Genomic DNA, 111,802 nt, shown 5'->3' on the forward strand with positions numbered 1-111,802 from the left:
CACATCCACATAGATGCCGGGCTCTTTGTTATTGAGAAGCTTTCCCGAGCCGGGACGCTCAGTACCATTTTCCTGGGTGACCCAATATTGCTCATCGTTCAGGTTGGCGATGGCATCGGGGTCCTTGCGATATGTGCTCACGCGGGGTCTCCCTTTTTCGTTTCCACGCCCATTAGATGGAGTGGGGCGCGGAAATTCAAACGGATATTTCAATGGGGTGACCGCTATGTGATCTGGGTCTTATGCGGCCAGTGCGGCATCCATAAGCCGTTTGATTTTTTTGGAGCTGGTGTCGGCTACGATCCGGCCAATCTCTGTATCGCCTTTCAGTGCCACCAAGGTTGAGCGGCGCGGAATCCGCAGAGATTTTACCAGGTCAGAGCGCCCATACTGGTCCCAATCTACATCGATAAAAACGATTTTCTCATCATAGTTGGGATTTTTTGCCTTCAGAGATTTGATCACCCTTTCTTGCGCGCGACAGGTTGTGCACCAATGGGCTTTGAAATCGAGAAAGACCGTATCGCCCTGATCAAGGTGTTTTTTCACCAGTCCAGGTGTGTATTCAACCGAGGCAAAGCTCAAACTCGGAAGGGCGATAGCGGCGCCTGAAAGCGCTAGAAAATGACGGCGAAACATAGAAACCTCCGTTACAGGGATACTGAGAAATCAACGAGCCAAGGCGGCAGCGTGTCTAACAGCCATCCCTCGACAATATGGTGGAGTTGGAACAGCAGCGCTGCCCCGACGATAAGAAAGACGATGCCCATGATCGGGCGGGCAGCGACGGCAATCTTGCGCATCAGGGCCTGATTGCGTTGCAGGGCGCCGCGCGCGCCATATCCGAGCGCCAGGATGATGGTGGAGACGCCGAGCGCAAAGAACACCATGATGGCGGTCGCGTAACCGAGGTTTTCCCCCTGGCTGGCCAGAGAGATCGCACCGCCAAGGGTTGGGCCAATGCAGGGGCTCCAGACAGCGCCGAGCAGCAGGCCTCCTACAAACTGGCCTCTCAATGAAGAGCGGTCGATTTGATCTAACTGATGGTCAGCCCGTGATGAAACACCGGCGGTTGCCGTGGTGAAGGCAGCTGAGAAACGGGGCACTAACAGGATGAAACCAAAGCCGATCATCAGCACCGCGCCTGCCTGCGCAATGGTGTCGACGGTGAGGCCGATGGCATAGCCAAAGGTAGTAACCAGCATGCCCAGAACAACAAATGAAATGCTCATCCCGGCTGCGATTGCCAGGGGGCCGTGTCGGCTCGCTTGCAAAGAAGTCGCCAAAACGATCGGTAGCACCGGCAAGACGCAGGGGTTGATCAAAGTCAGCAATCCAGCAGCATATGCAAAGACAAAATCCATGGCGGCAACATGCCGAAACTGACAATTGATGTCATGCAAAAGCTGGAATGTATGGCTTCAACATTCCGTGTGGGATTAGTCATAATCCGTGAGTTGGTCTGCTCAAAATGTTCCTTTTTGGCTGTTTTTGAGGACCCGATTTTGTTCCAGTATTAGTCGCGTGATTAGGAGTGAGCCATGGCCAAAGATTTAGAGATTCTACCAAGCGTATGTCCATTGGACTGTCCGGATACCTGCAGCCTGTCCGTGGAAGTCACGGATGGTGAAATCACCAAGGTGCGTGGCTCTACTGCCAATAGCTATACGGGAGGTGTGATCTGCAACAAAGTCGCGCGTACTTACGCTGAATTTGTGCATGGTCCCAATCGTCTTACGCATCCCATGAAACGCGTTGAGGATGGGTTTGAACCTATCTCTTGGGACGAAGCGCTCGAACTGGTTTACGAAGGCTTCACCAAGGCCATTCAGGACTATGGATCTGAGGCCGTTATGCCTCTGAACTATGCAGGCCCGCATGGTGAACTGGCCGCTGCTTCCATGGACATGCGGTTCTTCTATCGGCTTGGCGCAACGCAACTCGCTCGAAAACCGCTTTGCGGCGGTGTGCGTGGTGCCGCCTATTCCAGTCTATTTGGCTCTACACCGGGCATGCCACCTGCGCAGGCTATTCACAGTGATCTGGTCTTGGTTTGGGGCACCAACGTGACGGTTGCAAACCTGCACTTCACGCGCGTGCTCAAAGACGTGCGTCGTGCTGGGGGCAAAGTGGTTGTAATTGATCCGAAGCGCATCAAGCAGGCGGAACAATCGGATATGTTTTTGCAGATCAAGCCCGGCACTGATGTTGTGCTTGGCTTGGCGTTGGCTGCGGAGTTACAAAAAAGAGCTGCGCTTGATGAGGCCTTCCTGAAAGAATGGGCGCTTGGCGCAGAAGAGTATTTGGCACATGCGAACCAGTATACCATTTCCGATGCAGCTGAGATTTGCGGTCTTGAACTGTCTGACATCGAAACGGTTTTGGATTGGATTGTGTCGGCTAAAAACATTGCCACCAGCGTTGGCGTCGGCCTCGAACGCAGCGCCTCTGGCGGAGCCGCTTTGCGTGCAGCCATGTCTCTGAATGCCCTCACCGGTCATCATGGTCGGCTCGGAGCGGGTGTGATCAGCAAGTCTGGTGCCTTTGTGTCCAAAACTGCAGAGACTCTACAGGCGGAGCATTTAAACCCCAACACAAGGGTTGTGAATATCCTGGACACGGCGCGGGTGATTTTGGATCGCGATGCTGAAACGCCAATCGGCGCGGTCATGGTCTATAACCACAACCCGGTTGCCACCCATCCTGACCAACGAAACATGATCGCGGCGCTGAGCCACCCGGATGTATTCACTGTAGGTTGCGATGTGGCGTTGACCGACAGCATGAAGCTCTGCGATGTGATCCTGCCTGCCTGTACGCATTTTGAACATGACGATATCTACGGGTCTTACGGCCACAACCATGTGCAACGAGCAGCACCTGTGATTGCACCGGTTGGGGAAAGCCTGCCCAACACAGAAATCTTCCGCCGTCTCGCGGCAAGATTTGGATTTGATGAGGCTGAATTCCGAGCCACCGATCAGGAGTTGATGGATCAGGCGATGACTGATCTTGGGGTTTCGCCCAGAGATTTCCCATTGGATCATTCGAAATTTTATGGGGGCGAGATTGGCGAAGAGGGTATTCTGTGCGCGACACTTGCACCGAGCACTCCGTCGGGCAAAATCGAGCTGTTCAGCGCGGACTTGGAAAACCGTTTTGGCGCTGGGCTACCGCAGTTCCAACCTGCAGAGAAAGCCATGCCTCTGACCTTAATTACTCCCGCGTCTGACAAACGGATCAACGCGACCTTTGGGGGCTGTTCTCCTTCGGAAGGCGTTGAGCGGTTGGAAATGCATCCAGATGACGCCAGGGCGCGTGGACTGACAGATGGCGAGGATGTGCTGCTGTGGAATGCGCTCGGTGAAGTCGCTCTTACTTTGCAGGTCACCGATGCGATGCAATCTGGTGTGGTCTATGTCCCCAAGGGTGCTTGGCTGGCCAGCAGTGCGACAGGCATGACCGTCAACGCGCTGATATCCGCGGATAGCCGCTGTGATCTGATCGATGGCGCCGCTTACAACGACACTTATGTGGATGTGCGCGCAATTTAGATTGGACTGTGGTAACTGCTGATAAACCTTTCGTTTCCTCAGGCCAAAATATGCGACCGATCAGCCTTTCGTTGCCTCTGGACCGTGGCAGCAGCACGCCGATTTTCGAACAGATCGCCGCTGGACTGCGCCGCGGTATCATGTCGGGAGACATCGCGGCAGATAGTCATCTGCCGCCCACGCGCGCCTTTGCTCAACAGCTCGGAGTGTCGCGCAGCACAATTGTCACCGCCTATGACCAATTGGTGGCGGAGGGTTATATTCAGGGCCATCCAGGAGCGGGCTTTACGGTGGAGCGTATTGGTGATGTGAGTCTCCCAAGTTCGGTACCAGCCGCCAAAGTCATCGAGGCACCGGGGCGAAAGTCGCTGCCCTTTCGACCTGGTGAGCCTGATATGCGGCTATTTCCACATCGCGCATGGGGGAAGGCGGTTTCTCGTGTGTGCCGAAGGTCGCCGGAAGTCCTACTCGGCGCTGCGCCACGGTTTGGATTGCCGGTTTTGCGAGAGGCGATTGCGCAGCATGTCGCGGATTGGCGTGGTCTGGATGTTGACCCGGGCCAGATTATCGTGACCTCGGGTGCGGGGGATGCGGTTGAAATGTCATTGAGAGCGCTGTGCTCGCGTGGAGAGACCGCAGCGCTTGAAGATCCGGGCTATCGGCCGTTGAAGGAATTCATCACTGCGCAGGGGCTCAAGCCGGAGCTTTTGACGATTGACGACGCGGGCGCGGCGCTCCCTAAAAAGGCGCAGCTCGCGATCCTGACGCCCTCTCAACAATTCCCGCTCGGAGGGTCCATGACACCCCAAAGGCGACATGAGTTTTTGCGCTGGGCAGAGGAGCGGGATGGGTGGTTGATTGAGGACGATTATGATTCAGAGTTTCGCTTCGCAGGTCGACCCATTCCAGCCTTGGCCGGACTGGATAACAGCCGAACTGTCTATGTTGGAAGTTTCTCCAAGATTTTCTCTAACACGCTGCGAATTGGATATGCGATAGTGCCTCAGGCCTTGCTTGGTCGGTTTGCCGAGGTCCAACGACAGTTCGGCACGCGGGCCAGCATGATGCCGCAGGCGCCCTTGGCAGAATTTATGCAGAGTGGTGAATTCTACCGCCATCTCCGGCGCGTGCGGCGCACCTATGGGCAACGGCGTCAGCACCTTGTGGACGCCTTGCGTAGGGACTTTGCGGATATCGGGCAATTTACAGACCATCAGGCAGGTATGCAGATTGCTTTTCATTTGCCTCAAGAGATTTCGGACCAGCAGATCGTAGCCCTTGCGGCTGAGCAGGATATCGTTGTGGAGGCCTTGTCGAGCTACTGCCACGCTACCACAAAATACAATGGGCTTCTGCTTGGCTTTTGTGGGTTTGATGAAGAGGAGATGCAGGGAGCCTTAGTTCGTCTGCGTCAGGTCTTTGATTTGGTCAAAACCTGAGCCCCTTAAAGCAAAGGGCCGCCCCCGGCGACCCTTCGTATCTCTATCAGATCTGAAGATCTGCTTAGCCGTTGACGCTGTCTTTCAGAGCTTTCGCGATTGTCATTTTGACAACCTTGTCCGCTTCTTTCTTGATCTGTTCGCCAGTCGCAGGGTTGCGCACCATACGCTCAGGACGCTCACGGCAGTAAATCTTGCCGACGCCTGGCAGGGTCACAGCGCCGCCAGCCGACACTTCACGGGTGATAAGAGCGCAAACAGCTTCAAGAGATGCACCCGCGGTTTTTTTGTCGGCGCCCAGTTCCTCGGCCAGTGCGGCTACGAGTTGGGTCTTGGTCATTGGCTTTGCCATATTTGTTGGTCTCCTTGTATCTGCCCGTTTTTCAGGGCCTCATAGCGGGCATTTAAAGGAATATCTTTCTAGACGACAACGAAATACTGCGCCAAAAGCCCTAAAAACGTGCATTTTTTGCCCATTTGGTCGGATTATAAGAATGCCGTTTCGTCAAATGACCTCAGTTTCCGCGAATGCATCCGTTCAAGAGGCATATCGCGCAATGACTCCATCGCGCGAATTCCGATCATTAAATGCCGTGCGACCTGCGTTTTATAGAAATCTGAGGCCATTCCAGGCAGTTTGAGCTCGCCATGCAGAGGCTTGTCAGAAACGCAAAGCAGCGTGCCGTAGGGCACGCGGAAACGATAGCCATTTGCAGCGATTGTGGCGCTTTCCATATCCAGCGCAATGGCGCGAGATTGGCTGAGGCGTTGCACTGGTCCGGTGTGTTCACGCAGCTCCCAGTTGCGGTTGTCGATCGTTGCAACGGTGCCTGTCCGCATGACGCGTTTCAACTCGTAGTCTTTCAACTCGGTTACGTCTGCAACAGCTTGCTCTAGCGCGATCTGAACTTCGGCGAGCGCCGGGATGGGCACCCAGTTTGGCAGATCGTCATCTAGCACGTGGTCTTCGCGCAAGTAAGCATGGGCCAGCACAAAATCACCAAGGCTTTGTGAGTTCCGAAGGCCTGCACAATGGCCAACCATCAGCCACGCATGCGGGCGGAGAACAGCAATGTGGTCGGTTGCGGTTTTGGCGTTAGAGGGCCCTACGCCGATATTCACCAGTGTGATTCCAGATCCGTTTTCACGCTTCAGGTGGTATGTTGGCATTTGCGGCTGTTTGTCTACCGCCGGAATTTCAGTCTCTGCATCCGTGATCTCGACGTTGCCGGTTGATACGAAACTGGTGTAGCCGCTCTTGGGGTCAGCCAGCATTTGACGCGCATAGGTCTCAAACTCAGCGACGTAGAATTGGTAGTTTGTGAAAAGCACGTGGTTCTGGAAATGCTCCGGAGACGTTGCGGTGTAATGCGCCAGACGCGCCAGCGAATAGTCGACACGCTGTGCTGTAAACGGAGCCAGCGGTTTGGTTTCCCCGTTCATGACTTCCTGAATGCCGTTCACGATGTCATCGTTTGTCGTCGAAAGATCTGGGACATCAAAAATGTCACGCAGCGGGAATGCAGAAGCGCCTTCCTGCGGAACTGTGATGGATGCGTCATTGGCCACGGCGAAGTGAACCGGAATTGGCGTTTCTGAAATACCGATGGTTACCGGAACGTCATGATTCCCAACGAGCAGAGCGATTTGCTGCTCCAAATAGTGTCGAAATAGATCAGGGCGCGTGATGGTTGTTGCATAAACTCCGGGTTCAGCGACGTGACCAAAAGAAAGACGGCTGTCGATCTGCGCAAAACTGGTCGTGACGATGCGGATCTCAGGGTAGAACGCCCTGACGCGATGGTTCGGCGCACCTTTTTTGAGTGCCTTGGCAAATTCCTTACAAAGATATTCCGATCCGATTTCATAAAGCTCGCACAGGCGATCGACCGCAGCACGTGCATCCCTGAAGGATTCTGGTGTTTTCACAGAAGGGGATTTCACTGTTGTATGAATCGGTGTCATGTATGCGCCTGTATCACGTCGGTCATTTCAAATTTGGTTACGTCTACCAGCCCAAGGTCGGAAATTCTGAGTTCCGGGATCACCACAAGGGCCAGAAGCGAATGTTGCATGTAAGCGTTATTCAGGGTGCAACCGCAAGCCTCCATTGCCTCGACCATTTTTTGCGCCTTGGCGGCAACCTCTGTCGCGGGTTGGTCAGACATCAATCCGGCAATGGGCAATTCTACCAGGGCGAGTTCTTTCCCATCTTTGAAGACAGTGACTCCGCCGCCGACTTCGCTCAGTCGATTGGCCGCCAGCGCCATATCTTCGCGGCTTGTGCCCACAACGATCATATGGTGGCTGTCATGGGCCACGGTTGAGGCCATTGCCATATCGCCCTCATAGCCGAAGCCGCTGACAAAGGCGTTTGTTGTTGTGCCCAATGCACGGTGTCGCTCCACCAGAGCGATTTGGCAAACATCGTTCGCCAGGTCCATTTGAACCCGGCTGTCTTTCACATCGAGCTCCGCCTTGAGCGCTTTGGTTGGCGCTTGGTTCTCAACCACGCCGATCACATTGACGCTCACGCGGTTTGCGCCCTCAGGGGCTGGAACGATGAAGTCATTCGAAATGCGATTGACGCCCATATTGACGGTCTGCCTTGAGCTTTCAGGCCAGTTGTAATGCGGGCAATCCACAAGGCATTTGCCATCCTGCGCGATTGTCTTGCCACGGGCGATCACGAGTTCGATTGGCAAGGCCTTAAGGTCGCTCGTCAGGATCACATCTGCGCGCCTTCCAGGCGTAATAGAGCCTAATTCACGCTCTAAACCAAAGTGTGTCGCGGTGTTGATGGTTGCCATCTGCAATGCGATGAGGGGATCGCATCCGCACTCAATCGCATGCCGCACGACGCGGTTCATGTGGCCATCGTTGACCAAGGTGCCGGAGTGGCAGTCGTCCGTGCAAAGAATGAAATTGCGGGGATCGAGGCCTTTTTCAGTGACAGCAGTAATCTGGGTTTCCACGTCATACCACGCAGAGCCTAGGCGCATCATCGAGCGCATCCCTTGGCGCACGCGCGCAATAGCATCCGCCTCGCAGGTGCCCTCGTGATCATCCGCGGGACCACCGGCGGCATAGGCATGAAACGCTGGACCCAGATCAGGCGATGCATAATGCCCACCAACGGTTTTTCCTGCCGCTTGCGTGGCCGCGATTTCCGCAAGCATTTTTGGATCGGCGTTGACCACGCCCGGGAAGTTCATCATCTCCCCAAGGCCAATGATGCCCGGCCAGTGCATGGCCTCCGCAACGTCTTCCGGCGTGATTTCGAACCCGGTAGTTTCCAAACCCGGGGCAGAAGGTGCGCAGCTCGGCATCTGCGTGAAGACGTTAATGGGCTGTAATAGAGCCTCATCATGCATCATTCGAACGCCTTCTCGGCCCAGCACATTGGCGATCTCATGTGGATCGGTGAACATGGTTGTGGTGCCGTGGGGAATGACTGCGCGCGCAAATTCGGCGGGGGTCAGCATGCCGCTTTCGATGTGCATATGCGCGTCGCACAACCCTGGGATCATGTAGCGCCCGTTAGCGTCTATGATCTCTGTGTCATCGCCAATGCAATGGCTCGCGTCGGGGCCGACATAGGCAATGCGGCCTTCGCTGATGGCAATGTCGTGATCTGCCAGAACTTCCCGAGTGTGGACGTTCACCCATTGGCCTTTGCGAATGACGAGATCTGCGGTGTCACGGCCTGAGGCAACAGCAATGAGTTTTGGGGCGCATTCGGCCCAGGTTTTTAATGTGTTTTGCTCCATGACCCAAGTTGGCACGGCTCAAATTCGGGATCAAGCTGTGCAGCTATGAAGCTTTTGCGAAAGCAGTTTCAAGCCAGCGGGTTAAATCGGATGTGCCGCGTGCTTGCAGATGCTTCGCCGTTGCGCTTTGATGACCCTCAGTTTGGGCGGGGAGGAACGACTTTGCCGATTGATATACTCGTAACTTTTGCTATCGCCGTTGTTTTGCTGGCACTCGCGCCGGGACCGGATAATCTTTTTGTCCTCACACAATCGGCGCTCAACGGTGCGAAGTCAGGGCTTTGGGTGGTGCTTGGCCTCTGTTCTGGGTTGGTCTTCCATTCGATCGCTGTCGCGATGGGTCTGGCTGCGCTGCTGAAGGCAAGTGTTGTGGCCTTCACGCTGATCAAATTTGCAGGCGTCGCCTATTTGCTATATCTCGCCTATCAAGCGCTCAGAGCGCCGGTGCAGGCCTTATACGGAGAGGCCCCGAAACGGTCACCTCTCGCGCTTTATCAGCGTGGGTTGATCATGAATATCACCAACCCCAAAGTCGCGATTTTCTTTCTGGCGTTTTTTCCGCAGTTTACCGATCCTGCCTACGGCTCGATGCTGATGCAGATCGCAACGCTTGGCGTGATATTTGTCATCTCGACACTCATCGTGTTTGGCGGCGTTGCGCTTTTGGCAGGAGGTCTAAGCGACCGCATGGCGCGCACGCCGAAAGTGCAATTGTGGATGAACCGCGTCGCCGGTGTGGTGTTCATTGGACTTGCTGCAAAAATTGCGCTGGGCGAGCGTTGAGGTTGGCACAATGATCAAACCAAATGTGACAATCACCTACTGCACTGGATGCAATTGGCTTTTGCGTGCGGGTTGGTTGGCGCAGGAATTGCTTTCGACATTTGGCAACGATCTTGGCGGTGTCACACTGGTGCCAGACGATCTCGGCGGTGTTTTCGAAATTCACGTCAACAAGGATCTGATCTGGGAACGCAAGCGTGACGGCGGCTTCCCGGATGCCAAGACCCTGAAGGCGCGTGTTCGGGATAAGATCGACCCGGACAAAGACTTAGGGCATATTGATCGGCACCCACCCACGACTTGAGAGGGGCGCATGGCCACGATCCATGATCTTGAACGCTATCTGATGCCGCAAGAAATGACGCACGCCAAAGCCTTGGCTGAGATGCGCAGCGGACTGAAGCTGAGCCATTGGATGTGGTGGGAATTTCCGCAATTGCGCAGCCTCGGGAAATCCAAGCGCGCGGTGGATTATGGTCTGAAGGACTTGGATGAGGCCACCGAATATCTCGCCCATCCGGTATTGGGGGCACATCTGCTTGAAATGTGTATCGCTCTGATGATGCATCGAGACAAAAGCCCAGAGGCGATTATGGGTCCGGTGGACGCGATGAAACTGCGCAGCATGGCGACTTTATTTGCAGCTGTCCCCGGAGCCCCAGCTGTCTTCAGCGATATTCTGACAGTTTTTTACGCAGGTGTTGTCTGCCCGAAAACAAAGGCGATTTTGGACGGCAAAGAATAGCGAGCGTGTCTTGCAACTCCCTCCCAAGATCAGCAGATTAGCGCCATGACAAAGACCCTACTTTCCCTTGGACACGGATTTTCCGCTCAAGCGCTGGCGTCGCTGCTGGTCAAAGACGGCTGGCACGTGATTGGCACAACCCGCAAGCCTGAGAAGTTCGACAAGTTAAAAGCCGAAGGTGTAGAGCCGCTTTTGTGGCCCTGTGATCTTACGGAAGTCTTGTCCGAAGCCACCCACGTGTTGACCTCTGCCGGTCCCGACGCCGAGGGTGATCCAATCCTGCGCCTCGCGGGCGATGACATTGCGAAAGCCGCACCTAATTTGGAGTGGGTCGGCTATCTCTCCACCACTGGGGTCTATGGCGACCATGATGGTGGTTGGGTGGATGAAGAATCTGATCTAGATCCCGCAACAGTGCGTGGAAAGCGTCGCGTCAAAGCGGAACGTGAGTGGCTCGATATTCCTGACTTGCCCGTTCATGTGTTTCGCCTTGCGGGCATCTATGGCCCCGGTCGCGGCCCCTTCGCGAAGTTGCGGCGTGGGGTAGCGCAACGTGTGATCAAGAAGAACCAGGTGTTCTCGCGCATCCATGTCGATGACATTGCACAGGTTGTGAAGGCTTCGATCGACAAGCCCAATCCGGGACGGGTTTATAACGTCTGCGATGACGACCCGCAGCCGCCGGAAGTTGTGATTGAATATGCTGCAGAGCTTTTGGGCATGGCGCCCCCGCCAGCGGTTCCTTTTGAAGAGGCTGACATGAGCCCGATGGCGCGCAGTTTTTATTCAGACAGCAAACGTGTGCGCAATGATCGCATCAAAAACGAGCTTGGTGTGAAGCTGCTCTATCCGGATTACAAATCCGCACTTCATGCCCTGCGGGATGCTGAGAATTCTTAAGCGCTTTGGCTGCCGATCTGGGCAATGCCCAGTGCCCCTAAGACCTTCGCTTCGATGTGCTTAGCTGTCAGTTCGGCGGTGTCATACATTTGCGCAGGGGAAGCCTGATCGATAAAGACATCCGGTAGAACCATGGATCGGAACTTGAGGCCGTGATCAAAGATCGCCTCATCCGACAAGAGCTGCGCAACATGAGAGCCGAACCCGCCAACAGCACCTTCTTCGATGGTGATCAGCGCCTCGTGCGACCGTGCTGCCTCCAAAATCAGATCACGATCCAGTGGTTTGGCAAACCGTGCATCGATGATGGTCGGGGTGATGCCCTTTGCACTGAGCGCTTCAGCGGCTTTTCGGACCTCTTCCAATCGCGTGCCGAGAGAGATCAGTGCAACGCGTTGGCCTTCTTGGATGACGCGGCCTTTGCCGATCTCAAGAACTTCGCCCTTTTCTTGCATTTCAACGCCAACACCCTCGCCACGCGGGTAACGGAAGGCGATTGGCCCGTCATCGTAAGCAGCAGCCGTTGCGATCATATGTTTGAGCTCGGCTTCATCCGCAGCGGCCATGACAACCATGCCTGGAAGGTTCCCCAAATAAGCAATGTCAAAGCTTCCGGCGTGGGTCGCACCATCAGCTCCGACAAGCCCTGCACGGTCGATGGCAAAGCGCACCGGCAGGCCTTGGATGGCCACGTCGTGCACTACTTGGTCGTAGCCACGCTGCAGGAAGGTCGAATAGATGGCGCAGAAAGGTTTCATACCTCCGGCCGCCAGAGCCGCTGCAAAAGTCACACCGTGCTGTTCGGCGATGGCGACGTCAAAGAACCGGCTTGGATAGCGTTTTTCAAAAAGACCGAGCCCTGTGCCGTCCGGCATGGCTGCGGTGATGGCGACGATCTTGTCGTCTTCGGCAGCCATCTCGACCAGAGTTTGGCCAAAAACAGACGAATAGCTTGGCGCATTTGAAGGCGCCTTAGATTGCTCACCCGTGATGACGTCAAACTTCGCTGTGGCGTGCCATTTGTCGTGTGAATTTTCGGCAGGCGCGTAGCCTTTGCCCTTTTGCGTGACAACATGCATCAGGATCGGACCGGTCGCGCGCTCATGGGCCGCGCGCAGGACTGGAAGCAGCTGGTCTAAGTCGTGCCCGTCGATCGGGCCGAGGTAGCTGATGCCAAGCGCTTCAAAGAGGTTTCCGCCTAGCGTCATGCCTTTCAGAACTTCGCTCGCGCGTTTGGCACCTTCACGCAGAGGTCCGGGCAAGAAGGAGACTGCGCCGCGTGCAGCGGCTTGCAAGTCTTGGAATGAATCCCCTGCATAAAGCCGCGACAGATAGGATGACATCGCTCCAACTGGGGGCGCAATCGACATCTCGTTGTCGTTCAGGATGATGAACATCCGGCGATCAAGGCCGCCTGCATTGTTGAGCGCCTCATAGGCCATGCCCGCACTCATCGCGCCATCGCCGATCACGGCAACTACGTCACCTATGCCACCTTCGGCAGTGCCGCCCAAATCACGTGCAACCGCAAACCCAAGGGCTGCGGAAATCGATGTAGAGCTATGGGCCGTGCCAAATGGGTCAAAAACGGATTCAGAGCGTTTGGTGAAACCGCTCAATCCGTCTTTCTGGCGTAGCGTACGAATGCGGTCCCGGCGACCAGTCAGGATTTTGTGCGGATAGGCTTGGTGCCCGACATCCCAGACGATCTTGTCCTTGGGGGCGTCAAACACGGCGTGCAGGGCTACAGTCAGTTCGACAACACCAAGGCCTGCGCCCAGATGGCCGCCGGTTTCAGACACAGCCGAGATGGTCTCCAAACGCAGCTCGTGCGCCAGCTGGGTCAGCTGGGCATCAGAAAGCTTCTTGAGGTCCTCGGGCTTGTTGACCCGGTCCAGCAGAGGTGTGTCGGGTCGAACCGTCATGGCATCCCTATTCTACTTGTCCCGCGCGATCACGAATCGCGCAACGTCCCGTAGTATATCCGCTTCGCTGCCAAAGGGGTCCAAAGCAGCGCAGCTTTGGTCGATAAGCTCTTTCGCGCGATTTTTGGCAGTCTCCAAACCCAGCAGCGACACGAAGGTGGCTTTGCCAGCATCGGCATCTTTGCCGACCGCTTTGCCGACAGTTTCTGCGTCGCCTTCGATATCTAGAACGTCGTCCCAAATCTGGAACGCAAGACCCAAGCCTTTGGCATATTCTGCCCAGGGAGCTGTGTCAGCTTGTGCTATACGGGCACCCGCCATGGCGGACCAACCAAAAAGTGCGCCGGTCTTACCTTCTTGCAGCTCGGTAATCTGTTCCAATGTGAATGGTGTTTCAGATGTCTCAGCCGCCATATCAAGCGCCTGTCCCAGAACCATGCCCTGCGCGCCAGCAGCACGCGCCAGTGTCAGTGCAAGTTCAGCGCGTACCTCTGCTTTTGGCGAGCATTGCTCGTTTGAAGCCAATTCAAATGCGAGAGATTGCAGAGCGTCCCCGGCCAGAACAGCGGTTTCTTCGTTCCACTTTACGTGGACGGTCGGTTGGCCCCGGCGCATGTCATCGTCATCCATGCACGGCAGATCATCATGCACCAGTGAATAGGCATGCATGGCCTCAATCGCAGCCGCTGGCCAAATCGCCTGATCTGCTGAAATGCCATGCAGGCGCGCGCTTTCCAGTACCAGAAAGGCCCGCAGGCGTTTGCCGCCGTGGCTGGCATAGCGCATCGCCTGAACGACTGGCATTTCGCCCATCGGAACCATCACAGAATCCAGATGCAGCTGCACCTGCGCCGCGCATTCCATCAACCGGTTTTTGAACATTTTAGAGACCTTCGACCGGCTTCAACCCATTGGGTTCGCCATTTGCATCCAGAGTGATGGCAGCCACTTTTTCTTCGGCTTCCTTCAGCTTGGCTTCGCAGCGCGCTTTCAATTCTGCACCGCGTTCATAAAGCTTGATGGAATCTTCCAGCGCCACATCGCCGCGTTCCAGCTTGTTCACAACTTGCTCCAGCTCGGCCATCGCCGCTTCGAAGCTCATTTCAGCAACAGGCGTCTCGCTCATGCGCTTTTCTCCATCAAAACTTTAACATGGGCAGCCACAGAGGCCGCCAGAGCTGTCAGATCATATCCGCCCTCAAGAGTCGAGACAACGCGCCCCTCGCAGTGCTTGGACGCAAGGTCGCAGAGCTTCTCGGTCAACCAGGCGAAATCTTCTGTTTGCCAATTCAGATTAGCCAATGGGTCAGCCATATGGGCGTCAAATCCGGCAGAGATCAGGATCAGTTCCGGCGCGTAGCGGTCAATGGCTGGGAAAATCTCGTTTTCATAAACGCGACGCATGTCTTGGCCACCCGAGTGCGGATCAAGCGGGAAGTTCCAGATGTTGTTGTGACCACCAGTTTCATTTTCGTGTCCTGATCCCGGCCAAAGAGGGCTTTGGTGGCTTGAGAAGAACTGTACTCGGGGTTCGTTCCACAGGAGCGCCTGCGTGCCGTTGCCATGGTGAACGTCAAAATCCACGATGGTCACACGTTCCAAACCATGCCGTTCCATCGCGTGTTTTGCGGCAATCGCGACATTCCCAAACAAGCAGAAGCCCATGGGTGTGGATTGCTCCGCATGGTGACCTGGTGGGCGACATCCCACAAAAGCGTTTTTGACATCGCCAGCCATCACCGCATCCACCGCAGCGACATTTGCCCCAACTGCGCGACGGGCGGCTAACAGGCTGCCGGGCGACATATGTGTGTCTGCATCCAGCGAACGCCAACCCTCCTTGGGGGCGGCCGCTGTGACCATTTCCAGATAGTCCTGAGGGTGGCAAAGAAGAATGTCTTCGTCCTGACATTCAGGGGCTTCTCGGCGCTCAAGCTGAGGAAACCCAGCAAGGGCGGCATTGATGTGTTCGAGCCGCGCAACTTGCTCTGGGTGGCCCGCTGGCGTTACGTGGTCAAGACAATCGGAATGTGTGTAAAGTGCAGTGGTCATGGGCGGCATCAAAGCCGCATCTTTGTCGCCGAAGCAAGGATTGAATTATGAGAATATTGTCGCTCTTTCTGATTTTCCTCGCAGGGCCTGCTTTGGCGGAAATGCAAATGAAGCTGTCATCGGACTTGAATGGCAATGGCGTTTCGGAAGTCTACGAATTGTTGGTCGACGACGAGAATATCGTAACGCTGCAAATCACCGAAGACGGGACGGCGACCATCGAAGCCGTCGATATTGTTTGGAAAGGCGGGCTTTACGGACAAGAGCCGGGGCTGGAGCTGGCGCCAAACGGGTCTGTACGAGTGATTTCGCAAAACGAGGGCTGTTGTCGGCATCGTTGGCGGCAAACCCTGACCTTGGCTTACCGCAAAGAGGCATTCCGCGTCGCAGGTGTTACCTATCAGTGGCGCGATACGCTTGACTTGGAGGCCTACGGCACTTGTGATGTGAACTTACTGACCGGCAAAGGCGTCACCGAATTGGGTGAACAGGCTCCCAAATGGTTCCGCGTTCCGGTCGGTGCTCCGAAAGTTACCGATTGGTCACTTGATGCGTCCTTGCCTGACGCCTGTGAGATCAGCTGAGCGTTAGTCTGGTGCGAGCATGTAGCCCGCGCCGCGTACGGTTTGCAGGTACCGTGGTTGTTTCGGGTCTGTTTCTATCTTCCGGCGCAGGCGCGTGATCTGAACATCCACAGCGCGTTCCTGAGCCTGACCACGGTCGCGACCGAGGTCTTCAACAAGCTTCGCCCGGCTGATCGGTTCGCCCGGGGTGGCCGAGAATATCTTCATCAACTGGCTTTCCGTGGCGGTCAAACGCACGAGGTCTTCGCCCTGCCACATCTCACCGCGCTCGATGTCATATCGGATCGGGCCGAGGATCAGGAACTTCGGTGTGGTGTCAACATCACCAGCATCCGGCACACGACGTAGGATTGCGTTGATGCGCAACAGTAGTTCTTTGGGTTCGAACGGTTTGGAGAGGTAGTCATCGGCGCCAGCTTCTAAACCTGCAATCCGATCTTCGGTTTCACCCTTGGCGGTTAGCAGCATGATCGGTGTTGCCGAGGTTTCACGGATGGCCTTTGTCAGGCTTACGCCATCCTCACCCGGCATCATCACATCGAGCACGATCATGTCGAAATCAAGCCCTTCTAGGATGCGGCGTGCATGTGCTGCATCCCGTGCCGCGGAGACCAAAAACCCATTTCGGATCAGGAATTTCTGCAGCAGGCCACGAATGCGTTCGTCATCATCAACGATTAAAAGATGCGGTTGTAGATCCATCAGGAGTTCCCTTCCCGCAGAGATTGGTATTTGCGGTGCAGCTCATTATCCATCATCGCTTCAAGCACTTTGCGGAAGCCAGCAACAGCTTCAGGGCCAGCCTCGCGATAGGTGGCGCGCATACGCGTGCGCTGGGCGTCAGAGAGACGAACCTCTAGCGCGGTGCCCGCCTCCGTTAAAAAGAGGTTTCTTTCCCGCTTGTCGATCTTGCCAACCCGGCTTTCAACAAGTCCGTCTTCAATCAAAGTACGAAGTACGCGGTTGAGAGACTGCTTGGTTACCCCAAGAATTTCCAAAAGATTTGTCACAGTCGTGCCGGGTGCGCGATTGATGAAGTGGATTGCGCGGTGGTGAGCACGTCCGTAGGCCATGGTCGCAAGAATTCGATCAGGCTCTGTGGTTAGGCCCCGATAGGCAAAATACATGGCTTCAATGCCTTGCCGTATCTGCTCATCTGTCAGAAACAGCCTTTCGCTGCCAAATGGCTCACCCATGTTACAATACCCGCTCGCTGGTTTTGTCCTTTAGCGTTCACATTAAGTCAGCCTTGTTGACACTCCAAGAGTGAATTGGTAGCGAATGCCAGTTTCTGCGTAACTATGTGACCGGATCGGCCCTAAGTTGCGCAACATTTGGAATTCTGAGACAAGAAGGTGGACCATGGCAGGTTCTTACGACGATCGCGACGGTAAGATTTGGTTGGATGGCAAACTGGTGGAATGGCGTGAGGCCAATGTCCATATTTTGACCCATGCGCTGCACTATGCGAGTTCGGTATTTGAAGGCGAGCGTGCGTACAATGGAAAGATTTTCAAGAGCGTTGAACATTCTGAGCGCCTTTTGAAATCTGGCGAGCTTTTGGACATGCCGATCCCCTACACTGTGGAAGAGATCGAACAGGCCAAATACGACGCGCTGGAGGCCAATGGCTTCAAAGACGCCTATGTGCGCGTTGTTGCATGGCGTGGTGCGGGTGAGGACATGGGTGTTGCGTCTTCCAAAAATCCGGTTCGCATGGCTGTGGCTTGCTGGGAATGGGGTGCCTATTACGGCGACGCCAAGATGAAGGGTGCGAAACTCGACATCGCCAAGTGGAAACGCCCAAGCCCGGAAACCATCCCAACAGCTGCAAAAGCAGCGGGTCTTTACATGATCTGCACCATGTCCAAACATGCGGCAGAAGCCAAAGGCTGCTCTGACGCGCTGTTTTATGACTATCGCGGCTATGTTGCCGAGGCGACCGGTGCAAACGTCTTCTTTGTGAAAGACGGTGAGGTACACACCCCAATTCCTGACGCGATCCTGAACGGTATCACGCGTCAGACCATCATTCAGATGCTGAAAGACAAAGGCATCACCGTGAACGAGCGTCACATTATGCCTGAAGAACTCGCGAGCTTCGAACAGTGCTGGTTGACCGGTACTGCAGCAGAGGTGACCCCGGTCGGTCAAATCGGTGATTACACCTTTGAAGTTGGTGATATCACGCGCGATGTCGCAGAAAGCTATGAAGCGCTTGTTCGCGCTTAAGCTTTCTGAATACCATTATTAAAAGCGGGGCCAAATGGTCCCGCTTTTTAATTTGAATACTTAGACGATAGATGTCGTCACTTCGATATTGCCGTTAACCGCGTGGGAATAGGGGCAAATCGTGTGACCGGCGTCCACTGTACGCTGAGCTTCATCGCGATTCACTCCAGGTAGCCTTACTTCTAGTGCAACAACCAGCCCAAACCCTTTGTCTTCGCGGGCGCCGATACCAACGGTGGCCTTGACTGTGGCGTCTTCAGGAACCTTTGCCAGGGTCTTGTCTTGCGTGGTTGCAAACTTCATCGCGCCGATAAAACAAGCCGCGTAACCTGCTGCAAAGAGTTGTTCAGGATTATTGCCCTTACCGGTCCCACCAAGCTCGGTTGGGGCGGCCAAAGTGACTTCAAAACTTCCATCTTCCGTGCGTGCGCTGCCGTCGCGGCCACCGGTCGCAATGGCTGAAGTTTGATAAGCTGGTGTAATTGCCATTCTATATTCCTTCATATCGGAGGCGATTATATCGTGTGCGATATAAATACCCTCATATCGAACTTGTCAACCGCTTGCGATTAACTCGTGCGCGATCTAAACTAAATTCATGGAAACCCGCATCGACGACCTCCTGTGCTTTTCATTGTTCCGCGCGCATCAGGCGATGGGGAAAGTGTACCGCACTTTGCTTGATCCATTGGGGCTGACCTACCCACAATATCTCGTTTTGGTATCGCTGTGGCAGTCTGATTCCAAAAGCGTCAAAGCGTTGGCTCAAGAGCTAAGCTTGGAGTCGAACACGCTCACACCTCTTTTGAAACGCGTGGAATCTGCCGGACTGATTGTGAGGCAGCGCAATCCCGAAGATGAGCGTTCGGTCATAGTGTCTCTCACGGAGCAGGGAAAAGCCCTGCAAAAAAAAGCCGAAAACGTAACTGGCTGTGTGATTGCTGCTTCTGGAATGACAATAGACGAGGCCAAAGACCTTAAGCGGGAAATTGATCACCTGAGCAGCGCGTTGGGCGCCGCTCAGCATACAACAGATTAACCTTGAGGGGTGACGGAAGGGCGCGCCTTTCCCCGTTTCAGACCCAACTGATGTTCGCGCCAAATAATGGCAATTCCAGCACCGATAATGACTGCGGACCCCCACAGGGTCGCTGACGTTGGGATTTCAGAGAATATAAAATATCCGATCAACACTGCGAAGATCATCGATGAATAGTCAAACGGTGCTAATAGAGAGGCCTCTGCGAAACGGTATCCGCTGGTCAGGAATATCTGAGCAATCCCGCCGATGAGACCGGCTCCGATGAGGAATGCAAACTCTGTTCCGGTCGGCATAACCCATCCAAAAGGAATGGTGCAAAGCCCAAGCAAGGTAGTCGTTAACGAGAAATAAAACACAATTGCTGAAGTCTGATCGGTTTGGACAAGTTTACGGATGTGAATTTGAGCCAGAGCTCGGAACGCAGCTGATCCTAGCGCAAACATAGCACCGAGAAGGGCAAGTGACTCTGCACCACCTTCGTCAAAGACGCTGATGCGCGGATACAGGATAATACCCACACCGACCAACCCGAAGGCAACCGCACTCAAACGGAACAAGCGAATCTTTTCACCTAATAAAACTGCGGCGAACACGACAATCAGAAGGGGTGATGCAAAACCAATTGCTGTGACTTCCGGAAACGGAAGTAAGCCAAGTCCTGCAAATCCCAGAGCCATAGCGGTTGTACCGATAACTCCTCGCCAAAAGTGCCCCCAGGGGTTGGTGACTTTTAGGCCTGTGCGTAATTCCCCTCGCTGTGCCAGCCAAATCAGAATGATTGGCATGGCAAAGAAAGCCCTGAAGAAAACGGCCTGCCAGGATGGCACGTGGTCTGTCGTTGCCTTAATCAGCGACGCCATAATCGCGAACAGAAACAAGGCAAAAACCTTGCACAAGATACCTTTGGTGGGGTTCATAACATGTCTCTTAAATTGCCTGCGGATCGTAACCTTCGCGGACAGATTGGCAAGAGGATGCGCCGTTTTTCCGTCTTGCGCCCTCCTCTTCAATTTGCAGATTAGGGCAACGCTTTTTGGAGAGCCCACGATGCCTGAGTCCAATCACCTCATTTCCCGATTGAAAACTGCCAGTTTCGGACGAGAGGGCGAAGTGTTCGCGTATTTGCAGGACGGTCGCGAAGTGACCTTTGGCGCATTGTTTGAAGGCGCGGCTAAAGCAGCCGGAGCCCTTGTGTCCATGGGCTTAAGTCCGGGGGACAGGGTTGCAGTCCAGGTGGAAAAGACAATGGAGTCCATACAACTCTATCTGGGTACTGTAATGGCCGGGGGTATCTTTTTGCCTCTGAACACCGCTTATACCGTTTCTGAATTGGACTACTTCCTTGGTGATGCAAAGCCACGTGTGGTGGTATGTGATCCGCAAAAATCCGATCCGATTAGGGCGATTGCCAGAGACGCAACGGTGGTCACGCTTGATAGGAAGGGGCAGGGTAGCTTTTCAGAGATTGTTTCAAGCTGTGTTCCGCTTGAACCTTTACCGCGTGATGCCGATGACTTGGCTGCAATCCTTTATACCTCCGGAACCACAGGGCGCTCCAAAGGTGCGATGTTGAGCCACAACAATCTGGCGTCCAATTCCGAGATGCTGCGGGATTATTGGCAATTCACGCAGGATGATGTTTTGATCCACGCATTACCGATCTTTCACACCCACGGTCTTTTCGTGGCCACAAACGTTGCCCTCTTAGCCGGGGCGTCGATCGTGTTCCTGCCGAAATTTGATGCTGATGCGATATTGGAGGCAATGCCGAAGGCAACTGCTTTGATGGGAGTGCCAACCTTCTACACGCGCCTTTTGGATGACACTCGACTGACCAAGGAACGTGCTGCCAACATGCGTCTCTTCATTTCTGGTTCGGCGCCTCTTTTGGTGGATACGCATGAGAAATGGGAGGAACGGACCGGTCACCGAATTCTGGAACGTTACGGTATGACAGAAACCAATATGAGCACATCAAACCCCTATGACGGAGACCGACGCGCGGGGACAGTTGGCTTTCCTTTACCGGGCGTTGAAGCGAAGATCATGTTGGATGGGAAGGAGCTTGAAACGGGCGAAACCGGTGTTCTTTGGGTGCGCGGGGCCAATGTATTTAAGGGCTACTGGAAAATGCCCGAAAAAACGGCTGAGGAACTCATGGAGGATGGCTGGTTCATCACTGGCGACCTCGCTCGGATTGATGCGGATGGCTATGTGACCATTGTTGGGCGTGAGAAAGACCTGGTGATTACCGGGGGCTTTAACGTTTATCCGAAAGAGGTCGAGAGTCTGATTGATGATATGGGTGGCGTGAAGGAAAGCGCCGTTATCGGTGTGCCGCACAAAGACTTTGGTGAAGGGGTCGTTGCCGTTGTGGTGACTGAGCAGCAGGGTACCACTGTAGAGGCCATCGCAGCTAAATTAGAGACAGAACTGGCGAAATTCAAACAGCCCAAAAGGATTGTCATCGTTGATGCATTGCCGCGCAATACGATGGGAAAAGTGCAGAAAAAAGCTTTGAGAGAAACCTACGCTAACCTCTTTGCCTAAGAGATTATTGCAGCAACTCAGCCCAGTGGCTTGGTAGCTCTGTGTCCATTTCTTTGGCGAGTTGCCTCAGATAGGCCAGCATCAATCGCGCACGTTTACGCGCAATCTTTCGTCCCTTTCGGGTGACCATTTCATTGGGAAGCTGCAGGAGTTTGAGGTGCCAGTGGTCGATTGACCAAAGCTGATCATCCAGTGTGCGATCTGCTGCGAAAGGATCTATTGGATCTGCGAGTGGGCGATCCATTTGGCCCGCCACCATGAATGTACGGGCGATACCAACTGCACCCAGCGCATCCAACCGATCGGCATCGCGTAGAATGATGGCTTCTGGTGATTTGGGCGGGATTCTTGCAGAGTAGCTGTGGGCTTTGATGGCGTGCTGAGCAGCAGTGATTTCATCCTCGGAGTAGCCAAGTCGCGCCAGAATAGGCTCCGCTTTTTCGGCAGACATTGTCGAGGCTTGTTTGCGCTTTGGATGATCTTTTGGCAGATTTACAAGGTCATGCAGATAGGCTGCAGCCAACAGAACCCGCAGATTTACATTGCCTTCGTCAATCGCAATGCGATGCGCTTGCGCCCAAACCCGGTCCAGATGCAAGACATCATGAGCCGGGTCTTGTTCCATTTCCTTGCGGATTACTTCGCGCAATTGCGCGCGCAGGTCTTCCATTAGCCAATGGTGCCTTGGTTTTCGCCGATCTGACCGCGATGCAGCAACAAATGATCCAGGATAACGCAAGCCATCATCGCTTCGGCGACTGGCACCGCACGTATGCCGACACATGGATCGTGACGACCCTTGGTGACCACTTCGATAGGTGAGCCATCAATGCGGATCGATTGGCGTGGTGTCAAAATGGAAGAAGTTGGTTTAACCGCGAAGCGCACAACAAGGTCTTGTCCAGTCGAGATGCCGCCCAAAATACCACCGGCATGGTTGGAAGAGTATTCAGGCCCATTTGGCCCCATAAAGATCTCGTCCGCGTTTTCCGTACCTTTCAGGCGCGCTGCGGCCATGCCTTCACCAATCTCGACACCTTTCACTGCGTTGATCGACATCATCGCAGCGGCCAAATCAGTGTCTAACTTGCCATAAACCGGCGCGCCAATGCCCGCTGGAACTCCGCGCGCGACAACTTCAATTTCCGCACCGACAGAGTCATGCGCCTTTCGCAGGGACTGCAAATAGGCTTCCCATTCAGCTGCTTTATCCGGGCCGTTTGGGATCCAGAAATCGTTCTGTTCAATCGCGTCCCAATCAAATGCTTCACGGTCGATTTCAACATCGCCCATGCGGGTCATATAGCCCTTGATCTCAACGCCTGGAGCCAGTGCTTTGATGGCTTCGCGCGCCACGCCGCCCGCGGCTACACGTGCGGCAGTCTCGCGTGCGGAACTGCGCCCACCACCGCGATAGTCACGGTTGCCATATTTCAGGTGATAGGTGATATCCGCGTGGCCAGGGCGAAAGGTCTGAGAAATCTCGCCATAGTCTCGGCTGCGCTGATCGGTATTTTCGATCATCAGCTGAATAGGCGTGCCAGTGGTTTTTCCGTCAAACACCCCCGACAGAATTTTCACCGCATCCGGTTCATTGCGTTGTGTTGTGTTTTTGTTCTGTCCGGGGCGGCGCTTGTCCAGCCAAACCTGCAGCATCTCTGGATCAACTGGAACATTTGGCGGGCAGCCATCTACGGTCGCGCCCAGCGCTAACCCGTGGCTCTCGCCCCAGGTGGTCACACGAAAAAGATGGCCAAATGAATTCACGGACATGCCAGATCTCCTATTTCAGAGACCCGTTTATCTGCAAAGTGTCAGAGGGGAAAGCCTTAGACGCAATGCCTACCCCGATTAGGTTGAACACGCGCACCTTACCCGAACTCCTGAGATATCTCCGAAGTTAGAAACGATGTTGATTTCCGCGGAATGGGGATGGAATTGGCGCGTGCCGCGTGAGGGGGTGCCACCAAGCGGAATGGTGATGGAGGCGCGGATGTGATTGGCTGATTCAAATATCCCTTCGGAACGACCAATTGAGGCATTGAAATGGATAGGCGCAGCACTATCTCCGGAAACCAAATATCCCAGACTCAGGCCGTATTCTTTGTCCGCATCCCCATCAAAGCTTTCATGGATAAAAAAGAACCCAGCATCCAACCCGTTGCCAAACGCGTACTGACCATTGATGCCAAAAACCTTGCTGGTTGTATCAAACTCATCCTGCCCTCGACCGACAAATCCCATGAGTTCAAAGTTATTTATGTACAACGAGCCTTGAAGACCAAAGTGGTTGATCTTTTCGTTTGAATACATGTCAGCGACGCGCGTTTGATCAAAGAACGCACCAAGACCGAAACTATCACTGATCTGATACTGCGCTAAGAAGCTCAAAACGGTCAGTCGATCAAAAAACAGCTCAGAATCTGCGTGATTGATGCCAAATGATAGGGTGACGTCTTCGCCTATTCCAATGCTTGTCCGCGCACCGATCTGAAGGTTGTCGACCTTGGCATCCGTCAGATCATTCAGCGACATCTTTCCGTATCCAAGAGTCAGCTCGCCTGATTTGAAGTCAAATGCGTCCGCGCCGGTTGCACCTAAAAAGAGCGCAGCCGCCATTGTCCAAGCTTTAAACATTTCTGTCCCCGTGTTCTCGCGTTTGGCAAGAGATGCTAAGGGGCAAACAGAGGGTTAATGAACATAATTCATAACCCCAGGCTGTTTCAGTTAACGCCGTGTTAATTATACCATAATGTCGAAACCGCTAGAGTTGAATCTCTCAATTCAGGCGTGTCATCGCTACTTTTCTGCAGGAGCGAGAAGAGCGGGTAAGACCAGTGATTGAGTATTCCATCCTACCAGAATCGACAGGTTTTGAACCTGAGGCACAGACAGGTCTGGCTTTTCCCCAGAGATCATTTCAAGTGTTTCAAACGCTTGTTGTGCTGTGTGTGCCTGCGCTGTCGGCGCAAAGGTTACAAGCGATATCATAGCTGCCGCCAAGAAGGGTGCGTAGGCCTTGCGAGTCATAGCAAATCCTTTCTGCAAAAATTGCCCTCGTACGACCGTCATGTGGGGGGCAGAGAAGAAAGAATCCAGAGGAAAGCCCTTGAATTCGTTTCACGTTTTCGGGAACGACCGAGAGCATTTTCGTGACCTATCGGCCCGAGCAAAAGCACTTTGAACTCTGATGCGGATTGTTTTACTCAGATGTGAGACGGCCCCGTGGCTCAACTGGATAGAGCAGCCCCCTCCTAAGGGGCAGGTTGCAGGTTCGAATCCTGCCGGGGTCGCCACCGATGCAATTTCTTACCTTCTGCCTAAAAAACCAAATGTCTGCGCAAAATGCAGAACAAAGACTGCGCAAAATGTTGGTTTGGCTGAGTGGATCTTGGTTAAACCATTGATTTAGAGGCGAAAATTGCCCAAGCGGATGTGTAGCTCCTACTAGCGTAATATTTTTGCTCAGCGACATCTCTCGCAAAGAGATGCTCGTATCTAAATTGACGGTAGCCTTTGATTGCAGCTTCAAGAGTGTATGCATGCGCAAAAAGGGCGGAAAGCTGCCCTTCGCTGCGGTTTGTGCCAAGGTCAGCTGTGCGGACAAAGCGAACCTACGCTGTGGTTGCGCCAATGACTGCGATGGAAACCGACGCCCGCGTGCCTTCAATCTTTGAGCCTAGGCTGCCATGACTGCCTCAAACGTTTTTTGCAGTTTCGCTGGCCGAATTTGGATTCGGCCCAGTGACAAGACGACCATCAACTACAGAGTGTCCTACCAGCGGGATCAAGGCCTTGCTTTAATTCAGGCCGCGGTCCTTGAGACCTTGTTCCAAGTTGTACGGCATCTATCGCTACACGCCAGCAATACCTTGGTCGAAATAGGCGAATCCGGTGCGCCTTTTCCCAACAAAAAGTACTTTCGTTGCTCAGGCATTTCTGAGCTTGGTGCGCAGCGGACGTTTGGCAAGCTTGCAGTCAAAGCGAAAAAGCCCGCCTTGTGAATTCACTCTATTTAGAGCGTGCAGAGTATGAAGATCGCGGGAAACGCCCGGCAATAGAAGCTGCCGTGTTTCGGGAAAACTGTTCATTCACGCTAAGGTGCAGCGTTGTGTGAACATATTCGTTTCTTGGCGCTACTTGCCCCGCCGGGCCCATTGGCGATGACCTGAGCCCCTGAATCTCCTCCAGTTTTGTGTAGAGTCCGCCCAACAAAAGGACGGACAAATGAAGCCCCGATTCACCGATGAACAGAGCATTCAGATGATCAAGGAACAGGAAGCTGGCGAGAAGACAGCGGATGTTTGCAGACGCTACGGGATCAGCCAAGGCACTTTCTATAAGTACAAAAGCAAATACGGCGGCATGGAACCCTCGGATGCGAAGAAGCTTCGAGCATTGGAAGCTGAGAACGCCAAGCTGAAGAAGCTGTTGGCTGAACAGATGCTGGACAATTCCATGCTTCGGGATGTGAACGCAAAAAAGTGGTGACGCCCGATGCCAAGCGGAAAACGGTGGCTCATCTGATGGAGGTTCATCAGGTAAGCCAGCGTCGGGCGTGTTCTGCTCTCGATGTGGATCGATCGATGGTACGATATCAATCGAGCCGGGCCGATGATTCGGCGTTAGGAAACCTGACGCCCAGAGAATTTGCTGAGAAACCAAACATGGACAAACTGGCCGCGTAGTACCATTAACCCAACCCCAAGGACTCTCCGCCCGGTGGAGGAAACTTGGGGCTCAGGTCAGCGACTTCATCGTGAGCGTCACATTGCCAAACACTTCAGAATCATGACCTGTTGTTGCAATAAGATTTGTATCTGACGCTCAAAAGCTCTTTTCGAAACTCACCCGTAAGTGGCTGTCGCGGCTCAGTCCATAGACAAGATCTTGCGGGTTGGCGCCTTGCCAAAGAATTGCTTCGGCCTTTGCAACCAGACCATCCATTACCCTGTGTTCAAATCCCAACCTCCACGCAGATGTGTCGAATGAAAGGTCCTGCTGATAGCCGATCTCAAATTGCGTGTCCGCGGTGTTTTGAAGGCTCCAGCGAATGCCCGCATATAGATCGTTCTGATTGTTCTGCCATGCTTGCTTATCACGTTCATCCCAAGCGTATTCGACAGCTACGGTAATATCGCTAGGTGACCCGAAAACCCCATAAAACGAGTGCTCGGCACCGACAGATATCGCCCAACCGTCGCTGCGTACACCAGTGCGATCAAGTTGATTGCTGGTGTGGCGAAGCTCAACTTTTGCAGCGCTGGACCCAAAGGTTACCTGTGCGTCGAAACCGGCCTGCTGCACCCATGCATAATACGGAGCAAAGGCTGAGCCAACGGAGACGATCGCCGCTTCGCGTGTCGGGCCGATATAGCCGTAAATGCCAACGTCTGTGATCCCGATGCTTGCCTCATAGCGCAGCGCGACGGCATGCGTGTTTTGATTTTTCTCAAACTGGGCATCGCCTGTGATTGGAAGGCGGGATCTCAGGCGGCTTTCGGCACTTGGATAGCGCGACGGCAGTGGGCGCGGGACAACAACCGAGGTTAACACGCCAGGTCCTAGCGGCAGATCCCAACGGAGCATTGGTTGACCCAAGGTTGTCCCACCGCTGGGATCAAAGCGATAGTCGCGCGGGTTGATCACATCCGATAGCCTTGCGAATTCGCTTTTCGACCAAATCAAAGAGTCATAGCCAAAGCTGAGCATTGAAGCCGCGATCTGTTGATCCAGGCTGAGCCTGTTGACCCGACCAAACGCAATGCTGTTTTCGCCACCTGACCAGCCACCGGTACCGTCAAATGACAACGTCAGAGTGTCTGACAGTTCAAGCCGGCCAATCATATCCAAGGCGATGCGGCTTGGATTATTCGTTTGTTGCGGCGACAGAGCATCCTCGGCGAAGGCATATGCTTCCACCCGTAGGGTCGCGCTGAGATCTGACTGCGCACTGACAGCTTGCGCGCAGGCTAATATAGACCACGCGACGAACCCGGTTCGAACGGGCGGCATCACTTATCGAGCCTTTGCGGCGATAGTTCAGTGCTTGAGACACTTACGCCGAACTTATAGCCTGACCACTTCAATATCGTTCGCTTGCCTGTTTGAAGGTTGAGCATGTCTAGCTGGTCGGGACGCCAATGACCGCCGTAATTCTTGAAACCGGTGCCGGTCATCCGCTTTTCTAGCTTGCCGCGCTTGTTGAAATACTCTGTCTGAAAAACTCTATATTCTTGCGTGTCGAGCCAAAGAATACGCTGCTTATAGCCGGATTTTTTGTTCTTGGGATAAGCGGCGACCACATGGCAGGATAGCTTTGTATTGACCGGGCAGGACTCGTCGCGCAGCCAGCCATAGGTGTTATCCTGGAGTTCGCTGCCCCCCATATCCTCATAACTGAATTCAGATGACAGGAATTTGCCTGATCGGTTCCCCGAAGAAATGCGGCGCGCCTTGCGCGTGGCAGGCAGATACAGCCACTGATGGTCATCCTTGGGTTCAACATTGCCATGTGTCAGCAACACGGTTCCCTTCACGTCCGCTGGAGTGGCAAAGGTCAGGCGGGAATTGTCCCCCTTGCTATGCGACGGGCGTTCCGTACGCACCAGTCGAAATGCGCGGGACGCCGAAGTGCTGGATCCACTTTGTAGGATCATTTCGCCGTTCACTCGCACTGTCCGCCATCCTGCATCGCGGCGATCCTGTTCTTGCATTATGCGCAGACCTTTGGCGGTATCAGCGGCATTGGAGGACGTCGCAGGTGCGAGAGCGGCGAGAACCAGCGCCAAAACGCCTATTCGCAGACGACCAGTTGCCGAAATAGATGAACAATTCATGATTTCTCTCCCAAAACTGTCAGTTCTTCTGTTGAGATGGGCCGATCGCGCCGGGCAAGCGCGCTCAAAAGGACGGGCAAAAGAAACAGGTCGGCCAAAACGGCAAACCCAACCGTGCATGCCGTTAGAAGGGCCATATCGCTGTTCAGGGCAAAGCCCGAAAACGACATCACAAAGAATCCAGCCATCAGGCTGAGTGACGTGATGAGTACGGGACGACCCACCTCGCTAACTGCGGCAACGGAGGCTTCTTGGTTGGATTTACCCGCGCGACGGTTGCGGTTGAAAGCCATCATCATATGGATTGTGTCATCCACTACGATGCCAAAGGTCATGGCGGCCACGACAGAGATCGCAAGCGTTACCTGACCACTTATGAAGCCCCACAACCCAAAGGCCAACGCAGCAGGCAATAGGTTCGGTACAAGGCTGATAAGAGCCAACCGGGGATTGCGCAGCAAAACCATCATAGCGACAGAGACCAGCGCAAGCGCGAGTAGTGTTCCCATCACCATGGCCTTTGCGTCTCGAAATGCGATCAGGGTAAAGACATGAGCAATCCCAGTAGGATCAGCGCTAAGCAAAGGTGCATTTGCCGCAATCCAAACCGCGGCCTTTTCTTCGAAGTGGCGGGTGTCGGCTGTGGTGACATTTTGCAGCACTACCGTGGCTCTAAGCGCGCTTTTGTCCATTGAAAGCCGGTCCGAAAGATCCATGCCGTAGCCCAGCGACATTTCGTAAAGTAGGACATATTGCGCAGTGCTCGCGCGCGCGTCCGGCAGACGATAGGCCGCTGCTTCGTCCTCGTTCATGTTCATCGACAACTGCTTTATCGTGTCCGTGACAGACTGGACTGATACAACATTCGGCTGGGTGCGCGCCCAGGCGACAAACGCGTCAACCTGCGTGAGAAAAGCCGGGTTATAGACACCTTCGGGCTGTCCAGAATCGAATGGATACTCAAGAGTGCGTAGTCCAGTCAGATTTTCCTCAATCTGGTCCGTATCGCGCCGAAATTGAAAACTCTCGTCGAAATAGGCAACAAAATCATCTTCGAATTGCAGTCTGGCAATGCCCGGGATGATAGCGCTCACGATCAATGCACTGACCAGCAAAACCACGATTTTGTGGTCCAAGGTCCATTGGGCCAGAATGGTCAGTCCCCTATGATGGTGCCTAGCTCCAACCGAGCGAGGGGGCCAGATTACTACCAGTGCCGGCACCAGAGTCAGGATTAACAGCAGTGCCACGAACAGCCCGGCAGCAACAGCATTACCCAATTGCCAAAAAGGTGGTGAGATTGAGAAATTCAGCGCCAGGAAGCCGATGATCGTCGTAATCAGGGATAAGGTGATCGATGGTGCCAGTCGCTGCAATGCATCAGCGACGGCGTTTTGGCGTGCGTACTGATCGGTTGCTGACAGGCCTTCGGTTGCAGAACCGGTGGCGGACAAAAGATGTGTCACCCCAGCCACGCTTAGTGTCAGGATGATCAACGGCGCCATGACGGTCGCAGTATTCAGCGGCACTCCCGCCCAGCACAATGCGGATATGCCAGATAAGGCTGAGATCAACGAGACCGTCAACGCAATCGCCGCGCCGCGGAAAGAGCGGAGCGACAGGCCGAGTATCAACATGGCGACGAACACCATTGCAGGCAGCAATGTCTTAAGATCCTGGCGAGCAGCCAATGTAAATGATGCATTCATTGCCGCGGTGCCTGACACAAGGATTTCGATCTCTGGGAACTCGGCCTCGATTTCTTGCTCTAACTCCAGCATCGCGCGATAGGCTTCAGGGGCTTCGTTACGCAGATCAAGACCTGGCAACATAAACAGAACTCGTACTTGAGTCATGCTGGCATCAGGATTGAGCAGGCTGCCTACGATTTCAGGTCGTTGCAGTGCGCGGGCGCGGGCGACATCCAGCTCAGCCTGGTCGGCGTTGAGTGGATCGGGCACAAGATCACCAACGAGAACCGCATCGTCTTCGGCCCGCGAGTCCTGAAAGGTAATCACCGAGTCTATGCGGCGCACGTAGGGAAGATACCAGGCTCGTTCAACGACCTCATGTACTGCGCGGATGGCGTCGGGAGTGAAGACATCACCCGATTTTGCGGCGATCGCGATGATACCACTATCTTCACGCACGAAGGCTTCTTCAAAGTCGTCCAAGGCGATCTTGTCAGGATTCCCATCCGAAAAGAACACCCGCAAATCGGGACTCATTCCGATGTATTGTAAGCCAGTCGCTGCTATGGAGACCAACAGCAGGGTCGCTGCAAGGATTGCTCGAGGGTGAGAGACTACCAGCTGAGCTGCGTTGCGCTTAGGCATGGTGCTGATCTCCGATTGCAGAGGGAAGCTCAGTTTGCGGAATGGCCATTGGACGGGATGACAGATACAATTCTACTTGGGCCATCACGCGTTCTGCATCGCGGGGGGCGCCAAGAACCAGTTCTGAGGCACGACTGGTCAACCAACGGCGCCCGGCCACAAACAAGCCCGGCACATCGGTCTTGCCGCGTCCATCGGTGTACCAGCTGTCCAATTTGCCCGTAGCAAAAGTATTGAATGGACTGTTTTCATTATAACCGACACACCAGACGATGTGATCAAAATGACAGGCGGAACCGCCCTCGAAGTTGGCCTGCCCGCAAGGTTTTCCTGTCCCATCCAGCGATGCCAGAGTGCCGATTAATTTTGCCCTCTGCACGACGCCCGCCTGCTTTAGAGACGCGTCGCCCAGTGTTTTTTTGTTTGGAACCGGATTTAGCTTTCGCAAAAGACGGGCACGAAATGTGTCGCGATCTGCGCGCAGCAGGCGCGCGGACAGCAGCCAGGCAAACAAACTGCGTCCCAACAGGTGCGCAGGTGCTAGTCGGCGTCCTGCGCCGGAAAGTGTGGTCTCATATCCTTTAGCAGCAAAGTCCAGTGCCGTCTGGCGACCGCTGGCTCCATCTCCCACCACAAGCACCCGCGCGCCGGGCGCAGGGAGTGATTGCCAAAAGTCACGCGCGGTACCTTGTGTCGTGCATTGACGGATGGGTTCTGCCAGCGAGGCAGGAACAAGAGGCTCTTGGTTGGATCCATTTGCCAAAACGACAGTGTGAGACCGGAGCGTAGTGCCATCGGCCAATTGCACAACGAACAAACCCGCGTTGCGCGAGAGGTTGGTTACGGTACTTCCGGTGCGAAGGGGAAGATCAAATGTGATCGCGTATTGGGCAAAATAACGTGCCATTTCAGAACTGGAGGGGTAGTCAGTTGCTGGCCCCTCAATCAAATCCAACCCTGGTAACTTAGAAAGCGCGCGCGGTGTGAACAGCAAATGCTCCGGGGCTCGACGGGACCATTCAGCTCCGGCCGCCTCACCGCGCTCAAGGATCATGAAATTTAGCCCAGTGTGCTGAGCCAGCCGTCCGGCAGACAATCCGGCTTGTCCCGCGCCAATAATCAGACAGTCGAGAATACGTTCATTCTTGGGCATGTGGTACCCTCTGCATCTGGCCGATAAAATCGGCCAATGCATTAATCGTGGGATAGTTGAAGGCCAGCTCCGGCTCGAGTTCGATGTCCAATCGCTCTTCGATCAATGTCACTAGATTGACCATGGCCAAAGAATCCAGTCCGAAAGACGTCAAGGACGCGTCGCGATTCACCGTTGCGGGTCGCGTGCCGCTGCTGGTCTCGACGATATCGGCTAGTGCATCCGCAAGGATTTCAGCAAGAGCGGGCTGCGTGATCGTATCAGGCATGAAGTATTCCAGTTTGGGTTGCGTGGGTAGAAAAGGCTTCGTCAATTTCGCCGCGTTTGAGCGCGGCCTTCAGCCCAAAGCGAGAAATTTTACCGCTGGTGGTGCGCGGTAGGGTATTGCTGCGCAAAAGCAGAACTTGCGCCGGCACTATGCCCAAGTGATCCAAAATGCGTCCTGCGATATCGGTTCGCAATGCGTCCGGATCCAGATCGCGCATCGAGGCGGCAGGTATTTCCTGCGCAACAACCAGTGACTCCGTTCCATCTGTTGATGTCAGACCTATGGCGGCACAGGAATTGGCGCCAGCACGTGGAGTACAGGATTCGCTTAGCGTCTCGATATCGGTTGGATAAAGGTTGCGTCCACGCAAAATGATGAGATCTTTCTTGCGACCGGTGACGAATAGTTCTCCGTCCCAAAGAAAGCCAAGATCTCCAGTGCGCGCGAGCCCAGTATGGGGCGTTTTGCCCCAATATCCGACGCATACGTTGGCGCCGCCAACTGTGATCTCACCTTCGACACCTTCAGGGCAGTCCCGCCCTTGCTCATCAAGGATGCGCAGATCCAAGCCAGTAGCAGGATATCCGCATGCAACAAGTTCAGTTGTACCCTTGTAGGCAATTGGACCGTCTAACTCTGGTCGCAAGGTGCGGATGCGCGAGCTGCGCGGATGCGCGGACACCATCAAGGTTGCTTCGGCCAGTCCATAGGTTGGCATGGGTGCCGTTTCGGCCAACCCACAAGCGGCAAGTGATTTCACAAACCTGTCGAGCACATCAGCATTGATCGGCTCCGAGCCACACATCAGTGTGGTAACACAGCTCAGATCTAGCCCTTCCAAGTCGCCTGGGCGTAACCGATCTAGGACGTAAGAGAACCCGAAATTTGGAGCAACAGACCCATGGGCGCGGTACTCGGATAGCGCCTGCAACCAACGAATTGGGCGCTGAACGAATTCCAACGGTGACATGTAGGTGGTTTGAATGCCTGCGAAGATGGGCAAGAGCATAGTGCCGATCAAGCCCATATCATGGAACTGCGGCAGCCAGCTAACTATGCGACTATGGGTGTGGCCAATAGCGTTTTGGATTTGCGTAAGATTGACCGTCAGGTTCTCATGGCTGACGATCACGCCCTTTGGCTGGCCGGTCGAACCGCTTGTATACTGCAAAAAGCAAATGTCACTTGGCGCAGCGCAGGGAAGCGTAGCATCATCGTCTCCCTCGGCAAGGGTGGCGTGCTCTACTGCCAAACAACCTTCGGGAACCGCGCAAGTCAGGCCCACGCTGTTCAGGGATGGGCTGACAAGCAGCCGCGCATCGCAATCCTTGCCAATTGCTGCGATACGTTCTCCGTTGCGCGCATTGCTTCCGAGGCTGACGGGAACGGCAATCCGTCCAGCATAAAGACACCCCAGAAACGCAATGACAAATGCATTGCTCGACGGATAGGCCAGAAGCACCCGATCATGTGGCTTCGTCAATGTGCAAAGGGTCCGGGCGAAGCGTTGTGCAGCCTGCTGTAGATCAGCAAATCCCAATTCATCATGTGGTTTTTCGCGAAATCCCAACCGCCGCAGCATGATCGCATTTGGGCGATCCCTGGCGTGATGATCTAGCGCATTGAGCAACGTGGGAAAGAGAGTGGGAAACTGTTGCATCCGATACTACTCCGCCGCTGCTAAACGCTGAAAAACGCCCAATCCATCTTCAAGCGCAGCTGCCAATCGGGTGATGTCGCCATGTGTGGTATAGCGCCCAAAGCTGATGCGCATCGAGCCGACAAGGCGTGCTTCGTCCAGCCCCATGGCTTGAAGGACATGTGAATGACGGCTGTGCTTGTTGGTGCTGCACGCGCTGCCAAGCGATACTTTGATGCCATCTACGAGTCCCAGGCGCGCGACCAGCGACTCGGCACGGATGCCGGGGAATGACAAGTTTAGGGTACACAGGGCCGTCTGCGCCTGATCTGAAGGACCGTTGACCTGGAATGACAGGTTGCGCGTGTGCAATTCGCTCAGCAGCGCGGTGCGTAGCGCATGCACATGTACGGTCCGATCCGCAAGCCGCGCGCGGGCCTCGGCCGCCGCGGCCCCCATGCCTGCTATACCGACAATGTTTTCGGTGCCTGCCCGCAACCCTGCCTCTTGACCGCCCCCCACAATCATCGGTGTCAGCGCGTCGGGGTTTTTGATGTACAGCGCACCTACGCCCTTTGGTCCGTGGAATTTGTGAGCGGAGAGTGAAAGGCTGTCGCAGCAGAGTGAACTTACATCGACAGACAACTTGCCCGCAGCCTGAACGGCATCGACATGAAAAAACGCATTGGTCTGCCGGGCAATCCCCGAGACCTCGCGAACCGGCTGGATTGCCCCCGTTTCGTTGTTGGTCAACATAAGCGACACGAGCGACACGTCGCCCTGGCAGGCCTGCTCAATTGCAAAGGCCGGCACAATACCTTCACTATCAGGAGAGACGATCCGGAGGTTGCGTCCCTGCTGATCACATATCATCTTGCCTGAAGCCAGCGTTGCGTCATGTTCGATGGCTGAGGTAACAAAAGCCCCCGAGCGATCTTGGCTTTCGAGGATCGACCTCAGCACCCAATTGTTGCTCTCGGTGGCACCCGAAGTAAATACAATCTGCGCCGGATCGGCACCAATCAAGGCCGCCACATCCGCACGCGCCTGGGCCATCAAAGTCTTAACACCGTCAGGGGCCGCATAAGCCGCCGATGGGTTTTCAAACTGCTCCATTGCATCGACCATCGCCGCCTTGACAGCGTCTGACAAAGGCGTTGTCGCATTGTAATCAAAGTATCCGCTAAGATTGCTCATGCGACGCTCTCTGGTTGAAGTTGCGCGACCAGGTTAACGGCAATCTCATGGCAGTGGCGCTGCTCAGGCGTCAGCGTGCCCAACTGCTCTGCCAACTCTTCCGGTGTCGCGGCGACACAATCGGCCAGTTGCTTGCCCTCCATCCACACACACAGAATGTTTGCCGTCGCAAGCGATGTTGCGCAGCCCCAGGCCCGAAACCGGGCCTGGGTGATTGAGCCATCATCGACAGCGATAGAAATGCGGATCTGGTCACCACAGACCGGATCCTTATTCTCCAGAACGATCTGCGGATCGGCCAATTCCCCACCATGGGTCGGACTAGTGAAATTCTCTGCGATACGTGCGCTAAACATGTTTGCTTCCCTCTCTCAGGCGTCCTGAGCGTCCATCTTCTTTTCAAGGTTGACGGCACAGCAACCGAACTCAGTGGAGACAGGCGCGCGCATGATGTACTTGATCCGCTGGCCAGATCGAGTATCGCCGTCACGCTTAGGTTCTTGCGTGACGATGTCTTCGGTCAGAAGAAAACCGGGCACTGTGAAGTTCGTAGGGTCATAGATCGCGAGTTGTCCGGGTTTGCCCAACGGCATTTCGCGCGAAAGGTCGTTCTGATCGCGGACTGAAATGCGCGCGGTGGGTGACACGTGCTTGACGCCATGTTCGTCCTCGATGGCAACGATGTTGGATTCCACTAGTGCATAAATGTCCCGGACGTTTTGCGTTGGTACACCCAGCCATTCCTCGCATTCCTGGTTGAATTCCACCCGCGAGATCATCGCGCCACTGAACCGCTTCCAGCCCCCAAGGGTGATGATCAGGCTACCTGGGTCAAGTTTAAGCTTGGTATTCGTAGCCTTGAGAAACGATATAAAGCGATGGATCAGGAACGGTGGCCCAATGATATGTCGCGTAAAGGTATCCCACTCTTTAAGCTGGGCCACCGCATCCTCAGGAATCATCTGTTCATTCCGAACCATAAAGCGATGTGTGTCCAGAAGACCGGCGAGCATGTTGAGCGCTTTAATCATGCCCATCTCAGGGATTTCCTCGGTCGATGGACACAGGTACAGTCCAGCTCCCTTTGAGATTCCGAGAAACTCACGGTACATGCCGTAAACCGACTGTACACCGCCATCGACTGTCGTCGTGCAACGGCGCGCAACAGAAGGCACTCCGGATGTACCAGTAGAACGCATCTCGTGCTCTACTTCAGTGAGGCCAACTGACAACAACCGGTGGCTGTCCTGACCTTTGTAGGCTGAAACCGGGATAAGCGGGATTTTTGCCAGGTCGGCTTCGGTGAGCAACGCATCTGGCGTCAAATCGGCACATACCGCTAGATCGCGATAGAAAGCATTATTTTCGAAATGATAGGCGTAGCTGCGCTTGATCATCTCGAATTGAAAGGTTGCAAGATCTTCATCAGAGAGTGCGAAAAGCTGAGAAACCGCACCATTGGCGAGCCGGATTAGATCAGTGTTATTGGTCAGTTTGTTAACGATTTCGTTCACTTTATAGATCCTCAAAACAATAGGTTCTTTGCCGGAGGGGCATGGAATTCGATGTGAGGTCGATAACGCGATGTTGCGGCGCCGCGCACTAAACGCCAGTTGGTGACAACCGAATGTTTAACTAAGGTTTAGGAAGAGATTAGCGCCAGCTCATTTTGAAAATGTCCCCTTCGCAAGGGCACACGAAATTTCAGTTTTGAGCGTTAGAGCCAGCAGGAGCAGCGCTTTTGAAAACAGAGCCAAAACATAGACTATTAGCTTCGCAACGACGTTGAACCGGTACAATTCGGCTCAGGCTCGAAGATGGATGCCTGCGCTCATGTAGGAGTTAAAATTTAGTGGAAACTTGATGTGTCTTAAATCGAAAGGCTCAAACGCTGCAGGGTTTTCAGCTTGCCACGAACGAATTGGCTCCAATGAGGATAGCCTCAACCGGTAGCGCAAGTTAGGTGTTTGAGCAAATTCCTTAGGGAGTGTTTCAACCAGTTTCACAACCAAGCCGTCCACTGACGTGCAGTGAACGATTTTGATCATAACTTCAATCAGCAAGATCAGATAGGTTGCTTGATCAATTTACGTATTACGCTCTGATCTTGATGCGTCGTCGATTTTTCATTCTCTGATAGGCTACCCAACTCGATAAAGCTTTCCAGACAAGTTGCCAGAAGCTCTGTCCGAGACGATACATTGGCCTTTCGAAAAATCGCGTTGAGATGCGCTTTGATAGTGCCCTCACGCGAGTTCCGGTACTCGGCAATTTCGCTGATTTTCAACCCCTTAAGTGACAATAGGGCGACGTCCCGTTCGGAAGATGTTAGACTCCAAGTTTCGAATTGCCAGTTGATATGACCGCGCAAAACATGCGCGATCTCCAAATTTTTTTGGCGACTTTTCTCAAGTTTTTTAGAAACACTGCCAATGTTTCGCTTCAATGGCGACACCCACATGTACAAAATGACAGCGATCATTGAAACGCTGATAAAATGGTTGAACGCGTTGACCCAATAGTGGGGATCGTTGGGGTCAAGCGGTGCGCGGGCTAACCACGAGAACAGGACACATCCTGCGATTTGGATAAAAGCAAAAAAGGACAAAACCACAAACTCAGGGCGATTGCGTGCTTCGGATGCCATCGAGCTGATCAACTTAGAAAATCTGGATATAATCATAAATTGCCATTCAATCAAAGCGGTTCGCGAAAGTTCTCAGAACACGTATTGCGAGAATTACACTTTGACAAGTGGTCCCAAGCCCACAGAAGACCTTTAGTCACCGGTCCAGCGGTATCTTGCCTAGCAGAGGTACAATTGCTGTGCTTTACGGCAGGCAGGATCTGATCGTGTAGCTCCTGTCCATTAATCGTGTTGATGGTTCGGCAATTGCATCCCGGGCAGACGCGATACTCTACCCTTGCGGATGGCGCGTACCCGTGCATTCATCCAACGCCTAATCACATGACGATAGAGCAGGTCGCGCACAAAACCAAGCTTTTGATGGTGCCTGCGATAGAATTCATCTGGTGACTCGAAAGTTCCAAGATCACGGGTGATGCCGCTATTCTGAATGTATGTATCACCGCCGGTCCACTCGACTAACGGATCGGTCAAGCACTCCGTTCCAGCCCCATACCCGCATAGACTCTGTGCCCCGTCGAACTCCCGCTGCAGCGTCCGTAAGAACGCAGAATCTAGAATGAAACCCTCGAGGTTGACCCAGCCGTTTTCTGTTTTAACTTCGACCCACGAGTGAAGAATTTCCGCCGGGGCCAGCGGATAAATCAGTTCCGGAACGACGCCGCGCTGCAACGCCTTGTGGATTGTAAAACCGTGCAACCGGCAAGGAATGCCTAGGCCACGCAGCAACGCCATGAAAAGTATGCCTTTGGTGTTGCACTGGCCGTAGCCATCAGAAAGTACTTCCGAAGCGCGTAATTCGTCGGCGCGATTGTAGCCAAATGCGATCTCCTCGCGAACGAAATCATAGGTCGCTCCGATTTGTTCGTGCTGAGACAGATTGGCCCAGCCCCTTTCATCAATTAACTGCGCGATGGAAGCCGCACCAAAATCCAGGATTGGGGTTGCCGTCAGCAAGGGATCTTCATATGCCACAATGGGTCTCCTCGAATCTTTCGAGGATATAGATAATTGCTACAGTCACTGTAGGTTCAAGTAAGAATATCAAAAAGTTGTCTGCGCCTAATCAGACGCCTATCTGATCATGCTCGGTCAGACACTCTGAATGGTCTCTAAGCACCTCAAGAACACGGCATTGCGCGGCGTTTCCGCCGCTGCATTCTTTGACCATACGCTTCAATTCCGCGCGCAACGCTTTCAAGCGCTCCATCCTCTGCTCAACGAGCTTCAATTGTCGGCGTGCGATTTCATCGGCTTCGTGACAGGGCCGGTCCGGAGCGTCGGACAAATCAAGCAACTCCCGGATCGCGTCGAGCGGAAATCCCAACTGTCTGCTGTGCCGAATGAACGCGAGGCGATCGAGTTCAGCGTCACCATAGCGCCGTTGACCGCCTTCGGTCCGACCAGGTTCGGGCATTAGGCCGATCTGCTCATAGTAACGGATCGTCTGAACCTTGGTGCCAGTTCTTTTTGCGAGCGTACCAATTGTGAGCATTTCGAAACCCCGTTAATCCTCAAGTGAATGTAGGTTTGCATGACCAGCGGCGCAACCGCGGAACTCATGCATTGGCGATCACTCGCAGGTGCGGCAGAAAACTGCTTGAACCTACAGCAGCTAGAGGGTGTAACCCAACACAAAATAATTTATCAAACAGGCGGAACGACATGCGTCTTTCAGTTATTCAGAAAGTATTGTGGGGTCTGGCAGGCATAGCGCTGCTTGCATTTGCAGCATTCCAGTTCGCTGGTAACCGGGTCGACACTGACGCGGATATGTCTGATCCTGCGTTTCGCGCCGCGTTCGAACTGACAAATCACCACGGAATGACGCAAACCGAGCGCGACTTTGCTGGGCAGTGGATGCTCGTCTTCTTTGGCTTTGCAAACTGCCCGGATGTCTGCCCAACGACCCTCGCGGAAGTTGCCGCTGTTATGGCAGACTTGGGCACTGATGTAGAAAACGTGCAACCGATCTTCATCTCGATTGATCCTGAACGCGACACGCCCGCTGCGCTGGCCGAGTATGTGCCGTTGTTCGATGCAGGCATCATCGGCCTGACGGGCACGCCGGAGCAAATCGCAGCGACATCCGAAACATTTCCGATATTCTTTGAGCGGATCGAAGAGGCCTCCGCGCCAGATGGTTACACAATGGGCCATACATCGCATCTGTTCCTTTTCGACCCCGATGCCGGCTTCGCGGAGTCCTGGGCTTACGGCACCCCCGCCGAGGAGATCCTCGCCGACCTAAGAGAGAGGCTCTGATGGAGATGCCCCGCTTATACGGAGAAACGGCCCTCGGGCTGGCGTGGGTGATTGCTCTGCTCGCTTCACTTGCTGTTCTGTTCATTGGCGAGGTGCTGGGGCAGACACCTTGCTTGCTTTGTTGGTTCCAACGGGCCTTCATGTTTCCATTGGCCATCGTCCTGGGGCTTGGCCTTTGGTGGCGCGATGATCGCGTGGGCCGGTACGGGGTCGCTCTTGCCATTGGAGGTGCAGCCGTCGCGCTTTGGCATCTGGGGCTATATGTCGGTGTCATCCCGGAGCGGATTCAACCCTGTACCGCAGCAGGACCCTCCTGCACTGACGACAACCAATTGGTGTTTGGCGTCCCAATCCCGCTGATGGCGCTTGCTGCTTTTGGAGCAATCGCGGCGCTGTCCGCCCTTTCGCTAAAGGAAAAACACTCATGAATCGTCGTGGATTTATCCTCTCTGTCGCAGCCCTTGGTGTCGCCGGTTTCGGCGGTGCGACCTGGTTTGTAAACCGATCAGCCCCTGTATCCGAGACAGAAACCGTCGCCCCGGAATTGGCAGAAGCTCTTATCCGGCCGTACTCGCCCATTCTTGGTCCCGATGACGCGCCTGTCACCATCGTCGAGTTCTTCGACCCAGCCTGCGAGGCCTGCCGCGCGTTTCATCCGATCGTAAAGGACATCATAGCTGAGCATAGCGAAGCCGTGCGCGTCGTTATCCGCTACACCCCGTTTCACGGTGAGGGCTCTGAAGTTGCCATCCGCGTTCTTGAAGCCGCGCGCATGCAAGGTGTCTTTGAACCTGTTTTGGAAGCCTTGCTGCGCGATCAACCGCAATGGGCTTCCCATAGCGGCATGCGGCCGGAGTTGCTGATCGGGATTGCCGCATCTGCAGGACTGGATCCCGACGCCGCTCAGGCGCAACTTCTCGCGCCACAGACGACCGGCGTTCTCAACCAAGATCGAGCAGATTTACAGACAGTCGGTGTTCGCCAAACACCGACCTTTTTTGTCAATGGCATGCCGCTGGATCCATTTGGCGAAGCGGAGTTGCGCCGCTTGGTGGCGGCAGAAGTTGCTGCGGCTAACAGTTAACGAATGAGAAAAGAGAGAAGTCGAAATGCAGAAAATATTCCATGGCTTGGTTGCCATAATCTTGTTTGCATCTAGTGCAACAACCTCCGCTATCGCTGGTTCAGAGGACGTAGTTGTCGAAGACACTTGGGCGCGGGCGTCAGTAGGTGTTAGCCGCCCAGGGGCGGCATACATGACAATCCGCAATACAGGCAACGAGTCTGTGGCACTGACCGGCATCCGCACAGATTTGGCGATGATGCCTGACATTCACCAGACATCTACAAATGCCGAAGGCGTCAGTTCAATGGCACCCGCAGGCGAGATCGAAATTGCGCCGGGTGAATCTGTGTCGCTGGAGCCAGGCGGGCTGCACGCCATGCTGATGCACTTGCAGCGACCGATGGCCGAAGGAGAAAGCTTCTCTTTGACGCTCGACTTCTCGGATGGCGGTGAGATCGCCGTCGAAGTTCCAATCCTAGATATTGCCGCGCGCGGTCCAGAGGGCTGATGAACCGACGGACGGCCCTCAAATATTCCTTCACAGGTATCGCGGCGATTGCCCTGACACTTGTTATCGGGTGGTGGCAGGTCGATGGCCCCGGCGCGCCCGAACTAGCGCAGTTGCGACCGGTCGACCTATCCGAAATGGAATTCCGCCTCTCCGATCACGAGGGAGACGAGGTTGGACCCGATACCCTGATCGGTCGCCCGACGATGGTCTTCTTCGGCTTCACCTACTGCCCAGACGTTTGTCCGACGACACTGTCGGACATCTCCGGCTGGCTTGATGACCTAGGCGAAGAGGCGGAAGGAATGAACGTAGTGTTCATCACCGTCGATCCAGAGCGGGATACTGTCGAGGCAATGGCTAAATATGTCGGCTATTTCCATCCTTCAATACGTGGTTGGACCGGCCCAGAAGAGGAAATCGCGCGCGCGACACGGGGCTTCCGCGCACGCTATGAGCGGGTGCCGACCGACAGCGGCGACTACACGATGAACCACACCTCTAGTGTCTTCCTGTTCGACGCCTCAGGTTGCTTCACAAGCGTAATCGACTATCACGAGCCGAGAGAATTCGCGGTGCCGAAAATCCAGCTTGCATTGGATTAAGCAGCTTCTTGGAGAGCTCAAGGCTCTTCTTTTCAGGGCGAAATAATGTGAATTTGACAGATTTCGAACGTGTTCGAGGCGTATAAAAAAATCCCTTGAACCTCTAGTGACTAGAGGTATTAGACTTGGTGTGACTTTGATTCAAAAGGGCTTTCCAATGTCAGGATGTTGTGGGCATGACGCCAAGTTCGACGGCGTATCAGATGATTACAAGCGGCGATTGTGGATCGTCATCGTGCTGAATGCGATAATGTTCGCAGTCGAGATGACCGCCGGTCACTACGCAAAGTCACAGGCGCTTCAGGCTGATGCACTGGACTTTCTGGGAGACGCACTGACCTACGGCATCTCGCTTGCAGTGATCGGAGCTTCAATCCATGCGCGGACGAATGCTGCTTTGGCCAAAGGGGTGAGCCTGCTCTTGATGGGTCTTTGGGTGTTCGGATCGACAGTGTACCGCATCTTCTATGTCGGCGTTCCAGAAGCAGAGATAATGGGAGTCGTTGGCTTCTTTGCTCTTATGACCAATCTCGCAAGTGTTCTCCTGCTCGCCCGCTACAAGGACGGCGATGCCAATGTGCGCTCTGTCTGGCTCTGTTCCCGTAATGACGCGATCGGAAACGTCGCAGTGATGTTCGCGGCTCTGGGGGTCTGGGGCACGGCAACGGGTTGGCCTGATCTTATCGTTGCCGCAATAATGGCGAGCTTGTTCCTTTCTTCTGCATTTCAGATCGTCCGACAAGCGTTGGCAGAGCGGAAAGAAGCTTCGGCTCACACGCATGCCGAAGCGTGATGGGATTCACACTTGCTGTCTTGGGTCTAGGGATTGCTGGATTAATCTTTTCGGCAATTCTGAGGTCTAGAGCCTTGCCCACGCAAAGATTTTGGACACCGCTCAGATTTACACTTTGAACACCGATTTTTGGTTGGGTGCGTAAGCCTCGAGCGATCTTGACCAAACGCACGACAGGATCGGCGCTCGTCGACGCTGTCGCGTTTCTCTCTGAAAATCCTCGCAGCGAAGTTACACTGAAAGAAACCGAAAGGCTCTTACCCATGAGACACTTGACCCAATCTCTGACCATCGTTTTTGCACTTCTCCCGGCGGCGCAGGCTCTCGCGGAGGCAACCCCAATCGACGTTCGCAAGACCAATGGATGTGGTTGCTGTCTGTCTTGGATGAACCATCTCAAAGAGAACGGCTTTGCGCCAACGGGCCAGAACATGTTCGGCGGTCTTCTCCTGCGCTTCAAGCTCGACAACGGGGTGCCTCAGCGCATGGTCTCCTGTCACACCGCCCTCGTAGATGGCTACGTAATCGAAGGTCACGTACCTGCCACCGACATTCATCGCCTTCTTAGTGAACTCCCCGATGCGGTCGGCCTCGCAGTCCCCGGAATGCCCTATGGTTCGCCCGGTATGGGGCCGGAAGACGAACGCGATGCTTACGACGTCTTCTTGATCCAGAAAGACGGCTCGACCGAGGTTTATTCGAGCTACCCAGCAGGGTAACCGAGCCGAAAGATGGAATTGCTTTCCTCAGTATTGCCTAGCCTGCTCAGCAAGGTGAGCGCAGGCTGACTAAAAGTAACCAAAGTGACGCTACGAGATGCTGACAGTCAATAAACAAACACCCGGCACACTAGCTGTTGTCGCCCCCGTCGCAACTGATCAGGTCACCAAAGCCTGAGTTGTCGCGAGCGCCTATACCCTGAGATACGGAATCGCCGTCTTTCCCGGGTTAATTCTCACGTTTCATCGCGATGATGGCGTAACCTTTGGGCTCTTGGCCGTGCCACCTGGGGCGGCAGTTGCTACTTGGGCTTGCCATCTGTGTCTGGCTCACGATCATTATGCTTCGCACAAAGAGCAGTGTCGAAGCGGTTGCCTACGGGAAGGAAATATCTCTCGAGTCACAAGTCCGGATATTCTATAATGACTCTGAGGGAACCTATTTCGGCGAGCTTGCCGATCGCGCAAGTATGGACTTTTCTAAAGGTACCGCATCAAAATCAAGTTTCGAAATCAAACCAGCAAACACCTGCGGATGTTGAATCACAAAGAAGGTTGCTCAATCAAGGACTTGCCCGGCGCATGCACCTACCAACAATTACTCTATGCCGAACCTGCCGTGACGCTGATCCCGCCCTCCTCGAGCAAATCACCGCAACTCTGGAGGAATCGGGAGTGAAGGCAAGGTTGCAGCAGGTGGACTGTATGTCTGGTTGCCTGCGACCACAAACGCTGGCCGTTCGACAGAACGGCAAGACTGCCTATCTATTTGGTGAAATTACAGCGCTAGATTTGCCAGACATTCTGACGTTTATCCAAATGTATCGAGACAGCCCAGACGGCAACTTCGCTGATGCAAGACCACTGGGAAGCCTGCGTTTAAAGGCCATTGCACGCATTCCAGCAGAAGTACCATAGACCGCTCGCAACACGACGGGAAAAGTTCCAGTGATGAACTTTGGCGTCCTGGGCTCTTAGGACTACAACAAAATTCAATTTGGCGCTTTAGAACCCGGACATGCCGGTTTCCTACTTGACCAACCGCCGCTTTATGAGCCAGTAACGATCATTACGGTGTTCAAAGGTGCGGATGCACTGGAACTGAAACGGGAATGAGGACGGTGGACCAATTCAACGGCACCCAACCTCAACCGCCCCCGCGACTGTGAGCGGCGAGCTACCTTCCATTTCCACTGGCGCGAGAGCGCTGGGAAGGGGGATGGCGGCATCGACCCGCGAGTCAGGAGACCGGCCGTAAGTTGAACGTAACTTGCGCCGTCGGGTGTGACGGCAAGGAGGACTAAAATGACGACAAACGCGATCAAAGCATCCGCTGTAGGCTCAACCATTCTGCCTGCAGTGTTCGCTCTTATTCTGGGTCTGGGTATTATCACCGTGACCGGCCATGCTCAGGCTTCTGGTCTGCATGACGCTGCTCACGATGTGCGCCACGCAACTGGCTTCCCCTGTCACTAAGGCCATGTTCAGTCGTATTCTGACCAGCGCTTTGTTCGCTGGTGCTGCAGCAGGGCTGATGGCCGCCTTGTTGCAGCTTTATTTCGTGCAGCCCGTACTTCTCCACGCCGAACTCTATGAGGGCGGTGACTTGGTGCATTTTGGCGCTGACCACGTGACCGCGCACCCCGAATTGCCCAGCATGTTCGCTGAGCCGATGCGCGACGGCCTGAGCATCATCTTCACGATGCTAACGTATACTGGCTATGCATTGGCCCTTGTGGCGCTGATGTCGATTGCCGAGCAACAGGGTCGTGAAATTAACGGTCGCACCGGTTTGCTTTGGGGCTTGGCTGGCTTTGTTGCCTTCCACTTTGCGCCTGGCTTGTCGCTGGCGCCTGAAGTGCCCGGCGTAGCCGCGGCAGATGTCGGTGTGCGCCAATTGTGGTGGACTGCTACTGTTGCCGCAGCTGGCGTCGCCATGTGGTTGATCGCCTTTGGAGGCAACTTGGTGAGCTATCTGATCGCCGCTGGACTGCTGATAGCGCCTCACGTCGTCGGTGCGCCTGAACCCGACACGTTCGCTGGCCCGGTTCCGACGGAGATCGGCGCGCTGTTTGCCGCCCGTGCCTTTGGCATCGGCATGGCCGCTTGGGCGTTGCTGGGCAGCTTTGCCGGATACTTCTGGCAGGCGGAAGGCAAACGCGCGGGCGCGACTGCCTGATCTCTTTCCTCTATTGCTTTCCCGCCGGCCCCACCGGCGGGAGCTTTCATTTATTGAGGAGGACAAAATGTCCCGTTCTCTCGCGCTCTTTGCCATCGGGCTGATTTTTGGTGGTGGTGTCGGCTTTGTGATCGCCGCCAGCAGCGGCAGCACCTTTGACAGCCACGACCACGCTGACCCGGCACAACATGGCGGCAATGCGGAGATGGCAGCCCATGACCACTCCGCTGCCACAAACTTACCGGCCGACAGCAATGCCCCCAGCGTGGCGATCCAGATGATAAAAGATCCGATGGCAGGCTGGAACTTGCACGTGACACCGCAAAACTTCCGATTTTCTCCTGAGAATGCCTCTACTGAGGATATACTTGGTGAAGGGCACGCGCATGTCTATATCAACGGTGAAAAGCTGGGGCGTCTTTATGCCAACTGGTTACACCTCCCATCGCTGCCGGATGGCGACGTTGAGGTAAAAGTCTCTCTCAATGGCAACAGCCACAGCCCGCTAATGGTTGGGGGTGTGCCCGTCGAGGCCAAACTGATCGTTCAAGCAGACGATGACGGCTCCTGAGCGACATTTCAAATCTAGGTGAGTTTCGGTTACGGGGGTCTTGCGCCCCTGCTTTGCCTTTTGTTTGCAGATCAGAATTGAATGCACAATGCCATTCCCGGAAATTGCAATTGCGTTGACAACATCGCCGTTGGCTCATTTAGCTCCGCGAAAAATCCTTGAATACGCGAAGGGTCTCTTCGCTTACATGATGCTCGATACCTTCGGCATCGTGCTCGGCCACGTCTTTGGAAATACCCAGCGCGATAAGGAATTCCACCACAATTCGGTGCCGCTTTCGACAAGCCTCGGCCAATCGCCGCCCGGCATCTGTCAGGCGAATTGAGCGGTAAGGTTCCTGCACAATGAACCCCTCGCGTTTTAGCCGCGACAGGTTCTTGGACACAGTGGGTTGGGTCACGCCGAGACGCTCGGCAATCTCCACTGGCCTTGCTGAACCGTTCTGGTGAATCAGCTCTGAGATCAGCTCAACATAATCCTCAACAACTTCGCTTTGTCGAGCGGCGCGGGCTGCCTCGAAACCGCTCGCTTGGTCGTCAGGGTTGCGTCCGAAGGGTTGTGGTTTCTGGTCGGTCATTCTGCTCTCGGTGTCTATTGCTGGCGCGGAACCCTGCTTGCCGCACCCTAATGTGTATGCACCAGCAACGTGGGGCTTGACAATGACATAGACTTTTCTACAAAACTTAGACAAGGCTAATAACTGTAGACTGAACCATGAAACACTTGATTGCATCCGCCTTTATTGGCTTGCTTCCGCTTAACGCGGGGGCCACGGCCATTGAAGAAGCCCCATGGGCACCACGGGCAGCAGCCTACCGGCTGAGCCTATTCATGGCGAACCTGACACCCGTTCCCTGGGAGAAGATTGAAAACAATTGGACTGCTCCGGCACCCGGCAGCGCAGTTGCGGTGGAGGCACTGTCACGGGTATCGGGTAGCGACGCCCAGGACATTCGCGCAGCGCTAGCTGCGGAAGACCGGCAGGCCCTGTTTGCAGCCATTACAACGGCTTTGGCCAAAGGTATTCTGCAGCACCTAGAGGCGGCCGAGGCGACACTTGGCCAGCCTGAGGCTGCATTTGAGGTTGCGCAGTCTGCGGCCTTGTACCGCGCGTTCGAGGACGGCATCCTGGCGGCGGACAAGCAGGCCGCACACGATCTAGGCCGCGCCTGGCTGGTTCTGAATTCTTCTCTGGGTAGCTCCGGTATTTTGGATAATGGTGCTCAGGACCCAAATGTGGCGCGATTTGCCGAGGCGCGAACAGTTATCGTGGAGTACATTGAGACAAACTATTTGCCCTCGGTTTTTGTCGAACGTGGTAAGCTGACACCGGCACCGGAGAGCGCAGTGCGCTCCGGTACGCCGGTAATACTGCCCGCCACACTCCCGCCGGGTTCCAATATTTCTGATCAGCGCGAGCTACCCCGGCTGGTGCTCCAGTTTGAAGAGGCTGGCGAGGATGAGGCCAACCTGCCGCTTGTGGCCTATGGCGACATGCTGTTCGATAGCCCTGAGATATTCGGTTACCCAGCACGTGACTTGGGGATAGCCTGTTCCACCTGCCACAATCGGTCCGACGTAAACCGGGATTTCTTCATCCCCGGCCTGTCGAGCCATGCTGGCGGCATGGATGTGGACAGTTCCTTCTTCAATCCGATGTTCAACGACCGGGAAGACGATCACCTGGATACGCCGTCAATGAGGGGCATCCGCTTTACAGCGCCTTACGGGCGTGATGGGCGCGAGCCGAGCCTGCGCCGTTTTGTACGTAATGTGATCGTGACTGAGTTTGCCGGGGCGGAGCCAACGCCGTTCCAACTCGACGCGATGGTTGCCTACTTACGCGCCTTTGACTTTCTGCCTAACCCACAGATCGACGAAGCCGGGCTGCTGACAGACAAGGCCTCTGAGGCTGCGAAACGCGGTGAGGTACTGTTCAATACCGAATTTGCCGGGCTTGGCGACAGGTCCTGCGCCTCCTGCCACACCCCAGACCGGTTCTTCCGAGACGGGCAGACCTATAACATCGGCTCGGCCGAGCCGCCGTTCCCGGGCGGCACCGCAACCCCATTCGAAACGCCTACATTGCGCAATGTCAACTTCACCGCGCCCTATATGCATGACGGATCGCTGGCGACCCTAGCAGGCGTTGTAGACTGGTTCAACGATACCAAGGATCTGGGTTTGGATACGGAACAGCGCGCCGATTTAACTGCCTATCTGCAGGCGGTGGGAGATGGTGAGGAGCCCTACCAGCGCTTTGAAGGCCGCGACAGCGTGTTCCGCCTATCGTGGGAAGAGCTCACCACCTTTGCTTCGACGCTTGATACACTGATCCCGATGCGGGATGCCGAGAACATCGCCGTATTGATTGACACCGTTGCGCCGGACCTTGCGGCAGATGCGAGCGTTATGACCAATCAAAACGCCAAGCCAGAAATCTACCGATTTGCCGCAATTCTTCAGGCAGTTGGCGATGCCAGCGCCACTGGCGACTGGGCTGAGGCGAGCCGCCAGTGGGACGCTTTCAAAACCATGCAAGCCGAGATTGATGAGAGGATGTTCTGATGCTGTCGCGCCGTACCTTTTTTACCACTGCCGCTGCCGCCCTGACAGTGCCAGCAACGGCCTCTGCGGAGGAGGCGATGAAACTCGCCTTCATTCCGCAAGAAAACCCGGAGAAGCTGTTGGGGGATATCGAGGCGATCACTGCCTGGCTGTCCCAACAGTTGGAGGTTCCGGTAACCGGTTTTGTTACCTTTGATCATGCTGCGGCAGTAGAGGCATTGCGCAATGGCGATGCCGATATCTCCTTCATGGGCGCCTTGCCCTTTGTGCTGGCAGAAGACCAGATCGGGGCAGTGCCGCTTCTGTCCGAGGTTTACCGCGGCCAGCCGAGCTATGCGGGCCGGGTGTTTGTGCGCAAGGACAGCGGTATTGAAACTCTGGCAGACCTCCAGAGCCGCGACATCGCTTTTGCAGATCCGGTGTCGGAATCCGGTTATCTCTATCCGCTGGATCTGTTTGTGCGCGAAGGGCTGGTAGCCGATGCCGGCGATGCCGATCGGTTCTTTGGCCAGAAGTTCTTTGCTGGCGGTTATCAGCAGGCCATGCAGGCTATGGCCAACGGGTTGGTCGATGCGGCGGGGGCTAGCCAGTATGCCGACCTCTATCTAACGCCCAAACAGCAGGCTGAGGTCAAAGTGCTAGGCGAAAGCGAGCAAATTCCCAGCCATGCCATTATTGCCCGGCCTGGCCTGGATTCGGGCCTGCAGGATCGTTTCGTGGATGCTATGCTGCGCTTGAACCAGGCTGAGAACCAGTATTTGCTGGCCTATCTCTATGGTCCAGACGGCTATGTGGTTGCAGACCCCAAGGCCTATGACGGGGTCAGGCAAATGGCGCGCCGCTATGGTTATTTGAAATGACCCACGCGCTTTCCCTCCATGCAATATCGCACTGCTTTGACGGTGCAGAGGTGCTGCAGGACGTATCCCTGCAAATAGCACCGGGTGAATGCGTAGCCTTGCTGGGGCCTTCGGGTGCCGGCAAGTCGACCTTGCTGGCTTTGCTGGATGGACGGATCCGGGGCTGGCGCGGCAGAGCCGAGGTGCTCGGTAACCGACTTCCAAATAACAGGGCTCCGGAACGTGAAACTCGACTGAAAACCGGCTTCATCTTTCAGGAGTTCGCATTGGTCGATCGGCAGAGCGCATATCAGAATGTGATGAACGGGCGGCTGGGGCGGATGCACACCTGGTCTTCGCTTTGGGGGCGGTACGGCGCGGAGGATCACCTCAAGACGGCCATTGCGCTGGAGGACACAGGCCTGACGGATCTGGCGCAGCGCCGTGTGGATCAACTTTCCGGCGGGCAGCGCCAGCGGGTAGCAATCGCTCGCTGCTTGGCGCAGGAGCCTGAGCTGATCTTAGCAGATGAACCTGTCAGCAACCTTGATCCAGCCCATGCGGAACGCATTCTGGAACTGATCACCGATGCAGCACGAAAGCGCGGCATCACCGTTGCCTTCAGTTCGCATCAACCAGACCTTTCACAGCGCTTCGCTAGCCGTATCATTGGATTGCGCGCGGGCGCGGTGCTGTTTGACAAGCCCTCCGCGATGGTCGGGAACGACGACGTCAGCGAATTGTACCATGGAACAGTATCTAGTGACCGATTGCGGGTGGTAAGCTGATGAGTCGGATCTTGGTTTGGATCGTACTCGGGCTTGCAGTGCTGTGGGCTGCGGGAAACGCTGATATTGGCTTGGACAAACTGCCCGGAGCGGGGCCGAGGCTGGCAGAATTTCTAGACCGCATGATGCCACCAGACCTTTCTGTCTGGCCGGAGGTCCTTACAGGCCTGGCCGAGACACTGAGAATCGCCATTCTTGGTACGCTGTTTGCCATCGTCCTGTCAGCGGGGCTGGCTGTGCTTGCGTCTGAGACACTTGTACCCGCAGCCATCTGGCGCCCGGTGCGGGCGCTGCTGGCAGCAATCCGTTCAATTCCATTGATCCTGGTGGCGATGCTGATGGTGGGGGCCGTCGGGCTGGGTCCGTTACCCGGTATTCTTGCAATCACTTTTCATGCCACCGGTATGCTGGCGAAATTCTATGCTGAAGCGATCGACAATGTCGGTACTGCTCCGCTTGCTGCACTGGAAAGCGCAGGCACCAGCCGGGCGCAACTACTACGGTGGGCGATCTGGCCACAGATGGCTCCGGTGGTGCTCCGCGACACAGTCTTCCGCTTTGAACTGAACCTCCGCGAAAGCTTGATCTTGGGCATCGTTGGCGCCGGGGGCATAGGGCTGCACGTTCAGACTTACGTGCGTTCATTCCAATATGACAAGGCTGCGACTGTAACGCTTGCTATCATCTCTCTGGTACTGCTGTTCGAAGGTTTCAATACGGTTTTACAAAAGCGGTTTTCATGATTGGTCCGGCCTAGGAAGGTTGGGAGACTCGGGCATTGCTTTGCTTCACACTTCGAAGTGCTATTCAAAAAGCATTTCTCGCCGCGCGCCGCTGGTCAAGCCCATAGAACTGAGTGCCCTAACTCATTCGAAACCTGTATTTTTCTGTTTGAACCGTCTTTTTGAAGCTGTCAGTTAGGCTCAACGACACCATCTTTTTTGAGGCGCTCAAGAGCCACCAATTCCAAGCCAAGTCGGTTACGAATAGATATCAATTGGCGTCCCGTCTTTCACCATTGCGTAGATATCTTCAATCTCTCGGTCCGTAACGGCAATGCACCCGGCCGTCCAGTCGCGCTTGTTTGTCGGATCAATTCCAGGGCGTGGCCCCCCATGGATGAAAATATCTCCACCAGGGGAACGGCCCTGCGCCTTGGCGTATGCGGTGTCGGCATCATTTGGGTAAGATATCCCGATTGAAAGATGGAAAAGGCTGTCGGGATTGCGACGGTCAATAATGTAAGAGCCTTCCGGAGTTCGCCCATCTCCTTCGAACTGCTTGTGACCTTCCGGGGCGAAACCTAGACCCATCGAGAACGTGCGCAAAACACCATGTGCTCCGTCGAGGACGATCATGCGCTGACCCTTGTAGACGCGCAGCCGGGCCACTTCTGGCCCCCTGTAATTGCGGAACTTGCTCGCGCACCCGGAGAAAAAGGTAGCCACGACTCCTAGCAGGATCGTGCGACGTGGGACTTGAAAATTCACTGCTCAATGCCTCTCTGCTGAGGTCTCATTTGACAAAGACACTAACGAGGGTTGTCAGCGCCTTCAATTGCTGTTGCGAGCGAATCTAAGCCTATCCATCCGCAAAGCGGACATTCGTCGCTTTGCAGAAACGAGGTGGATGGGCTCTTTCCGGTCATTCGCCGCGAAGGCCATGAACAGCCGGTTTGGGCCACTTGCGGACAAAGTTAAAACGGGCGGGAAGCGGACTTTCATCTTAGCATGCAGGAAGCTCTACTTCGGAAAAATATCTGATTTAGGGCTTATCTGAAGGCGTTTATTATAAACGACTTGTTTTTCCATTCACTTGATCAAGATTTTGAGCTGCCTAATGGTGATGATGTGGATCATTCCCTGATGCAATTTCTAGGTGATGTGCTTGATGATGGGCTCCGATGGTCATTATACCAAAGAAACCAAGCGCAACGACGCGAGCGAGATCCTCGTCTGTTTGGACTTCAACACGCATGATCGCACCATCATTTGAAGGCTGTGAAGTAACCAGCCAACCGGACGCAGCTTGCAACATAGGTGCATGGGCTAAAGTCATGCGCTGTACGGCTTGCTCGACGTCTCCAGCTCCGAAGACAGTGAATTCGACTGAATTGCCCTCAACCTGAATGGCTACGGACGCCTCAGTTGTAACAAGTTCCATGTCGCGTAGATGTTCTCGGAGCGCCTGTACGTCTATCGTTTCCCAATCCGTCTTTGGGTCATTTGAAAGGATTTCAACGATCTCTGAAATCGCTGCGAATGCCGACTGGCCTGTCTCGACGGGATGGTTTGGTGTTTCATGGACATGTTGAGCAAAGACAGGGTTAGCAAACATGGCAACGATGACGGGGATGGAATATTTGATCATGAGGTATCCGCTCTTGCAGTAATATCTGCGCGCTTGATACAAGCTCGCCACCACATCACTTATGATTGAAATCATATGCTACCAGCGCCATTCAATTCTTTAGATGAGCAAGAGCTGTCAGTTTCGCACCTTTCCAAGGGTGATCATGTGTTTAGGCAAGGCGATCCAACAAAGGGATTGTTCTTCGTCATTTCCGGTGAAGTCTGTTTGACGCGCGTAACAGAGGCCGGAAACCACGTGACCATCTTCAATGCATGTGCAGATGACACGTTTGCCGAGGCGTCAATCTACTCTGAAACGTACCACTGCGATGCGGTTTGCTTGTCATCTTCGGAGATCGTTCAGATTTCAAAGAAAGCCATTCGAAATCGACAGCGGAAAGATGCTGCCTTCTCTGAGGCACTAACAAAACGAATGGCATTGCAAGTACAGAGCTATCGCCAACTCCTGACGTTTAACGCAGTAAAATCAGCGCAAGATCGGGTTTATCTGGCGGTCGCGTCGGGAATGCTAAGCGGCTCAGTTACCCAATTTGCCAGTCAAATCGGGCTAACGAAAGAGGCCTGCTATCGTGCCCTGCGAGATTTGACCAGCCAGGCTATGCTGATCAAAACGGGTCGAGGCAGATACATACCTTCGCGTCGAAACGATGATCACAAATATTAGGAAATTAGCCGAGAATACCTGGCCAATTATTCAAACCAGCCGCGATGTTTCCGGGAATGTCTTGCCGCCATAGTTCTTGCGCGCGAAGGTTGGCGTTGAGATAGAGCTTCCCCTCATGGATCGTCCATGCTTCAGGGATCGTCGGTGCCAGATAACCGCGAGAAGCAGCAAAAGCGCAATAGCCACCAAACACCGGAGCGTAGGTTTCAGGATCAGCTTTGAATTTGGATGCGTTGCGTCGGCTCGCGAAATGCCACTCAGCGCCGTTCCACGTCACTTTGTGGTCGGCCGAACCTGGCACTGGTTTTTCTTGCTCAAAATATGCAACTGGATCCGTGGCATTGATCGCCACAGGATTTTGAAAAACTTTGGGTTCTTGAGCCATCGCCATGGTCGGAAGCAGGGTAAGCGCAGTAGGTGTCGCGGCCAGAAGACCGAGCGTATTTCGGCGTGTCAGCATTTTAAGTTCTCCACAAGTTCAAAACGATAATAGGCGCAAAAGGTATTGTGTTGTGTATTTATTCCAACCCCGCAGCTGCCCACTCAACTTAGGGCAATTTGATATGTGAGTGTTCTTGGCTCAACTTAACCACCAAGAAGTGGACGGTGAGGAAGACAACAAAGAATCCTGCGAGAAGATCGTCAAAGTCCTCTAGCGTGACGCGCACAAACAGTCTTCCGCTGAGGAGAAAATCAGGATCGTCCTGGATGACTTACGGGGTGCTGCCCCATTAACTTTTCCGAGATCAATGACGGTCTCGCCAGTAAGCTATTGCCAGCGTTGCAACGGTAAAGCCGCCCAGTACTATCGCTGTCCAAGTCGCCGTTTGAGCGTCCCCATTCATGGCTTGGCTGCCCAAATGAGCTAGGAGAAAGCTCGCTGGAAGTATTCCTGCAAGAGTCGCAACCGAGAAACGCCAGAAATGCAAGTTACTGAGCCCTGCGGCATAGCTGATCATGTCAAAGGACAAGAATGGTAGTAGCCGACTGCCAAAGACCAGAAGCGTCAGAGTGTTTTGTGATCCCAGAAATCCTGATTCAATTTTTCGACCTATATGCTTTTCCACAAAAGCGCGCCCCAATTTTCGCGCAATTACAAATGCAGCCAAGGCCCCTAATTCTGCCCCGACAATAACCAGTAATGTTCCGAAAAAATGTCCGTAAGCTGCGCCCGCTGCTAACGCAATTGGGGCAGAGGGAATGGGGCTGGCAACGATTGCTATCGCTATCAATGCAACAATAAGCATCGGCCCCCAAAAGCCCGCACTGTCCACCCACTTCTCTATGTCCATTCCACTTGGCATCGAAACGTTCAAGTTTCGCCAAATTGAATTTGTCGCTAAGATGACAGCCAGTAGCGCCAATAAGAATAACGTAACTCTCAATGGTTCGTGCCTCACAAGTGCGGTGAAAGGTGACTACGGGTAACCTTGGGCGTAGCATCGAACATGCAGCTTCCACCTGATGGAAGGTCAAGGAGAGAGTTTACTTAACTGAAAATTAAGGTTTTCGACTCGGCGACTTTCAATCTCGAGACCAATGGGGACATGGTGCAAGGGAACCCAAAATACATCTTTACCAAGATGGCTTGAATATGTCGTCGTCTTTGGCAATTGGCATAGATTTCGTTACATTCTGAGACAAATCGATGGAAGCGCTTTGGGAAAGGCTCGTGTATTCGGAGGCAATGAAGGCAAAACCAAATATACTCATCGTTGATGATCATCCTGAGATACGTAACTCTGTTGCGCGCTACTTAACTCGGAATGGAATGTCAGTTCGAACCGCGGAAGATGCCGTCGAGATGGATCGACAAATTGGAGCCTCAGAACCTGATCTGATCATCCTTGATGTAATGATGCCAGGGGAAAACGGGCTTTCCGCCTGCGCGCGCTTACACGAAAGCAACGATATACCCGTTCTCCTTCTAACTGCATTGGATGGGGAAAACGACATACTTTCAGGTTTCCAAAAAGGTGCTGACGACTACATGTCAAAGCCCTTCAACCCTCCCGAACTCTTGGCGCGTATTCAGGCAATTCTCCGTCGCGCGCAGTCACCAAACCGTTCCGAAAACGCTTCCAATAAAATAAAGCTTGCGGGTAAGAAACTTCGGTTCGGAGGTGTCACTTACGACGTAGATGCTCGGGTTGTTGAACGACAAGATGGAAGAATGGAAGTTTTAACATCTGGCGAGGCCAACTTATTAAGTGTCCTAATCCATCATGCGAGGGAAACTCTAAGTCGCGAGGATTTATTGATGATGTCAGCGGGGCGAGTACCTGGTCCCTTTGACAGAACAATCGATAATCAAGTCAGCCGTCTCCGCAAGAAACTTGAACCGGATGTGCTAAGACCGCGCTTGATTTCAACAGTGCGTAATGGGGGGTACACGTTATCTTGCGACGTGGATGTTCTGCCGTGAACCCATTCAATTTTTCACTTAGAACCCAATTGGTGCTGCTGGTTGGAGCGGCGTTCATTGCTGGCCAAACATTGAGCGTTATATTGTTTACCGATGAACGGTCTCTTGCCGTGCAGGCTGCATTGGGTGCTGAGGCGGCGAGTCGTGCGGCAAACGTTGCAAGATTGATCGAAAGCGCACCGCGCGAACTTCATGATCAAATTGTGCAAGCCGCAAGTTCGCCTTTGGTACGATTCGAGATTAATCCCAATGCTACAGTTTCGGACGGTGAACACCATTCGGATGCCAGAGTGTCCGGCCGCATTCGCGCTCTAATGGGGGATAGTTTTAGTCGCGCCATTCGAGTCGAAGTACATGAAATTGAAGGAACGGTTTTACCCGTCCCAAACCTGACGCCTGATATGGCCGAATTGCATGCGAATATGATGCAAGGAACTTTGGCCGCGGTAGAATTGGAAATCTCAATAGCGTTGTCAGGTGGCGACTGGCTGAATGTAGGAACCAGATTTGAACGCCCTCCTTGGCAGGTTTCATCTGCCTCTCTCCTTTCGTTGCTTCTGTCGGCAGGTTTTGGTGCTGTTGCCGTGTTCTGGTATGTCATTGCGCGTTTAACCCGTCCACTGGTGGCGTTGACCAACGCTACGGATGCTTTGGGGAGAGGGGAGCAATTAGAACCGCTTGTTCCGGCCGGACCACCTGAGGTCAAGGCGTTGGCAACTTCGTTCAATACAATGCAGGACCGTTTGAAACGATTTATTTCGGATCGAACGATGATGCTAGCCGCTTTGGCACATGATCTTCGGTCGCCGCTTACGGCCATGCGCGTTCAGTCGGAAATGGTGGAGGACGAGGAAACTCGGGCAAGTGTAAGCAGATCTCTGGACGAGATGTCAGATATGGTGGAGGCCACGCTATCTTATGCGCGAGGCGTCGGTACGGACGAATCTGTGCAAAGCGTGTTGCTTGCCGATCTGTTTGAGCGGGCATGTGCAGATGTGAACCTGCAATCATGCGGCATGACTATTTCTGTGCGTCCAACTTCAATGACGCGCGCGCTGCGTAACGTCGTAGAAAACGCGCAGCGGTATGGGGGAGGGGCAAGTGTGACATGGCTGGCCAAAGATGAAAACTTGGAACTCTTCGTCGACGATTCTGGCCCCGGGATTCCTGAGGAAAAAATCCTAGATGTCTTTGAACCATACGTGCGCCTCGAACAAAGTCGCTCCAGAGGCACCGGTGGAACCGGACTGGGTTTATCTATTGCCAGAAGTGTCATCTTGGCCCATGGAGGGCAGCTTGAGCTGCAAAACCGTCCAGAGGGCGGATTACGTGCATGGATAGTTCTGCCAAATGTAATCAGAAGCAAAACCGTGCCTGAGTTAGACTTCGATACAAAATGATACACTACTTCCCTGCGACTGAATGTTAGAGAAATACGAGCAGTGAATTGAGGGCAGGAATGGTAAGCCGAGGCAACAAGTTTTCTCGTAGATGGTTTCTTTCGCTGGCGACTACCATTGTCGCCGCACCTGCGATTGTGAAGGCCGAAGCGCCAAGTGCTGGCAACGTTCGACGCAACACGTCGTCATTTGCTCTACATAACTGGCAAGATCACTTTGATAGTCTTGGAAACGGCATTTTGTTGTCGGATACAAACCGTCGCACGCTTCAACACTGGACAGCCGACGGTGAAATGAGAGTGTATCCAACTTCAGTGCCATTGACCGATGAACTTACGCGGCGCGGGTATACTGAGGTCGTGGAGAAGCGCGAAAATCCGAGGTGGCGACCAACACCATCCATGCGCGAGCGTAACCCTGAATGGCCGCCCGTTATCGAAGGGGGGGATCCAATGAACCCATTGGGCACCCGCGCGCTCTATTTGTCTTGGACCTACTATCGAATTCACGGAACTCAAGACACACGTAAAATCGGCCGCCGCTCATCAAATGGGTGCATCGGATTGTTCAATGAGCAAATCGAAGAAGTCTATGATAGAACTCCAATAGGTACGAAAGTTAAACTGATCTGATGAGCAAAGCAGGAATTTTTATTGGCATCGTCATTGTGGGGTCGCTTGGAGCGTTTGGGTTTAAATTGATGAACCCACCTGCGCCGGTAGGGCATTCAATGGAGCAGCCAGATTTGGGCACGATCAAGGAGGGCGAGCAAATTGTGCAAGTAGCTCTTCCTTCGGCTCTATCTGACGATGCTGAACTTGGGAAGCGCTTCTTTGAAGCTAAATGCGCTGCGTGTCACGGTGCCAACGCAGCAGGAAAAAAAGGTACAGCACCTCCATTGGTTCACAAGATTTACGAGCCATCGCACCACTCTGACGTTTCGTTTGTTCTTGCCGCTCAAAATGGTGTGCGTGCGCATCACTGGAAATTTGGGAACATGCCTAAGATCGAAGGGATCACTAAAGGCGAAGTTATGCTAGTGACCAAATACGTCCGTGAACTGCAACGTGCGAATGGAATAAACTAGACGTGACCGCTGCATTTTCACCCATAAGACTTTTTGCGGTTCTAATCGTCGCAGGCATCATCCTGATGTTTTTTTCAAGCGATGTTCAAGCACATGGAGTTTTGGAGGCCGATTCATACATTGAGTATTCCTCGGATCAGTTGGGTGAAGCAGCACATTGTCATGGCGCAGCCGAATGCGTTGTGACAGTATTTCTCGAAACTGTTTCGAACCGGAATGCGGCTAAAAAACTAAAATCACAATACATCTTAGTAACGAAAAGCACCTTAATCGGACTGAATTCGGGGCGCGAACCGCCAATCCCAATTATCTTTTTTTGATTGACAAAAAAAAGATAAGGAGATGGTGAAAATGATGAAATCTACAAAATTTGGTCTTGCTCTTGCAGCGACCTTGACCGCGAGCTTGGCACTGGCGCACGGCGGTGCGACCGGCATAGTGAAAGAACGCATGGACGGTATGGTTGCAATGCAAAAGGCAGTGAAAACTGTCACTCCAATCATGCGTGGCCAGGTCGATTATGATGCGGAAGCTGCGCGCGCGTTCGCTACGTCAGTCGTAGCGCATTCAGGTGAAGCGATGACGGAACTGTTCCCTGAGGGCAGCGGCGGTAAACCTTCTGAAGCGAAGGACCAAGTTTGGTCTGATTGGGAAGGTTTTGAAAAATTGGCGATGGATCTCGAAATTCTGGGTCAAGCGCTGTTCGAAGCAGCGGACAACGGCTTGTCTCACCAAGGTGGCTCCGGTGGGAATGGTTCTATGATGGGCGGCGGCACCATGATGAGTGGGCAATCGGCCATGGGCGGAATGATGGGCCAATCCGACATGAATATGATGGACCTTGAGATGCTCGTATCAATGCCCGCTGGCGCACTTTTTACGCGGATCAGCCAGACATGTTCTGCCTGCCATACAAAGTACCGGGCGGAGTCAAACTGACATGCGCCGCTTAGTATTGGGTACTGGAGCGATTGCCATGGCTGTGGCAATTGGTTTTACAGTCCTGACGGGTTGGCCCATCGGAGCGATGCCCTCGTCTGAACTTTATAATTTAACGGGCGACGTGAGCCGAGGAGCCTACCTTGCGCGCGCGTCCGGTTGTATCGCTTGTCACACCAATGCTGAAGGTGGTTCACCGCTGGCTGGTGGTGTTGAACTCAACACCCCTTTTGGGACGCTCTTTTCACCAAACCTAACAACCGACAAAGAACATGGTATTGGTGATTGGAATGTCGAGCAATTTGCTGTCGCAGTTCGCCAAGGGATTTCACCCGAAGGTCAGCCTTACTATCCTGCCTTTACCTATCCATTTTATGCCGACTTCACCGATCAAGATATCGTGGATTTATGGTCAGCATTTCAAACAGTTCCGCCCGTTGATGCACCGTCACGGCAACCAGAAATGGCCTTCCCGTTCAACCAACGGGCTGCTTTGAAATTATGGCGCGGTCTCTATCAGTTCGATCCACAAACTGAGCCGGTAGAGGGTAAAAGCGATGCCTGGAACAGAGGGCGCTGGCTGGTTGAAGGCGCCACTCACTGCGCAGCATGTCATACGACACGCAACCTTTTGGGTGGACGGAAAATCGATACGGCCAAATTTGCCGGATCCGACATGCTTCCTGGAGGTGGCAAAGCACCGCCAATCGATACCGATACGCTTGCTGAGCGAGGCTGGGATGCCGGCAGTTTGGCCTATGCATTGCAAACCGGCATCACCCCGTCAGGTGACGCTTTTGGGAATGCGATGGGTGAGGTTGTTCTGTTTGGAACCCAGTTTCTATCAACCGACGATCTCGCTGCGATGGCGGAATACCTAATGGATCTACCCAATTGAAAGGCTTATTAACATGCGATTGACGCGGCGACAGGCAGTAGGTGGCATGGCGGCCACCGCATTTTTGCCAACGTTACCTGCTCGCGCTGCCGGACCGCAAACCTTGACCGCTCAGGTTTCGGATATGCAGTTACTGCCAGATGAATACGGACGTACGACAATTTGGGGATATGACGGAACCATGCCGGGACCTGAAATCCGAGTTTCAAAAGGTGGCCGTGTTCAGAGAGAATTCATAAACCAGTTACCTCAAGCGACTTCAATTCATTGGCACGGCGTCCGTATTGATAACCAAATGGATGGCGTCAGCGGTTTGACGCAATCCGCGATCGCTCCAAACGAACGCTTTGTCTATGACTTCAAAGTACCAGATGCTGGCACCTACTGGTTCCACGCGCACAATCGCTCTGTCGAACAGGTGGCAAGGGGGCTTTATGGTGCTTTGATTGTCGAAGAAACCACACCTCCAGATATCGATCAGGAAGACGTACTTATCTTGGACGATTGGCTGGTCGATACTGCGACTGGGCAGATTGATAACGATTTCGACGCGATGCATGATCGAAGTCACGCAGGGAGAAACGGTAATTTTATCGCGACAAACGGCGTCGGTGGATTCAGCAAATCGGCCAAACAGAATGAACGACGGCGGCTTAGAATTATCAATGCAGCCAATGCTCGCATTTTTGAGCTTCGCCTTGATGGGATGGAAGGGTGGGTCCTTGCCTTGGACGGCATGCCTCTCAATAAGCCGGAACCATTTGGCGATTATCTTCTTTTGGGGCCCGGACAACGTGCAGATGTGTTTGTTGATATCACCGCTGAGACCGGTGAGGTGGCCCATCTTGTCTCGATGATTGATGATCGTGCGTTTGCCCAAGTTAGGTTCAATGTTACGGGCGAGGCCAGTAAAACCCGGCGATCAATACCTGCACCACTTGAAAGCAATTCAACTCCGAATGTCGCTTTACAGGATGCCATCCAACTTGATCTAACAATGGAGGGCGGTGCGATGGGCAGATTGCGATCTGCGTCGCTGGATGGCAAACGCGAGAGCTTTCGAAGTCTGATTTCAAAGGGCCAATTCTGGGCATTTAATGGGGCAGTGGGACGGATGGAGAACGGTCCGCTTGCTCAGCTCGAACGTGGCGAACACGTCAGATTGAAAATTCGGAACGATACGGTTTTCCCACATGCAATGCACTTGCATGGAATGCATTTCCAGGAAGTTTCTGAGAGTGGTCAACTCGGACCGTTCAGAGACACGACTTTGGTATTCGGAAATCAAACTCGAGAAATTGCGTTTGTCGCTGACAATCCAGGGAAGTGGTTGCTGCACTGTCATATGCTGTCTCATGCCGCTTCCGGTATGACGACACAAATAGAGGTGGTTTAATGAGGTTACTTGTCGCCGTCACGGGGGGCATCGCTGCAGTGTCAACCGCAGCGCTGTGGTTTGGAGTAGGTTCTTCCAACGCCGCGCCAACAAGTGGCAAAAAAGCGGATACCGTTGCAGGCAAACAAATATATGTGGACTACTGCGCCGCTTGCCATGGAGCGAAACTCGAGGGGCAAGAAAACTGGCGCAGCCCAGGTCCAGATGGCAAATTGCCAGCCCCGCCGCATGACGAGACAGGTCATACTTGGCACCACGCAGACCAAGTTCTCTTTGACTATACGAAACTAGGCGGTGCCGAATTAATGGCAACGCGAGGTATTGAATTTGCAAGTGGTATGCCCGGTTTTAGTGACCAACTATCGGATGAAGAAATCAACAATGTTTTGGCCTTCATAAAATCCACATGGCCTGACCGAATCCAAAAGATACAGGCCGAAAGAACGCAGGCCCAGGGAGATTAACCAAGTCATGCAATTAAAACGTCTTGCACCGCTCGCAATTTGCGCTGCTGCCCTTTTTCCACTTTCGCTTGCGGCTGACACGCTTTCCGAAGATCGGGTTAAAGCTTTGGTTTATGAAGCCATATTGGAGAACCCAGAAATCATTATGGAAGCGGTGCGATTGCTGGAGGAGCGCCAGCTCCAAGAGCAACAATCGGCCGCCGCCGCTATCTTGCAATCGGAACGATTTAAACTAGAGCAAGACCCGAATGCGATTGTGCTTGGCAATCCAGAAGGTGACGTCACAGTCGTTGAATTCTTCGATTACAATTGCCCCTATTGTCGCCGTGCAATGCCAGAGGTTGACTCTCTCATAGAGCGAGACCCAAATGTGCGTCTGGTCTATCGTGAATGGCCAATTTTGGGAGAGGGTAGCGTCTTTGCTGCCCGCGCCGCGCTCGCCGCACGCAAGCAGGGAAAGTATGAAGAATTCCACATTGCAATGATGGGAATGAAAGGTCGCGCAGAAGAAACAACGGTCCTGCGTATTGCTCGCGATGTCGGCCTTGATGTTGACCAATTGAGACGAGATATGGAGTCGCCTGAGGTTGAAGAACACATTCAAACTTCAATGGAGCTTTCCAACGCGCTCGGATTTAGCGGAACCCCATCCTTTGTTATTGGAGAGGCATTGATCCCGGGTTTCGTTGAGGCCGATGTTTTGATCCAGCAGGTCGAAGCTGTGCGCGATAGCGAAAACTGACTAATGCGCTGGTCGCGGCGCGCTTTTCTGGGAGCGGGAATAACAACGTTGTCTGCTGGGCGTCTGCTCGCAACAGCAGGCAGGCGCGATTACTTATTACGGCCTGAACCTGTCGTCGCCCATGTCGGCGGAGTCGAGCAAAATTTTCTGGGTTTCAATCGCGCATGGCCTGGCCCTGAATTGCGCGCGCGACAAGGAGATGGTTTGCATATCCGCGTCGAGAACGGATTGCAGGATGGCGTATCGGTACATTGGCACGGGCTTCGCCTGCCCAACAGGATGGACGGAGTAAATGTTCTGACACAGGACGTGATCCCGCCCAGTGGCGCCTTGGACTATAGGTTTAAAGTGCTGGATGCCGGAACGTTTTGGTGCCATTGGCGAAGTATTCACCCGGCACAACAAGACAGTATGCCCACATCCTGCTCAAAGGTTTGAGCTGCCAGCTTCAGTCCCTCGACGGTCGTCAGGTAGGGGAAAATCATTGCTCCGAGTTCCTGGTATGTCATCCCCGCGCGAATGGCCATCGCGGCTGTCTGAATGCTGTCGGCACCTTCCGGCGCAAGAATATGCGCGCCCAGAAGCCGCTTGGTTGCGCCATCTGCGACAAGTTTGATCAATCCGCGCGTATCTCTTGCAGCCAGGGCACGTGGCACATGCTCAAGAGGCAGAACAGAGGTTTTCACAGTGTGCCCCGCAGCAACGGCTTGCGCCTCCGTCATGCCCACACTGGCAACCTGGGGGTCGCTGAACACGACGGCAGGAATTGCAGAATTGTCGTAAGACAGCGTGTTGCCATTCAGGGCATTCTTGGCCGCTAATTTGGCCCCGTATGCAGCCATATAGACGAATTGGTCGCGCCCGGTGACATCTCCCACCGCATAGACGCCCTCGCGGCTGGTCATGAGTGCTGCATCGACATGGATGCCGCCATTTCCATTGATCCGCACACCAGCCACATCAAGGTTCAGACCCTGCGTATTGGGCACTCGGCCTGTGGCCAAGAGCAATGCCTCGGCGCGAAGGGTTTCTCTGCCTGCGGGGGCAGTAATACTCAGGGCCACTCCATCACCGTCTTGCTCCACGCGTTCGTATTGCAGTTCCGAACGAACGACGTTGCCCTCTGCTTCGAAATACGAGGTCAGAGCGGTGCCGATCTCTGGTTCCGACTCAGGCAAGAGTCCGCGCCGGGAGACGATTGTCACCTTCACACCCGCGCGGGCGAATACCTGGGCCAGTTCCACGCCGATATAGCCGCCACCCATGACGATGAGCGAAGCAGGGAGCGTCTCAAGCTCAAGAATAGACGTGCTGTCATGGAAGGGCACACTTTCCAGACCTGGAATTTCCGGAACATGCGGACGCGATCCGGTAGCGATGATGGTCTTGCGAGCCTGGACGGGGTTGCCCGCAACAGACAACTCGCCATCGTCGGAAAACTGAGCAGCCCCCTCAATGTAGGAGATGGCGTTGTAGTTTGGCAGGACGTCTGTGTATTTGGCCGCTCGCAGTTCTTCGACCAGCGCCTGTTTTTGGTGAACGACCGCAGCCCAGTCGGTTATCCGGGAAGATACTTCTATTCCATCGAACCGTCGCGCTGCTGTTGCGGAATGAATGGCTTCCATAGCCCGGATCATCGTCTTTGAAGGAACACACCCGACATTAACGCAAGTGCCACCAATCATTCCCTCACCGATTAGGGCTACGCGAGCGCCCTGGTCCGCAGCAGTGATCGCCGCGGAAAAACCGGCAGACCCTGCGCCGATTACAGCAAGGTCAAAGGGGGTGCTCGAGTCTGGAGAACAGCAATCGGACATGAGGTTAGCTTTCTGTGGAGCCGCTTTTTGGTGCGGTCGGGGAATTGGAACGGCGAACCAGGGCAAAGATCGTGATGCCGACGAATACAAGAAGCGCTGGGATCAGAACAAAATCTAGAAACCCCAACAACGCGGACAGCCCAACCGCGCCCAGCAACACGCCCAAGACCGGAGTGAAGCAGCAAACAGCGGCAACGAGAGTGCCGACGATGCCAGTGGTCAGCAGCTTGCTGTAGGGTTTGCGCGACAAGACCAGCCCTCAGGAGTCGTTGTTGTTTTCGATCAACTCAGCCGCATAACCGGCATTGGTTGAAGCAAGAGCAATTGCATCGGTCGCAGTCAGCGCGTCATCAAAAACAACACGAGCGGTGCGATCCTCAAGACTTGTCTCAACCGATTGGACGCCCTCGACAGAGGACATGGCCGATTGCACGATGAAGGGACAGCTGGGACAGTTCATTCCCGGCACTGAGAACGTGGCCGTTTGCTCTGCCGCAAACGCGGGTAAAGAAAATGCGGCAAGCACCGCGCTGAGGAATAGGTGTTTCAGTTGCATGGTGTTCCTTTCAAAGTCCAAGCAGGATCGGTGCCACAACGGGTGCGATCCAGTTCCAGAAGAGTGCTATAAGGATTAGGAAGGTCGAGACCCACAGGGCGGATTTCACCAACCGATTGGGAAGTGGGCGCGCGCAAGCCTCTCCTTCGACGCAGGCTTTTGGTTTGCGATAGACCATCCAGTAACCGTAGCCGAGAAATCCAAGCGTGAAGACTATGAAGATTGGCTTGTAGGGTTCCAAGGCCGTCAGATTGCCAACCCAGGCACCAGACACACCCAGGCTGAAAAGGATCAGCGGAACGATGCAGCAGGTGGATGCTCCGATCGCGCCAAGGACACCGCCAAATGCCATTAACCTGGCGGTTGTGCGGTCATCGCTTGCAACATGTTCAACGGTCTCGACCATGAAAATCCTCGTTTCAGCATTCGTTGCTTGATAATCTGGGATCTGTAGTGGCTACAGATGCAAGGAATATTTGATATGTCCGGGATCACGAACACGCGAGCCTATGGCATCGGAGCGATATCGCGGGAAACTGGGGTCAATATAGAAACCATCCGATACTATGAGAAAATTGCCCTGATGCCGGACCCTGGGCGAACCTCTGGTGGCAATCGGCAGTATTCATATGACCATCTCAAACGCTTGTCCTTCATCCGGCACAGCCGAGATCTGGGATTCAGCATCGAGGAAATCAGGGCCTTGCTCAGCATGGTCGATCAGAAGGATGTGAGCTGTGGCGATGTTCATCGCATAACGATGGAGCATTTGGGCACCGTGCGCGCCAAGATCGCCCACCTTCAGGTTCTGGAAAGCGCGCTTCAGGATATGGCTTCCGAGTGTGCTAAGGGCGATGTGCCTGATTGCCCAATCATCGAAAGCCTGTTTGAGATGGGTGTAGTGGAACCAAAGGCATAAGAAGCCGCCAAGCTCTTTCGGGGGCGGGCTCCGATTTTTTGCCCAAATAAATCAAGAGGTCCCGCCGAAAAAAATTGGCGGGGCCATCCTATGTCCCATATTCCGGAATGAGCCGCTCAAGCAGAGCACGCTGTTTTCATTTGCCGTTGCATTTACTGGGCGTGTAAGGGCTATTTAAGCTTACTTTCACCCATCATGTGGTCAGAGTTTTTGCCAGAAACATCCGCTTTAATGGCAGCTTCGATTTCATCCGCTGTAACTGCATTGACGCCATCCGCGTCCAACATTTGGTAGCGATCTACTATCGAAGGCCTTTGCGCTTGTCTGTCCCACGTTTCAAACTCTTCAAGGTCAATTGCACCGTCGCCATTCACATCAAATCGCGACATGATATCCGAGGAAGAAGCGCCATCGGCAAATAGCTGAGCGACCTGCGCCTGGGTTGAAGATCTGTCATGCACCTGGCCCATCATGGACATGTGCATGGTCATAATTGATTGCATCATTTGCATGTGGTCGCCGCCCATTTCTGCTTTGGATCCCATCTCTGCCATATCTGATTGATCCTTGAATTGAGATTTTGCGGTGTCTGCGCCAGCCGCATCGCCGTGGTGATTGGCATCTGCAAAGCTTGCAGGCGCGAACAACATGATGAACGCAATCATAAGGGTAAGCGTTTTCGCACTTTGGCTCATTGAATTCTCCTGACTTTTGGATGCCCTATAGATGGAGAGAGATTAGCGCTGAGCCAAGAAAACAGCGTCAGAATACAGGTAAGAACTTGTATCCGGCTTGCGTTACAAAACTCTACAATTTCAAAGTCATATACCGATCCAGCATTTGCTACATCCTCAGGTGCAGCGGCAAAAAGGATAGCCCAATGATACCTGAGATTGGTCACTTTGCACTCATCCTAGCGCTGGCACTCGCGCTGGTGCAATCGGTGTTGCCCATTTGGGGCGCGGCGCGCAACGATGGCGCGTGGATGCATAGCGCACAGTGGTCTGCACTGGGTCAGGTATTGTTTGTCGGTACCGCCTTTGCGGCGTTGATGACAAGTTTTGTACGCAGTGACTTCACCGTTGTGAATGTTGTGGAGAACTCACATTCGTTGAAGCCAATGTTGTTCAAAATTGCTGGCACCTGGGGCAGTCACGAAGGTTCATTGCTCCTTTGGGTATTAATTCTGGCAGTGTTTGGCGCCCTAGTTGCATTGTTTGCAGGAAATGTCGCTGAACACACCAAAGCCCGAACACTATCGGTTCAAGCTTGGATCAGCGTTGGTTTCCTGACTTTCATGCTTCTCACGTCGAACCCGTTTGACCGTGTGTACCCCGCTCCGATAGACGGACAAGATTTGAACCCACTTTTGCAAGATGTGGGGCTCGCGATGCATCCGCCACTCCTCTATCTTGGTTACGTCGGGTTTTCGATCGTATTTTCGTTTGCTGTCGCCGCTTTGATCGAGGGACGGGTGGACGTGGCTTGGGCACGATGGGTTAGACCCTGGACGCTCGCCGCATGGGTTTTTCTGACCGCGGGGATCGCGCTCGGGTCGTGGTGGGCTTATTACGAACTGGGGTGGGGAGGTTGGTGGTTCTGGGACCCGGTTGAGAATGTCAGTTTCATGCCTTGGCTGATGGGGACCGCTTTGTTGCACTCGGCCATTGTTACGGAGAAGCGAGGTGCATTCAAAAGCTGGACCATATTGCTGGCCATTTTGACATTTTCCTTGTCCCTATTAGGGACATTCATCGTTCGATCTGGGCTGTTAACGTCTGTCCACGCCTTTGCTGTGGATCCTGAACGAGGTCTTTATATTCTCGGGTTGTTGGCTGTTTCAATTGGCGGATCTTTTTCCCTTTATGCATGGCGAGCGCCTTCCATGGAGGGCGGTGGTTTGTTCAAACCGTTCAGCCGAGAAGGCGGATTGCTTTTCAACAACCTAATCCTTGCAACCGCCACCGGCACTGTCCTTTTCGGAACACTCTATCCGTTATTTTATGAGGCCGTGACTGGCGGGCAGAAACTTTCCGTTGGACCACCATTTTTCAATGCAGCGTTTATCCCGATGATGCTGCCCTTGGTGTTTGTCATGGGGCTGGGGCCATTCCTATCATGGAAGCGAACATCTGCAGGCGATTTAGCAGGACGGGTCAAGTATGTAGGTCTACTGGCAATTGGTTTCGGTTTGGTCGCTTGGTATGTTGCACGCGGTGGCCCGGTGCTTGGCTATCTGTCGCTTGCGCTCGCATCATGGTTATTGCTGGCTACAGTGCGTGAATGGATGCTGCGCATAAGGCTTTTCGACGTTCCGTTGATAGAGGCGATGCACCGCGCGAGGGGCCTGCCTCGGGCTGCATATGGCATGTCGCTGGCTCACGCTGGCTTAGCTATCGCGATCTTTGGGTTTGTCGGTTCAAGCGTCTGGAAATCTGAGCAGATCCTGTTTGTCACACCAGGAAGTAACATTCAGATCGCCGGATTTGACGTTACCTTTTCAGGAGCTGAGCAAATCAGAGGCCCGAACTACATCGCTGATCGTGGTGCATTAGTTGTTAAACGAAATGGTCAGAAAGTGACAACGCTTTATCCCGAGCGGCGCTTCTATCCTATCGCGCAAAGCACGACCACCGAAAGTGCGATACGCTCTACCCTAGCTGGTGATCTCTATGCGTCGCTTTCCGAACCGGCCTCAGAACAAGCCGAGGCAAAAGGCGCTTGGACGCTACGTATCCTTTACGAACCCTTGGTGAATTTCATTTGGCTCGGATCGGCCTTGCTGGTTGTCGGTGGCTTGGTCTCATTAAGCGACAGGCGGTTGCGGGTCGGAGCACCAAAAAACCGTAAGCTTCGCGCCCTGCCAATGTCAGCGGAGTAAAAAATGATCCGATTTCTTGCATTCGCTCCGCTCTTGATCGCATTGGTTTTCGGCATATTCTTTCTTTGGGGGCTGAATCCAAACCGCGATCCGAACGCAATTCCATCTGTTTTAATTTCACAACCAGCCCCAGACTTTTCCCTTGAGCCAGTGCCGGGAATACAGGTTCCAGGCCTGTCGCGAGCGGATCTGGAGGGGACTAACGGACCGGTCATCGTGAACGTATTTGCGTCCTGGTGTGTGCCCTGCCGTGCAGAGCACAAAGTATTGACCGCCTTTGCTAAAAATGAAGGTCACACGCTTTTTGGCATCAATTACAAAGACAAACCAGACGACGCCGCACGTTGGTTAAATGATCTAGGCAATCCCTATGAACGTATCGGCTCTGACTTTACCGGCCGAGCCGGGATCGAGTGGGGGATTTCTGGTGTTCCAGAGACCTTCATCGTCGGCGGGGATGGCACCGTTCTATATCGCTATGTGGGACCGGTCGTAGGGGAGCAGGCAGTTGCGACCTTCCGTGCCGCTCTCTCTGCCGCGATTGCGTCATCAAAGGAACCAGCTTTATGAAACGCCTGCTTCTTTGCCTAACCCTTAGCCTCGTTTTGACAGCACCGGTTGAGGCAGTCGAGCCAGACGAAATCCTGGCAAACCCTGAATTAGAGGCGCGAGCTCGCGAAGTTTCAAAGGTACTACGATGCGTTGTTTGCCAAAACCAAGATATCGATAGTTCCAATGCTGGCGTCGCGCGTGACCTGCGACTTCTGGTGCGCGAAAGGCTTGCTGCGGGCGACAGCAACGATGAAGTCATGGACTTTGTTCGCGCGCGCTATGGTGACTATGTTTTAATGTCACCACCACTAACACCCACCACCTATGCTCTGTGGTTCACTCCATTTTTTCTGGCTGCACTTTCACTTTTGGCGTTTTTTATGGTGATGCGTCGGAGGCGGTCGGCACATCCCGTAGAGCCTCTTACGGCCGATGAAGAACAGCAGGTCGTTCATTTCCTAAACAGCAAAAATCAAGGAAACGCGGAATGATCTGGCTCTTCATTGTCGTATTAACGTCGATTGCGATTGGCGTACTAGCTATGTCTTTGCGCGCCAGAAACTATCTGGAGCAGGGCTCGGATAGTACCGCTGCCATCTATGCCGACCAGTTGGCAGAACTTGAACGCGATGTCGCCAAAGGAATGGTCTCAGAGCTTGATGCCAAAGCCGCGCGCACGGAAATCAAACGTAATATTTTGCGTCAGACGCAAGCGGGTAGCAGTGCTCTGCATAGTTCAAAAAGGGTCAGTCGGTTTGGCATTGGCATTGCCATGCTTTTTGTACCCGTCGTTGCTGTCGGATATTATACGCAATTCGGCAACCCCGCCCTGTCCAACATAACCTTGGCTGAGCAACGTGAAACACGTGAGGAACGGTCGCAGGTAGTCGCGCTCACTGAGCAGTTGAAAACACGATTGGAGACCGATTCCGTGGGCGGTCCAAACGAAGGTTGGTTGCTTCTGGGGCAGACCTATATGCGTTTGGGGCAATTCGCAGATGCTGTAGATGCTTTCAGTTTCGTTTCTACGCGCCCCGACGCGGCGTCCTCTACGTTTTCGATGCTTACTGAAGCTTTGGTCGCGCAAGAAAATGGGATAATGACACCCGCTGCACAAGCAGCGATTGATAAAGCGGCTGTGCTCGATCCGACCAATCCCGCGGTCACATATTATCGGGCGCTGTCTCTGCAACAATCAGGGCAATCGGCAGAAGCCCATAAATTGATAGTCGCCCGCCTTGAGGCAGCAGATGGTTTTTACCCCTGGATGGAAACTCTTGTCGCGCAAGCCAATCAGATCGGGGCCGGGATCGGACGCGCTCCGCTTTCTTTGGAGCAGTTTGCGCCGATGCTGGCAGGGCGGGGACCAAGCGCAGAGGAAGTCGCCGCTGCAGAAGATATGAGTGCCGAAGAGAGGGCCAAGTTTATCCAGTCGATGGTTCAAAGGTTGGCCGATCGTCTGGCTGAGGAACCTGACGATCTTGACGGCTGGCTACGATTGGGCCGTGCCTACACCGTACTGGGTGACGAAAAATCGGCTAAGGCAGCTTATCACAAAGCCTCCAAGCTATCGGTTGCATTATCTGCAAGTGACCCAAGAAAGTCGCTTGCCGACAACGCGCTAAACGCACTTGGTCAGTAATCGTTAGCGTGCGGTAAGGTTGCTGAGCCGCGCACGCAATTCCGAAAGCCTGGCTGCTTCCAATGCATCAAGCACCGCAGAAGTTCCTAGAATCTCGGGAAGTATAATCCCATCAGGAGCGCCAGGTCCGTAGACCGCATTGAACGGGATACCAAAGCGGTTGTTGGACTGAAGGTAACGGGCAATCTTCTCATTTGGCCGTGTCCAATCCGCTTGCATAGCGATGACACCATCTGCATTCAGAGCAGAAGATACAGTTTCTTTTTCTAGGATGAGAACCTTATTAGCCTTGCAGGTCACACACCAGTCAGCTGTGACATCCACAAAGACGACATGTCCGCGCGACACATGTCGAGCGATATCAGCACGGTCAAAGGGGATCCAATTCAATGAAGAGGATTCGTTCGCCGCAATTTCTACGTCAGAGGAATGGAGAGCAGAAACAACAATTAGAGCCAAGGATAGGGTAGGGAGCGTCGCGAGGATCAGACCGCGACCGTATCTCCGACTGCTGGCAAAAAGTGCGACGATTATCGCGCTAGCAAGCAAGGTCACCGATGCAGCCGATAGGCCTGCAACACCAATCATTACCCAGGTCAGCCAAGCCACTGTTCCGACCAACAGGAGAGCCAAAATTCTTCGAACCCAGACCATCCATTGACCCGGTTTCGGCAGGGCGGTCGCAAAGCCAGGTCGTGCAGCCATGGTCAAATATGGAAGCGCTAACCCCAAGCCAAGCGAGGTGAAAATCACCGCGATGTCCAGATTGCTTCCCGTTAGTGCAAACGCGACTGCCGTTCCCAAGAATGGAGCCGAGCAGGGTGTAGCAAGCATGGCGGTAAAGAATCCGGTGAACACGTCACCAAAATGAGTAGAACCTCCCGCTCTGACCATTCGCGTCTGTAGGGCCGCCGGTAGAGAAATCTCGAATGCGCCAAACAGATTCCCGATGAATACCATCAATAATGTTATGAGGACGAACAGGAAGAATGGGTTTTGAAACTGGATACCCCAACCAACTTTCACACCAATATATTTCAATGTGATTAGCAAACCAGCCAAGAGCCACATGAACAACATGACTCCAACCGTCGTCGCCAGTAGACCCGCTCGAGTTTGGGCTTGAGACTGCCCTGCACTGGTGACAAGCGAAGAGACCTTGATCGCCAACACAGGCAAAACACAGGGCATGACATTCAGTATCAGCCCTCCAACAAGTGCGATCGTTGCAAACCAAGCCAAAGTGCCAATTGTGCGACCCTGAGCGGATGACGCATTTGGTATCGCAGGGGGAGCTTCAAGGCGTTCAGGCCTCACACGAAAAGAGCCGTGCATTTGATCAGTGACTGTCAAAGAAAGAGCCGCTGGCTCCGGCCCAACAGCATTTATCGGAAAGCGGGCCCAAAGTAACTTGCCGCCATTGTTCATTCTAAACTCGGGTTTTCCGAAGGTCGTACCGTCTCCAAATTCTGGGAAAATGTCCGGCTCAAGGAACGCCTTGGATGCGGTGAGTTCAGCTATTAGCTCGGTTTGATCCGGGTCGATGTAGACTTTTGTCGACAAAACGTCTCGCGGCATTTCTTGCGCTGGAACTGTCGCGAGTGCCTCGGCAATTTTCTTGGCCGATATGTCATCCAAACCGCTCCCTTGCGGAAGTGCATGGCTTAGGTTCACTTTCGCTGGGACACAAATGTCTGAGCAGATGAGCAATTCGAGTTCGAGCTCGAACAACACCTCAGAACCGGGTGTTTCCAGAGAGAACTCAAGTGGAAAAACAACCTGCGTTTCATAGCCGAAATTTTCTATTCCAAAGGCCGTGAAGCGTTTGGGGGCTGGCCAAAGTTGCCGTACGTCGGCCAGGTTCGATGAACCTTCCCAATTGAACTGAGGCGGCACACCGACTTCGCCTGGTGAACGCCAATAGGTTTTCCATCCGGGTTGCAGATCAAGTACCAGGCCGCCTGATAAGGTGCGAACTCCCGAAGCGACGCCATCCTGAGCGATGACTAGTTGCGCCGAGAACGCTGGAGTTTTTTGAACGTCACTTCGAGCCGCACCGACTACCGCTGCGCTTCCTACCAAAAGAAGTAAGCCAAGAATCCCAATACTGATAAGCTCAAAAGCGCGTTGCAACATGTTGTGATTACTTTCCCACGACGTGGAAACCACTTCGACCGTCTTCGCAGGTGATTTTATGAACGCCAGTTTCCGAAACATCCAAAATACGACAACCGGGCAAATCTGAAATCACGATTGATGAAGACGAACTTAACGCCCTTTGGACACCGGTATCAGGGAGGCAGGCACAGCCACCGAGAAACAGGCATAATGCGGTGCGGGAAAACCGACGCATCCCTCCTAGCTTTTAGCCGAGATGCGTTCAGGCTCCAATTCGGCGATCTCATTGCTAGTTTCCGTTTTGGTTTTAGCGTTCCCGTGGCATGATCGTCCCATAAAGGCGAACATGGCGACGTGTACACCGATACAGAGCGCAATCGGGGCGAAGACCCCAAAGTTGTTAGACAGTCCTGTCAGAGTGCCACCAGCTATAAAATAACCAGCAACCGGGATCAGCATAATCGCGCAGCATATCACCATGCCTGCATGCATTACACCAAAGCCTTTTTTCGCCGCCTTCTCTATCGATTCAGCCATAAAAATCTCCGTCGCTTTTTGGGTTTATGACGACTTCTAGCCCGTTCAAGTCAAGAATACATTTCGCGACATTTGATGACAGTGGGTTCCCAACCCTTTGATTTTCAGGCTATTACTTTTATTCAGTGTGGAGTTTGGAAATGAAAAATTTAACGCGCAGACACTTTGTTGTTGGATCGGCGACACTGTTTTCGGCACCCTTGAGTGGGCCTGTTTTTGCTGCTCCGACTTCTCCTCGGCATATGTGGGACAAATGGGATGCCCAAATCACACCAGCTGGGTATATCCCTGCCACCTCCAATCCATGGGGTATCCATAACCGTTTTCTTCCGGTGCGGGTTGAAGCTAAGGAGGGTCTTGTTCCAGGCGACATCCACGTAGATGCCGTTGGAAGATATCTCTACCATATTGAGCCTGAAGGCGATACCGCCATGCGTTACGGCGTGGCTATCGCTCGGGGGTCATTATACGAGCCGGGAACTTATACTATCCGTCGCAAGGTTAAATGGCCGACATGGCGCCCAACAGACGCCATGATAAAACGTGACCCTGAACTTTATGAGCAACATGCGGAAGGTATGGATGCCGGTCCAAACAATCCTCTGGGCTCGCGCGCTCTATATCTCTACGTTGGAAATCGGGATACATACTTGCGTATTCACGGATCTCCTCAGCCAAGATCTATTGGCGGACGCGCAAGTTCAGGGTGCGTAAGGATGATCATGGCACATATCAACGATCTGTACCCAAACGTGAATACTGGCAATACCGCTTATCTTTACCCGCCAGAGAAAGTCATCGGCGGGTAGTCTTAGTCTTATTTCGGCGTTGCTGGAGGTGTTAGCTGGCAGCCTGGCAGATCGGGTTACCCTTTGGCGTTCTCAAAGGTAACCAGGTATCTTCAACCGGTCCATTGTGGAGGTACCAGAAGCAACTGTCATTTGCATCGAGCCGCACTTTGTCGAGGTTTTGGTAAGGTGCTGCGAGTTCACGAACGGGTTCTGGTAACTCTCGAAAGGCGCCGTCTTTATCGAGCGCTGAGTTTGAAACGCAGCCGGTTAAGATTAGTGCTCCGGATGCAATCGCAACTGCTTTCTTTGGCGTTTTGTTTTTAGTCATGTAGTCTCGTTGCTTTCAATTGGAGAAGCAGGATAGCCCGCATTTTCGAGAACATTAATCCATGTTTCGTTTGCTAATCCAGATTTGATCTCTGCTGTTTTTGAGGCAAGTTCTGTTTTTACAATTGCAATGGGATCCTCGGTCAGAACTGCTTGCTCAATGGCAGATACACAATGACCACAGCTCATGTTCGGTATTAATAGCTTCAATTTACTACTCCTTTTTTTACCTAATGCGGCTTCCAGTAGGGGGAAGGTCAAGGCTGAATTGAATGAGTTTTCAATGAGGTGGAGAGAAAATATCAACTGACGACAAAAAATTGAATTGAAGTCTTGAGCTTCTAGTTACTGGAAGCCCTATGTATCTGTCAGGTTCAAAAGAGGCTGATCGTTATGGTTAAAAAAACGCAAGTTACAATGAGTATTGAAGGAATGTCCTGTGCCTCTTGTGTAGGGCGGGTCGAAAAAACTCTGGCAGCTCTAGAAGGGTTTTCCGACGTTTCGGTTAACCTCGCTTCAGAGGAGGCCCGAGTAACTGTAGAGCGTCCCGAACTCTTGATTGCAGCAACGCAAGCACTCAAAGATTTGGGCTACCCTGCACGAACCTCCCAAGTCACATTGAATATCGCATCTATGTCCTGTGCATCTTGTGTGGGTCGTGTCGATAAGGCTTTGGCAGAAGTGTCCGGTGTCTTGTCTGTTACGGTTAATCTTGCGGCGGAGACCGCAGTGGTTACGTACATAGACGGTGCCGCAACAATTGCAGATTTATTGTCTGCGTCTTCAGGAATTGGCTACCCGGCGGAGGTTGCTGAATCGAATACCAGCCAGTCTCGGATGGAACGAAAAGAAGAAGAAGCTAGCGATTTGCGACAAGGCGTATTAATCGCCGCTGCTCTAACCCTTCCGGTCTTCGTATTGGAAATGGGCGCACACTTAGTGCCAGGCTTTCACATGGTCATTGAAAAAACCATCGGAACGCAGACCTCATGGCTCATTCAATTCGTTTTGGCTTCAGTCGTTCTCTTTGGACCGGGCAGGCACTTTTTCACGAAGGGTATTCCAGCGTTACTTCGTGGCGCGCCAGACATGAATAGCCTTGTTGCCGTCGGGACAGGTGCCGCATGGAGTTATTCTGTCGTGGCTACGTTTTTACCAAGTCTGTTGCCCGATGGAGTGCGAGCCGTCTATTTTGAAGCAGCCGCTGTGATCGTTGTTCTCATACTTATCGGCCGCTGGCTAGAAGCGCGGGCGAAAGGACGAACCGGTGCCGCAATCCAAGCGCTTCTAGGTCTTCAAGTGCGTACAGCTCGCGTTCTTAAAGACGGTAAATCTGTCGAGGTTGACGTCGATGCGCTGGCCGAGGGGGATACAATTCTTGTTCGTCCGGGTGAACGGCTTCCAGTTGACGGCGTCGTCGTTGACGGTTCCAGCAATGTCGACGAAAGTATGATTACAGGTGAACCTGTTCCGGTTCAAAAAATCGCTGGAACTAGTGTCACCGGCGGCACTGTCAACGGTAGTGGAAGTCTGACCTTCCGTGCATCACGTGTAGGCGCAGATACGACCCTCTCGCAGATCATCCGAATGGTCGAAGAAGCACAGGGTGCCAAGCTGCCCATACAAGGTTTGGTTGATCGGGTTACTTTGTGGTTTGTTCCAGCAGTGATGGCTTTGGCTGGCCTCACAGTTGTCGTCTGGCTCGCATTTGGTCCCGACCCTGCATTGACCTTTGCATTGGTTGCAGGTGTGTCTGTGCTGATCATTGCCTGTCCGTGTGCCATGGGGCTGGCAACACCTACGTCAATAATGGTGGGCACTGGTCGGGCAGCAGAAATGGGTGTTCTGTTTCGCAAGGGTGATGCTCTTCAGCAACTCGCAGAAGTTGATGTTATCGCGCTGGACAAGACAGGTACGGTAACGGAAGGCAAGCCGACTTTGACAGATGTTATCGTAGCCGAAGGCTTTGAACGCCAAATGGTTCTTGGTTTGATTGCAGCGGTTGAGGAACGGTCTGAACACCCAATTGCCGAGGCTATTGTTCGTGGCGCTCAGGATGCTGGAATAACCGTTCCCTCAGCCTCGGGCTTTAGATCTGTGACTGGTTACGGTGTCGCAGCTCAGGTTGAGGGACACGAAGTAATGGTTGGCGCTGATCGTTATATGATTAGGGAAGGTGTAGACATTGCAGCCCTTATCGAAGACGAAAGGGATCTGGCAGGGCGTGGGCGCACTGCACTTTTTGCAGCCGTCGATGGAAACCTTGCGGCGGTTATTGCGGTGGCGGATCCAGTTAAAACTTCGAGCCATGCAGCAATTTCCGCACTGCACAATCGGGGCTTCCAAGTGGCTATGATCACGGGAGACAAGCAGGAAACCGCAGAAGCCATCGCACGCGAGACCGGGATTGATCATGTGATCGCGGGTGTTCTCCCGGATGGCAAGGTAGCTGCTCTGGAAAATCTAAGCGCGAATGGCCGCAAAGTCGCGTTTGTCGGCGACGGCATCAATGATGCACCTGCGCTCGCTCATGCCGACGTTGGGATAGCAATTGGTACAGGAACCGATGTCGCGATAGAAAGTGCCGATGTTGTATTGATGTCCGGTGATCTGCGAGGGGTGGTTAATGCGGTCGAGGTTTCGAAACGCACGATGTCAAATATCCGCCAGAACCTCGTATGGGCATTTGGCTACAATGTTGCGTTGATTCCGGTTGCGGCAGGAGTGCTGTATCCCGCATTTGGGCTTCTTTTGTCGCCGGTATTCGCGGCTGGCGCAATGGCACTATCGTCGGTTTCGGTGCTTACCAATGCCCTGCGCCTTCGCGGTATAGTTCCGGCCATGAATGAGCAAGCGAGAGAACGAGCCTTTCGTCCAGAAACTCAGGCGCATCCAGCTGAATAGGAGACTATGAAATGAATATTGGCATGGTATCAGAACGCTCGGGTCTTCCATCCAAAACTATCCGTTACTACGAAGACATCGGTCTAGTCCGACCACTACGTGGGGATAATGGCTACCGGGATTTTCGCGAGACAGATCTGCACAAACTGGCATTTCTAGGGCGCGCTCGGGCGCTTGGGTTTTCCATAGAGGACTGTCGAACACTCCTCAGTCTCTATGAAGATGAAAGCAGAGAAAGTTCGCAAGTTAAGGCGGTGGCCGAAGAACATTTAAAGGCAATAGATGGGAAGATCTTACAGCTTCAAGCGATGCGCACGACGCTGTCGCACTTGGTAGAGTCCTGCCATGGTGACAACCGGCCGGATTGCCCGATTTTGGACGATTTGGCGGACGGATCGACTGAGCCATAGTTGGTAAGCATATAGCCTAATTACGAGTGATTTGGTGTGAGTGCGGTGGTTGAGCGTACTGGCTTAGATCATTTAGTCGACGTTCTGCTCAGGAATTGTATGCAATTGGGTAAACATTCAAAGAATTGAAATAACGGGATGCAAAGAACTGAATGGACAGGTTATGAAGTATTTAACCTTTGTTGTGTTGCTCTTTTTCAAGGCGACAAGTGCATTTGCCTCAGAAACCATAACGTTTGATGGTTCTTGGAAAGAGCAAGGCTTTTTGCGGCTCTTTTCCAACGATTATCTGCAGCGTGGACGTAAACTTGATGTGATTTCTGACGACACTGTTTCAGTGTTGTGGAAGCCCTTGAATTCGTCTCTCCACTCTGTCGAGACCGCCAGTTGGCTTTGGCGTGTAACGGAAGGCGTTGTCCCAACAGATCTTACAGTCAAGGGAGGAGATGATCGGAACTTAGCGATCTATTTTGTCTTTGTTGATGTGGATCGGGTCAATCGCCTAACCAATCGAAACGCAAGAAGGATCCTCCGAGAGGATAGTGCTCGTGCTGTGGTATACGTATGGGGGGGAGAACATAGGGAAGGTGCAATTCTTCCGAGCCCTTACTCACCACAACTGCGCTCAAAGGTTCTGCGTGTTGCAAAAGTTGGAGAGTATTCAGAGAGCGTAGATTTATTGAGTGACTTTCGACAGGCATTTAGTGCCGAGCCTGGGGCGCTGATTGGGCTAGCCGTTTCCGCCGACAGCGACGACACAAATGGTTCCATTTTCGCATCAATCGAGGATCTTAAGTTTAAGTAGTGAAACGGGAAACCAAGCACATTCTGAAAGTTAAGTGGTTGCAGCCGATGGCTTTGGCAAACCCATCAATAAAAAGCGAAGGGTTATTTGGTAATCGCCGCGCCATGATCTGACAAAGGAAGGCTGAGCGATTTGAAGCGCATGGCCTGAACTTGATTGGTATGTGACGTAGCCCCAGTCATTGCCGTGTCCTCCCCGCTGAAAATACTCCGTCCTTGGCCTACACCATTTGTTGTTTCAAACATCGCGTCATCGGCCAGACTTGCGAAAAACGCCAACACTGGTGACAGACCTAAGCTCGATCATGTTTGCGAAAAACGTAAAGTTTGTAACGAACACATCGCCAACGTACGGCAAGAATCACCGGTAAGCGCATTTCCAGATCGCCCAGTTTTCTTGATCCTATCACCTAACCAGCCTTGCGCTGAGCACCAAAAATCCAGCTTTCCACCCACTCTTTTCAAAGTTTTTTTGCTCGAAAACCCGTTTGCGAAAAACGCCGCTTTGGGCCGCGCCTTTTTTGCTATCTTCCCGACCACATTGAAGAATTACGATTGATGTGGGTTTGCGAAAAATCGAATAAAGTCGTGTAATTTCAATGTATTGCCTTGGGTGCTCCGCAAGGCCCCTCTTTTCGAAACTGAATGTTCATGCTATGTTCTGTGCGGCGGAGGGGATTTCTCAGCCGCCAAATCACCGCAGATTGTTTGGTCTGAAACACGGTTTTCGTGAACGCAATTGCTTTGCCTGAAGGAGGATGAATATGCCTAGTCAGCAGCTCCAAGAGAGTTGGCCACGTACGGCATTTGCCAAGATCTCTGATTATTTGGAGTTCCTTGCAGACGAGAACGACTTGCCTGCGCTGCCGTCGGCAAACGGACGGGACGGGGAGAACATCGGGGATTTTGAAATCTTCCATAATGGAGAGATGGATTTGAGGCTCTTCATTCTGGTGCTTCTTCTCAGCCGTGCAATCTCCAAGATGCCTCGAGATATCTTCCGGGATAAAGCCGTCACATGCATCCGGACAGATCTGCCTTTAGATGACTGCTTCAAAGCGCTGACAATCCTCGCCCCGAGAGGCAAAAGGATAAGAAGCGGTCGCTACGGTATGCGAGACTCAAGCGACAGTATTTACCTACGCCAAATCGACTGCACCACAAGTACTGAGCGCAACAATGAGGAGCTCAAATCTCTCTTCGCACGAAGGGAACCAATCATTTTGGTTTTAGAACAAACTGGTGAGCCAAAGGATCTTCTCCCACAGTGTTCCTTCGATGTCATTGAGCTTCAACCCGTCACCCGTGAGATCGTCGGCATAACGCTTGCATTCGAATACCCAGGCCGCGATCAAAATGCACTTGGTGATGCACTGCGTCAATTACCTGAAGACAATGATCTTACGGGTCTGTCTTTTGATGATTTGATCATGGCGTTCCGCGCGGAAACTGCATTGGACGCTATTAATCAGATCAACACTCTGCTCCAAGATTTAGACGCAGATGCTCCATTCCAAAAAACTGTCAACGCGGATGAGATCGCAGAGGCCGTTGTGCCGCTCGATGAGCTCGTCGGGCTTGGCTCCGCTAAAACTGCAGCCCAGGACATTGTGGTTGCGTTAGAGGCCTACCGGGAGGGCCGTTTGGATTGGCAAGATATTCCACGAGGGCTTCTCCTTGTTGGCGATCCGGGAACTGGAAAGACTGAGCTTGCGCGGGCCATGTCGCAAACCGCAGGCCTCTCTTTTGAAGCGGCATCATATTCCGAATGGCAGCGTGGAAATCATCTCGGATCCTTTCTGAAGGCCATGTCTGACTCATTTGAGAGCGCCCAGGCAAAAGCACCCTGCATTTTGTTCATAGATGAGTTGGACGGTTTCCAACAAGACTTGCTGGGTACGAACTCAAGCTACGATCAAAAGGCGACCAAAGGCTTGCTTGAGCAGCTAGACGGTATCCGTGGACGTGAAGGAATAGTGGTAATTGCCGCTGCCAATCGGCTTGGGGCCATTCCAGCATCAATTCGTCGTGCCGGACGGTTTGATGACGTTGTGAACATTCCATTGCCAAGCTTGGCCGACCTGGCGGTGATCACGCGCCAGCATTTGAGGCCTTCTGAACGCGATATCGATGTTGAAACATGTGCGGTTCATGCTGTTGGCAAGACCGGTGCAGACTGTGCTGCGGCGATACGCAAGGGGCGCGCTGCTGCTCGACGGTCAAGTCGACCGCTTAGGACAGAGGACATCACGCGCGCGTTGATTGGTGAGCTTATGGGCTACCCAGAGGATGTCCGTTTTCGGATGGCAGTCCATGAATGTGGGCATGCTTTTGCGGCAAACGCATTTCCAGAGCTGTCGGTCGAATACGTCTGTGCATACCCGCAGAGCGCGAAATGCAACGTATCTGGGCAGCTGCCCATCCACACCACCGAAACCCTACACAGAGATCGCGTCATATGGGCGGCGGGGCGCGTTGCTGAAACTCTAATCTGTGGGTCTCCGTCCAGTGGAGCTGGAGGCGACCATAGGTCTGACCTGGGCCGGATCATGTTCTCGGCGGCCAATGAAATCGGTGCATACGGGTTGGGACAAAACGGGCCCCTTTGGTTGGGTGCCAGCTACTCAGACAATCTGTTCAAGGTCGTCGCGCGCAATCATCAACGCGAAGTCGCGGAACTCGTGTCGAGAGCCGAGGCAGCGGCGCGACAGCTGCTCGAACCGATGGTGCCCCAAATTGTCACTGCAGCCGAAGAGCTCATGAAATCAGGTGTACTGGCTGGTGATCGTCTCGCCAGCCTGCTGTCAAACGATAAGTCACCTACGCCCTTTTTCTGACAAATAGGCAGGAGGCTAATCTGTAATTCAAACCAATGAAGGTCAATCAAATCTCAATCGGAGGAGAATAATATGAACGATAGATTGGTGTTAAATGAGATCGACTACGCCCTAGATATCTTACGAGATATTGTTGAGGTGAAGCGTTCCAAAAATCTTGGCTATGCTCCGACCATTCATAAATGGATCACAGTCAAAACTGGAGCGCGTGTTGCGTTGTGGGGCCAGGTCACGGGTCATCCGGAACGCATTGAGCAAGACGTCATGACCTCCCCTTTGTTCTACATAGATCCCGAAGCCGGCTATGCGAGAACGAGGTCTCGTTGGTACTGGTTGGGCAAGCCGCTACGCGATGAAAATGATCAGTCCCACGAAGCAATGGTTTTTGGGCCGGATAGCGTCGAAGTGCCTTTGGAAGAGGCGATTTCCGATACTAGGATGATCCCCAGTTTGTTGCTCATCCAAGTTGAAATCCTCGGCGACGAACACAGGAGCGAGAGGGTGAGGGAAATTCAGAAGCAGTGGTTGAAATGATTACGTGTTTTATCAGGGCTTCGTATTTCGCTTGGTTGCGAAAAAACTGTTGTCTCAAAGTACAACGCCCGCAGGGTACGCTATTGTAATCGATCCTCGATGAGTTTCTCAGCGTCCGCGAGTAGATAAACGTTTAAGAACTCTCGCCCTTTTGCATTGAAGAACCCAGTTCCCGATCTCTTTAAAACAGATGTAACTTTCCTATTCGAAACGCCAAGTCTCGCCGCAATCACCTTTGACGTGGTAAATCGCGCGTGGAACGCTACCGCGTCGCTTTCAGTTATGTAGAGGCCTATGCGTGCGGTGCGCGGGTTAAATAGTTCAGTTGCCGGCGTGAATCCGCCGCGTATCAGCTGTTTCAGCGAACCCGAATTGTGGAGTCCTAAACTCCTTTCGAATTCAGCCACAGTAGGCGATTTTGGACCAATTGCGTTTTGCAATGCCTTTGCATCTGCGCTCGAGACGTGGATTGCGGCGTAACCCTGGCAATCTCGCATCAAACCCACCTTGATCTCACCATTTTGCGCACGATCGAACAATAATTTTAGGTCGATGCGCCTGCGCGTTGCCGCTGTGTGTATGTGTTCCCAGCCGTCATCCTCCGAATTGATGCTAATTACAGACGAAGTAAGTTTCTCGCGTAGGTATTTTGCGTCGTCCAGATCCCACGGTTTACGAGTGATTTGGGGATCAAAACGAGGCGACAGTATCTTGTTGCTTACCAAAAACCCGAGTTGGTCTTTCGTGCAGCCCAAAGCCTTTCGGAATTCTATTTCACGGACACAGCGCTTTAATACCACAGCCAAATCGACAAGCTTATGGGCTTCGAATGTTGCTCTCGCATCAGAACGTGTGTCGTTTTCTGCGACTATACCTTCGCCAACGAGTAAGCCCCTTAACAGTGATGAAGAAATGTTAAGCTCTTTAGCTGCAGTTGTAATGGAATGTAGTTTTCTCGATTTAACCAATTTGCCTAGCAATTTCGTATTTGCCGCGTAAGGCCAAGTGTCCAGAAGGGCGTTCCTTTGAAGTGTTCTCAAACGATCATACCGCCTGTCATGGACGGAGTTAAAAGCGAGCCAATTGTACAAGTGTCTGGATGTCTTTTTCCCCTTGTTACTTGGCGGACCCATCGAGTTTAACACGATTGCGACCAGAGCCTTGGTAATCGAGGCTTTACCTTTCGCGGCAATTTCAAACCCGACTGATCTGGCTGTGATTTTTAGACTATTTGTTTCGCTCGTGACTTCTGTTGCTTCAGTATAATCTTGTCCCAGCAGTTCGCAGAACCGAGCAGCTACATCCACTTGGAACCGTCCCAAAAAAGTGTCGTCTGTATTTGTTTTAAGGCGATTAATCAGCCAGGTGTCATAGCTCGTTACGTCGACGGGCTCAGGGTCTAATTGCTCGCTTTGTATTTTCGGCCAAATCTCCTTCAGATTTGTAGCGTAATCGTAACGATTTGTCCGGTTGGTTTCGTTCCAGAGCGCAACAAGCGGCCGCTTGTGGTCGTGGCAAATTTTGACATGTTCGAATTGCCACTCACCACGCATGACCATCTGGCTTGAGGGTGGTTTGGCACTATCTTGCACGTCCTCGCGTAAACACTGTGGGCAACCTCTTATTTTAGGATTGATCAGAGAACGAGAGATGACCTCGTCTCCGCGAAATTGCATTCTTACGCCTTCTCTGGGAGATGGAGACCATGAGACCAACTCATCTAGCGAGTTCTGGGACAGATCAAATAGCTCGCTGACCTTCTTGAGAACTTGAAGGTCCTTATTGAATAGACCCTTTTGAGAAAGACTAACTTCAGTGGCGAATTGAGAAACAGATAGGCCACGCAGTGCTGCGGTGCGCGACACCAACGATAAAACCGTTTCTCTGGGTTTAGGGGTAGGTTTGATGAAATGTGGGTATGCCAAGTTTAGTCTCAATCGTTTGCCAGGAGTCGGCTAGTTACTCAGACCTGGATCCCAGATCTCTGCACCATAATAGAACTACGATCTGGCCATCTCTATACTGAAACCGTGTCGGTAGTGTTATGGTTTGCTATTCTTCGTAATGCTGCCCGAGCACGCTTGCGAATAATATTGATTTAGCCGCTTCCTGCGGCACCTATTCGGCCTCTTTGGTATTCTACCGACCGAAAAAGCCGCATTTTTGAGGCGTTTTTAGTTAGTTAAGCAGCGCGACATTGTTGCGAAAAATATTGTTGGCTTTCCCGTCCGGGAAATGAACCCCTTGCGAAAAATATAAGTGCTTTTTTTTCAAGGATTTCAAAACCATAGGTTTCGCAAAAATTTTTGGCCCATGCTAAATTGCCCTTGAAAATTCGATTCGAATATGGCTTTCAATACGGACCAATTCGAACCAAATTTTTCGCAATTCAAAATGAAAGGAGCGACCAAAGTGCAATAGCAACTTCAAGCCAAAAATTGGAGCTTGAAACGAGACGGACCGACTGTTGGAGCAGCCGGCCCTCGTTGATCCAATCAGATTGACAGGAATCAATACTCACTAAATGGGATAGCCGATGGGCATTTCTCATTCAATACTTCTTTGCTGTTGGGTTTTGAATTTTCTCCGATTTGGAGAGACGCAACAAGCTTTCCTGTCTTAGCAACTAATTCGGACAGTAGGCCGAGCCGTGTCGAGTGTATTTTTTACGTTCGAACAAAGCGACAGCGGCCATTGTCCTCAAAAGCGACTCGAAAGCGATTGCTTTCGAGAAAGGAAAAATCATGCCCACGCCGTTGGAATGGGACACAGCGTCTCCGAAGCTGCCAAAACAACCACCCTTAGTAATAGGTGAAATCAGGGGAGTCTTACCGTATTCTGGTCATCGAAACCCGATGAGTTTGAGTTCGGTGGCGAAACGAATTTCCATGACGATTGCCACCAGAGCCACGAAGGGTCAGCCAAAGCTCTATCACTTTGAATCTGCAGCGGAAATGGCTACTGCACTGGATTGTCTCCGATCTCCACGCTTGTTCGGCCTTGAGGTTCAGCTACCGCCTTTCCCGTACAAGCTACCGTCTGGCAGGTGGCAAGATCACTATATGGATGAAGTCATTACATTTGATGACGGATTTCGAAGAGCAGTTTTTGTGAGGAATGAGGAGAGCCTAAAGAAACCTCAAACGCGGGAAGAAATAGCGGCTATTCGCGAAGCGCTTCCTTTGGAAATCGCTGACGACATGGTTGTAGTTAACGGCAACCAATACACAAAAGTGTGGCGCGATAACCTTCGCCGCGTTTGGAAAGCTCTCCAACGACCTGATCCAGACGTCGACTCTTACGTTCTTGATCGCGTCAACAATTCAAACTTCTGGTTATTGCGAGAGCTGATAGCCAACTGTGATTTACCAAAGAGCGAAGTTTATCAGTCGACACTTCGCCTAATAGGACGTGACCAAATAAAAGCCAACTGGCGCTGCGTGTTTGACTATACGTCACGAATTAGGAGGGTTTCATGAGTAGGAAAGCTCTCTACCGAGTCCCAGTTGGATCTTCCTTGATATTGGCGCAATGCGATTGGCGTGTTGTCGATAAGGACGATGAAGGTTTCGCCGTTGTGAGTGAAGAAACCGGAGAATTTACGGTTCTAACGTTTGAACGTGTAAATCAAGCAATCAGGGACAACGATTGCAAAGTGCTGACGCCGAAGCAATTTGAGCGGCAAAAAAGAATTGAAACATACATGGGTGGGAAGCGTTTCATTGAACAATTTCCCGAGCAAAACCAAAGAGATGCGCGAGCAAAGCTTGGCATATTGCTGGCGATGGCGGAGATAGAAACCGAACTTGGCGAACTTACTGCGTGTAAACTGAACCGACCGGATATCAGGAGCAAGTTACAGAACAAAGCTTGCGAAATAGCCGACGACAAAAAGCTTCTAGACAACACACGGCTAGGAAAGGGCAATCTGATGAATGTCCTTTCCAAAGGGCGAACACTGCTAGATTGGAGAAAGAAATACGAAGAGTACGGATGCGATCCTCTGGTTTTGATTCAACGAGATCACATGAAGGGGCCTACGAAAGGCCAATTAACAAGACTTTCTGGTGAGCAAGAACGGTTTATTGCCTATCTTCTCGACCGATTGTTGGAACAGCGAAAACCAAAAATCAAAACTACGTACGAGGCGTCGAAGGCCGCATTCAAACTAAGGCCGGAAGAGCATTTGCGAGGTTTTGCATTTCCATCGCTAACCACAATTTATTCCAGATGGAATGCAATACCGGCGGCGGTAAAGTCAGCCGCTCAAGATGGTAAGAGATTTGCTCGCAATAGGTTTGGAGCTGGTTCAACTGACGTAAGAGCGCTGCAATACGGTGAAGACTGCCGCACCGACCAGTGCTTGTTGTCGTTTTTTACTGATAGCAAGGGGGCACTAATGGCCAGAGCGCTTCCGGCTGACCAGGAGGATTCAGAACAGGCTCCAAATGAAGTGCGGCGGTTGTGGCTCTTGTACATTTTCGATGTCGCGACGAGCAAGATTATCGCGTGGATTTTAGCGGAAGCACCGCATAGCGATCATCAAAAAGCATTACTGAGAATGGCAATGATGAGTAAAGAACGCGTAAAACAGCGCTACGGCTGTGAACAAGAGCCACCAGCACCGGTTGTTCCAACATTAGTCGTATCGGATAATGGTGTGGCAACACGCAATGCAGATGTGATGGGTCGCCAATTGGGGCTTGGAATAGACCATGAACTCGGCCGCACTTACCATTCCACCGATAATTCCTTTGGAGAGCGCCCTTTCGGAACTATCGAGTTTGGTGTTCTGAACTTTGAAGAAGGGTATACCGGTAATCGGCCTGACGCGCTCAATGACTATGACGGTAAAGCGCAAGCAAATCTTACGCCAGATGAGCTTATGGGTATCCTGTCACGATACTTCATTGACGAATATCCATTTGCTCCGAACTGGGGAACTGGAATGTTTGGAGCTACACCTCAGCAGAAGTTCGAAGAGGCAGTTGAGAAATACGGTGGTATCGAAGCCCCAAATCCTGAAGACATTCGGCTGCATTTAGGTGAAACGAAGCGGCTCAAAGTGAACTCAGAGGGAGTGCGCTTTATGGGCATTCCATACAACTCAACTCAATTACAAAGCTATTTTAAAGGTAGCTTTGGCAAAGTGAACGTTCACCTCAATCCTGACGACATACGATATGTTTCGATCACCATCGAAGGAGAAACAGAGGTTCTTGAAGCTGAACTCCGAATGACAATCTTGGCAGACCTTACTCTTTATGAGGCTTTGCAGGTTATGAGGGATGCCGCTGAAGCAAATCCTGAGAAAAAGGCGCTTCACCAGAAACACCTCGAAGATGCCAAACGACTACGGGTCCAGCGGTCTGGCTTCTTTCCGGATTCAGACCTGCCAAGCTCGTACGAGCGCATGGAACAATGCGAACGCATTGCGGAACACTTGATGAGCGTAGAATACATCAATTTGGAGAGAAACCCGGAACCGGGACTAAATTTGATGGATCGCGGCCCTGAAACTGAAATCCAAACTCACCCAAAAGTTGACGGTGACGCGAACCCTCCGACTGAATCAGCGGCAGATAAGTCCGGCCGTATTTTTCCTCCACTGAAGAAGAGCAAATTATGAGCGAGTTTGTTATTCCGGAAGTGCGTGACCTAGCCAGGACTGTTGTGGAACAACATTTTGCACTACCTCGAGCAGCAGAATTGAAAAACACTTTCTCAAAGTTGTTTAGCTATCATCTAGGATGCCTGGAGAGCGGGGCGCGGTTTGAAACTTCAAGCATCTTGGTGACAGGGCGATCTCGCGCCGGAAAAACCAAGGAAATCAGAAATTTGTTATCGCAATTCAATCAAAGCCAAGCGATGCTTCCAACCGGAGAACCCGCGAGATTTGTGGAATGTGTGCTTAGCGGAAAGGGTACTTGGAAGGATCTCGGGAGAGATACCGCTCGGGCTATTGGCTACCCATTGGGGGAGAATTCGAGACTAACTCAAGCCGAAATTTGGAACGTAGTGGTCAGAGAGGCCAAGTTGTCGGGTGTCATAGGGATTCACTATGACGAGACACAACATATTTTTTTCACGTCCAGTGAAAAGGAGCGGCTAACAATACTTGATTCATTCAAGACACTAATGAAATCCCACGAGTGGCCACTCATGTTGATTTTCTCTGGGGTTCCTGAACTTACCAACTTCCTGAAACAAGAGCAGCAGCTCTTCAATCTCGTGCATCAAGTGCCATTCAACGACATTTCGCTACCCGATGACCTTGAAACCGTACATGAAATTGTTTGTAGTTTTGCGATGCTGGGCAACGCCGAAGTGGAAGAAAAGCTTCGAACGCAAAACTTTTATGAAAGGTTAGTTGCCGGTTCTGCGTACCGATGGGGTCTCGTCTGTGTGCTCGTGGTCGACGCAATATCAGAGGCTAAAATCCGATCAGACACACATCTGCGTTTAGAACATTTCGTGGACTCGTGGGTAGCAAAAACGAGTATGTCTAAGGCTGCAAGTCCGTATTTTCATAGCAACTTCAAAGCTGCATATCGCATTGATCACCCATTTATTGAAAAGCTCAGTTGAGCGGAATTTTCTTTTGAGTGACTACAGAATCCGCGTCTTTGACGCGGTTTTTTTACGTGGCATCCCAGCGCATTCGTGAAAATTTCTTGGGTGTGCAGTTATTTGCTGTGACGCGTAATGATTTGGTTTTTTGGTGAAATGAACATTTTGTAAGTAATTGATTTAAATGGTATAATTTCGACTTCTTCGGTTGACGAAATCGTTGCTGCGCACACTATTCGTGTGTTTTGCACCTTCAATCACTCTAACCGTTCGCAGCGGTGGCTTTGACTTCACTGCAGCTGGCTGCTGACGGCATTCACTGGTAATTTGTCACAACATTGATTTTATTGATGTATCCAATTGAGTAGTGAGTGACCAAAGAGGCCATGAGATGAAGAAGCTTTCACGCCGCGCTGTATTGCTGGGTGCTGGTGGATTGGCAGGATGGGGATTATCGGGTTTGTTTAGGCCGGATTTGCCTACGTATGCAGGGGCAAATCGGATCGAGGCACCGACCGGAGCGAAGATATTAAACGACGCGAGCGGGCTTTCGGCCACACCAATCCATCAACACCTGCGAGTCGCTGATAGTGATGATGCACTGATTGAACGAATACGGCAGGAACTGCTGGACGCCAGAGAGGTCGGGAGGCCTGTGAATGTGGGGGCTGCTCGGCATTCAATGGGAGGGCAGGCGATCCCGCGGAATGGAACTGCAATTACTTTTGATAACGCGGGCGTTGACGTCGATTCCGAAAATCGAACCTTTCGTGCCCATGCTGGTGCACGCTGGTCAGATGTGATTGCTGCTTTAGATCCACTCGGCTGGTCTCCCAAAGTGATGCAGTCCAATAACGACTTTGGGGTTGCCGCGACTTATTCCGTTAATGCGCACGGCTGGCCCGTGCCATTTGGACCAATGGGAACAACGGTGCGGTCGTTGCGGATGGTGTTGCCATCGGGTGATCTTGTGACTTGTTCTCCTACTCAGAACGCGGATCTGTTCAATCTGGGCATGGGTGGATACGGGCTCATTGGGGTGATTGTCGACATGGAAGTGGAGATGGTTAGAAATACGCGTTTGATCCCAAGCTTTGATGTTATGGAGACGCGGAAGTTCGCAGAGAATTTCGAGACAGCAATCAAAGACCCAGCAGTGACCATGGCCTATGGTCGTCTGAACGTGGAACGCGAGTCCTTTTTTCAGAAGGCTTTGCTGGTGACCTATCGTGGTACCGATGATCAATCAGATATCCCGGCTGCATCAGGGTCCGGTTGGATGTCGCGCGCGGCTAGTCGTATTTATCGGGCGCAATTGGGCAATGAGACGTTCAAGTCATTCCGGTGGTGGAATGAAACAAGTGTCGGCCCAGCCCTGGGTGGTGGTGAGGTCACTCGAAACTCTTTGATCAATGAACCTGTGGTCACACTCGATGATCGTGATCCTGACCGGACTGACATTTTACATGAGTATTTCGTTGGATTAGACGCCTTCGATCGCTTTGTCACAGCGTGCCAGGAAGTGATCCCGGCCTCTTATCAAGAATTTCTCAATGTAACTCTTCGGTATGTGGCGCAGGATGATCAATCTGTGTTGTCTTTTGCCAAGGAGCCAAGAATTGCGGCAGTGATGTCATTTAGCCAAGAGATGACACACCGAGCCGAGGCGGATCACACTCGCATGACCCGTGAATTAATTGACCGCGTTGTTGACATTGGGGGGGCTTATTACCTGCCTTACAGGCCCCATGCGACTTTGGATCAATTGACGAGAGCATACCCCAAAGCGGCGGCATTTGCGGCTGCAAAACGGGATGTGGATAGGGATCTCGTTCTACGTAATAATCTTTGGGATCAATATCTGGGGCGGCTATGAGCAATCTTCAAAAATTGTGTTTTGGGTATTTCGTGGCGCTAATGATTGCAGCCTCGATCAATTATATTCCGGGTCTGACAGATGAGAGCGGCTTGGCCTTCGGCATCTTTGCTTTGGATATCTATGATGATTCCTTGCATGTGGCCTCTGCGCTATGGGCGCTGATCGCGGGGCTAAGATCTTATCACGCGGCACGCATGTTCCTGATTTTGTTTGGTCTGGCGTATCTCGGTGACGGTGTCTTTGGGATCTTCACTGGCTACGGGTTCTTGGATCTTGGCATATTCACCAACGAATCTCTGGGGACTGATTGGTCGCTGTCGCGCTTCTTGGCGAACCTTCCGCACCTCGCATTGGGCGGCATTGGCGTGCTGGCCGGATTTCGCAGCAGCCGAGAAATCGCGTGAGACTTTTGTGTCGATACTTCAAGCGCTTGTTGCTTGTCATTGTGATTTGCATTATCGGCCTTCTGTCGCCCATCGCTTATGTTGAAACGATGTGTCGAGGCTCTGGCGAGCCCACCCCTTACACATCGCTCATAGCGCCAGACCATCATCGCACAGAGACGCGTACGCTGATGACTTACCCCGAGTGGCACATCGTGCACGCCTATGATGACTATGGGCGGGTTATCTCTTCTGGCGACCCTCATGAGTTCGGGTTTTTGCGCGCCATCGGTGGGTTTTGGTCGTCCCTATGCACATTGAGTGCTGATGCAAGTTCCATGGGCGAAGTTGATGGGGCTACCAAACAAATGGTCTACGTCATCGGCGTGAGTTTCACGGCGGAATTGCTATTGAAGGCAGCATATGAGGAAACCTTCGGCAGACTCACAGCGATCTTGCGAGGCACTGAGAGGTCTCCTCTCGACAGATTGTCGGCGGAGCAGGCAGTGGATTACGCTAGGTTTTTGCAGCAGGTTCCTTGGTATAAATGGAAATTTACCGAAGACCGGGAGGCTTTGGCGGCGCAATCTTCCGGTGTGTTACGCGATCACGAGAGACGTTTCGCGCTTGGAATCGAATATGCAGCCAAAGCAGCCTACGCAGGCGTTATCGCAGATGCGGTGGCGCAGGTTGGGGCGGATGCGCTCACCCTGCGCATGATAGTCCGGGATATGGATCGCGGAGATCTGGAGACCATTGACGGTGTCTCAATCGTGACTGAAAGACCCGAAGGCCTTGAGATAGAGACGCCTCGATACAGGGTGCTAACCCACATTTTGCAGGACGTGGCACTTAAGGGGGCGACCTTCGTCGAAATCGCTGGCAATGATGATATTCTATTCACGGCGATCTCTGAAAACGCATCAATGGCGGGCGCCGTTTTTAGCCGTCCGCGGCAGGGGGCATCGGATTATCGACATCTCGTGGTGGTAAAGGTCGATCAACTCGCAGAACGCATACGTGTGATGAATGCGGAGGGGCAACAGCTGGAGCATATCCATGACTATTAAGTCATTTGCGTTTCTCATCCCTTGTCTGATCGCAGTCTGGATCGGGATTTTGTCGCTTGTCGCTGTGTCTACGGATGAAGCACCTGCCTATGTGGTTTTGTTTCCGACACATGATTTTATGAAAGCCTTACCGAATGGGACATCTATTCTGGCGGCTTCGGGTTACAGCGTCACTTTGGTATCTGAAGAATCAGGATTTGCGCGGTCTCTGTATCAACAAGGTGCAACCATAGTCCTTCCTGCGGGCTTGCAAGGGTGTTTGGGTTCACAGAAGAAGGTGACCTAGTCTTCGGTGTTTGGCACAATCGTATTTTGCGTGGCTCAAACAAAAAACGGGCGCTCTAGGAGCGCCCGTAATTTGCAAACTGAATGTGGCTTAGCCGACGATCAGCTGTTTCATCTGGAGCGCTTCATGTTCCAAAGCGGTCAATCGATAGTTCACAACATCCCCGATGGTGACCATACCGATGAGCCCGGTTGCATCCGTCACGGGCATGTGGCGGAATTTGCCATTGGTCATGGTCTTCAGTGCATTCACCAAAGGCTCTTCCGGAGAGATGGTCTGAACGTCCTTCGTCATGACGTCTTCAACCTTGTGCGGAAGCGTCCGTCCTGGTGTATCTGCGAGTTTCCGCACAATGTCACGTTCCGACAAAATGCCAACCAATGCGCCGTTTGCGTCCGTTACAACAACCGCACCGATATGTTTGTCACGCAGAACTTCGACCGCATGCCCAATCGTGTCTTGAGGTCGGATCGAATAAATCGCGTTTCCTTTTCCGGAAAGTAGATCTCCGACCGTCGCCTCTGCCGCGGACAAATTGGTCGTGGCGGACTGGCTAGTGGTTTTCTTGCTGGTCGTGTCAGCCCGATTAGGGGCGCGATAGGATGTTGGCATTCAGGGCGGTCCTCCTTGATTAAGTTCCTCCACCATGACATCTAGCCTACTGCTAAAATCCGATTTGGGAAGCCTTTGCTTTGACTGACCTCACTCTAACCCCGCTAATTGCAACGAGTCTTTTTGTCTTGGCCTGTCTTGCAGGCTTTCAATATCGTCGGGTTTGGAAGGCGGAAGGACCACGTTGGCAGCTCTGGGTTTACGGCGTTTTCGCTGGTGTGACCCTGCTGGTTTTGGGATTTGTCCCCATGGCAGGGTAAGCGGGCAGGTAACAAAAAACGCCCCGTAGGGCGCTCTAAGTATTTGGATTTTGTCCGCTTCAGCCTTGATCGGCGTTCATCTCGTCAAGCATCTTGCGTGCCCGTGGGCAGGCGAGACGTTCACGAAGCGGGCTGTCTGGATCGATGTCCTTCTTACAAACAAGACACTGATCCGCATCTGCAATCGCGTTCAACCCACCACAGCTGCCTTTAATGGTCTTACCCATCAGCATCACGCCAAGCGCCATGCCGGTCATCACAAGCAGTAGAAGGCCGAAAGTGAATGCGAAGGTTGCCACGATGAAGTCCTTTGAGCTTACGCTTGCAATGCTGTGAAGGCCGCGCTTGGCGTGGTTACAAAGCCTTTCTGCGCAGAATCAGCGTCGCGATCAATAAACAAAACCGCGAGGTTGCGTTCGTTGGCGATTTCCAGACCACGCTCGGTACCCAGAACCAGCATTGCAGTCGCCCAAGCGTCTGCCAGCATCGCGTTTTCAGTCAGAACAGTCACGGATGCGGTTTTGTGGGTTACAGGGCGGCCAGTTGTGCCGTCCAGAATGTGAGAGTAACGCATGCCGTCTTGTTCGAAGTAGTTACGATAGTCGCCAGAGGTCGCCATGCCGAGGTTCGAAACGCTGACGACCTGCTGAACGCCACGATCGTGTGCTACAGGTGTTTCAATACCAATCTGCCATGGCATGCCGTCTGGGTTCAGACCTGCAGTGTAAAGGTCTCCACCGATCTCGATCATGTAGTCTTGAATGCCGAAGGACTCGATAGTGCGTGCCACTTGGTCAACGCCAAAGCCCTTGCCGATCGCAGAAAGATAAACTTCTGTGCCAGGCTGCAGCTTCTGCAGAGAACCGCCTGCAACGCGCAGAGTGTTCGCGTGTCCGGTTGATTCCATAACTTCTGCGATTTGCGCATCTGTTGGTGCTGCTGTTTTGGTTTGGCCTGCGCCAAAGCCCCAGAGATCAATCAGACCGCCCAGAGTGACATCGAAGCGACCGTCGGAAGCGACATGCACGTCCTGTGCTGCTTGCATCACAGATGCCAGCTCAGAGGAAACTGCGAAAGGCTGTGTGGATGCAGACGCGTTGAAGCGAGAGATCTCGGAACCTGCGTCCCAGTTAGACATCTGCGTGTTCACCTGAACGAGGCTTGCATTGATGGCGGCCTGCAGCTCGGACTTGTCGACAGATTTGGAATGATCGATGGCCGCGACGGAGTAGCTGGTGCCCATTGTTAAACCGGTCAGCTCAAGAATCGACCAGCCTTTCTTACAAGCGGCCAGTGCGAGTGGCATAACAAGAAAGCTACGGCGCGAAAAAAGAGGCTGCGAAGTCACGGTTTTGATCTCCAAGAGAAGCGGATTCTATGGTCTACATTGAGTTGAGGGGCTTGTGAGCCGTTTTTGGGACCGATTCAACAAAAAAATTTCAAAAAACCGTCAAAAAGACCTTCCCGCGCGCCCTCCTTCCGCGCATAAGACCCCAAAAATGGACGGGACTATATCATCGTGCAAAAGTTCACATGTAAAAAAGGTCTGAACGTCCCAGTGCTGGGTCAGCCAGAAGGTGGCATAGGGGATGCTCCTGCGGTTAACACAGTGGCGATACTGGGCGCGGACTATATCGGTTTAAAGCCCAGATTGGCTGTAAATGAAGGCGATATCGTCGGGGCCGGTGCTCCGATTTTGGCGCATAAAGACTCACCAACTGTTCAGGTCACCTCTCCGGTTACCGGGCGGGTCAAATCGATCAACCGCGGGGCCCGTCGGGCGCTGATCAGTGTTGAGATCGAAGTAGATGATTCTGCGGCCCCAGCAGTGGACTTTTCGGCGGTGGGTAATAATGAGACTCGAGAGGGTCTGATTGAGAAACTTTCCGTCTCTGGCCTTTGGACTTCCTTCCGCACGCGTCCTTATTCGAAGGTGCCTGAGCCAGACTCGCAGCCTGCTGCGATCTTTGTAACTGCGATCGATTCCGAGCCTCTCTGCGGAAACGCGGCAGAGATTATCAATGCTGACGCCGACGCTTTCGCGAAGGGTCTGGCAGCGGTCGCGCGTCTGACCGACGGCAAGACATATCTGTGTCAGGATCCTGATGCGAACATTCCCGGTGGCGATATCGAGGGTGTTGAAGCGGCTGGCTTCACTGGGCCACACCCTGCAGGCCTCGCGGGCACACATATTCATTTCCTGGAGCCTCCGAGCGCAAACAAGATGGTTTGGACGATCGGCTTTCACGACGTGATCGCCATCGGCAAACTGCTTGAAACAGGCACGCTCGACGCATCTCGCGTGATTGCACTGTCTGGTCCAATGTGCGCCAACCCCCGTCTGGTACGCACAGTTGCGGGCGCCTCTATGGTTGATCTGACAGCGGGTGACATCACAGGCGATGCGCCGGTGCGTCTGATCTCTGGTTCGATCCTCAGCGGCCGCATGGGCGAAGCGGAAACAGCCTACTTAGGCCGGTACGCGCGCCAGATCACCGTGATCGAAGAAGACAACAAGCAAATCCCACTGGGTTGGATCCGTCCAATGGCATCTAAATATGCCGTCCAACCTGTTCTGGGTTCTGCATTCTCCAAGAAGTTCTACGCTTTGACATCCAACCTGAACGGTGGTCGTCGTGCGATGGTTCCAACGGGTACGTTCGAAACGCTGATGCCGCAGGACTACCTGCCGACCCAGCTGCTGCGCGCGATGCTTGTTATGGACACCGACCAGGCGCAAGCGCTTGGCGCGCTGGAGTTGGACGAAGAAGACCTTGGTCTGGTCGGCTTTGCCTGCCCCGCTAAGTATGAATATGGCATCGCCCTGCGCGACTGTCTCACCAAGATCGAGAAAGAGGGCTAAACAGTGGGCCTACGTAATTTCTTCGACAGGATCGAGCCGCAGTTCACCAAAGGCGGCAAGTACGAGAAGTACTTCCCCATCTATGAGATGGTGGAGAGCTTCCTCTACACTCCTAAAACCGTCACCACCGTTGCACCGCACGCGCGTTCCTACGTCGATATGAAGCGGATCATGACCTATGTGGTCATCGCGACGATCCCTTGTATCCTATGGGGCATGTATAACGTTGGTTTCCAGACCAACGCTGCAATTGCTGAACTGGGCGCATCCGGCTGGCGCGCCTGGATCCTGGAAACTCTGGGCATCGGCTTTAACGCAGCAAACCCACTGGCGAACATTGCCCACGGTGCCTTGTATTTCTTACCGATCTATATCGTAACGCTGGTTGCGGGTGGTATCTTTGAAGTCGTCTTCGCAACCGTGCGCGGCCACGAAGTCAACGAAGGCTTCTTGGTAACTTCCATGCTTTACGCGCTGATCATGCCGGCCTCTACGCCGCTGTGGCAGGTTGCTCTGGGCATCATCTTCGGTGTTGTGATCGGTAAAGAAGTCTTCGGTGGTACCGGTAAGAACTTCCTGAACCCAGCTCTGACGGGCCGTGCGTTCCTTTACTTTGCTTATCCTGCACAGATGTCTGGCGACACAATCTGGACGCCTGTTGACGGGTTCTCTGGCGCGACAGCTCTGTCCGTTGGTGCATCCGAGGGTTACGCAGCTCTGCCAGAGCGCGGGTTGGAATGGTCTGACGCCTTCTTTGGCATGATGCAGGGTTCCATCGGTGAGACCTCCACACTGGCTTGTCTGATCGGTCTGGGCTTCCTGTTGATTACAAAGATCGCCAACTGGCGTCTGGTTGTGGGTTGCCTGGCGGGTATGATTGCCTTCTCTAGCCTGCTCAACCTGATTGGTTCTGACAGCAACCCAATGTTCGCAATGCCTTGGTACTGGCACCTCGTGATTGGTGGCTACGCCTTCGGTCTGGCCTTCATGGTGACCGAACCTGTGTCTGCCTCCCACACCAACCTTGGTCGCTATATCTATGGTGCGCTGATTGGTTTCATGGTTGTGATGATCCGTGTGATCAACCCGGCTTTCCCGGAAGGCATGATGCTGGCAATCTTGTTCGGTAACGTCTTTGCTCCTTTGATCGACTACTTCGTCGTTCAGGCAAACATCAAACGCAGGGCGAAACGCAATGTCTGAGACTAACGAAAACAAAGGCTTCATTCGCCGTTTCCTAGACGCGCCAGCGGACTCCGTTGGCAAGACTGTCTTCGTCGCTGTTGCTCTGTGTCTGGTTGCTTCGATGATCGTTTCTGCAGCGGCTGTGGCCCTGCGTCCGATCCAGGAAGTGAATGCACTGAAAGACAAGCAGATCAACATTCTGCAGGTCGCTGGCATTTATGACCCGAACCAAGATGTGGTCGAAGCATTCGCTGCGTTTGAGCCGCAGGTTGTTGAACTGGCTACTGGTGCTTTCACAGATCAGTTTGATCCAGCGAGCTTTGATGATCGCGCAGCGGCTGAAGACCCTGCAACCTCTGTCGCTCTGACAGACGATCCAGCGGGCATTGGCCGCAAAGGGAACTTTGCAACTGTTTACCTGCTGCGTGATGAAGCCGGCGCGATCGACAAGGTGATCCTGCCGATCCACGGCTACGGTCTGTGGTCTACGCTTTATGGCTTTGTGGCGCTGGAAGAGAACGGCAACGACATCTTCGCGCTGCAGTTCTACGAGCACGCTGAAACACCTGGCCTGGGTGCGGAAGTCGACAACCCACGCTGGAAAGCGCTGTGGAACGGCAAGAAGCTGACAGACGCAAACGGTGATCTTCAGATCAGCGTTTCCAAGGCCGCTCCTGCGACAGGTGCTGACTATCATATCGATGCACTGGCCGGTGCAACGCTGACTTCTGTTGGTGTGCATAACCTTGTGCAATTCTGGATGGGTGAATCTGGTTTCGCTCCATTCCTGAGCAATCTTAAGGAAGGGAAGCTGTAATGGCGCAGACACGCAGAACCATGCTGATCGACCCATTGGTCGATAACAACCCGATCACCTTGCAAGTTCTGGGCATTTGTTCCGCGCTTGCGGTGACCTCTTCCTTGCAGGTTGCGCTGGTGATGACCATCGCGGTGACCTTAGTGACAGCTTTTGCCTCCATGTTCATCTCGATCATTCGCAACCAAATCCCAGGTTCCATCCGGATCATCGTTCAGATGATCATCATCGCGAGCCTCGTGATCCTCGTTGACCAAGTCCTGAAGGCCTACGCCTTTGAGATTTCCAAGACCCTGTCGGTCTTTGTGGGCCTGATCATCACGAACTGTATCGTGATGGGCCGTGCCGAAGCCTTTGCAATGAAAAACCCACCGCTTGATAGCTTTATCGACGGTGTTGGCAACGGTTTGGGCTACGGCGTGATCCTGATGCTCGTTGGTTTCTTCCGCGAACTCTTTGGGTCCGGCAGCCTCTTTGGCGTGACCATCCTGGAAACCGTCAACAACGGTGGCTGGTATGTGCCAAACGGCATGCTGCTGCTGCCACCATCCGCATTCTTCATCATCGGTCTGATCATCTGGGCCTTCCGCGCATGGAAGCCAGAGCAAGTTGAAGAGCGTGAATATAAAATCCAGCAGGTGGAGGCACACTGATGGAAGCCTATCTTTCCCTCGCGGTTAAGGCGATTTTCGTCGAAAACCTTGCGCTGTCCTTCTTCCTTGGCATGTGTACCTTTATTGCGGTGTCCAAGAAGATCTCGACCGCTATCGGTCTGGGCATCTCTGTGATGGTCGTGCAGTCCATCACTGTTCCAGCCAACAACCTGATCCTGACCTACCTTCTGGCGCCGGGCGCGCTGGCTTGGGCGGGTTTTGACAATGTCGACCTGACCTTCCTTGGTCTGATTTCCTACATCGGTGTTATCGCCGCGCTGGTTCAGATCCTTGAGATGGTTTTGGATAAGTACTTCCCACCGCTCTACAACGCTCTGGGGGTCTTCCTGCCGCTGATCACAGTGAACTGTGCGATCCTCGGTGGCTCGCTCTTCATGGTGGAGCGTGGTTATGACTTCGGTGAATCCGTGACCTACGGCGTAAGCTCTGGTTTCGGCTGGGCTCTGGCGATCACTGCGATGGCGGGTGTGCGTGAGAAGCTGAAGTACTCTGACATTCCTGATGGTCTTCAGGGTCTGGGTATCACCTTCATCACAGCGGGTCTGATGGCAATGGCCTTCATGTCCTTCTCTGGCGTGAAACTCTAAGGGAGCTGAGAACTTGGAAACTTTTGGCCTTGGCATCATCCTTTTCACGCTGATCGTTCTGGCGCTGGTCACCATCATTCTGGCTGCGCGTTCGAAACTGGTGTCGACGGGTAACGTCAACATCACGATCAATGGTGAGAAAACCGTTTCTGTTCCAGCGGGTGGCAAACTGCTGCAAACGCTGGCAGAGCAAAAACTCTTTGTGCCTTCTGCCTGTGGTGGCGGTGGTACTTGTGCGCAATGTCGTGTGCGTGTGCATTCCGGTGGCGGCTCCATCCTGCCTACCGAAGAAAGCCACATCACCAAGCGCGAAGCCTCTTGCGGCGACCGTCTGTCCTGTCAGGTGGCTGTGAAGCAAGACATGGAAATCGAAGTTCCTGAAGAGGTCTTCGGCGTGAAGAAGTGGGAATGTACTGTACGTTCCAACGACAACGTTGCGACCTTCATCAAGAACCTCGTTCTTGAGCTTCCAGAAGGCGAAGACGTGAACTTCCGCGCTGGTGGTTACATTCAGATTGAAGCGCCCGCGCACAAACTGAACTACACCGACTTCGACATCGGCGAAGAGTACCGTGAAGATTGGGACAAGTTTAACCTGTGGCAGTATAACTCCACAGTGACTGAGCCAATCGAACGTGCTTATTCCATGGCGAACTACCCGGACGAAAAAGGCTTGATCATGCTGAACGTCCGTGTGGCTTCTCCACCTCCGGGTTCCACAGGCATTCCAGCCGGTCAGATGTCTTCTTACATCTTCAACCTGAAGCCAGGTGACAAGGTGACGATCTCTGGTCCGTTCGGTGAATTCTTTGCACGCGAAACCAAGAAAGAGATGGTCTTTATTGGTGGTGGTGCCGGTATGGCGCCGATGCGTTCGCACATCTTCGACCAGCTCAAGCGTTTGGAAAACCGTGATCGCAAGATCACATTCTGGTACGGTGCGCGCTCTAAGAAAGAGATGTTCTTTGTTGAGGACTTTGACAGTCTTGCCAAAGAATTCGACAACTTTGAATGGCATGTTGCATTGTCTGATGCGCTGCCAGAGGACGATTGGGGCGGCCTGACGGGCTTCATCCACAACGTCCTGCACGATGAATATCTGAAGGATCACCCGAACCCCGAAGATTGCGAATACTACATGTGTGGCCCGCCCATCATGAACCAATCCGTGATCAACATGCTTTTGGAAATGGGCGTGGATCGCGAAGACATCATGCTGGATGATTTCGGCGGATAAGATTTGAGGGTCAGGGCAATGCTCTGGCCCTTTTTCTATTTTATGACAGACCATTGGTCGCGCTTGTAAAAACCGAATTTGTCGCGATAACATAGCGCTAACAGTCAAAGGATGATTTTTGTGGCCACAGACGAACACCGCTCCCTGACATTGCGCGACGTATCCGAAGCTTCTGGCGTTTCAGAGATGACCGTGAGTCGGGTTTTGCGAAACCGCGGCGACGTATCTGCGGCGACCAGACAGAAGGTTCTGAAGGCGGCGAAAGAGCTAGGATATGTGCCCAATAAGATCGCGGGTGCTCTGGCGAGCCAACGTGTGAACTTGGTTGCCGTGATTATCCCTTCTTTGTCCAATATGGTGTTCCCAGAAGTTCTGAGCGGTATTAGCGAAGTCCTTGAGGACACCGAACTTCAGCCTGTTGTTGGCGTGACCGACTATCTTCCTGAGAAGGAAGAAAAGGTGCTTTATGAGATGCTGTCGTGGCGCCCGTCGGGTGTGATTATTGCAGGTCTTGAGCATTCTGATGCAGCGAAGGCCATGATGCGGGCTTCAGGTATTCCTGTCGTGGAAATCATGGATGTGGACGGTAAGCCGGTTGATGCGGCTGTTGGCATCTCTCACCGTCGCGCTGGCAGAGAAATGGCCAAGGCGATCCTAAAGGCGGGCTATCAGAACATCGGCTTCCTGGGCACTAAAATGCCGCTGGATCACCGTGCTCGGAAGCGTTTTGAAGGCTTCACCGAGGCGCTCGCTAAGGGTGGCGTCGAAGTGATAGATCAGGAATTCTACTCAGGCGGATCGGCGCTGGCTAAGGGCCGCGAGATGACAGAGAACATCCTCGAACGCTCTCCTGATATCGATTTCCTCTATTACTCGAACGATATGATTGGCGCAGGTGGACTTCTTTATCTTTTAGAGAAAGGTGTCGATATACCTGGAGAGATCGGCCTTGCTGGTTTCAACGGTGTTGAACTCCTGCAGGGTCTACCACGCCAATTGGCAAGTATGGATGCCTGCAGACGTGAATCTGGGCGCAAGGCGGCAGAAATCATTGCGTCGCGGGTGAAAGATGAACCTTGTGAGTCTCTTGTAGAATTGAGCCCTAAGATCGCCTTCGGAGACACGTTGAAGCGTCGCTGATCGGCGTAGCCAAAATCTCTGTTATTAATGTGCTGTCGTTTCTTGTCGTTCGACGGTGAAGAAGTAATCCTTCGGGTGATCTCCAAAGACGACTTCATCGGGAACCACATCTGGTCCGGCTAAGAATACATTGGCCCCAAAATGTGGCAGCTGCTTGGAGAGCCGCTGCATGCGGTCGCCCGTCAGGTCTTGGTAAAAATTTGCGTAGTTTTCGGTGGCTTTTAGCTCATCGATTTTCGCGCGATGTGCTTCAACGCATTTCTGGTGCATCGACGCAATCTCTGGGTCAGCCAGCATCCGATCCATTTCCGCCTGTAAGGCGGGTAGCATGCGCTTAATGGAATGGTCTTCCCCCACGTTGTGGTTCATGCGGAACCAATAGGCCAAACCTTGATCTCGATCGACGTGGTTCACACGCCCACGGTCACGTTTTACGAGGAAACTTTCAGCGGATCGAACGGCATAGTGGTTCAGAGACACCAGATCGTACCCGACGGTATCTTGAGTCGACCGCCACGCGTTGCGGAAGAACTCCTTGGGCATCGGTTTTCCTGACCCATTCACCCAGTTGATGTCTTTCCAAAGCTGCGGATTCAGACCTTTGGGCCGATGTACACCGAGCTTTTTAAAGAGCCCGATGTTGCGGAAGAGCGTCTTGAATCCCCATGCCTGATGGGGCTTGCGCGTCATCTCATGAGCACAGCGGGTGTAATCGCCAATAATCGGACGATCCACGAATTCATGGATGTCGGAATTTCCGAAGAGCCGCCAGGTGAGCGAGATCATATTGGCATCGCCTACCGCCTCAAAGAGCGCTTTGAGCGTGCCGTCCCCGGTCTTGATGTTGATGAACTCATCGACATCCATGCAGATTACCCAATCAGCGTTCTTGATGATGTCTTCTTCTTCACCAGCTTGCAGAGCTGCGTGCTGCGGCTTCAGGTCTGTATCTCGAAATGGGTTGTCGCGATGTTGCAGGATGCCTTTTGCCTGCAGAAGATCGTGAAACTCGTCGGTGCCATCCGTGCAGTCATTGGTGAAGACCAGGAAGTTATCAACCCCGATAGCGCGATGATAGGCGATCCATTCCAAAATGAATGGACCTTCGTTTTTCATCGTGGTGATAATGGTGACGGAATTTTTGCTGGTATCGATTTTGGGCGATTTGAGAACCGGCATTCTGACCGGTTTATGTTTGAAGTGTTTCTGCGACAAATCGAGCAGCAGCTCATCTTCAATGAGAGAAGTCTTAGGAACGATCCGTGACACGCTATCCACTGGATGCCTTAACCCCATGAAGCGCATAAACTGAGCTGGTTTAGAGGCATCGACTGGGGCACCCACTACGCGAACAAAGCGCCATACTGTATTCTCGCCGGTCTTTCTGGGGGAGATGCACCAGCGCGTTCGCGCTTTGGCGGCATCAAACTGACGGCATATGTGATCGGCAAATTGCACGTCGTCAGAGGGACGTATACGCCACGGATAACAATGGTGTCCCTCGAGTGCGACAACCCCTTCAGCCTGAGCGCGATCAAAAACCGATGCCTGTCGGTCCCGCAATAGAAGGTCGGTAATATCCAACTGAGCCACCGCGCGCGCGGTGTTCAAAAATCGGTGGCGTAGAAGCTCAAACACTCCGAGTTGACCAAGCGGAGATGTCCATGGGTCGGATTCTGGCACCTCCATGCGGTCCTTGCCCGGTGCATCCGGCGCTGAAAACGGGTGATGCTCGTGGGGCATGTCAGGTTCACCCAGGGCGGTATCAAATTGAACCACCACCAATTTTTTCAGTCCGTCAATTTCGGTTAGGCTATTCTGAAGTTGCGCGAGGTATTCTTGGTTCTCACCGATCTTTGCCCGATCCACGATCAACGCGGCTTCAAGGCCCTGTGTTTCGACATGCCAACGGAGCCAATCCAGCGTGATTTCAGCCGTTTGCCCATTGCGAAACGCCAGCGCGGTATTCAATCCCCGAAAGAGCTGCAGATTTGGCTGAGAAAGCTCTAGCTCAGCCACTTCCTCATCAAGGCATATGTTGGGTTTAGTCGGGCCTGTTGCTTCAACAATCAGAGCTTCTCCGATTGAGCGCTGACCCTTAAATGTCGTGCCTGCCACGGGAGAGAGATTGCGCAGGTCACGGCCCGCGGCAAAGAATATACGACCCCCGTTGCCGGAAGCAATTGCATCCAGAACAATCGCCGATCCTACGCGCTGATGCGCGATTGGAATGTGATGAAAGGCGGCCCGCATTGGCTTGTTTACCTGTCACGCCCTTAACCGGGCTTTAATTATCACTGCTTTTCTGTGCCTCGTGATACCACGAGATCAGCTGTGTCTGCAAATTCTGGGGGACCACTTCGCTGCTACCAGCCGTCACGATTTGAGTTAGCAATTTATGAATGTCCGGGTCACGTATCAGATCGGCGGCACGTGCCTGATGCAAAGCAACCGCTTCTGCATGCAGTGCTTCTACACCGGGCAGGGTCATTAGCTTGTCAAATTGCGTTTCCGTCGCTGGTCTCATTGCTGCAATCGAGGTGTCTTCAACGGTGTTGAAATTACGCTCCACCCAGTAATTCAAGCCGACTTCCTTTTTACGGTTAGGAAGCCCACGAGAGCGTTTCAAAAGGAAACCCATCACAGATTTGATGGCGTAGTGGTTGATGTCAGCGAGGGCGCGCGCAGGCGTGCCACCGAACATTGAGATCCGGTTCGGTGCCATTGCGAAGTCCTGCGAGAGAAACTTGCCGGACCCATCCACCATAATTGGGCGGCGGGCTTTCATGATGTCCTTTTGCTTGGGGCGGTGAACCCCCAGCATGTTGAAAGGCCCTGTTGGCTTGAAAATCGTTTTAATCATGCTCGCGGCGATAGGGTAATTCTCGTTGTCAGGAATTGCGCGCGTGAACTGTTCTGTGATGGGCGCATCTTTCACGTCAATCACGTTGTTATGTCCGAACAACCGCCACTGCAGCACAATCGCATCTGCTTCAGGCGAGACAGCACCGATCAGGTCTTCGAAACGATGTTCACCCACCCTGATGTTCACATACTCATCGACATCCGACACCAAAATCCAATCCGCCTTTTTGCGCAACGGATGTTTCCAGGCTTCTTTCAAAGCCTGCCACTGGATCGATTGGCCCGTTGTTTTCTCATGCGGAATATGGCGAACAATCCCCGCCATCTGCAGTGCTTTCAGTAATTTGTCGGTGCCGTCACTGCAGTCATTTGAATAAACAAGAAAATCCGTCACGCCGGCAGCACGATGGTGCGCGATCCACTCTAGCAAATAAGGCGCTTCGTCTTTGACGGTTGTGATGCAGAGAATACGCAACGGCTCGATCCTGTTTTGGTGGAGAGCCTATCATGCTGCGCCGCGATGAACAGCGGCGCAGCATGGTTTTTCATAAGTGAGTCTCGAATGCGACAGGATTAGCCGAGGCAGTCCGTCACGCTGTTTGCAAGGCCACGCAGCCAAGTTGTGTAAAGCGCAGGGCCCTGTGGGATGTCGGTTGCCAGAGGGTCCAGAATACCTGTGTTGGTGCCTTCAGGCGCCACTGATTTAACCAGAGAGTCATTGAACTGAGGTTCTGCAAAGACGCATGAAATGCCGTGCTCTTTGATTTCCGCGTGCAGTTCGCTCAGGCGCGCGGCGCTTGGGGCAGCCGCATCAGACAATTGGATGGAACCGGTGACCTCTAGCCCAAAGGCTTCTTCGAAGTACTGGTAGGCGTCGTGGAAAACCACAAATCGTGCATCGTGGAATGGCTCAAGCTGGGTTGTAATTTCTTCACCAGCGGCTTGGATCTCCGTCGCACCGACCTCTGCGTTCATCGCGTAGATTTCTGCATTTGCCGGGTCCAACTCAGACAGTTCTTCAGCAATCGAATTCAACCAAACAATCGCGTTCTCTGGATCAAGCCAAGCATGTGGGTCCGCGCCGTCGTGGTTGTGGCGATCGTGGTCATCATGACCGGCGTGTTCATCTTTATGCTCGTCGTGATGATCATCATGATCGTCGTGTCCGTGATCTTCATGCTTGTCATCATGATTTTCAACATGATCATGGTCGTCATGGTCGTCATGGTCGTCATGGTCGTCATGGTCGTCATGGTCGTCATGGTCGTCATGGTCGTCATGGCCACCAAAGACCGCTTCTTCTCGGAACTCATGAACGTGCGTGCCTTCGCTATGAAGCAATTCCAGAGAATGTGCACCAGTCGCCACTGTTTCGATCGCATCTTCCAGCCAAGGAGAGAGGTCTTCACCAATCCAAACCACTAGATCAGCATTTTGCAGTATGCGAGCCTCTGACGGGCGCAATGAATAACCATGAGGAGATGCACCTTGCTGCATAACCAAAGCAGGTTCGCCGACTCCCTGCATTACGCGAGCAACAAGTGAGTGCACAGGTGCAATATCTGTTGCTACATTTGGTACTTCGGCACTGGCTTGGGTTGCCAAAAGGCACATCGCCGTCATAGATCGGTAAAACATAAGGCGCTCCGCGTTACAGTATAACATCGAGTTGCCTCTAGCCCATGCGTTATACTATATCAACCGCTATCAACAGGAGCCATCAATGAGCGTGCACGGATTCGATAATCACGACCACAGCGGTTGTATTCATGACGCGATGGAAGCGGCGGTTTCTTATTGTGCTGAGAACAAGTTGCAATTCACACCGGTGCGTCGCCGTGTGTTTGAAATATTGCTGCAAGAGCACCGCGCCATGGGCGCATATGACATTTTGCCAATCCTGGCGGAAGAAGGTTTGGGTAAGCAGCCACCCGTGGTCTATCGCGCATTGGACTTTCTGAAAGCCAATAATTTCATCCACAAGATCGAAAAATTGAATGCTTATGTTGCTTGCTCACATCCTGGCGTGAACCATGCACCCGCCTTCATGATTTGTCGCGAATGTAGCTTGGTGGTTGAAACAGAAAGTCGTCCAACAGCCAGCTTGAAATCCGCCGCGAAAGATCTTGGGTTTGCAATTGAGGCGACAGTTGTGGAAGCAGAAGGCCTATGCCCGAAGTGTCAATGATGCCTGAGACATTACTGTCAACTCAAGATATGAGCGTACGCCTCGGTGGCCATGTCGCCTTGAGGCATGTGGATTTCACAATCAATTCTGGTGAAATTGTCACCATTGTTGGCCCAAACGGATCAGGCAAATCAACATTGCTGAAGTCTCTTATTGGGGCTGTTAAACCAACGGCAGGTAAGGTTCAACGCCGAGCCGGTTTGCGCATCGGCTATGTGCCGCAGAAGCTGCATATTGATCCAACGCTGCCGCTGTCTGTACGTCGGTTTCTCTCCTTGCCCAAACATCGTATCGACGGCGATATAAACAGGGCGCTGATGCGCGTGGGCGCGTCAGATCTGCATGAAAAACAGATGTCAGCGCTTTCAGGCGGTCAATTTCAGCGCGCGTTGCTTGCGCGGGCATTGCTTGAAAACCCAGATATCTTGATTTTGGATGAGCCCACCACCGGGCTTGATCAACCAGGGTCTGCAGCGCTTTATAACTTGATCGAAGACATTCGCCGCGAAACGGGCGCCGCGGTTCTTATGGTCAGTCATGAGTTGCACGTAGTCATGAGTGCATCTGACCGTGTGGTCTGTCTTAATGGCCATGTCTGCTGTCACGGTGCGCCGGAAATAGTTGCTTCCGCTCCTGAATATCGGGCCCTTTTTGGTTCGGGTACGCAGGGCGCCTTGGCGCTTTACCGACATGACCATGATCATTCTCATGAGGTAGACGACCACAAGGGCTGTACCCATGCTTGATGATTTCCTGGTACGCGCGACATTGGCAGGGATTGGCGTGGCTCTGGCGGCTGCTCCGCTGGGATGTTTCGTTGTTTGGCGACGGATGGCTTATTTTGGTGATGCGACAAGCCATGCCGCCATTTTGGGCATTGCGCTGTCATTGGCGCTTTCACTTTCGGTGTTCACTGGCGCACTTGCCATTGCCTTGATCATGGCCCTGACGGTTTCGGCCTTAACCGGCAAAGGCTATGCGATGGACACCCTACTCGGTGTGATGGCGCATTCCGCTTTGGCCATCGGTCTTGTCGCGGTCAGCTTCCTGCAAGGGGTGAGGCTTGACCTGATGGCCTATCTCTTCGGAGACATCCTCGCTGTGTCTAAATCAGATTTGATTGTGATTTGGGGTGGCGCGGCACTTGTGATCGCTCTGATGGCGTTCAGATGGTCCCCATTGCTGACAGCAACATTGAACGCTGATCTAGCCATGGCCAGCGGAGTGGACCCCAAGCGTGAACAATTGATTCTAACGGTTTGCCTTGCCGTTGTGGTGGCGGTCGCCATTAAGGTCGTTGGGGTACTTCTGATTGTTGCAATGCTGATCATTCCCGCTGCAGGCGCGAGGTCATTGGCGCGCAATCCAGAAGGTATGGCCGTGATTGCGGCGCTATTCGGTGCTTTATCAGCTATTCTCGGCCTGCGTATGAGCCTGATCTACGACACCCCTGCCGGACCAAGTATCGTCTGTGTCGCGGCAGGCGTATTTGTACTCAGTCTGATCTTTGGGCGCTTCAGAGCGTTTAGTCGTTAAGCCAATCGGTCAGGGCCTTGGGGTTGGGTTCGACGAACACGGCGGTGCCTTGCGAAAATGCTTCGAAGGCTTCGCGATTCAATTCGTTGACCCCGCAAACGACAGGAACACCAAGTTCCATTGCCTGCCCAATGGTATCGCGGAAGCCGCGACCGCCGGCTTCGTGCTTGCCGAATTTATTTAAAACCAACAATGCGACGTCAGAGTTCAACCGATGGCCTACCTCTGAGACAGCTTGTTCCAGGGCATCGGGGTCAAGTCGACAACCGCGAGAGTTTGGTCCTAAATCTTGAGAAATACGAATGGTCGGCCCATCCGGTAGCACTTCGACATCCATGTCACAGAGCGGGCAGTCGTCTCGGTCTGTGTTGACTTGTACAACACCAACAACGCGGGTGCCGATTGCCATCTCGGATTTGGCGAAATTGTAGAGGACCTCATCAAGATCCCCTTTGCCCTTGGTCATCGTGTAGGCGATTTTCATTCGCGTGCCTTCCTTGGTTTGAGCCACATATAATCGCTGTGCCTCAGTATGCACCAGTCATGAAATCAACTCATAGTGTCCACGAAACGCGTCGCCAGATCGCGCATGGCCTGACGGAAGGGGCCGGGGCCGTGGCTAATCCGCGCCACGCCAAGGTCAGCCAGTTCGGCGACCGAAAGGCCGTTTGAGAGTGTCATGACATTCACGGGTATATCGGAAGCCTCGCAAACGCGTGCAATCAACTCTGGGTCGGTCAGTCCGGGTACAAAGAACCCGCTGGCACCTGCCGCAGTATAGGCCTCTAGACGTTCTAGTGCCTGTGGCATCAGGCCTGCGTGCCAATCTTGGTTGGCCTCTTTTAAAAACAGATCCGTACGCGCATTGATAAAGAGCGGTACTCCGTAGGCTTCCGATGCTTCGCGGGCAGCAGCAATGCGTTTTGACTGTTCTTCCAGTTTATGCAGCCCTTTGCTGCCAATCATCTGATCTTCGAAATTGATGCCGACGATCCCCTGCTTCATAGCAAGGGTAATGTTGGACGCGACACCTGTTGGTCCGACAGCGTAGGCGCCTTCAAAATCGAGCGTGACGGGCACTTCAACGGTCTGACAAATCCGCCGCGCAGTCATCAAGGCGATTTCGAGTGGTAACTTTTCTCCATCATCAAACCCCTGTGCTCCGGCGACAGACCAGCTGCCTGTTGCAACGGCACGCGCCCCGGCTTCTTCAATCACTTTTGCCGAGCCCGCATCCCAGATGTTGTAAAGTACCAACGGGTCACCGGGCTGGTGCATGTCTGTGAAGATTTGTGCCTTTTCTGCTTGTTTAGAGACTGCATTTGTCATGCGGCGGACTTGTCCTTGTATTGTCGTTCCAGCTCGATCAGTCGCTGTTTGCGCCATAGCCCTCCGCCATAGCCCGTCAACGATCCGTCTGCTCCTATGACGCGATGACAGGGGACGATCAAGGCAATCTGGTTTGCACCATTTGCGCGCGCGACGGCACGTACCGAAGAGGGGCGTCCGATCGCATTAGCCATATCTGAATATGAACGCGTTTCACCAGCCGGAATGGTGCGCAATTCATCCCAGACTTCCTGCGTGAATGGCGAGCCGTGATAGGCGAGTTTCACATCAAATGTGTCTCGATTCCCGCTAAAAAAGGCCGCGAGCTCAGATTTAACCTGATCAGTGATTTCAAACCGCCCAAATCCAAGTGAGCCTTTTGAAAGAGTTTGTAACTTCTTCAAAGACGTTGGCAGAGCTTTGCGATCAACAAACTCCAATAAGTGTAAGGCGTGCTGGTCACATACCGCCACCAAGGGACCAAGTGGCGTATCGATCCAATCTGCCCTCAAAAGCGCATCTGCCGCGAAGTCGCTTGGGTTTTGACCAAGCAGTTTTGCGAAAGCCGAACGAAAGGCGCTGGGGCTTTCAAAACCTGAATCCAGCTGCGCCTCAATTACAGGCCTACCTTTGGCGAGTGTCGTGAATCCTTCGCGCAAACGCCGTTGTCGAGCCATCTCCAGAAAGGTCATCCCGAAATGCCGCTTGAAAGCACGCCGCGCTGTTGAGGCATCGAGACCCATTCGAGCGATGTCTCCCTCACTCCAGCGATAGGAGGGGCGCCTTTCAAGCGCTTCGAGCAGGGTTTGGATCACGGGCTCAGCTTCGGCCATCGGCGCAAGGGGGTGGCATCTTTTGCAGGGCCGAAATCCGGCTTCAATGCAGGCACCCACAGAATCATACCATTGGCAGTTTTCGGGCTTTGGTTTTCGGGCAGGGCATGAAAGCCGACAGAATATCCCCGTCGAAGTTACGCCCACCCAGGCGCGCCCTTCATAGGTGTCGTCGCGGTTACAAAGTGCTGCGTAAAGCGTGTCGGTGTCAGGCAAATCAAACATCATACCCGGAGCCTAACTCAACCCAACGCGGTTTGGCGTCTGAAATCGGGCGTTGATATCACGAATGCGCAGGAATCAGAGCAAGTCCCAAAGCAACTTCGCGGCCATCGCCAATGTCGTGAAAACCAAAAGTGGTTTGATCAAGCGGGCACCGATCTTTTGCGCCAATGATGCGCCAAGCCGTGCGCCAAAGATCTGTGCGACCCCCATCGCGAGGCCGGTCATCCACCAAGGCGTGGCGACGATTGCGAAGGCGAGCAAAGCCCCTGCATTAGAGGCGCAGTTCAAAAGTTTCGTGTGCGCCGTGGCTTTAAGAATGCCGTAGCCCGCCAAGGAAACAAAAGCGAGCATGAAGAAGCTACCGGTGCCCGGACCAAGCAGCCCGTCGTATGCCGCGATCAGAGGCACCATGCTTGCGGAAAAGATCATCGGAGACATGCGGCGCTCTTTATCGTCGTCATTGAGTCCCCGCTGCAAGGCAAAGAAAAGGGCAACACCGGCAAGTAGGACAGGGAGCACAATCCGTATGAGATCGGTCGGCAGTTGCGCTACCAAGAGGGCCCCCAAAATCGAAGCGAAGAAGGATATGGTCGCGGGCACGATTTGTTTTCTCAGATCGACGTGGCCTCCGCGCGCATAGGTATACGCCGCGGTGGCAGCTCCGAAGAAGCCCTGGACTTTGTTGGTGGCG

General features: G+C 53.2%; 121 protein-coding genes, 1 tRNA gene, 1 pseudogene and 1 riboswitch (2 of these 124 only partly in view). Of the genes and pseudogenes, 68 read left to right on the forward strand and 55 right to left on the reverse strand.

The features are described 5' to 3' along the window. The 3 genes from msrB to M0D42_RS14535 form a co-directional block, all read right to left on the reverse strand. Positions 1–141: the start of a peptide-methionine (R)-S-oxide reductase MsrB gene (gene msrB / locus M0D42_RS14525; RefSeq protein WP_265019326.1), read on the reverse strand. Its footprint begins 303 nt before the window's first position; the window shows 141 of its 444 coding nt (coding positions 1–141); the start codon lies at positions 139–141; the stop codon falls past the left edge of the window. Between the two features lie 99 nt (positions 142–240). Beyond that, positions 241–639, reverse strand: coding sequence for a thioredoxin family protein (locus M0D42_RS14530; protein WP_265019327.1), 399 nt, complete (start codon positions 637–639; stop codon positions 241–243). 11 nt (positions 640–650) lie between these two features. After that, the gene (locus M0D42_RS14535; protein WP_265019328.1) at positions 651–1,364 is read right to left on the reverse strand and encodes a cytochrome c biogenesis CcdA family protein; all 714 of its coding nucleotides are present in this window, start codon (positions 1,362–1,364) and stop codon (positions 651–653) included. Between the two features lie 177 nt (positions 1,365–1,541). Here M0D42_RS14535 and M0D42_RS14540 point away from each other — a divergent pair, with 177 nt between their 5' ends. Together M0D42_RS14540 and M0D42_RS14545 are read left to right on the forward strand one after the other, a co-directional pair. After that, complete coding sequence (locus M0D42_RS14540; protein WP_265019329.1) at positions 1,542–3,554, forward strand: molybdopterin-containing oxidoreductase family protein; 2,013 nt, start codon at positions 1,542–1,544, stop codon at positions 3,552–3,554. Positions 3,555–3,604: 50 nt separating this feature from the next. Then, positions 3,605–4,993: a PLP-dependent aminotransferase family protein gene (locus M0D42_RS14545; protein WP_265019330.1), complete on the forward strand. Its 1,389-nt coding sequence runs from the start codon at positions 3,605–3,607 to the stop codon at positions 4,991–4,993. A 64-nt stretch (positions 4,994–5,057) separates the two neighbouring features. Here M0D42_RS14545 and M0D42_RS14550 read toward each other — a convergent pair whose 3' ends face one another. From M0D42_RS14550 to ade, 3 genes are all read right to left on the reverse strand, one after another. Next, complete coding sequence (locus M0D42_RS14550; protein ID WP_265019331.1) at positions 5,058–5,345, reverse strand: HU family DNA-binding protein; 288 nt, start codon at positions 5,343–5,345, stop codon at positions 5,058–5,060. 134 nt (positions 5,346–5,479) lie between these two features. After that, on the reverse strand, positions 5,480–6,958 hold the full coding sequence (locus M0D42_RS14555; protein WP_265019332.1) for an AMP nucleosidase: 1,479 nt from the start codon (positions 6,956–6,958) through the stop codon (positions 5,480–5,482). Continuing rightward, complete coding sequence (ade, locus tag M0D42_RS14560) at positions 6,955–8,763, reverse strand: adenine deaminase (protein ID WP_265021168.1); 1,809 nt, start codon at positions 8,761–8,763, stop codon at positions 6,955–6,957. The genes M0D42_RS14555 and ade overlap by 4 nt, the downstream gene beginning before the upstream one ends. Positions 8,764–8,808: 45 nt before the next feature. Here ade and M0D42_RS14565 point away from each other — a divergent pair, with 45 nt between their 5' ends. Genes M0D42_RS14565 through M0D42_RS14580 form a run of 4 tightly spaced genes read left to right on the forward strand, consistent with a single transcriptional unit; the run spans position 8,809 to position 11,191 of the window. Next, complete coding sequence (locus M0D42_RS14565) at positions 8,809–9,546, forward strand: LysE family translocator (protein ID WP_265019333.1); 738 nt, start codon at positions 8,809–8,811, stop codon at positions 9,544–9,546. Positions 9,547–9,556: 10 nt separating this feature from the next. Beyond that, the gene (locus tag M0D42_RS14570) at positions 9,557–9,850 is read left to right on the forward strand and encodes a SelT/SelW/SelH family protein (RefSeq protein ID WP_265019334.1); all 294 of its coding nucleotides are present in this window, start codon (positions 9,557–9,559) and stop codon (positions 9,848–9,850) included. A 9-nt stretch (positions 9,851–9,859) separates the two neighbouring features. Continuing rightward, positions 9,860–10,291: a DUF1810 domain-containing protein gene (locus M0D42_RS14575; RefSeq protein ID WP_265019335.1), complete on the forward strand. Its 432-nt coding sequence runs from the start codon at positions 9,860–9,862 to the stop codon at positions 10,289–10,291. A gap of 45 nt (positions 10,292–10,336) precedes the next feature. After that, positions 10,337–11,191 (forward strand): SDR family oxidoreductase, encoded by an 855-nt coding sequence (locus tag M0D42_RS14580; protein ID WP_265019336.1) that lies wholly within the window; start codon positions 10,337–10,339, stop codon positions 11,189–11,191. Here the strand turns inward: M0D42_RS14580 and dxs are convergent. Genes dxs through M0D42_RS14600 form a run of 4 tightly spaced genes read right to left on the reverse strand, consistent with a single transcriptional unit; the run spans position 11,188 to position 15,168 of the window. Then, positions 11,188–13,116, reverse strand: coding sequence for a 1-deoxy-D-xylulose-5-phosphate synthase (gene dxs / locus M0D42_RS14585; protein ID WP_265019337.1), 1,929 nt, complete (start codon positions 13,114–13,116; stop codon positions 11,188–11,190). The two genes, M0D42_RS14580 and dxs, sit on opposite strands and share 4 nt — an antisense overlap. Before the next feature lie 12 nt (positions 13,117–13,128). Continuing rightward, positions 13,129–13,998, reverse strand: a complete 870-nt coding sequence (locus M0D42_RS14590) for a polyprenyl synthetase family protein (RefSeq protein ID WP_265019338.1) — start codon at positions 13,996–13,998, stop codon at positions 13,129–13,131. A 1-nt stretch (position 13,999) separates the two neighbouring features. Next, positions 14,000–14,242, reverse strand: coding sequence for an exodeoxyribonuclease VII small subunit (locus M0D42_RS14595; protein WP_265019339.1), 243 nt, complete (start codon positions 14,240–14,242; stop codon positions 14,000–14,002). After that, entirely contained in the window at positions 14,239–15,168 is a 930-nt protein-coding gene (locus tag M0D42_RS14600) for a histone deacetylase family protein (protein WP_265019340.1), read from the reverse strand. Before M0D42_RS14600 ends, M0D42_RS14595 begins: the two co-directional genes overlap by 4 nt. A 47-nt stretch (positions 15,169–15,215) precedes the next feature. On the opposite strand from M0D42_RS14600, the gene M0D42_RS14605 reads away from it, so the two are divergent. Continuing rightward, the gene (locus M0D42_RS14605; protein WP_265019341.1) at positions 15,216–15,752 is read left to right on the forward strand and encodes a hypothetical protein; all 537 of its coding nucleotides are present in this window, start codon (positions 15,216–15,218) and stop codon (positions 15,750–15,752) included. 3 nt (positions 15,753–15,755) lie between these two features. Here M0D42_RS14605 and M0D42_RS14610 read toward each other — a convergent pair whose 3' ends face one another. Both M0D42_RS14610 and M0D42_RS14615 read right to left on the reverse strand, forming a co-directional pair. Next, a complete protein-coding gene (locus M0D42_RS14610; protein WP_265019342.1) occupies positions 15,756–16,454 on the reverse strand; it encodes a response regulator in 699 nt (232 codons plus the stop codon). Continuing rightward, positions 16,454–16,948: a MarR family winged helix-turn-helix transcriptional regulator gene (locus M0D42_RS14615; protein WP_265019343.1), complete on the reverse strand. Its 495-nt coding sequence runs from the start codon at positions 16,946–16,948 to the stop codon at positions 16,454–16,456. Before M0D42_RS14615 ends, M0D42_RS14610 begins: the two co-directional genes overlap by 1 nt. A gap of 166 nt (positions 16,949–17,114) precedes the next feature. On the opposite strand from M0D42_RS14615, the gene M0D42_RS14620 reads away from it, so the two are divergent. Continuing rightward, a complete protein-coding gene (locus M0D42_RS14620) occupies positions 17,115–17,984 on the forward strand; it encodes a branched-chain amino acid aminotransferase (RefSeq protein WP_265019344.1) in 870 nt (289 codons plus the stop codon). A 60-nt stretch (positions 17,985–18,044) separates the two neighbouring features. Here M0D42_RS14620 and M0D42_RS14625 read toward each other — a convergent pair whose 3' ends face one another. Then, positions 18,045–18,473 carry an organic hydroperoxide resistance protein gene (locus M0D42_RS14625; RefSeq protein ID WP_265019345.1) on the reverse strand — a complete coding sequence of 143 codons (429 nt, stop codon included), beginning with the start codon at positions 18,471–18,473 and terminating at the stop codon, positions 18,045–18,047. 109 nt (positions 18,474–18,582) lie between these two features. On the opposite strand from M0D42_RS14625, the gene M0D42_RS14630 reads away from it, so the two are divergent. Continuing rightward, a complete protein-coding gene (locus M0D42_RS14630) occupies positions 18,583–19,023 on the forward strand; it encodes a MarR family winged helix-turn-helix transcriptional regulator (RefSeq protein ID WP_265019346.1) in 441 nt (146 codons plus the stop codon). Here the strand turns inward: M0D42_RS14630 and M0D42_RS14635 are convergent. Continuing rightward, positions 19,020–19,943: a DMT family transporter gene (locus tag M0D42_RS14635; RefSeq protein WP_265021169.1), complete on the reverse strand. Its 924-nt coding sequence runs from the start codon at positions 19,941–19,943 to the stop codon at positions 19,020–19,022. The genes M0D42_RS14630 and M0D42_RS14635 overlap by 4 nt on opposite strands. A 130-nt stretch (positions 19,944–20,073) precedes the next feature. Between M0D42_RS14635 and M0D42_RS14640 the strand changes: the two genes are divergently transcribed. After that, positions 20,074–21,576, forward strand: coding sequence for a malonate--CoA ligase (locus M0D42_RS14640; RefSeq protein ID WP_265019347.1), 1,503 nt, complete (start codon positions 20,074–20,076; stop codon positions 21,574–21,576). A gap of 4 nt (positions 21,577–21,580) precedes the next feature. On the opposite strand, the gene M0D42_RS14645 is transcribed toward M0D42_RS14640, so the two are convergent. The 4 genes from M0D42_RS14645 to M0D42_RS14660 all read right to left on the reverse strand — a co-directional run bounded on the left by M0D42_RS14645 (position 21,581) and on the right by M0D42_RS14660 (position 24,606). Then, complete coding sequence (locus tag M0D42_RS14645) at positions 21,581–22,246, reverse strand: HD domain-containing protein (protein WP_265019348.1); 666 nt, start codon at positions 22,244–22,246, stop codon at positions 21,581–21,583. Beyond that, the gene (gene aroC, locus M0D42_RS14650; RefSeq protein WP_265019349.1) at positions 22,246–23,349 is read right to left on the reverse strand and encodes a chorismate synthase; all 1,104 of its coding nucleotides are present in this window, start codon (positions 23,347–23,349) and stop codon (positions 22,246–22,248) included. Before aroC ends, M0D42_RS14645 begins: the two co-directional genes overlap by 1 nt. 78 nt (positions 23,350–23,427) lie before the next feature. Then, positions 23,428–24,213: a hypothetical protein gene (locus M0D42_RS14655; protein WP_265019350.1), complete on the reverse strand. Its 786-nt coding sequence runs from the start codon at positions 24,211–24,213 to the stop codon at positions 23,428–23,430. A gap of 162 nt (positions 24,214–24,375) precedes the next feature. Continuing rightward, on the reverse strand, positions 24,376–24,606 hold the full coding sequence (locus tag M0D42_RS14660) for a hypothetical protein (protein WP_265019351.1): 231 nt from the start codon (positions 24,604–24,606) through the stop codon (positions 24,376–24,378). A 189-nt stretch (positions 24,607–24,795) separates the two neighbouring features. Here M0D42_RS14660 and M0D42_RS14665 point away from each other — a divergent pair. Together M0D42_RS14665 and M0D42_RS14670 are read left to right on the forward strand one after the other, a co-directional pair. After that, positions 24,796–24,872 (forward strand) — tRNA-Arg (locus M0D42_RS14665). Between the two features lie 931 nt (positions 24,873–25,803). After that, positions 25,804–26,204, forward strand: a pseudogene (locus M0D42_RS14670) (transposase); the annotation flags it as partial. Between the two features lie 199 nt (positions 26,205–26,403). Here the strand turns inward: M0D42_RS14670 and M0D42_RS14675 are convergent. The 12 genes from M0D42_RS14675 to M0D42_RS14730 form a co-directional block, all read right to left on the reverse strand. Next, the gene (locus M0D42_RS14675) at positions 26,404–27,594 is read right to left on the reverse strand and encodes a hypothetical protein (protein ID WP_265019352.1); all 1,191 of its coding nucleotides are present in this window, start codon (positions 27,592–27,594) and stop codon (positions 26,404–26,406) included. Beyond that, positions 27,591–28,415 carry an outer membrane lipoprotein-sorting protein gene (locus M0D42_RS14680; RefSeq protein WP_265019353.1) on the reverse strand — a complete coding sequence of 275 codons (825 nt, stop codon included), beginning with the start codon at positions 28,413–28,415 and terminating at the stop codon, positions 27,591–27,593. Before M0D42_RS14680 ends, M0D42_RS14675 begins: the two co-directional genes overlap by 4 nt. Further along, positions 28,412–30,751, reverse strand: coding sequence for an efflux RND transporter permease subunit (locus tag M0D42_RS14685; protein ID WP_265019354.1), 2,340 nt, complete (start codon positions 30,749–30,751; stop codon positions 28,412–28,414). Before M0D42_RS14685 ends, M0D42_RS14680 begins: the two co-directional genes overlap by 4 nt. Further along, positions 30,744–31,904, reverse strand: coding sequence for an NAD(P)-binding domain-containing protein (locus M0D42_RS14690; protein ID WP_265019355.1), 1,161 nt, complete (start codon positions 31,902–31,904; stop codon positions 30,744–30,746). Before M0D42_RS14690 ends, M0D42_RS14685 begins: the two co-directional genes overlap by 8 nt. Then, positions 31,891–32,172: an acyl carrier protein gene (locus M0D42_RS14695; RefSeq protein WP_265019356.1), complete on the reverse strand. Its 282-nt coding sequence runs from the start codon at positions 32,170–32,172 to the stop codon at positions 31,891–31,893. The genes M0D42_RS14690 and M0D42_RS14695 overlap by 14 nt, the downstream gene beginning before the upstream one ends. After that, on the reverse strand, positions 32,165–33,832 hold the full coding sequence (locus M0D42_RS14700; RefSeq protein ID WP_265019357.1) for a fatty acyl-AMP ligase: 1,668 nt from the start codon (positions 33,830–33,832) through the stop codon (positions 32,165–32,167). The genes M0D42_RS14695 and M0D42_RS14700 overlap by 8 nt, the downstream gene beginning before the upstream one ends. Positions 33,833–33,838: 6 nt before the next feature. Next, positions 33,839–35,008 (reverse strand): cysteine desulfurase family protein, encoded by a 1,170-nt coding sequence (locus tag M0D42_RS14705; protein WP_265019358.1) that lies wholly within the window; start codon positions 35,006–35,008, stop codon positions 33,839–33,841. After that, complete coding sequence (locus tag M0D42_RS14710) at positions 35,005–35,364, reverse strand: iron-sulfur cluster assembly scaffold protein (RefSeq protein ID WP_265019359.1); 360 nt, start codon at positions 35,362–35,364, stop codon at positions 35,005–35,007. Before M0D42_RS14710 ends, M0D42_RS14705 begins: the two co-directional genes overlap by 4 nt. A 15-nt stretch (positions 35,365–35,379) precedes the next feature. Then, a complete protein-coding gene (locus M0D42_RS14715) occupies positions 35,380–36,522 on the reverse strand; it encodes a hypothetical protein (protein ID WP_265019360.1) in 1,143 nt (380 codons plus the stop codon). Between the two features lie 551 nt (positions 36,523–37,073). Beyond that, positions 37,074–37,655 (reverse strand): helix-turn-helix transcriptional regulator, encoded by a 582-nt coding sequence (locus tag M0D42_RS14720; protein ID WP_265019361.1) that lies wholly within the window; start codon positions 37,653–37,655, stop codon positions 37,074–37,076. A gap of 222 nt (positions 37,656–37,877) precedes the next feature. Continuing rightward, a complete protein-coding gene (locus M0D42_RS14725) occupies positions 37,878–38,630 on the reverse strand; it encodes a transglutaminase-like domain-containing protein (protein ID WP_265019362.1) in 753 nt (250 codons plus the stop codon). A 91-nt stretch (positions 38,631–38,721) separates the two neighbouring features. After that, complete coding sequence (locus M0D42_RS14730) at positions 38,722–39,150, reverse strand: MerR family transcriptional regulator (protein ID WP_265019363.1); 429 nt, start codon at positions 39,148–39,150, stop codon at positions 38,722–38,724. 170 nt (positions 39,151–39,320) lie between these two features. On the opposite strand from M0D42_RS14730, the gene M0D42_RS14735 reads away from it, so the two are divergent. The 11 genes from M0D42_RS14735 to M0D42_RS14785 all read left to right on the forward strand — a co-directional run bounded on the left by M0D42_RS14735 (position 39,321) and on the right by M0D42_RS14785 (position 46,361). Next, complete coding sequence (locus M0D42_RS14735) at positions 39,321–39,920, forward strand: SCO family protein (protein WP_265019364.1); 600 nt, start codon at positions 39,321–39,323, stop codon at positions 39,918–39,920. A gap of 5 nt (positions 39,921–39,925) precedes the next feature. Further along, positions 39,926–40,348, forward strand: a complete 423-nt coding sequence (locus tag M0D42_RS14740; RefSeq protein WP_265021170.1) for a disulfide bond formation protein B — start codon at positions 39,926–39,928, stop codon at positions 40,346–40,348. Beyond that, entirely contained in the window at positions 40,345–41,004 is a 660-nt protein-coding gene (locus M0D42_RS14745; RefSeq protein ID WP_265019365.1) for a DsbA family protein, read from the forward strand. Before M0D42_RS14740 ends, M0D42_RS14745 begins: the two co-directional genes overlap by 4 nt. Before the next feature lie 25 nt (positions 41,005–41,029). Further along, complete coding sequence (locus M0D42_RS14750) at positions 41,030–41,494, forward strand: copper chaperone PCu(A)C (protein ID WP_265019366.1); 465 nt, start codon at positions 41,030–41,032, stop codon at positions 41,492–41,494. Further along, a complete protein-coding gene (locus tag M0D42_RS14755) occupies positions 41,494–42,099 on the forward strand; it encodes an SCO family protein (RefSeq protein WP_265019367.1) in 606 nt (201 codons plus the stop codon). Before M0D42_RS14750 ends, M0D42_RS14755 begins: the two co-directional genes overlap by 1 nt. A 157-nt stretch (positions 42,100–42,256) precedes the next feature. Further along, positions 42,257–42,892, forward strand: coding sequence for a cation transporter (locus M0D42_RS14760; protein ID WP_265019368.1), 636 nt, complete (start codon positions 42,257–42,259; stop codon positions 42,890–42,892). Between the two features lie 263 nt (positions 42,893–43,155). Continuing rightward, positions 43,156–43,611: a DUF411 domain-containing protein gene (locus M0D42_RS14765; protein ID WP_265019369.1), complete on the forward strand. Its 456-nt coding sequence runs from the start codon at positions 43,156–43,158 to the stop codon at positions 43,609–43,611. Between the two features lie 423 nt (positions 43,612–44,034). Further along, the gene (locus M0D42_RS14770; RefSeq protein ID WP_265019370.1) at positions 44,035–44,529 is read left to right on the forward strand and encodes a DUF1636 domain-containing protein; all 495 of its coding nucleotides are present in this window, start codon (positions 44,035–44,037) and stop codon (positions 44,527–44,529) included. Positions 44,530–44,666: 137 nt separating this feature from the next. Next, a riboswitch (cobalamin riboswitch) is annotated at positions 44,667–44,883 on the forward strand. Positions 44,884–44,916: 33 nt separating this feature from the next. After that, positions 44,917–45,087 carry a CbtB domain-containing protein gene (locus tag M0D42_RS14775; RefSeq protein WP_265019371.1) on the forward strand — a complete coding sequence of 57 codons (171 nt, stop codon included), beginning with the start codon at positions 44,917–44,919 and terminating at the stop codon, positions 45,085–45,087. A 4-nt stretch (positions 45,088–45,091) separates the two neighbouring features. Further along, a complete protein-coding gene (locus M0D42_RS14780) occupies positions 45,092–45,790 on the forward strand; it encodes a CbtA family protein (protein WP_265021171.1) in 699 nt (232 codons plus the stop codon). Positions 45,791–45,857: 67 nt separating this feature from the next. Continuing rightward, entirely contained in the window at positions 45,858–46,361 is a 504-nt protein-coding gene (locus tag M0D42_RS14785; protein WP_265019372.1) for a hypothetical protein, read from the forward strand. A 139-nt stretch (positions 46,362–46,500) separates the two neighbouring features. Here the strand turns inward: M0D42_RS14785 and mntR are convergent, their stop codons facing one another. After that, the gene (gene mntR, locus M0D42_RS14790; protein WP_265019373.1) at positions 46,501–46,938 is read right to left on the reverse strand and encodes a manganese-binding transcriptional regulator MntR; all 438 of its coding nucleotides are present in this window, start codon (positions 46,936–46,938) and stop codon (positions 46,501–46,503) included. Positions 46,939–47,075: 137 nt separating this feature from the next. Between mntR and M0D42_RS14795 the strand changes: the two genes are divergently transcribed. The 4 genes from M0D42_RS14795 to phnE are packed head-to-tail and all read left to right on the forward strand — an operon-like array spanning position 47,076 to position 51,299. Continuing rightward, positions 47,076–48,929 (forward strand): cytochrome c peroxidase, encoded by a 1,854-nt coding sequence (locus M0D42_RS14795; RefSeq protein WP_265019374.1) that lies wholly within the window; start codon positions 47,076–47,078, stop codon positions 48,927–48,929. Continuing rightward, positions 48,929–49,789, forward strand: coding sequence for a phosphate/phosphite/phosphonate ABC transporter substrate-binding protein (locus M0D42_RS14800; RefSeq protein ID WP_265019375.1), 861 nt, complete (start codon positions 48,929–48,931; stop codon positions 49,787–49,789). Before M0D42_RS14795 ends, M0D42_RS14800 begins: the two co-directional genes overlap by 1 nt. Further along, entirely contained in the window at positions 49,786–50,556 is a 771-nt protein-coding gene (locus tag M0D42_RS14805) for a phosphonate ABC transporter ATP-binding protein (protein ID WP_265019376.1), read from the forward strand. The genes M0D42_RS14800 and M0D42_RS14805 overlap by 4 nt, the downstream gene beginning before the upstream one ends. Beyond that, positions 50,556–51,299, forward strand: coding sequence for a phosphonate ABC transporter, permease protein PhnE (phnE, locus tag M0D42_RS14810; RefSeq protein ID WP_265019377.1), 744 nt, complete (start codon positions 50,556–50,558; stop codon positions 51,297–51,299). Before M0D42_RS14805 ends, phnE begins: the two co-directional genes overlap by 1 nt. A 237-nt stretch (positions 51,300–51,536) precedes the next feature. Here phnE and M0D42_RS14815 read toward each other — a convergent pair whose 3' ends face one another. After that, complete coding sequence (locus M0D42_RS14815; RefSeq protein ID WP_265021172.1) at positions 51,537–52,019, reverse strand: L,D-transpeptidase family protein; 483 nt, start codon at positions 52,017–52,019, stop codon at positions 51,537–51,539. Positions 52,020–52,392: 373 nt separating this feature from the next. Next, positions 52,393–52,926 (reverse strand): hypothetical protein, encoded by a 534-nt coding sequence (locus M0D42_RS14820; protein ID WP_265019378.1) that lies wholly within the window; start codon positions 52,924–52,926, stop codon positions 52,393–52,395. Between the two features lie 75 nt (positions 52,927–53,001). On the opposite strand from M0D42_RS14820, the gene M0D42_RS14825 reads away from it, so the two are divergent. Continuing rightward, complete coding sequence (locus M0D42_RS14825) at positions 53,002–53,592, forward strand: Crp/Fnr family transcriptional regulator (protein WP_265019379.1); 591 nt, start codon at positions 53,002–53,004, stop codon at positions 53,590–53,592. A 4-nt stretch (positions 53,593–53,596) separates the two neighbouring features. Here the strand turns inward: M0D42_RS14825 and M0D42_RS14830 are convergent, their stop codons facing one another. Beyond that, complete coding sequence (locus tag M0D42_RS14830) at positions 53,597–54,052, reverse strand: YHS domain-containing (seleno)protein (RefSeq protein ID WP_265019380.1); 456 nt, start codon at positions 54,050–54,052, stop codon at positions 53,597–53,599. Between the two features lie 286 nt (positions 54,053–54,338). Beyond that, positions 54,339–54,938: a TVP38/TMEM64 family protein gene (locus M0D42_RS14835; protein ID WP_419195972.1), complete on the reverse strand. Its 600-nt coding sequence runs from the start codon at positions 54,936–54,938 to the stop codon at positions 54,339–54,341. Between the two features lie 341 nt (positions 54,939–55,279). Between M0D42_RS14835 and M0D42_RS14840 the strand changes: the two genes are divergently transcribed. Genes M0D42_RS14840 through M0D42_RS14890 form a run of 11 tightly spaced genes read left to right on the forward strand, consistent with a single transcriptional unit; the run spans position 55,280 to position 63,381 of the window. Continuing rightward, positions 55,280–56,017: a response regulator gene (locus M0D42_RS14840; RefSeq protein ID WP_265021173.1), complete on the forward strand. Its 738-nt coding sequence runs from the start codon at positions 55,280–55,282 to the stop codon at positions 56,015–56,017. After that, positions 56,014–57,417: an ATP-binding protein gene (locus M0D42_RS14845; protein WP_265019381.1), complete on the forward strand. Its 1,404-nt coding sequence runs from the start codon at positions 56,014–56,016 to the stop codon at positions 57,415–57,417. The genes M0D42_RS14840 and M0D42_RS14845 overlap by 4 nt, the downstream gene beginning before the upstream one ends. 59 nt (positions 57,418–57,476) lie before the next feature. After that, positions 57,477–58,049, forward strand: a complete 573-nt coding sequence (locus M0D42_RS14850; RefSeq protein WP_265019382.1) for a L,D-transpeptidase — start codon at positions 57,477–57,479, stop codon at positions 58,047–58,049. Further along, entirely contained in the window at positions 58,049–58,504 is a 456-nt protein-coding gene (locus tag M0D42_RS14855; protein ID WP_265019383.1) for a c-type cytochrome, read from the forward strand. The genes M0D42_RS14850 and M0D42_RS14855 overlap by 1 nt, the downstream gene beginning before the upstream one ends. A gap of 2 nt (positions 58,505–58,506) precedes the next feature. Continuing rightward, positions 58,507–58,824: a hypothetical protein gene (locus tag M0D42_RS14860; RefSeq protein WP_265019384.1), complete on the forward strand. Its 318-nt coding sequence runs from the start codon at positions 58,507–58,509 to the stop codon at positions 58,822–58,824. A 31-nt stretch (positions 58,825–58,855) separates the two neighbouring features. Next, positions 58,856–59,443, forward strand: coding sequence for a cytochrome c (locus M0D42_RS14865; protein WP_330221173.1), 588 nt, complete (start codon positions 58,856–58,858; stop codon positions 59,441–59,443). A gap of 1 nt (position 59,444) precedes the next feature. Beyond that, a complete protein-coding gene (locus M0D42_RS14870) occupies positions 59,445–60,341 on the forward strand; it encodes a c-type cytochrome (RefSeq protein WP_265019385.1) in 897 nt (298 codons plus the stop codon). Between the two features lie 13 nt (positions 60,342–60,354). Continuing rightward, a complete protein-coding gene (locus M0D42_RS14875) occupies positions 60,355–61,737 on the forward strand; it encodes a multicopper oxidase family protein (protein ID WP_419195945.1) in 1,383 nt (460 codons plus the stop codon). After that, positions 61,737–62,201: a c-type cytochrome gene (locus M0D42_RS14880; protein WP_265019386.1), complete on the forward strand. Its 465-nt coding sequence runs from the start codon at positions 61,737–61,739 to the stop codon at positions 62,199–62,201. The genes M0D42_RS14875 and M0D42_RS14880 overlap by 1 nt, the downstream gene beginning before the upstream one ends. Positions 62,202–62,208: 7 nt before the next feature. Continuing rightward, positions 62,209–62,943: a DsbA family protein gene (locus M0D42_RS14885; RefSeq protein WP_265019387.1), complete on the forward strand. Its 735-nt coding sequence runs from the start codon at positions 62,209–62,211 to the stop codon at positions 62,941–62,943. A 3-nt stretch (positions 62,944–62,946) separates the two neighbouring features. After that, positions 62,947–63,381 carry a multicopper oxidase domain-containing protein gene (locus M0D42_RS14890; protein WP_265019388.1) on the forward strand — a complete coding sequence of 145 codons (435 nt, stop codon included), beginning with the start codon at positions 62,947–62,949 and terminating at the stop codon, positions 63,379–63,381. Here M0D42_RS14890 and merA read toward each other — a convergent pair. The 4 genes from merA to M0D42_RS14910 are packed head-to-tail and all read right to left on the reverse strand — an operon-like array spanning position 63,333 to position 65,722. Then, positions 63,333–64,760 carry a mercury(II) reductase gene (merA, locus tag M0D42_RS14895; protein WP_265019389.1) on the reverse strand — a complete coding sequence of 476 codons (1,428 nt, stop codon included), beginning with the start codon at positions 64,758–64,760 and terminating at the stop codon, positions 63,333–63,335. The genes M0D42_RS14890 and merA overlap by 49 nt on opposite strands. A gap of 4 nt (positions 64,761–64,764) precedes the next feature. Further along, positions 64,765–65,010, reverse strand: coding sequence for a mercury resistance system transport protein MerF (gene merF / locus M0D42_RS14900; protein ID WP_265019390.1), 246 nt, complete (start codon positions 65,008–65,010; stop codon positions 64,765–64,767). 9 nt (positions 65,011–65,019) lie between these two features. Further along, positions 65,020–65,316 (reverse strand): cation transporter, encoded by a 297-nt coding sequence (locus M0D42_RS14905; protein ID WP_419195946.1) that lies wholly within the window; start codon positions 65,314–65,316, stop codon positions 65,020–65,022. A gap of 10 nt (positions 65,317–65,326) precedes the next feature. After that, positions 65,327–65,722 (reverse strand): mercuric transporter MerT family protein, encoded by a 396-nt coding sequence (locus M0D42_RS14910; RefSeq protein WP_265019391.1) that lies wholly within the window; start codon positions 65,720–65,722, stop codon positions 65,327–65,329. A 75-nt stretch (positions 65,723–65,797) separates the two neighbouring features. On the opposite strand from M0D42_RS14910, the gene M0D42_RS14915 reads away from it, so the two are divergent. Continuing rightward, positions 65,798–66,235 carry a MerR family transcriptional regulator gene (locus M0D42_RS14915; protein WP_265019392.1) on the forward strand — a complete coding sequence of 146 codons (438 nt, stop codon included), beginning with the start codon at positions 65,798–65,800 and terminating at the stop codon, positions 66,233–66,235. Positions 66,236–66,405: 170 nt separating this feature from the next. Here M0D42_RS14915 and M0D42_RS14920 read toward each other — a convergent pair whose 3' ends face one another. Continuing rightward, on the reverse strand, positions 66,406–66,930 hold the full coding sequence (locus tag M0D42_RS14920; protein WP_265019393.1) for a hypothetical protein: 525 nt from the start codon (positions 66,928–66,930) through the stop codon (positions 66,406–66,408). A gap of 185 nt (positions 66,931–67,115) precedes the next feature. Here M0D42_RS14920 and M0D42_RS14925 point away from each other — a divergent pair, with 185 nt between their 5' ends. The 4 genes from M0D42_RS14925 to ccmI are packed head-to-tail and all read left to right on the forward strand — an operon-like array spanning position 67,116 to position 71,310. Next, positions 67,116–69,116: a heme lyase CcmF/NrfE family subunit gene (locus M0D42_RS14925; RefSeq protein ID WP_265019394.1), complete on the forward strand. Its 2,001-nt coding sequence runs from the start codon at positions 67,116–67,118 to the stop codon at positions 69,114–69,116. Between the two features lie 3 nt (positions 69,117–69,119). Further along, positions 69,120–69,686, forward strand: coding sequence for a DsbE family thiol:disulfide interchange protein (locus M0D42_RS14930; RefSeq protein ID WP_265019395.1), 567 nt, complete (start codon positions 69,120–69,122; stop codon positions 69,684–69,686). After that, positions 69,683–70,159, forward strand: coding sequence for a cytochrome c-type biogenesis protein (locus M0D42_RS14935; RefSeq protein ID WP_265019396.1), 477 nt, complete (start codon positions 69,683–69,685; stop codon positions 70,157–70,159). The genes M0D42_RS14930 and M0D42_RS14935 overlap by 4 nt, the downstream gene beginning before the upstream one ends. After that, entirely contained in the window at positions 70,156–71,310 is a 1,155-nt protein-coding gene (gene ccmI, locus M0D42_RS14940) for a c-type cytochrome biogenesis protein CcmI (protein ID WP_265019397.1), read from the forward strand. Before M0D42_RS14935 ends, ccmI begins: the two co-directional genes overlap by 4 nt. A 3-nt stretch (positions 71,311–71,313) precedes the next feature. Here the strand turns inward: ccmI and M0D42_RS14945 are convergent, their stop codons facing one another. Both M0D42_RS14945 and M0D42_RS14950 read right to left on the reverse strand, forming a co-directional pair. Then, positions 71,314–73,446 (reverse strand): protein-disulfide reductase DsbD family protein, encoded by a 2,133-nt coding sequence (locus M0D42_RS14945; RefSeq protein ID WP_265019398.1) that lies wholly within the window; start codon positions 73,444–73,446, stop codon positions 71,314–71,316. A gap of 222 nt (positions 73,447–73,668) precedes the next feature. Continuing rightward, a complete protein-coding gene (locus tag M0D42_RS14950) occupies positions 73,669–73,965 on the reverse strand; it encodes a DUF2933 domain-containing protein (protein WP_265019399.1) in 297 nt (98 codons plus the stop codon). Between the two features lie 140 nt (positions 73,966–74,105). On the opposite strand from M0D42_RS14950, the gene M0D42_RS14955 reads away from it, so the two are divergent. Beyond that, entirely contained in the window at positions 74,106–74,774 is a 669-nt protein-coding gene (locus M0D42_RS14955; RefSeq protein WP_265019400.1) for a L,D-transpeptidase, read from the forward strand. Positions 74,775–74,805: 31 nt separating this feature from the next. On the opposite strand, the gene M0D42_RS14960 is transcribed toward M0D42_RS14955, so the two are convergent. Together M0D42_RS14960 and M0D42_RS14965 are read right to left on the reverse strand one after the other, a co-directional pair. Next, positions 74,806–75,084, reverse strand: coding sequence for a hypothetical protein (locus tag M0D42_RS14960; protein ID WP_265019401.1), 279 nt, complete (start codon positions 75,082–75,084; stop codon positions 74,806–74,808). Next, entirely contained in the window at positions 75,081–75,293 is a 213-nt protein-coding gene (locus M0D42_RS14965; RefSeq protein WP_265019402.1) for a heavy-metal-associated domain-containing protein, read from the reverse strand. Before M0D42_RS14965 ends, M0D42_RS14960 begins: the two co-directional genes overlap by 4 nt. A 183-nt stretch (positions 75,294–75,476) precedes the next feature. Here M0D42_RS14965 and M0D42_RS14970 point away from each other — a divergent pair, with 183 nt between their 5' ends. From M0D42_RS14970 to M0D42_RS14990, 5 genes are all read left to right on the forward strand, one after another. After that, entirely contained in the window at positions 75,477–77,987 is a 2,511-nt protein-coding gene (locus tag M0D42_RS14970; protein WP_265019403.1) for a heavy metal translocating P-type ATPase, read from the forward strand. Between the two features lie 11 nt (positions 77,988–77,998). After that, a complete protein-coding gene (gene cueR, locus M0D42_RS14975) occupies positions 77,999–78,397 on the forward strand; it encodes a Cu(I)-responsive transcriptional regulator (RefSeq protein WP_265019404.1) in 399 nt (132 codons plus the stop codon). Between the two features lie 163 nt (positions 78,398–78,560). Beyond that, the gene (locus M0D42_RS14980; RefSeq protein WP_265019405.1) at positions 78,561–79,202 is read left to right on the forward strand and encodes a DUF3047 domain-containing protein; all 642 of its coding nucleotides are present in this window, start codon (positions 78,561–78,563) and stop codon (positions 79,200–79,202) included. Between the two features lie 763 nt (positions 79,203–79,965). Next, positions 79,966–82,038 carry an AAA family ATPase gene (locus tag M0D42_RS14985; RefSeq protein WP_265019406.1) on the forward strand — a complete coding sequence of 691 codons (2,073 nt, stop codon included), beginning with the start codon at positions 79,966–79,968 and terminating at the stop codon, positions 82,036–82,038. 72 nt (positions 82,039–82,110) lie between these two features. Next, complete coding sequence (locus tag M0D42_RS14990) at positions 82,111–82,572, forward strand: DUF6634 family protein (protein ID WP_265019407.1); 462 nt, start codon at positions 82,111–82,113, stop codon at positions 82,570–82,572. Between the two features lie 80 nt (positions 82,573–82,652). Here M0D42_RS14990 and M0D42_RS14995 read toward each other — a convergent pair whose 3' ends face one another. Further along, positions 82,653–84,497, reverse strand: a complete 1,845-nt coding sequence (locus M0D42_RS14995) for a TniQ family protein (protein WP_265019408.1) — start codon at positions 84,495–84,497, stop codon at positions 82,653–82,655. 732 nt (positions 84,498–85,229) lie between these two features. Here M0D42_RS14995 and M0D42_RS15000 point away from each other — a divergent pair. The 7 genes from M0D42_RS15000 to M0D42_RS15030 all read left to right on the forward strand — a co-directional run bounded on the left by M0D42_RS15000 (position 85,230) and on the right by M0D42_RS15030 (position 92,760). Next, on the forward strand, positions 85,230–86,051 hold the full coding sequence (locus M0D42_RS15000) for a hypothetical protein (protein ID WP_265019409.1): 822 nt from the start codon (positions 85,230–85,232) through the stop codon (positions 86,049–86,051). After that, entirely contained in the window at positions 86,048–88,201 is a 2,154-nt protein-coding gene (locus M0D42_RS15005; protein WP_265019410.1) for a hypothetical protein, read from the forward strand. The genes M0D42_RS15000 and M0D42_RS15005 overlap by 4 nt, the downstream gene beginning before the upstream one ends. Then, positions 88,198–89,160, forward strand: a complete 963-nt coding sequence (locus tag M0D42_RS15010; RefSeq protein WP_265019411.1) for an ATP-binding protein — start codon at positions 88,198–88,200, stop codon at positions 89,158–89,160. Before M0D42_RS15005 ends, M0D42_RS15010 begins: the two co-directional genes overlap by 4 nt. Positions 89,161–89,533: 373 nt before the next feature. Next, complete coding sequence (locus tag M0D42_RS15015; protein WP_265019412.1) at positions 89,534–91,018, forward strand: FAD-binding oxidoreductase; 1,485 nt, start codon at positions 89,534–89,536, stop codon at positions 91,016–91,018. Continuing rightward, positions 91,015–91,425 (forward strand): DUF4383 domain-containing protein, encoded by a 411-nt coding sequence (locus M0D42_RS15020; protein ID WP_265019413.1) that lies wholly within the window; start codon positions 91,015–91,017, stop codon positions 91,423–91,425. The genes M0D42_RS15015 and M0D42_RS15020 overlap by 4 nt, the downstream gene beginning before the upstream one ends. Before the next feature lie 170 nt (positions 91,426–91,595). After that, positions 91,596–92,474: a hypothetical protein gene (locus M0D42_RS15025; RefSeq protein WP_330221175.1), complete on the forward strand. Its 879-nt coding sequence runs from the start codon at positions 91,596–91,598 to the stop codon at positions 92,472–92,474. Continuing rightward, positions 92,464–92,760 (forward strand): hypothetical protein, encoded by a 297-nt coding sequence (locus tag M0D42_RS15030; RefSeq protein WP_265019415.1) that lies wholly within the window; start codon positions 92,464–92,466, stop codon positions 92,758–92,760. The genes M0D42_RS15025 and M0D42_RS15030 overlap by 11 nt, the downstream gene beginning before the upstream one ends. Before the next feature lie 90 nt (positions 92,761–92,850). On the opposite strand, the gene M0D42_RS15035 is transcribed toward M0D42_RS15030, so the two are convergent. After that, on the reverse strand, positions 92,851–93,372 hold the full coding sequence (locus M0D42_RS15035) for a CBS domain-containing protein (protein ID WP_265019416.1): 522 nt from the start codon (positions 93,370–93,372) through the stop codon (positions 92,851–92,853). 80 nt (positions 93,373–93,452) lie between these two features. Here M0D42_RS15035 and M0D42_RS15040 point away from each other — a divergent pair, with 80 nt between their 5' ends. Then, positions 93,453–93,632: a hypothetical protein gene (locus M0D42_RS15040; protein ID WP_265019417.1), complete on the forward strand. Its 180-nt coding sequence runs from the start codon at positions 93,453–93,455 to the stop codon at positions 93,630–93,632. A gap of 59 nt (positions 93,633–93,691) precedes the next feature. On the opposite strand, the gene nqrM is transcribed toward M0D42_RS15040, so the two are convergent. Continuing rightward, complete coding sequence (gene nqrM / locus M0D42_RS15045) at positions 93,692–93,931, reverse strand: (Na+)-NQR maturation NqrM (RefSeq protein ID WP_265019418.1); 240 nt, start codon at positions 93,929–93,931, stop codon at positions 93,692–93,694. 17 nt (positions 93,932–93,948) lie between these two features. Next, positions 93,949–94,980, reverse strand: coding sequence for an FAD:protein FMN transferase (locus M0D42_RS15050; RefSeq protein WP_419195947.1), 1,032 nt, complete (start codon positions 94,978–94,980; stop codon positions 93,949–93,951). Positions 94,981–95,151: 171 nt separating this feature from the next. Here M0D42_RS15050 and M0D42_RS15055 point away from each other — a divergent pair, with 171 nt between their 5' ends. From M0D42_RS15055 to M0D42_RS15085, 7 genes are all read left to right on the forward strand, one after another. Then, on the forward strand, positions 95,152–96,495 hold the full coding sequence (locus M0D42_RS15055; RefSeq protein WP_265019419.1) for a Na(+)-translocating NADH-quinone reductase subunit A: 1,344 nt from the start codon (positions 95,152–95,154) through the stop codon (positions 96,493–96,495). 3 nt (positions 96,496–96,498) lie between these two features. Then, complete coding sequence (locus tag M0D42_RS15060) at positions 96,499–97,698, forward strand: NADH:ubiquinone reductase (Na(+)-transporting) subunit B (RefSeq protein ID WP_265019420.1); 1,200 nt, start codon at positions 96,499–96,501, stop codon at positions 97,696–97,698. Continuing rightward, positions 97,691–98,497: a Na(+)-translocating NADH-quinone reductase subunit C gene (locus tag M0D42_RS15065; protein WP_265019421.1), complete on the forward strand. Its 807-nt coding sequence runs from the start codon at positions 97,691–97,693 to the stop codon at positions 98,495–98,497. Before M0D42_RS15060 ends, M0D42_RS15065 begins: the two co-directional genes overlap by 8 nt. Continuing rightward, entirely contained in the window at positions 98,497–99,150 is a 654-nt protein-coding gene (locus M0D42_RS15070) for an NADH:ubiquinone reductase (Na(+)-transporting) subunit D (protein ID WP_265019422.1), read from the forward strand. Before M0D42_RS15065 ends, M0D42_RS15070 begins: the two co-directional genes overlap by 1 nt. After that, complete coding sequence (nqrE, locus tag M0D42_RS15075) at positions 99,150–99,758, forward strand: NADH:ubiquinone reductase (Na(+)-transporting) subunit E (protein WP_265019423.1); 609 nt, start codon at positions 99,150–99,152, stop codon at positions 99,756–99,758. The genes M0D42_RS15070 and nqrE overlap by 1 nt, the downstream gene beginning before the upstream one ends. Positions 99,759–99,771: 13 nt before the next feature. After that, positions 99,772–100,995: an NADH:ubiquinone reductase (Na(+)-transporting) subunit F gene (gene nqrF / locus M0D42_RS15080; RefSeq protein WP_265019424.1), complete on the forward strand. Its 1,224-nt coding sequence runs from the start codon at positions 99,772–99,774 to the stop codon at positions 100,993–100,995. Between the two features lie 120 nt (positions 100,996–101,115). After that, positions 101,116–102,135 carry a LacI family DNA-binding transcriptional regulator gene (locus M0D42_RS15085; RefSeq protein ID WP_330221176.1) on the forward strand — a complete coding sequence of 340 codons (1,020 nt, stop codon included), beginning with the start codon at positions 101,116–101,118 and terminating at the stop codon, positions 102,133–102,135. A 24-nt stretch (positions 102,136–102,159) separates the two neighbouring features. On the opposite strand, the gene M0D42_RS15090 is transcribed toward M0D42_RS15085, so the two are convergent. The 3 genes from M0D42_RS15090 to M0D42_RS15100 all read right to left on the reverse strand — a co-directional run bounded on the left by M0D42_RS15090 (position 102,160) and on the right by M0D42_RS15100 (position 106,638). Then, positions 102,160–104,388 carry a glycosyltransferase family 2 protein gene (locus M0D42_RS15090; RefSeq protein ID WP_265019426.1) on the reverse strand — a complete coding sequence of 743 codons (2,229 nt, stop codon included), beginning with the start codon at positions 104,386–104,388 and terminating at the stop codon, positions 102,160–102,162. Positions 104,389–104,422: 34 nt separating this feature from the next. Then, the gene (locus M0D42_RS15095) at positions 104,423–105,475 is read right to left on the reverse strand and encodes a glycosyltransferase family 2 protein (RefSeq protein ID WP_265019427.1); all 1,053 of its coding nucleotides are present in this window, start codon (positions 105,473–105,475) and stop codon (positions 104,423–104,425) included. 98 nt (positions 105,476–105,573) lie between these two features. Further along, positions 105,574–106,638, reverse strand: a complete 1,065-nt coding sequence (locus M0D42_RS15100) for a zinc ABC transporter substrate-binding protein (protein ID WP_265019428.1) — start codon at positions 106,636–106,638, stop codon at positions 105,574–105,576. Between the two features lie 85 nt (positions 106,639–106,723). On the opposite strand from M0D42_RS15100, the gene M0D42_RS15105 reads away from it, so the two are divergent. The 3 genes from M0D42_RS15105 to M0D42_RS15115 are packed head-to-tail and all read left to right on the forward strand — an operon-like array spanning position 106,724 to position 108,724. After that, entirely contained in the window at positions 106,724–107,188 is a 465-nt protein-coding gene (locus tag M0D42_RS15105; RefSeq protein WP_265019429.1) for a transcriptional repressor, read from the forward strand. Continuing rightward, positions 107,170–107,934 (forward strand): metal ABC transporter ATP-binding protein, encoded by a 765-nt coding sequence (locus tag M0D42_RS15110; RefSeq protein ID WP_265019430.1) that lies wholly within the window; start codon positions 107,170–107,172, stop codon positions 107,932–107,934. Before M0D42_RS15105 ends, M0D42_RS15110 begins: the two co-directional genes overlap by 19 nt. Next, on the forward strand, positions 107,927–108,724 hold the full coding sequence (locus M0D42_RS15115) for an iron chelate uptake ABC transporter family permease subunit (protein WP_265019431.1): 798 nt from the start codon (positions 107,927–107,929) through the stop codon (positions 108,722–108,724). The genes M0D42_RS15110 and M0D42_RS15115 overlap by 8 nt, the downstream gene beginning before the upstream one ends. Here the strand turns inward: M0D42_RS15115 and M0D42_RS15120 are convergent. From M0D42_RS15120 to M0D42_RS15135, 4 genes are all read right to left on the reverse strand, one after another. Further along, complete coding sequence (locus M0D42_RS15120; RefSeq protein WP_265019432.1) at positions 108,714–109,208, reverse strand: DUF2478 domain-containing protein; 495 nt, start codon at positions 109,206–109,208, stop codon at positions 108,714–108,716. The genes M0D42_RS15115 and M0D42_RS15120 overlap by 11 nt on opposite strands. A gap of 65 nt (positions 109,209–109,273) precedes the next feature. Continuing rightward, the gene (locus M0D42_RS15125) at positions 109,274–110,053 is read right to left on the reverse strand and encodes an isocitrate lyase/PEP mutase family protein (RefSeq protein WP_265019433.1); all 780 of its coding nucleotides are present in this window, start codon (positions 110,051–110,053) and stop codon (positions 109,274–109,276) included. Next, a complete protein-coding gene (locus M0D42_RS15130) occupies positions 110,050–111,114 on the reverse strand; it encodes a bifunctional transcriptional activator/DNA repair enzyme AdaA (protein ID WP_265019434.1) in 1,065 nt (354 codons plus the stop codon). The genes M0D42_RS15125 and M0D42_RS15130 overlap by 4 nt, the downstream gene beginning before the upstream one ends. Positions 111,115–111,186: 72 nt before the next feature. Further along, positions 111,187–111,802, reverse strand: the 3' portion of a protein-coding gene (locus M0D42_RS15135; protein WP_265019435.1) for a TSUP family transporter. Its footprint extends 143 nt past the window's final position; the window shows 616 of its 759 coding nt (coding positions 144–759); its start codon lies beyond the right edge, outside the window — the gene reads right to left on this strand; it ends in the stop codon at positions 111,187–111,189.

Source organism: Cognatishimia activa, from assembly GCF_026016445.1.
In the GTDB taxonomy this organism is placed as follows: domain Bacteria; phylum Pseudomonadota; class Alphaproteobacteria; order Rhodobacterales; family Rhodobacteraceae; genus Cognatishimia; species Cognatishimia activa_B.

Coding starts and splice junctions, on each gene's coding strand:
- M0D42_RS14530 (WP_265019327.1), bottom strand. CDS start 639: ATGTTTCGCCGTCATTTTCTAGCGCTTTCAGGCGCCGCTATCGCCCTT.
- M0D42_RS14535 (WP_265019328.1), bottom strand. CDS start 1,364: ATGGATTTTGTCTTTGCATATGCTGCTGGATTGCTGACTTTGATCAAC.
- M0D42_RS14540 (WP_265019329.1), top strand. CDS start 1,542: ATGGCCAAAGATTTAGAGATTCTACCAAGCGTATGTCCATTGGACTGT.
- M0D42_RS14545 (WP_265019330.1), top strand. CDS start 3,605: ATGCGACCGATCAGCCTTTCGTTGCCTCTGGACCGTGGCAGCAGCACG.
- M0D42_RS14550 (WP_265019331.1), bottom strand. CDS start 5,345: ATGGCAAAGCCAATGACCAAGACCCAACTCGTAGCCGCACTGGCCGAG.
- M0D42_RS14555 (WP_265019332.1), bottom strand. CDS start 6,958: ATGACACCGATTCATACAACAGTGAAATCCCCTTCTGTGAAAACACCA.
- ade (WP_265021168.1), bottom strand. CDS start 8,763: ATGGAGCAAAACACATTAAAAACCTGGGCCGAATGCGCCCCAAAACTC.
- M0D42_RS14565 (WP_265019333.1), top strand. CDS start 8,809: ATGAAGCTTTTGCGAAAGCAGTTTCAAGCCAGCGGGTTAAATCGGATG.
- M0D42_RS14570 (WP_265019334.1), top strand. CDS start 9,557: ATGATCAAACCAAATGTGACAATCACCTACTGCACTGGATGCAATTGG.
- M0D42_RS14575 (WP_265019335.1), top strand. CDS start 9,860: ATGGCCACGATCCATGATCTTGAACGCTATCTGATGCCGCAAGAAATG.
- M0D42_RS14580 (WP_265019336.1), top strand. CDS start 10,337: ATGACAAAGACCCTACTTTCCCTTGGACACGGATTTTCCGCTCAAGCG.
- dxs (WP_265019337.1), bottom strand. CDS start 13,116: ATGACGGTTCGACCCGACACACCTCTGCTGGACCGGGTCAACAAGCCC.
- M0D42_RS14590 (WP_265019338.1), bottom strand. CDS start 13,998: ATGTTCAAAAACCGGTTGATGGAATGCGCGGCGCAGGTGCAGCTGCAT.
- M0D42_RS14595 (WP_265019339.1), bottom strand. CDS start 14,242: ATGAGCGAGACGCCTGTTGCTGAAATGAGCTTCGAAGCGGCGATGGCC.
- M0D42_RS14600 (WP_265019340.1), bottom strand. CDS start 15,168: ATGACCACTGCACTTTACACACATTCCGATTGTCTTGACCACGTAACG.
- M0D42_RS14605 (WP_265019341.1), top strand. CDS start 15,216: ATGAGAATATTGTCGCTCTTTCTGATTTTCCTCGCAGGGCCTGCTTTG.
- M0D42_RS14610 (WP_265019342.1), bottom strand. CDS start 16,454: ATGGATCTACAACCGCATCTTTTAATCGTTGATGATGACGAACGCATT.
- M0D42_RS14615 (WP_265019343.1), bottom strand. CDS start 16,948: ATGGGTGAGCCATTTGGCAGCGAAAGGCTGTTTCTGACAGATGAGCAG.
- M0D42_RS14620 (WP_265019344.1), top strand. CDS start 17,115: ATGGCAGGTTCTTACGACGATCGCGACGGTAAGATTTGGTTGGATGGC.
- M0D42_RS14625 (WP_265019345.1), bottom strand. CDS start 18,473: ATGGCAATTACACCAGCTTATCAAACTTCAGCCATTGCGACCGGTGGC.
- M0D42_RS14630 (WP_265019346.1), top strand. CDS start 18,583: ATGGAAACCCGCATCGACGACCTCCTGTGCTTTTCATTGTTCCGCGCG.
- M0D42_RS14635 (WP_265021169.1), bottom strand. CDS start 19,943: ATGAACCCCACCAAAGGTATCTTGTGCAAGGTTTTTGCCTTGTTTCTG.
- M0D42_RS14640 (WP_265019347.1), top strand. CDS start 20,074: ATGCCTGAGTCCAATCACCTCATTTCCCGATTGAAAACTGCCAGTTTC.
- M0D42_RS14645 (WP_265019348.1), bottom strand. CDS start 22,246: ATGGAAGACCTGCGCGCGCAATTGCGCGAAGTAATCCGCAAGGAAATG.
- aroC (WP_265019349.1), bottom strand. CDS start 23,349: ATGTCCGTGAATTCATTTGGCCATCTTTTTCGTGTGACCACCTGGGGC.
- M0D42_RS14655 (WP_265019350.1), bottom strand. CDS start 24,213: ATGTTTAAAGCTTGGACAATGGCGGCTGCGCTCTTTTTAGGTGCAACC.
- M0D42_RS14660 (WP_265019351.1), bottom strand. CDS start 24,606: ATGACTCGCAAGGCCTACGCACCCTTCTTGGCGGCAGCTATGATATCG.
- M0D42_RS14680 (WP_265019353.1), bottom strand. CDS start 28,415: ATGAATTGTTCATCTATTTCGGCAACTGGTCGTCTGCGAATAGGCGTT.
- M0D42_RS14685 (WP_265019354.1), bottom strand. CDS start 30,751: ATGCCTAAGCGCAACGCAGCTCAGCTGGTAGTCTCTCACCCTCGAGCA.
- M0D42_RS14690 (WP_265019355.1), bottom strand. CDS start 31,904: ATGCCCAAGAATGAACGTATTCTCGACTGTCTGATTATTGGCGCGGGA.
- M0D42_RS14695 (WP_265019356.1), bottom strand. CDS start 32,172: ATGCCTGATACGATCACGCAGCCCGCTCTTGCTGAAATCCTTGCGGAT.
- M0D42_RS14700 (WP_265019357.1), bottom strand. CDS start 33,832: ATGCAACAGTTTCCCACTCTCTTTCCCACGTTGCTCAATGCGCTAGAT.
- M0D42_RS14705 (WP_265019358.1), bottom strand. CDS start 35,008: ATGAGCAATCTTAGCGGATACTTTGATTACAATGCGACAACGCCTTTG.
- M0D42_RS14710 (WP_265019359.1), bottom strand. CDS start 35,364: ATGTTTAGCGCACGTATCGCAGAGAATTTCACTAGTCCGACCCATGGT.
- M0D42_RS14720 (WP_265019361.1), bottom strand. CDS start 37,655: ATGGCATCCGAAGCACGCAATCGCCCTGAGTTTGTGGTTTTGTCCTTT.
- M0D42_RS14730 (WP_265019363.1), bottom strand. CDS start 39,150: ATGCTCACAATTGGTACGCTCGCAAAAAGAACTGGCACCAAGGTTCAG.
- M0D42_RS14735 (WP_265019364.1), top strand. CDS start 39,321: ATGCGTCTTTCAGTTATTCAGAAAGTATTGTGGGGTCTGGCAGGCATA.
- M0D42_RS14740 (WP_265021170.1), top strand. CDS start 39,926: ATGCCCCGCTTATACGGAGAAACGGCCCTCGGGCTGGCGTGGGTGATT.
- M0D42_RS14745 (WP_265019365.1), top strand. CDS start 40,345: ATGAATCGTCGTGGATTTATCCTCTCTGTCGCAGCCCTTGGTGTCGCC.
- M0D42_RS14750 (WP_265019366.1), top strand. CDS start 41,030: ATGCAGAAAATATTCCATGGCTTGGTTGCCATAATCTTGTTTGCATCT.
- M0D42_RS14755 (WP_265019367.1), top strand. CDS start 41,494: ATGAACCGACGGACGGCCCTCAAATATTCCTTCACAGGTATCGCGGCG.
- M0D42_RS14760 (WP_265019368.1), top strand. CDS start 42,257: ATGTCAGGATGTTGTGGGCATGACGCCAAGTTCGACGGCGTATCAGAT.
- M0D42_RS14765 (WP_265019369.1), top strand. CDS start 43,156: ATGAGACACTTGACCCAATCTCTGACCATCGTTTTTGCACTTCTCCCG.
- M0D42_RS14770 (WP_265019370.1), top strand. CDS start 44,035: ATGACTCTGAGGGAACCTATTTCGGCGAGCTTGCCGATCGCGCAAGTA.
- M0D42_RS14775 (WP_265019371.1), top strand. CDS start 44,917: ATGACGACAAACGCGATCAAAGCATCCGCTGTAGGCTCAACCATTCTG.
- M0D42_RS14780 (WP_265021171.1), top strand. CDS start 45,092: ATGTTCAGTCGTATTCTGACCAGCGCTTTGTTCGCTGGTGCTGCAGCA.
- M0D42_RS14785 (WP_265019372.1), top strand. CDS start 45,858: ATGTCCCGTTCTCTCGCGCTCTTTGCCATCGGGCTGATTTTTGGTGGT.
- mntR (WP_265019373.1), bottom strand. CDS start 46,938: ATGACCGACCAGAAACCACAACCCTTCGGACGCAACCCTGACGACCAA.
- M0D42_RS14795 (WP_265019374.1), top strand. CDS start 47,076: ATGAAACACTTGATTGCATCCGCCTTTATTGGCTTGCTTCCGCTTAAC.
- M0D42_RS14800 (WP_265019375.1), top strand. CDS start 48,929: ATGCTGTCGCGCCGTACCTTTTTTACCACTGCCGCTGCCGCCCTGACA.
- M0D42_RS14805 (WP_265019376.1), top strand. CDS start 49,786: ATGACCCACGCGCTTTCCCTCCATGCAATATCGCACTGCTTTGACGGT.
- phnE (WP_265019377.1), top strand. CDS start 50,556: ATGAGTCGGATCTTGGTTTGGATCGTACTCGGGCTTGCAGTGCTGTGG.
- M0D42_RS14820 (WP_265019378.1), bottom strand. CDS start 52,926: ATGATCAAATATTCCATCCCCGTCATCGTTGCCATGTTTGCTAACCCT.
- M0D42_RS14825 (WP_265019379.1), top strand. CDS start 53,002: ATGCTACCAGCGCCATTCAATTCTTTAGATGAGCAAGAGCTGTCAGTT.
- M0D42_RS14830 (WP_265019380.1), bottom strand. CDS start 54,052: ATGCTGACACGCCGAAATACGCTCGGTCTTCTGGCCGCGACACCTACT.
- M0D42_RS14840 (WP_265021173.1), top strand. CDS start 55,280: ATGAAGGCAAAACCAAATATACTCATCGTTGATGATCATCCTGAGATA.
- M0D42_RS14850 (WP_265019382.1), top strand. CDS start 57,477: ATGGTAAGCCGAGGCAACAAGTTTTCTCGTAGATGGTTTCTTTCGCTG.
- M0D42_RS14855 (WP_265019383.1), top strand. CDS start 58,049: ATGAGCAAAGCAGGAATTTTTATTGGCATCGTCATTGTGGGGTCGCTT.
- M0D42_RS14865 (WP_330221173.1), top strand. CDS start 58,856: ATGATGAAATCTACAAAATTTGGTCTTGCTCTTGCAGCGACCTTGACC.
- M0D42_RS14870 (WP_265019385.1), top strand. CDS start 59,445: ATGCGCCGCTTAGTATTGGGTACTGGAGCGATTGCCATGGCTGTGGCA.
- M0D42_RS14875 (WP_419195945.1), top strand. CDS start 60,355: ATGCGATTGACGCGGCGACAGGCAGTAGGTGGCATGGCGGCCACCGCA.
- M0D42_RS14880 (WP_265019386.1), top strand. CDS start 61,737: ATGAGGTTACTTGTCGCCGTCACGGGGGGCATCGCTGCAGTGTCAACC.
- M0D42_RS14885 (WP_265019387.1), top strand. CDS start 62,209: ATGCAATTAAAACGTCTTGCACCGCTCGCAATTTGCGCTGCTGCCCTT.
- M0D42_RS14890 (WP_265019388.1), top strand. CDS start 62,947: ATGCGCTGGTCGCGGCGCGCTTTTCTGGGAGCGGGAATAACAACGTTG.
- merA (WP_265019389.1), bottom strand. CDS start 64,760: ATGTCCGATTGCTGTTCTCCAGACTCGAGCACCCCCTTTGACCTTGCT.
- M0D42_RS14905 (WP_419195946.1), bottom strand. CDS start 65,316: ATGCAACTGAAACACCTATTCCTCAGCGCGGTGCTTGCCGCATTTTCT.
- M0D42_RS14910 (WP_265019391.1), bottom strand. CDS start 65,722: ATGGTCGAGACCGTTGAACATGTTGCAAGCGATGACCGCACAACCGCC.
- M0D42_RS14915 (WP_265019392.1), top strand. CDS start 65,798: ATGTCCGGGATCACGAACACGCGAGCCTATGGCATCGGAGCGATATCG.
- M0D42_RS14920 (WP_265019393.1), bottom strand. CDS start 66,930: ATGAGCCAAAGTGCGAAAACGCTTACCCTTATGATTGCGTTCATCATG.
- M0D42_RS14925 (WP_265019394.1), top strand. CDS start 67,116: ATGATACCTGAGATTGGTCACTTTGCACTCATCCTAGCGCTGGCACTC.
- M0D42_RS14930 (WP_265019395.1), top strand. CDS start 69,120: ATGATCCGATTTCTTGCATTCGCTCCGCTCTTGATCGCATTGGTTTTC.
- M0D42_RS14935 (WP_265019396.1), top strand. CDS start 69,683: ATGAAACGCCTGCTTCTTTGCCTAACCCTTAGCCTCGTTTTGACAGCA.
- ccmI (WP_265019397.1), top strand. CDS start 70,156: ATGATCTGGCTCTTCATTGTCGTATTAACGTCGATTGCGATTGGCGTA.
- M0D42_RS14945 (WP_265019398.1), bottom strand. CDS start 73,446: ATGTTGCAACGCGCTTTTGAGCTTATCAGTATTGGGATTCTTGGCTTA.
- M0D42_RS14950 (WP_265019399.1), bottom strand. CDS start 73,965: ATGGCTGAATCGATAGAGAAGGCGGCGAAAAAAGGCTTTGGTGTAATG.
- M0D42_RS14955 (WP_265019400.1), top strand. CDS start 74,106: ATGAAAAATTTAACGCGCAGACACTTTGTTGTTGGATCGGCGACACTG.
- M0D42_RS14960 (WP_265019401.1), bottom strand. CDS start 75,084: ATGACTAAAAACAAAACGCCAAAGAAAGCAGTTGCGATTGCATCCGGA.
- M0D42_RS14970 (WP_265019403.1), top strand. CDS start 75,477: ATGGTTAAAAAAACGCAAGTTACAATGAGTATTGAAGGAATGTCCTGT.
- cueR (WP_265019404.1), top strand. CDS start 77,999: ATGAATATTGGCATGGTATCAGAACGCTCGGGTCTTCCATCCAAAACT.
- M0D42_RS14980 (WP_265019405.1), top strand. CDS start 78,561: ATGAAGTATTTAACCTTTGTTGTGTTGCTCTTTTTCAAGGCGACAAGT.
- M0D42_RS14985 (WP_265019406.1), top strand. CDS start 79,966: ATGCCTAGTCAGCAGCTCCAAGAGAGTTGGCCACGTACGGCATTTGCC.
- M0D42_RS14990 (WP_265019407.1), top strand. CDS start 82,111: ATGAACGATAGATTGGTGTTAAATGAGATCGACTACGCCCTAGATATC.
- M0D42_RS15005 (WP_265019410.1), top strand. CDS start 86,048: ATGAGTAGGAAAGCTCTCTACCGAGTCCCAGTTGGATCTTCCTTGATA.
- M0D42_RS15010 (WP_265019411.1), top strand. CDS start 88,198: ATGAGCGAGTTTGTTATTCCGGAAGTGCGTGACCTAGCCAGGACTGTT.
- M0D42_RS15015 (WP_265019412.1), top strand. CDS start 89,534: ATGAAGAAGCTTTCACGCCGCGCTGTATTGCTGGGTGCTGGTGGATTG.
- M0D42_RS15020 (WP_265019413.1), top strand. CDS start 91,015: ATGAGCAATCTTCAAAAATTGTGTTTTGGGTATTTCGTGGCGCTAATG.
- M0D42_RS15025 (WP_330221175.1), top strand. CDS start 91,596: ATGACTTACCCCGAGTGGCACATCGTGCACGCCTATGATGACTATGGG.
- M0D42_RS15030 (WP_265019415.1), top strand. CDS start 92,464: ATGACTATTAAGTCATTTGCGTTTCTCATCCCTTGTCTGATCGCAGTC.
- M0D42_RS15035 (WP_265019416.1), bottom strand. CDS start 93,372: ATGCCAACATCCTATCGCGCCCCTAATCGGGCTGACACGACCAGCAAG.
- M0D42_RS15065 (WP_265019421.1), top strand. CDS start 97,691: ATGTCTGAGACTAACGAAAACAAAGGCTTCATTCGCCGTTTCCTAGAC.
- M0D42_RS15070 (WP_265019422.1), top strand. CDS start 98,497: ATGGCGCAGACACGCAGAACCATGCTGATCGACCCATTGGTCGATAAC.
- nqrE (WP_265019423.1), top strand. CDS start 99,150: ATGGAAGCCTATCTTTCCCTCGCGGTTAAGGCGATTTTCGTCGAAAAC.
- M0D42_RS15090 (WP_265019426.1), bottom strand. CDS start 104,388: ATGCGGGCCGCCTTTCATCACATTCCAATCGCGCATCAGCGCGTAGGA.
- M0D42_RS15100 (WP_265019428.1), bottom strand. CDS start 106,638: ATGTTTTACCGATCTATGACGGCGATGTGCCTTTTGGCAACCCAAGCC.
- M0D42_RS15105 (WP_265019429.1), top strand. CDS start 106,724: ATGAGCGTGCACGGATTCGATAATCACGACCACAGCGGTTGTATTCAT.
- M0D42_RS15110 (WP_265019430.1), top strand. CDS start 107,170: ATGCCCGAAGTGTCAATGATGCCTGAGACATTACTGTCAACTCAAGAT.
- M0D42_RS15115 (WP_265019431.1), top strand. CDS start 107,927: ATGCTTGATGATTTCCTGGTACGCGCGACATTGGCAGGGATTGGCGTG.
- M0D42_RS15120 (WP_265019432.1), bottom strand. CDS start 109,208: ATGAAAATCGCCTACACGATGACCAAGGGCAAAGGGGATCTTGATGAG.
- M0D42_RS15125 (WP_265019433.1), bottom strand. CDS start 110,053: ATGACAAATGCAGTCTCTAAACAAGCAGAAAAGGCACAAATCTTCACA.
- M0D42_RS15130 (WP_265019434.1), bottom strand. CDS start 111,114: ATGATGTTTGATTTGCCTGACACCGACACGCTTTACGCAGCACTTTGT.